This window comes from Paenirhodobacter sp. (assembly GCF_047600745.1).
Classification (GTDB): Bacteria; Pseudomonadota; Alphaproteobacteria; order Rhodobacterales; family Rhodobacteraceae; genus Rhodobacter.
Map to the genome: position 1 here is coordinate 448,137 of NZ_JASGKI010000001.1, position 110,293 is coordinate 558,429.

Sequence of the window (110,293 nt, forward strand, 5' to 3'; positions counted from 1 at the left end):
GGCCGATATGGATTGGATGGGCGAATACCACCGGCCCGGCATCGGGATCCTCTGCGCGGGCGGCCATTTCACCATGGACATGCAGGAGGCCGCCTTCGCCGCGCGCAAGTATTTCGACTTCCGCACCGTGATTCCGTGCCACTACCGCACCTTCCCGCTGCTGGCGCAGGATGCGACGGCGCTGATCGAGGGCCTGCCGGGGGTCGAGGTGATCGAACCCGAGGTTCTGGTGCCGATCGAGCTTTAGCGCAGCCCGGCGAAAAAGCCGCGCAGCAGGGCTTCGGCCTCGCGCGCGGCGATACCGTCATAGACCTCGGGGACGTGGTGGCATTGCGGATGGGCGAACACCCGCGGCCCCTGCGCCACGCCGCCGGATTTCGGATCCGCCGCGCCATAGTAGATCCGCGCGATCCGCGCCTGCGACAGCGCGGAGGCGCACATCGGACAGGGTTCCAGCGTGACATAAAGGTCATGCCCCGGCAGCCGCTCGCTCCCCGCGAGGGCACAGGCGGCCCGCAGCGCGAGGATCTCGGCATGGGCCGTCGGATCCGACAGCTCCCGCGTGCGGTTGCCCGCGCGCGCGACGACCCGCCCGCCGGGGGCGACGATGACCGCGCCCACCGGCACCTCGCCCCGCGCTGCGGCGGCCCGCGCCTCTTCGAGCGCCTGATCCATGAAGGATGTGAACATGCCCCTTCATCGCCGCATTCATCGCGCTTTGCAACGCGGGCTTTCGGGTGTATCAGGGCGCCTTGCCCGCGGGAACGCGCGCCCCCTCCCCCAGAAGGAACAGGATATGTCCGATACCCCCATCCAGTCCGGCCCCGAACGTGTGGCCAAGGTCATCGCCCGCGCGGGCGTCGCCTCGCGCCGCGATGCCGAGAAGATGATCCTTGAAGGCCGCGTCGCGGTGAATGGCAAGACCATCGCCACCCCCGCGCTGGATGTGGAACCGAAGGACAAGGTGACGATCGACGGCAAGCCGATCGACGCGCCCCAGGAAACCCGGCTGTGGCTGTATTACAAGCCGCTGGGCCTGGTGACGACCGAAAAGGACGACCAGGGCCGCCGCACGATTTTCGACGAAATGCCCGCCGGGATGCCCCGGGTGCTGAATGTCGGGCGGCTCGACCTGAATTCCGAGGGGCTGTTGCTGCTCACCAATGACGGCGGGCTGAAGCGGCGGCTGGAGCATCCGGAAACCGCCTGGCTGCGCAAATACCGCGTGCGGGTGAATGGCCGCCCGACGAACGAGACCTTCAACCCGCTGCGCGAGGGCATCACCATCGACGGCGAGGATTTCCAGCCGATGGAAGTGACGCTCGACCGGCAGCAGGGCGCGAATGCCTGGCTGACCGTCGGTATCCGCGAGGGCAAGAACCGCGAAATCCGCCGCGCCATGGCGGCGGTGAACCTGACGGTGAACCGGCTGATCCGGGTAAGCTACGGCCCGTTCCGCCTGAACGAGATGCAGCCCGGCGATGTGATGGAAATCAAGCGCAAGATCCTGCGCGACCAGTTGGGCGACCGGCTGCTGACCGGCGCCGAGGACGGCCGCCCGGCGCGCTCGGAGCGGATGGAGCGCCCGGCCCGTGGCCCCCGCCCCGAGGGCGACGGCCCGCGCAAGAGCTTCGGCCGACAGCGTGATTTCGCGGGCGATGACCGGGGCGCGAAACCGCGCTCCGAGGGCTTCCGCTCGCACCGCGACGAGGACCGCCCCGCACGGTTCGAGAAGCGCGACGGCGATCGCCCCGCGTTCGGCAAGAAGCCCTATGAGAAGCGTGAGGGCGGGCCGCGACGCGAGGACCGGGACGGGGAACGTCCGGCGTTTGGCAAAAAAACCTACGAGAAGCGCGAGGGTGGGCCGCGTCGCGATGGCCGGGACGGGGAGCGTCCCGCGTTCGGCAAGAAGCCTTACGAGAAGCGCGAAGGTGGGCCGCGACGCGATGACCGCGACGGGGAGCGTCCGGCGTTCGGCAAAAAGCCCTACGAGAAGCGCGAAGGTGGGCCGCGTCGCGATGACCGCGACGGGGAGCGTCCCGCGTTTGGCAAGAAGCCTTACGAGAAGCGCGAAGGTGGGCCGCGTCGCGATGACCGCGACGGGGAGCGTCCCGCGTTCGGCAAGAAGCCCTACGAGAAACGTGAGGGCGGGCCGCGTCGCGATGGCCGGGACGGGGAGCGTCCCGCGTTCGGCAAGAAGCCCTACGAGAAACGTGAGGGCGGGCCGCGACGCGAGGACCGGGACGGGGAACGTCCGGCGTTTGGCAAAAAACCCTACGAGAAGCGCGAGGGTGGGCCGCGTCGCGATGACCGGGACGGGGAGCGTCCGGCGTTTGGCAAGAAGCCCTACGAGAAACGTGAGGGCGGACCCCGCCGCGATGACCGGGACGGGGAGCGTCCGGCGTTTGGCAAGAAGCCCTACGAGAAGCGCGAGGGCGGCTTCAAATCCGCCGGGTTCAAGAGCCATGGCGGTGCGGGCAAGCCGCGGGCGGCGGGGTTCAAATCCCATGGCGGGGCACCGCGCCGCCCGGGTGGCAAGCCGGGCCCGGCCCGCGGCTGAGGGCATCCTTCGCCCTGGGGCCAGCAGCCTTCGGGGCACCGGCGGGGGCCGAAACAGGACATCGGGAAAATCCTGCGTGATTTTCCCGCCACGTCGCCCCTGTCGTGACACCTTGGCTCTGGAATTGCGGCGGGCGAACCCCTAACCTCTGGAAGACCGCTCCGCCGCGAGGGAAAAATGTCGCGCAAGACCCTGCAAACCGTTTCCTTCTGGCTGCTGCTGGCGCTGACGCTATCGGTCGCGCTGAAAGGCACGGTCTGAGATGGCACAGCGCTACGGCGGCAAATACAGCCCGCAATCCGGCGAAGGCTATCCGGGCGTCGCGCCGGATCGCGTGCCGCAACCGGCATCGGAACCGCGCCACCCGCTGGCGAAACGTCCGGGCTGGCTGATCGCGATGGCGATTCCCTTTCTGGGACATGCTTTCGGCAATGGGCCCGATGGGCTGGTGCGCGGGCTGGGGGCCTTTGCACTGATCGCGGGGGGCGTGTTCCTGTTGCGCGAGGGGCTGCGGGCCGAAGCCGCCTGGAGCGCGCGCCGCGTCGCCCGCCGCCCGGCAATCCCGCGCAAGATCTTCGGTTCGGTCACCGTCGGGCTTGGGCTGGCGCTTGGCGCGCAGGCGCCGGAAATGGGGCTGGCGGGGGCGATTACCGTGGGCGTGGTCGGCGCGGCGCTGTCGCTGGCGGCCTTTGGCCTCGATCCGCTGCGCGACAAGGGCATGGAGGGCGTGGACAGCTTTCAGCAGGATCGCGTCGCCCGCGCCGTGACCGAAGGCGAAAAGCACCTGCGCGAGATGCGCGAGGCGATCGCGCGGGCGAATGACGGGCTGCTGAGCGCCCGGGTCGAACGCTTCGGTGAAACCGCGCGGCAGCTGTTCCGGGCGGTCGAGCAGGATCCGGGCGATCTGGCCGCCGCGCGCCGTTACATGGGGGTCTATCTGGAGGGCGCGCGGGATGCGACGGTGAAATTCGCCGACCTGTGGGCCGCCACCCGCGACCCGAAGGCCCGCGACGATTACGAGGCCCTGCTGACCGACCTTGAGGGCAATTTCACCGCCCGCACCCGCAGCCTGATCGAAGGCGGGCGCGAGGGGCTGGAGATCGAGATCGACGTCCTGCGCGAACGGCTGGCCCGCGAGGGCATCACCGGTCCGAGGGATTAGCCATGCAATGGCCGCAATTCACGAATAACGAAGCGATTGCCCCCGCCCGTCGGGTGGGAGAAGATATTGCAACCACCACCCGCAGCAACCGGGGATGACCATGACTGAATCCGTCCGTGACAAGGCCGCGCAGGCCCTCGCCGAAATCGAGAGCGTCGCCGCGACCGCCCTGCCCGAACCGGCCCAGGCGCTGGTAAAGCTCGACGCCGCGCCCGCCCCGGTGGCCGAGGAAATCCGCGCCCGGATGCGCGAGATCGACCTGACCGATACCAATTCGATCCTGTATTTCGGCTCGAAGGCGCAGGGCGAATTGCAGGTGATCAGCCAGCAGATGCTGGCCGATGTGAAGAACAAGGACATCGGCCCGGCGGGCGACAGCCTGTCGAAGATCGTCACCACCCTGCGCGGCTTCACGGTGTCCGAACTGGATGTGCGGCGGGAACGGTCGTGGTGGGAAAGGCTGCTGGGCCGCGCCGCGCCCTTCGCCAAATTCCTCAGCCGGTTCGAGGAGGTGCAGGGCCAGATCGACCGGGTGACGGACGAACTGCTCAGCCATGAGACGAAACTTCTGAAGGATATCAAGGCGCTCGATCTGCTCTATGGCAAGACGCTGAACTTCTACGACGAACTCGCGCTCTATATCAGCGCGGGGGAGGAGAAGCTGAAGGAGGTCGATGCGACCGTGGTTCCCGCGAAGGAAGCCGAGGTCGCCGCCGCGCCGGAGGAGCAGAAGGTGCTGCGGGCGCAGGAGTTGCGCGACCTGCGCGCCGCGCGCGACGATCTGGAACGGCGGGTGCATGACCTGCGGCTGACGCGGCAGGTGACGATGCAGTCGCTGCCCTCGATCCGGCTGGTGCAGGAAAACGACAAGTCTTTGGTGACAAAGATCAATTCGACGCTCGTCAACACCGTGCCGCTGTGGGAAACGCAGCTTGCGCAGGCGGTGACGATCCAGCGTTCGGCCGAAGCCGCGACAGCGGTGAAGCAGGCGTCGGACCTGACGAACGAATTGCTGACGGCGAATGCGAAGAATCTGCGGCAGGCGAACCAGACCGTGCGCACCGAAATGGAGCGCGGCATTTTCGACATTCAGGCGGTGAAGACGGCCAATGCCGAACTGATCGCCACGATCGAGGACAGCCTGCGGATCGCCGACGAAGGCAAGCGCAAGCGCGCGGAGGCGGAGGTCGAACTGACCGGGATGGAGCGGAAGCTGCGCGAGACGCTGGCCTCGGCGCGGGCATCGGGGGCCGCGAACTGACATGCGACGACAGACGGGGATCGCGCTCGGCGTGGCCGCGTTGCTGGCGGGCTGTGCGCCATTACCGGCCCCGCTGACATCCGCCCCCCCCACGAGCGGCGCGCCCGAAAGCTCGCCCCGGCCTTGGGGTGCGCCGGGGGATCTGGGCGAAAACGGCCGGACCGTCCAGCGTTCACCCGAAAGCGCGGCGATGGTCGCCTATTACGCGCAGGTGGAGCGGACGCTGAAATCACGCGGGCTGATGCGCAAGGATGTCGCCCCGCGCGATGCGGCGTTCCGGAAATGGGAACTGGTCGATGATTTCGTCGCCATCGCGCTCTATGACGAATACGACAGCGGGATGAATGCGCGGGTGACGCCCAGCAAGCTGCGCCGCTGGGAGACGCCGGTGCGACTCGCCGTGGAATTCGGCGCTTCGGTGCCCGAAGCGCAGCGGGCCGAGGACCGGGCCATGGTCACGGCCTATGCCGGGCAACTGGCGCGGGCTTCGCGCCATCCCGTGGGCGTGGTGCGCACGGGCGGCAATTTCAACGTGCTGGTGGTGAACGAGGACGAGCGCCGCGCCCTTGGCCCCCGGTTGCAGCAACTGGTGCCGGGGATCACGGCGGCGACGATCGCGGCGATCACCGACCTGCCGCCCTCGACCTTCTGCATGGCCTTTGCCTTCTCGGATGGCGCCGCGCCGGTCTATACCCGGGCGATCGCGGTGATCCGGGCGGAGCATCCGCGCGACCTGCGGCAATCGTGCTTCCACGAGGAACTGGCGCAGGGGCTGGGCCTTGCCAATGACAGCCCGGAGGCGCGGCCCTCGATCTTCAACGACGACGAGGAATTTTCCCTGCTGACGCGGCATGACGAACTTCTGCTGCGCATCCTTTACGACCCGCGCCTGCGCCCCGGCATGACCGAGGAGCAGGCGCGTCCGATCGTCCAGACCATCGCGGACGAGCTTCTGGGCCCCGACGCATAGGAGAAGCACATGGGCATTCTGGATTTCCTGACCGGCGAATTCATCGACGTCATCGAATGGACAGATGACAGCCGCGACACCATGGTCTGGCGGTTCGAGCGCTACGGCCATGCGATCAAATACGGCGCCAAGCTGACGGTGCGGGAGGGGCAGGCGGCGGTCTTCGTCCACGAAGGCCAGATCGCCGATGTGTTCGGGCCGGGCCTCTATATGCTGGAGACCAACAACATGCCGGTGCTGACCACACTTCAGCACTGGGACCACGGCTTCCGCTCGCCGTTCAAATCCGAGGTCTATTTCGTCAACACCACCCGGTTCAACGATCTGAAATGGGGCACGAAGAACCCGGTGATCTGCCGCGACAGCGAATTCGGCATGGTGCGGCTGCGCGCCTTTGGCACCTATGCGATGCGGGTGACGGATCCGGCGAAGTTCATGGCCGAGATCGTCGGCACGGATGGCGAATTCACCGCCGACGAGATCAGCTTTCAGATCCGCAACGTGATCGTGCAGGAGTTCAGCCGCGTGGTGGCGGGGTCGACGATCCCGGTGCTGGACATGGCGGCGAATACCGCCGACCTGGGCCGGATCGTCGCCACAGCCATCGCGCCGGTGATCGCGGCCTACGGCCTGTCGATCCCGGAATTCTACATCGAGAACATCTCGTTGCCGGAAGCGGTGGAAGCGGCGCTCGACAAGCGGACCTCGATGGGGATCGTGGGGGATCTGAACCGCTACATGCAGTTCAATGCCGCCGAGGCGATGGGTCAGCCGGGATCGGCCGCGGGCGCCGGGATGGCGACCGCGGTGGGTGCGGGCGTCGGGCTCGCGATGGGCGGACAGGCGGCGCAGAGCTGGGGTCCGTGGGGTGTTGCGCCTGCTGCGCAGGCGCCGTGGGGCGGGGGCGGCGCGGCTGTCGCCGCGCCGCCCCCGCCGCCTCCCGTCGAGCGGGTCTGGCATGTCGCCGCCGGGGGGCAGACCACCGGACCGTTCAGCAAGGCGAGCCTTGGGCGGCAGGCGGCCAGCGGCAGCTTCACCCGCGACTCGCTGGTCTGGTCGCCCGGGCAGGATGGCTGGAAACGCGCGGAAGAGATCACCGAACTCGCGCAGCTGTTCACCATCGCGCCGCCGCCACCTCCGCCGCCGGGGGCATAACCGCCGATGGCGCAGGCCGAATTCCACTATCCTTGCGAATCCTGCGGGGCGGATCTGCGCTTCGCCCCGGGGCAGGAGCGGCTGGTCTGCGACCATTGCGGCCATGTGCAGGACATCCCCCGCGCGACCGGGCGCGGGGTCAGCCGGCTGCGGGAACTGCCGCTGGAACTGGGGCTGGAGGCGCGGCTGCCGGAGGGCGAGGTCGAGGAGAACCGCACCGTTTCCTGTCCGAACTGCGGTGCGCGGATCGAGGTTTCGGGCGCCGGGCATGCGTTGGAATGCCCGTTCTGCGCGACACCGGTGGTGACCGATACCGGCACCCACCGGCAGATCAAGCCGCAGGGCGTCGTGCCCTTTCGCCTGACCGAGGCGGATGCGCGGGCGGCACTTGGCCGCTGGCTGGGCAGCCTGTGGTTCGCGCCCGGGGGGCTGGCGCAATATGCCCGGCGGGGGCGCAAGATGGCCGGGGTCTATGCGCCATTCTGGACCTTCGACGCGCTCAGCCAGACCGGCTACATGGGCCAGCGCGGCGATTACTGGTATGAGACCCGGCAGGTTCAGGTCATGGTCGATGGCCGCCCGCAGACCCGGACGCAGCAGGTGCGCCATGTCCGCTGGACGAATGTCTCGGGCCGGGTCGGGCGGGCCTTCGACGACGTTCTGATCTATGCCGCGCGGTCGCTGCGGCCCGCGCATGTGGACGGGCTGCGGCCCTGGGATCTGTCGCAACTGGCGGAATACCGGCCCGATTACCTCGCCGGTTTCGCGGCAGAGGGCTATACCGTCGACCTTGGCGAGGGGCACCATCTGGCCCAGGCCGAAATGATCCGGGTGATCCAGTCGGACGTGCGGCGCGACATCGGCGGCGACGAGCAGCGCATCCTGCGGATGGATCCGGCGTTTTCGTCGGAGACGTTCAAGCATATCCTGCTGCCGGTCTGGACCGCCGCCTATCGGTTCCAGGGGCGCAGCTACACCTTCGTCGTCAATGCCCAGACCGGTCAGGTGCAGGGCGATCGCCCCTGGTCGCCGTGGAAGATCGCCGCCGCCGTGGTCGCCGCGGCGGTGGTGCTGGGCGTGATCTATTACCTCGACCGTTCCGGCACCTTTGGCCGGTAAGGAGATACCATGAGAGCCCTGATCCAGCGTGTCCGCCATGCGAAGGTCGAAGTGGAGGAGCGCGTCACCGGCGAAATCGGCCCCGGCCTGATGATCCTCGTCTGCGCGATGCAGGGCGACACCGAGGTGCAGGCCGAGAAGCTGGCCGCGCGGGTCGCGAAATGCCGGATCTTCCGCGACGAGGCGGGCAAGATGAACCGCTCAGTGATCGACATCGGCGGCGCCTGCCTAGTCGTCAGCCAGTTCACCCTGGCGGCGGATACATCGACCGGAAACCGCCCGGGCTTTTCCACCGCCGCCGCGCCCGACATCGGCGAACGGCTCTATCGGCATTTCAGCGATGCCTTGCGCGGGCTGGGCCTGCCGGTGGAAAACGGGGAATTCGGCGCCGACATGGCGGTGAGCCTGCTCAACGACGGGCCGGTGACGATCTGGCTCGACACCGCCGACCGCGCCTGATTTCCGCACTGCGGCGAATTTTCTTGACTCAGCGGTCAAATGCGCCCATCTGCTAGGCATCCGAGACCCCGCTGCCCGCGTGTGCAGCCGCGCATCAGGCGCAAGGGGCGGAGACATGGCCTCAGATCACGCGGGGGGCAAGCGGGCCGATGGCCTGCGCCCCGCCCGCCCGGCCGATTTCGGCCAACCGTTTTGCGCGCCGTTGCGCGCCCATGAAAGATAAATCTTTGGAAAATTTCGAGAACCTCGGCCTCGCGCCGATTCTGGTGCAGAATTTGACGCGCATGGGGCTGACCAAGCCGACGCCGATCCAGGAACAGGGCATCCCGCATATCGTGCGCGGCCGCGACCTGCTGGGCCTTGCGCAGACCGGCACCGGCAAGACGGCGGCCTTCGGCCTGCCGATGCTGACCCGGATCATCGCCTATGGCAAGCGTCCCGCGCCGAAGACCGTGCGCGCGCTGGTGCTGGCCCCTACGCGGGAACTGGCGACGCAGATTCATGACAATCTCAGCGCCTTTGGCGAAGGCGCACCGATCCGGATTCAGCGGGTCGTCGGTGGCGCCTCGATCAACGTACAGACGGAAAAGCTGGCGAAGGGCACCGATGTGCTGATCGCGACGCCGGGGCGGCTGCTCGACCTGCTCGAACGGCGGGCGCTGGTGCTGTCGGAGACGAAATATCTGGTGCTGGACGAAGCGGATCAGATGCTCGACATCGGCTTCATCCATGCGCTGCGCCGGATTGCCCGGCTGATCCCGGCGGAACGGCAGACGATGCTGTTCTCGGCGACCATGCCGAAGCTGATGGAAGAACTGGCTGCCAGCTACCTGACCGATCCGGTCCGGGTGCAGGTCGCGCCCCCGGGCAAGGCCGCCGAAAAGATCGAACAGGGCGTGCATTTCGTCAATCAGGGCGACAAGGCGACGCTGCTGGCCGAATATCTGACGAAGCATCCGGGCGAACTCGCCGTGGTGTTCAACCGTACCAAGCACGGGTCGGACAAGCTGACGCGGCTCCTGGAAAACTGGGGCCATTCGGTGGCGGCGATCCACGGCAACAAGTCGCAGAACCAGCGGGAGCGGGCGCTGAGCTCCTTCCGTGCGGGCGAGATCAAGGTGCTGGTGGCGACCGATGTCGCCGCGCGCGGGCTGGACATCCCCGAGGTTGCCCATGTCTACAACTACGACCTGCCGAATGTGCCCGAGAACTACGTCCACCGCATCGGCCGCACCGCGCGGGCCGGGCGGAATGGCCGCGCCGTGGCCTTCTGCGCCCCGGCGGAGATGGGCGATCTGAAGGCGATCGAAAAGGCGATGGGGGCGAAGATCCCGGTGATCGGCGGCGAGCCCCATGCGGCGGTGGAACCTGCCCGCCCGGCGGCCAAGGCGCCCCACCGTGGCCGTGGCCCGAAGCCCCAGCCGAAGCCCGCGCGTGGCGGATCGCAGGCGCCGAAACGGCGCGTGAGCGCCTGACGCCCCCGGACGGGCCAACCTTATCCGCGCGGCGGGTCGGCCCTTCACAGGGCCCCGCCCGCCGCGCAGCCCCGCCTCCTCCGCTGGCGGACCCCTGCCCGTCCCCATTCTCCGCGTGCAGGGGTGCCTTTAGCAGGCCCCCTCCGCATGAAGACGCAGGTGACGAAACCCATTCGCCCCCTTCTCAGCGTACAGGGGCGACCCACCGCCTTTTCAGCGACCGTCTCTCCCCGCATGCAGGGATAGCCCTGCCCCCGGCGCTGCGCTATGGAACGGCATGGCCAAGCTGTATTTCCACTATTCGACGATGAATGCCGGCAAGAGCACGATCCTGTTGCAGGCGTCCTACAACTATATCGAACGCGGGATGCAGACGTTTCTGGTCACTGCCGCGCTGGATGGCCGGGCGGGCACGGGGCGGATCGCCAGCCGCATCGGCATCGGCGCCGAGGCCGCGATGTTCCTCCCCGAAACCGACATGTTCGCGATGATCGAGGCGCGGCTGGCCCAAGGCCCCTGCGCCTGTGTCTTCATCGACGAGGCGCAGTTCCTGTCGCCCGAACAGGTCTGGCAACTGGCGCGCGCGGTCGATGACCTGAACCTGCCGGTGATGTGCTACGGGCTGCGGGTGGATTTCCGCGGCGCGCTGTTCCCCGGCTCCGCCGCGCTGCTGGCCCTGGCCGATGAGATGCGCGAGGTCCGCACGATCTGCCATTGCGGACGCAAGGCGACGATGGTGGTGCGGCTGGATGCCGAGGGCCGCGCCCTGCGCGAGGGCGCGCAGGTGCAGATCGGCGGCAACGAGACCTATGTCTCCCTCTGCCGCCGCCACTGGCGCGAAGCGACCGGCGCCTAGACCGCGTTCGGCGGCACCTTGCCGTCGCGGAAGGCGATCAGGTTATCCACCGCCATGAAGCCCATCGCGTCGCGCACCTCAAGCGCCGCCGTGCCCAGATGCGGCAGCATGGTGACATTCTCCAACTGCCGCAGCGCCTCGGGCACGAAGGGTTCGCGCTCGAACACGTCAAGCCCCGCCCCCGCGATCACGCCGCGCTGCAAGGCGTCGATCAGCGCCGCCTCATCAACGATATCGCCCCGCGCGATGTTGACGAAATGCGCGTGCGGCTGCATCCGCGCGAATTCCGCCGCGCCGATCAGGTGATGCGTCTGCGGCGTGGCGGGAACGGCGACCACGACGAAATCCGATCCGGCGAGCAGATCTTCCAGCGGCACCTGCCGCGCCGGAAAACCCGGATCCTTGGGCGAGCGGTTGTGGAACAACACCGGCATGCCAAAACCGAAATGGCAGCGCCGGGCGATCGCTTCCCCGATCCGGCCCAGTCCGATGATCCCCACCGTCTTGCCGGTGACATGCTGGCCCAGGAACTGCGTCGGCGTCCAGCCGGTCCAAGCGCCCGAGCGCACGAACCGTTCCCCCGCGCCCGCGCGCCGCGCACTCATCAGGATCAGCGTCAGCGCAATATCCGCCGTGGCATCCGTCACCGCGCCCGGGGTATTGGTCACCACGATGCCGCGCGCCTTGGCCGCCGCCGCGTCGATATGGTTATATCCCACGCCGAAATTCGACACGATCTTCGCGCGGATATCGCCGCTCAGCGCCTTTGCCGTCACCCGGTCGCCCAGCGTGACCAAGAGCGCGTCATAGTCCATCAGCGCCTGATGCGCCTCTTCCTCGGTCATCGGCGCGGCGCCGTTGCGGAAGGTGGCGTCGAACTCCGCCGCCACCTTCTTCTCCACCGCATCGGTCAGCTTGCGCGTCACCAGCAGCTTCATCAGAACAGCCTCCCACCCAGCGGGACATCGGAACCGGGGCCGACCAGAACCACCTCACCCTCGGCATCGGGCACGCCCAGCGTCAGCACCTCGGACATGAACGGCCCGATCTGGCGCGGCGGAAAGTTCACCACCGCCAGCACCTGCCGCCCGATCAGCTCCTCGGGCGTATAATGCCGGGTGATCTGCGCCGAGGATTTCTTCTGCCCCAGATCGCCAAAGTCGATCAGCAGCTTGTAGGCGGGCTTGCGCGCCTGCGGAAAGGGCTCCGCCGCGACGATCCGGCCGACGCGGATGTCCACCTTCTGGAAATCGTCGAAGCTGATCACGCGCCCAGTTCCCGCCCGCGATCCGCCGCCGCCTTCACCGCGCGGGTCAACAGTGCCGGGAAGCCATTCTCCGCATCCATCAGCACGGCCAGCGCCGCCGCCGTGGTGCCGCCCGGAGAGGTCACGTTGACGCGGAGCTGCGCCGGATCCTCCGCCGCCTGCATCGCCAGTTCCCCTGCCCCGGCCACGGTGGCCTTCGCAAGCTGCATCGACAGATCCGCCGGAAGGCCCTCCGCCTCTCCGGCCGCAGCCAGCGTTTCGATCAGGTGGAAGACATAGGCCGGGCCGGAGCCGGAGACCGCCGTCACCGCGTCGATCTGCGCTTCGCTGTCCAGCCGGACGACCGCGCCCACCGCGCTCAGCAGCCCCTCGGCCTCGCTGAACTGCGCCTCGGTCACCAGGGCGTTGCGGCAGATCGCGGTGATGCCCCGGCCGATCGCGGCGGGGGTGTTGGGCATCGCCCGCACCACCGGCACCGCGCCGAAGACCGCCTCGAAGGCCGCGATCTTGGTGCCCGCCGCGATCGAAACCACCAGCGTATCGGTGCCGATCCCCTGTAGCTGCGGCAACGCGGCGCCCATCATCTGCGGCTTCACCGCGATGAGCACCACCGCCGGATGCGCGGGCAGGAGTTCGTTCACCGCGACCCCGGTGCCCTTCAGCCAGTCCGAAGGATGCGGGTCGACCACATGCACGGCCTTGGGCGACAGCCCGCCGCGCAACCATCCGGCCAACATCGCCGAACCCATCTTGCCGCAGCCCAGAAGAACCAGACCGCGCGCCTCGATATCAGAAAAATCCATCATGCTCCCCTTTTTTCAGGGAAGACTAGGCGCGACCGTAAGCCTCTGCAATGGCAACCTGCATCGCGCGCTCCGGCGTTTCGCCGCCCCAGCAGGTCAGCTGCATCGCCGGGTAGAACTGTTCAGACGACGAAACCGCCGCGCCGATCAGCCGGTCGATCTGATCCTCTCCCGGCACCTGCCCGCCCGCGAGGATCAGCCCATGGCGCCAGACCATCAGCTTGTGATCGTTCCACCAGGTGAAGGCACCGGCCCAGACCTGATCGTTGATCCGGTTCAGCAGGTCCAGAAGCTGCGGCAGGCGCCCCTGCGGCGGCTCCATGTCGAAGGTCGAGATCAGCCGCAGCGTTTCGTCCCGCGCCGACCAGGCAAGCGTGATCGAATAGGTCCGCCATTGCCCGGTGACCGTCATCGCGATCTGATCCTCGGTGATCCGGTCGAAATCCCATTGCTGCGCCACGGCCATCATCTCGACCATATCAATGGGATGGAGATCCCCGGAATGGAGATAATCTTCGCTCAGCGCCATCGTCCTGCCTCTTGCAGACCCGTGAGTGCATTGCCCAAGGTCTTGTTTTCCGCACCAGTCAAGGCGCCCTTGCGATGGACGCCATACCAGATATCGTGACCGTGAATGATTCGCCTGTAAAGCAAATTCGCCCCTTGGCGGCGCCGCGACAGGCAGAAACCTGTAGACAACTTGGAAATTGGGCGCCGGAGCCGGAAAACGCCCCCGGCGCGGAGCCGGGGGCACAGTCACTCGTCACGAAAGAACTTGCGACATTGCGGGATCAGGCGCATCTCCGGTCGCCTGCCCCAAGCGATATTCGCGCAATGCCATTGCGGCTGCACGCTTTTCCGAGACAGTTGGTTAAGCCGGCCTCAATCAAACCACGGCGCTTGTACCGGCAGGGGAACCATGGCGACAGAAAGCCGCCGGCACCCATTGGTTTACCTTGGCCGCGGGGCCATCTAGATTGCGTGCGACTACAGGAGCGCCCCATGTCCGAGACCGGCTATCAGGTTCTTGCCAGAAAATACCGCCCCGCCACCTTCGCCGATCTGATCGGACAGGAGGATATGGTCCGCACGCTGAAGAACGCCTTTGCCGCGGACCGGATCGCGCATGCCTTCATCATGACCGGGGTGCGCGGGGTGGGCAAAACGACCACCGCGCGGATCATCGCCAAGGGGCTGAACTGCACCGGCGTCGATGGCAAGGGCGGGCCGACCACCGAGCCCTGCCTGCAATGCGAAAACTGCCGCGCCATCGCCGAAGGCCGCCATGTCGATGTGATCGAGATGGACGGCGCCTCGCAGACCAAGGTCGATGACATCCGCAACAACGTGCTGGATTCGGTCCATTACGCGCCGACCTCCGCGCGCTATAAGGTCTATATCATCGACGAAGTGCACATGCTGTCGAACTCGGCCTTCAACGCGCTGCTGAAGACGCTGGAGGAACCCCCCGCGCATGTGAAATTCATCTTCGCCACCACCGAAATCCGCAAGGTGCCGGTGACGGTGCTGTCGCGCTGCCAGCGGTTCGACCTGCGCCGGATCGAGCCCGAGGTGATGATGGCCCATCTGGCGAAGATCGCGGGGCTTGAGGGCGCGCAGATCGCGGCGGACGCGCTGGCGCTGATCACCCGCGCGGCGGAGGGCTCGGTGCGCGATGCGATGTCGCTTCTGGATCAGGCGATCGCCCATGGCGCGGGGGAAACGACGGCGGATCAGGTCCGGGCGATGCTGGGGCTCGCGGATCGGGGCCGGGTTCTCGACCTGTTCGACATGGTGCTGAAGGGCGATGCGGCGGGCGCGCTGACGGAATTGTCCGGCCAGTATTCGGATGGCGCGGACCCGATCGCGGTGCTGCGCGATCTGGCGGAAATCACCCATTGGGTTTCGGTAATCAAGATCACGCCCGAGGCCGCCGACGACCCCACCGTGCCGCCCGAGGAACGCACCCGGGGGCAGGCGATGGCGGCGGCGATCCCGATGCGGGTTCTGTCGCGGCTGTGGCAGATGCTGCTCAAGGCGATCGAGGAGGTTTCGGCCGCGCCCAATGCGATGATGGCGGCGGAGATGGCGCTGATCCGGATGACCCATGTCGCCGACCTGCCAGACCCGGAAACCCTGATGCGCCGGATCCAGCAGGGCGGCGCCTCCGCGCGCGGCACGCCCGCGCCCGGCGGTGGCGCACCGGCGACGACGCGGGCGATGCTGAACGGGCCGTCGCTGCATGTCACGCCCTCGGGCGCGGCGGTGGCGGTTGCGGTGGCGCCCGGTGCGCTCGCCGCCTATGCGACGTTCGAGGATGTCGTGGCGCTGATCCGGCGGATGCGCGATGTGAAGCTGTTGGTGGATGTGGAGAACGGCGTGAAGCTCGCCGCCTATTCCCCCGGCCGGATCGAATTCGAGCCCGCCCCCGGCGCGCCGCGCGACCTTGCGGCGACGTTGCAGCAGCGGTTGCAGGGCTGGACCGGCAGCCGCTGGGGCGTGTCGATCGTGAACGCGGGCGGCGCCCCCACCATCGCCGCCCTGCGCGACGCCGACCGGCTTGCGGCGGAGGCCGAGGCGCGCAGCGCGAACCCCGTGGTGCAGGCGATCTTTGCCGCCTTCCCCGAGGCGCAGTTCGAGGACATTACCCTCGCCCGCGACATCGTTCAGGAACAGGCGCAGGAGGCGCTGCCCGAGGTCGAGGACGAGTGGGATCCTTTCGAGGACGGTTAAGGAGAAGAGAATGTTCAAGGGTTTGGGCCAATTGGGCGACATGGCCAAGATGATGAAGGCCGCGAAGGAGATGCAGGAGCGGATGGCGACCCTGCAAGAAGACCTCGGCCGGATCGTGGTGACCGGCGAGGCCGGGGCGGGTCTGGTTCAGGCGCGGGCCACCGCGCGGGGCGAGCTGACGGGGCTGAACATCGACCCGTCGATCCTCGTCGCCTCGGAAAAGGAAATCGTCGAGGATCTGATCCTTGCCGCGATCAAGGATGCGCAGGGCCGCGCCGCCATCCGCGCGCAGGACGAACAGCGCAAGCTGCTCTCCGAACTCGGCCTGCCCGCCGACATGAACCTGCCGCCGCTCTGAATGGACGGACGGGACGAGATCGAGGGGCTGATCGCGCTGATGGCGCGGTTGCCGGGGCTGGGTCCGCGCTCGGCCCGGCGCGCGGTGCTGCATCTGCTGCGCAAGCGGGTGCAGGTGATGGCGCCCCTGGCCGCGGCGATGGGGGCGGTGGCGGAACATGCGCGCGACTGTCCTGTCTGTGGCAATATCTCGACCGGCGAGATTTGCGCGATCTGCGCCGATCCGGATCGGGCGACCGGCGAAATCTGCGTGGTCGAGGATATTGCCGACCTCTGGGCGATGGAGCGCGGGCATGCCTTCAAGGGCCGCTATCACGTTCTGGGCGGGGTGCTTTCGGCGCTGGATGCGGTCGGGCCGGAGGAACTCGGCATTCCCCGGCTGATCGACCGGATCCGGGCGGAGGACATCCGCGAGGTGATCCTCGCGCTCAACGCCACGGTCGAGGGCCAGACCACCGCGCATTATATCGCCGAGGCGCTGGAACCCACCGGCGTGCGCATCACCACACTGGCGCAGGGCGTGCCGATCGGCGGCGAACTCGACTACCTCGACGACGGCACGATTTCGGCGGCGCTGCGCGCGCGCAGGTCGCTCTGATGGCGACGGCGCCGGAAACCGCGGATTTCCTGCTGGAACAACTGGGCGGGCGGGTGCGGCTGCACCGGATGTTCGGCGAATATGCGGTGAAGGACGGGGCGAAGACGCTCGCGCTTTTGTGTGACGATGCTCTCTTTGTGCGGCAACTGCCGGAGGTGACGGCCTTTCTGCCCGATCCGGTGGCGGGCCAGCCCTATCCGGGCGCGAAACCCTGGTGGCGGATCGACCCCGACGCCTGGGAGGATGCCGATTGGCTGCGCGACCTGATCGCGCTCTTGGCCGAGGTGATCCCGGAACCGGCGCCAAAGGGCCGACGGCGGCGCGATTAACCTTCCGGCATTGATCCCCTGCCCCGCCGGGGGTATCACGGGGCAAATCTCCGCAGCCAGGGAAGACCGATGAACCGCCTGTATCACGTCGCGCTTTCACCCTTTTGCCGGAAGGTGCGCCTGACGCTGGCAGAGAAGAAGATCGAGGTCGAGCTGATCGAGGAAAAGCCCTGGGATCCCTCGCCCGATTTTCTGCGCCGCAATCCGGCGGGCAAGGTGCCGGTGCTTCGGATGGGCAATCTGACGATGCCCGAAAGCCAGGCGATCTGCGAATATGTCGAGGAAACCCACCCCAACCCGCCGCTGATGCCGCGCGACCCCGAAGGCCGCTACGAGGTCCGGCGCCTGTGCGGCTGGTTCGACGACAAGTTCAACGCCGAGGTCACCCGCAAGATCATGGGCGAGCGGGTCTGGAAACGGGTGATGAAGAAGGGCTACCCCGACAGCAAAACGGTGAAGGAGGGCCTCACCGCGATCAAGTTCCACATCGACTACATGGGCTGGCTGCTGGATCAGCGGCGCTGGCTGGCGGGCGATGTGATGACGCTGGCCGATTTTACCGCCGCCGCGCATCTGAGCTGCCTCGACTATATTTCCGATGTGGATTGGGATCGGTCGGCGACGGTGAAGGACTGGTATGCCAAGATCAAGTCGCGGCCTGCGTTCCGCTCGCTGCTGGCGGATCAACTGCCCGGCATGCCCCCCGCGCCGCAATATGCGGAACTCGATTTCTAGGTTGACTTCGGCGGGATTCGCCCTCTTTTCCCCGACAGGCCGGGGGTATGTGCGTGCAGGATCTGAAATCAGCCTTGGAGCGGCAGGCCCTGGCCGAGGGCTTCGCCAAGATGCGCGTGACCCGGCCCGATGCGATCCCCGAGGCGATGGACCGGCTGCGCGCCTTTCTGGAGGCCGGGATGCACGGCCAGATGGCGTGGATGGCCGACCGAGCGCATTGGCGGGGCGACCCGGCGGCGCTCTGGCCCGAGGCGCGTTCGGTGATCATGCTGGCCGAATCCTATGCGCCCGAGACCGATCCGCGCGCGGCGACCCGGCTGCCTGACCGGGGCGCGATCAGCGTCTATGCGCAGGGCAAGGATTATCATGACCTGGTGAAACGGCGGCTGAAACGGGTCGGGCGCTGGCTTCTGGACGAAGCGCGGCGGCGCGGCCTGCCCGGCGAGATCAAGGTCTTCGTCGATACCGCCCCGGTGATGGAAAAGCCGCTGGCACAGGCGGCGGGCCTTGGCTGGCAGGGCAAGCATACCAATGTGCTGGCGCGCGATCTGGGCAACTGGTTCTTTCTGGGCGCGATCTTCAGCACGCTGGACCTGCCCGCCGACGCGCCGGAGGTCAGCCATTGCGGCTCCTGCCGGGCCTGCCTGACGGCCTGCCCCACCGATGCGTTTCCGGCGCCCTACCGGCTGGATGCGCGGCGCTGTATTTCCTACCTGACGATCGAGCACCACGGGCCGGTGGATCCGGAGCTGCGCCCGCTTCTGGGCAACCGGATCTATGGCTGCGACGATTGTCTCGCCGCCTGTCCGTGGAACAAATTCGCGGTCGAGGCGCGCGACATCGGCTATTCCGCCCGCCACGGCAGCCCGCCGCTCGCCGAACTCGCGGCGCTGGACGATGCCGCCTTCCGCGCGCGCTTTGCCGGATCGCCGATCAAACGGATCGGGCGCGACCGGATGGTGCGCAACGTGCTTTACGCCATCGGAAATTCGGGGGATGCGGCGCTGACCCCTGCCGCCCGCGCGCTGTGCGAAGACCCCGACCCGACCGTTGCCGAAGCGGCCCGGTGGGCGCTATACCGGCTGGGCATTGATCCTGAAGCGTGAGCCATGACCCCGGACGCCCCGCCCTCGACCGCCACCGGCATCGCGCTGAAACTCGCCTCCGTCGTCGCCTTCACGGTGATGGCGGCGATGCTGAAATCCGTCTCCGGCAGAGTGCCACCGGGGGAAATGGTGTTCTTCCGCTCGGCCTTCGGCATCCTGCCGATCGTGATCTGGCTGGCCGTGACGCATGAACTGTCCGGCGGGATGCGGGTGCAAAAGCCGTTCGCCCATATCCTGCGGGGCGTGATCGGCACCACCTCGATGGCGCTCGGCTTCGCCGCGCTGGCCTATCTGCCGCTGCCCGAAGCGACGGCGATCGGCTATGCGGCGCCGATCCTGACGGTGATCTTCGCCGCGCTGCTACTGGGCGAGCGGGTGCGGCTGGTGCGCTCCTCGGCGGTGGTGCTGGGCATGGTGGGGGTGCTGATCGTGCTCTGGCCGCAGATCGGCGGCCATGCCGGGCGGTCGGAGATGATCGGCGCGGCGCTCGCCCTTGGCGGGGCCTGCTGCACCGGGCTGGTGATGATCCAGATCCGCCGCATGGTGGCGACCGAGCGGACCTCGGCCATCGTGTTCTGGTTTTCCCTCACCGCGACGATGATGGCACTGTTCACGCTCCCCTTCGGCTGGGTGATGCCGACGGCGCGGGAGGCGATGCTGCTGATCGGCGCGGGGCTGATCGGCGGGACGTCGCAGATCCTGATGACCGCAGCCTATCGCCATGCCGATGCCTCGGTGGTTGCGCCGTTTGAATATGCCTCGATCGTGGTGGCGCTGATCCTGGGCTATACCGTCTTCGGCCAGACGCCCGCCGTCACCACGCTGATCGGCGCGGCGGTGGTGATCGCGGCGGGGGTGCTGATCATCTGGCGCGAGGGACAGCTCGGCCTCGAACGGCGCCAGCGCAAGGCCACCACCCCGCACGGATAGGCAGCTTCCGGCCCGCGACGGAACGCCGGGGTGAAAAAGGTCCGATTCGGTGCTATACAGGAGCATGGACACCAGAAGGAGGCTGCCATGTCCCGACACATCATCGACCGCGCCGCGCCGAAGGCCGAGGGATCGCGCGTGAAGCATTTCCTCGAACTGGCCCGGAAGGAGGGGATCCATCCGGCGATCCTTGGCCTGAATCAGCGGCCCGTGGCCCGCACCGCGCGCAAGGTGGAGGAATTCCTGCGCATCGACCGGCTCGAACGCCCCGCTACCTGACTGAGCCAAAGAAAAACGCGCCCCGCGGGGCGCGTTTGTATTCCGGCCTCAGGCCCGGACGTGCTTTTCGTAGGTCTCGGCCAGATCGAGCGTCATCTTGCCGATCTCGAACGTATAGGGGCCGATTTCGCCGACCGGGGTCACTTCCGCCGCGGTGCCGGTGAGGAAGCATTGCTCGAACCCTTCCAGCTCGAACGGCTCGATATGGCGTTCCCAGACGCGGATGCCCTTTTGCTTCGCCAGTTCGATCACCGTCTGCCGGGTGATGCCGTTCAGGAAGGCATCCGGCAGCGGCGTGTGGATTTCCCCGTCCTTGACAAAGAAGATGTTCGCGCCGGTCGCCTCGGCCACATAGCCGCGATAATCCATGAACAGCGCATCCGAGCAGCCCTTCGCCTGCGCTGCGTGCTTCGACATGGTGCAGATCATGTAAAGCCCCGCCGCCTTCGCTGCCGAAGGAATGGTTTCCGGCGAGGGCCGCTTCCATTTCGAGATGTCGAGCTTCGCGCCCTTGGTCTTGGCGTCGCCGTAATAGGCGCCCCATTCCCAGCCCGCCACCGCGAGCCGCACCGGGTTGCCCACCGCCGAGACACCCATTTCATCGCCCGCACCCCGGAAGGCCACGGCGCGCACATAGGCATTGGTCCAGCCGTTCGCCTTCAGCATGTCGTATTTCGCCTTTTCGATCTCCTCGACCGAATAGGGGATCTCCATGTCGAGAAGCTCCGCCGACCGGCGCAGGCGCTTCGCATGCTCGACGCCCTTGAAGATCTTGCCGTTGTAGCAGCGCTCGCCCTCGAACACGGAGGAGGCATAATGCAGCGCATGGGTCAGGATATGCACCTGCGCCTTGCGCCACTCCACCAGCGTGCCATCCATCCAGATGAACCCGTCACGATCTTCATACGACCCGGCCATTTCCGTCTCCTTCCGGTATTTTTCCATATGTTGCGCCCAAAATGGCCAAACAGGTCATAAAGTTGCGCGAAAGATGGGCTTCGGTAACAATTGATTCTTGGAAAGTCAACAACGCTGCCCTAAAATCGCGAAAAAGCGAGGAAGGTTACAATGGCAGATACGGGCACGCAGGGCGGCGAGACGCTCCTGTTCCTGACCGACGAGCAGCTGCGGCGCGGGATCGAGGCGATGTTCTTCGCCTATCGCGGCTTCACCGCCGATCCGGACCGCATTCTGGAGAAATACGGCTATGGCCGGGCGCATCACCGCGCGATCCACTTCATCAACCGCGAGCCGGGCCTGACGGTGACGACGCTCTTGTCGGTGCTGGGGGTGACGAAGCAGTCGCTCAACCGGGTGCTGCGGACGCTGATCGAGGACGGGCTGGTCGAAAGCCGCGTCGGCCGGCGCGACAAGCGGGCACGGCACCTGCACCTCACCGGCAAGGGCGAGGCGCTGGAGCGCGAACTGTCCGAGGCGCAGCGCGCCCGGATGCGCGGCGCCTACCGGGCCGCCGGGGCGCAGGCGGTGGCTGGCTTCCGCCAGGTTCTGGAACATATGATGGATCCGGACATGCGCCGCCACTACCAGATGCTGAAGGATCAGCCGTGATGGACCCGACCGCCCCCCACCTCCTGATCGTCGATGACGATGAACGCATCCGTGGCCTGTTGCAGAAGTTCCTGGCCCGGAACGGTTTTCTGGTTACCGCCGCGCGCGACGCCGCCCATGCGCGCAAGCTGCTCTCGGGGCTGGACTTCAGCCTGATCGTGCTCGACGTGATGATGCCCGGCGAGGACGGGCTGAGCCTGACGCGCGACCTGCGCAAACGGTTGAAGACGCCGATCCTGCTGCTCACCGCGCGCGGCGAGACGCGCGAGCGGATCGAGGGGCTGGAGGCCGGGGCGGATGACTATCTGCCGAAGCCGTTCGAGCCGAAGGAACTCTTGCTGCGGATCAACGCGATCCTGCGCCGCGTGCCCTCGGAGGTGCAGACCGGGCCGAAATACCTGAGCCTCGGGCCGCTGCGCTACGATCAGGAACGCGGCGAGCTGTGGCAGGGCGAAAGCCCGGTGCGCCTGACGGCAACCGAGGTCGCGCTGATGAAGATCTTCGCCGCCCGCGCCGGAGAGGTCGTCAGCCGCACCGATCTGATCGAGGAACTGGGCCGCGACCGCACCGCGCCCGAGGATACCGGCGACCGGGCGGTGGATGTGCAGATCACGCGCCTGCGCCGCAAGATCGAGCCCGACCCGCGCGAGCCGCGCTATTTGCAGACGGTGCGCGGGCTGGGCTACATGCTCGCCCCCGACTGATGCTGCGCGGCAGCGCCGAATTGCCGCGCGGCGGCACCGCGACGGATCGACGCAAGCCCGAAAATCCCAACGATTCCGCGGTTCCGCCGCATTTTGGCGGCTGGACTGACAAAATCGTGATTGTTACAAATTCAGAATGATCGGCGGCACGAAAGTGTGGCCCGTCACGTCGTATGGCCCGGTTTCCGGGCAGGGAAGGAGTACATTCGTGTCCCACGCAGAAGACGCAGGCACCCGGAGGGATTTCCTCTACTACGCAACGGCGGGCACCGGGGCGGTGGCCGCGGGCGCGGCCGTCTGGCCGCTTGTCAACCAGATGAACGCTTCGGCGGACGTCAAGGCGCTGGCCTCGATCTATGTCGATGTCTCCGGCGTCGAGACGGGCACCCAGCTGACCGTGAAATGGCGCGGCAAGCCCGTGTTCATCCGCCGCCGCACCCAGGCGGAGATCGACGCGGCCCGCGCGGTCGATGTCTCGACCCTGACCGATACTTCGGCGGAGAACGAGAACAAGCCGGGCGCGGATGCCGCCGACCAGAACCGCACGCTGGACGAAGCGGGCGAATGGCTGGTGATGATGGGGGTGTGTACGCACCTCGGCTGTGTGCCGCTGGGCGATGGCGCGGGCGATTTCGGCGGCTGGTTCTGCCCCTGCCACGGCTCGCACTACGATACCGCCGGACGGATCCGCAAGGGCCCCGCGCCGCGCAACCTCGACATCCCGGTGGCGAAGTTCACCGACGACACCACCATCCTGCTGGGTTGAGGAGCCGCGCATGTCTGGAATTCCCCACGACCATTACGAACCCAAGACCGGCATCGAAAAATGGCTGCATTCGCGGCTGCCCGTCGTTGCGCTGATCTATGACATGATCATGATCCCCACCCCCAAGAACCTGAACTGGTGGTGGATCTGGGGCATCGTGCTGGCCTTCTGCCTGGGCCTGCAAATCGTCACCGGCATCGTTCTGGTGATGCACTACACGCCGCATGTCGATCTGGCCTTCGCCTCGGTCGAACATATCATGCGCGATGTGAATGGCGGCTACGCGCTGCGCTACATCCATGCGAACGGCGCCTCGCTGTTCTTCGTCGCGGTCTATATCCACATCTTCCGCGGCCTCTACTACGGCTCCTACAAGGCACCGCGCGAAATCACCTGGATCGTCGGCATGATCATCTACCTGATGATGATGGGCACGGCCTTCATGGGCTATGTGCTGCCCTGGGGGCAGATGTCGTTCTGGGGCGCCACGGTGATCACCGGCCTCTTCGGCGCGATCCCCGGCATCGGGCCGGCGATTCAGGCCTGGCTGCTGGGCGGGCCGGCGGTGGACAATGCCACGCTGAACCGCTTCTTCTCGCTGCACTACCTGCTGCCCTTCGTGATCGCCGCGCTGGTGCTGGTGCATATCTGGGCCTTCCACACCACCGGCAACAACAACCCCACCGGGGTCGAGGTGCGCCGCGACACGAAGGAGAACGCGAAGAAGGACACCCTGCCCTTCTGGCCCTATTTCGTGATCAAGGATCTGTTCGCGCTGGCGCTGGTGGTTCTGGTGTTCTTCGCGGTCGTCGGCTTCATGCCGAACTACCTCGGCCACCCGGACAACTACATCGAGGCGAACCCGCTCGCGACGCCCGCGCATATCGTGCCGGAATGGTATTTCCTGCCGTTCTACGCGATCCTGCGCGCCTTCACCGCCGATGTCTGGGTGGTGATGCTGGTGCAATGGGTGACCTTCGGCATCGTCGACGCAAAGTTCTTCGGCGTCATCGCGATGTTCGGCGCGATCGCGGTCATGGCGCTGGCGCCTTGGCTCGATACGTCGAAGGTCCGTTCGGGGCAGTTCCGCCCGGTGTTCAAATGGTGGTTCTGGCTGCTGGCGCTCGATTTCATCGTGCTGATGTGGGTGGGCGCCATGCCGACGGAGTTCCCCTATGACTGGATCTCGCTGATCGGCGCCACCTACTGGTTCGCCTATTTCCTGGTGATCCTTCCGGTGCTGGGCCTCGTCGAAAAACCGCTGACTCCGCCGGCGACGATCGAGGAGGACTTCGACAACCACTACGGCACCCCGGCGGAATGAGGACGAGGACGATGAAAAAGCTTCTGATCACGGCCCTGTCCGCCTGCCTGCTGTCGGCCCCCGTCATGGCGGCCGAGAGTGCGGCCCATGTCGAGGACTTCGCCTTCTCCTTCGAGGGCCCCTTCGGCACCTTCGACCAGCAGCAGCTGCGCCGCGGCTTTCAGGTCTATCGGGAGGTTTGTTCCTCCTGCCACGGCCTGAAATTCGTCGCGATCCGGTCGCTGGCGGACGAAGGCGGTCCGCAGATGGATCCGGACTGGGTGCGCGCCTTTGCGGCCGAACTCGACCCGGCGATCGACAAGGACACCGGCGAGGAACGTCCGCGCAAGGAAACCGACCATTTCCCCGCCCGCTCGGGCGATGGCATGGGCCCGGACCTGAGCCTGATGGCGAAGGCGCGGGCGGGCTTCCATGGGCCTTACGGCTCCGGCCTGAACCAGCTGTTCCGCGGCATCGGCGGGCCGGAATACATCCACGCGCTGCTGACCCACTTCACCGAGGAAACCAAGGAAGAAGCGGGCGCGACCTATTACGAGAACCCGATCTTCTCGACCGGGTGGATCTCGATGGCGCCGCCGCTGTCCGAGGACATCATCGAATACGAGGATGGCACCCCGGCCACGGTCGAGCAGATGGCGGAAGATGTCTCGGCCTTCCTGATGTGGACGGCGGAACCGAAGATGATGGCGCGCAAGCAGATGGGCTTTACCGCCGTGCTGCTGCTCAGCCTGCTGACGGTGCTGCTCTACCTGACGAACAAGCGGCTCTGGGCGCCCTACAAGGGCAAGCACAACCCCAACGCCTGACGGAAACGCGCCCTTCGGGGCGCGTTTTCATTTCCGCCGGGGCCGCGCCGCCGATGCTGCCCGGCATCCCGGGGGATGCGACTCACGCACCGGGGCCGCGCGGATCCAATCCCTGCTCATCGGGCAGGCAGAACATTCGGATGCGAGCACCGGGGCCGCGCCCTGCCCTATCCGGGATTGATCCAACAGATGGAGCGCGGTGCCCCAATTGCACTGCCCCCGGCCGCAGCCAGCAGCGTCTTTTGGCCGACACCCGCCGGGCGGCGAACCGCGCGCCTTGTCCGGCTCAAAGCCCCGCGCCGCGGCGCATCTCGATCACCGAACCGATGTGGCGGCGGATGACCGCGACCGTCTCGGCGATCTGCGCCTCCGACAGGCCACCCGCCGGAGCAAGGAGCGAAATCGCCGCCTCGTTGTTGAACAATTGCGGCATTTCCGCCGGAACCGAAATCGTCAGGTTCGCCCCCGCCATCGTCTGCCGGGTGCCGATGACATAGCCCAGCCGGTGATAATCCGCGATTTCGGCCCGCACCTGATCGGGCGTCACGCCCCAGCTTTCCATCCGCGGTGCGTTGATTTCCAGCACGCGTTCCCGCGCCGATGCCTCCATCATCGCCAGCACGCAGACCCCGGCCAGCCCGACGCCCAGCGGCAGCCGCCCGCCCACGCCATCGACGAAGGGCTGCACGTTCATCGCCCCGGTCTGAAAATCGAGGCAGACCGAATCCAGCCCCGCCCGCGCCATCAGGAAGGTCGAGAGCCCCGTCTCCGCCGTGATCGAAATCAGCGCCGGGCGGAACAGGCCGATCATCTCCTGGACCGAAACCGAGCGGTTCGCCAGCGCATAGATCGCCGGGCCCAGCCGGTAGTTGCCGCGCCGCCCCGGCTGATCGACGAAGCCGAAATTCGCCAGCGCCACCAAGGCCCGATGCACGGCGGCCTTCGCATCCCCCGTCGCGCCCGACAGCGCGGCGAGGCTCATCCCCGCCGGGCCCGCCGCACCAAGGCTGAGCAGGATCTCGGCGGCGCGCTGCACGTTCGAGGAGGATTTCTTGTCCACGGTCCGACTTTCGGAATTCATGCCGGTATCTGGCCGCGCGGGGCCGCAAAGTCAACCGCGCGGCCCCGGGATCAGAACCGTCCCTCGCGCAGGTCGCGCGCAGCGGCCTCGGGCGCGCGCTGTGCCGCCGGGCCGTAGCCGCCCGCGCCGGGGGTGACGATTTCCAGCACATCGCCCGGCTTCAGATCGACCGACCCGTCGTCAAACGTGCCCTCGACCCCGTTCAGGCTGAACCGGCCATTCGCGCCCGGCCCGCCCCCGGCAAGGCCCCAGGGCTTCGAGATCAGCCGCGAGCCCATCACCTGCACCCGGCATTCCGCTTCGGCCCGATAGACCCGGCGCAGACCCATGCCGCCGACGAACCGTCCCCGCCCGCCGGAGCCATTCACCAGTTCATAGCGCAACAGCGTGATCGGATATTCGTTCTCCAGCGCCTCCACCGGCAGGTTCGAAGTGTTGGTCATATGCACATGCACGCCATCCAGCCCGTCCTTGTTGTGCCGCGCGCCGAAGCCGCCGCCGATCGTCTCCAGATAGACCCAGAGCGACCTGTCCGCCCGCGTGCCGTTGAAGCTCGCCACCGCGACGGAGCCGTTCGAGGCCGCCGTGACCCGTTCCGGCACCACCCGCGCAAAGGCGCCATGGATCAGGTCCACCACGCGCTGACAGGCGGTGATCCGGCCATCCACCGCCGCCGGATGCGCGCAGTTCAGGATCGAGCCCTCCCGCGCCGTCACATGCAGCGGCCGCGCCAGCCCGGCATTGGGCAGGACGGTCGGATCCACCACCGTCTTCACCGCGTAATAAACCGTTGCCAACAATGCGGTGCGCACCACGTTCAGCCCGGCGCGGACCTGCGGCGGGGCGTCGATGTCGATGAACAGCTCCTCCCCCGCCACGCGCACCGTCGCGCTGAATTCCAGCTCGCCGCGCAGGGCCTCGGAATCGAACCGGTCGGAAAAGGCATAGGTGCCATCCGGGATCGCCGCGATCCCCGCGCGCATCTTGCGTTCGGCATAGTCCATCAGTTCGGCGCCCGCCGCCAGAACCGTCTCGGTGCCGTATTTCCCACACAGTTCCTGCATCCGCGTCACGCCCAGACGGTTCGCCGCCATCTGCGCGCGCAGGTCCGACACCCGTTCATGCGGCACCTGACAGTTGAGCAGGAACATCCGCTGAATATCCGTCTGCAACACCCCTTCGCGATAGAGCCGCACCGGCGGGATCCGCAGACCCTCCTGATAGATATGCGCATGGCCCCGGTCGGCGAAGTCCGAATGATGCGCGGTGTTGATCGCCCAGCCGACCAGCGCGCCCTGAACGAAGATCGGCTCGGCCAGAACGATATCGGGCAGGTGGGTGCCGCCGCCCTCATAGGCGTCATTGCCCATGAACACATCGGCCGGGCGGATGTCGGCGGCGTCGAAATGGGCGAGGATATAGGGGATGAAGCCGATGAAGCTGCCCAGGTGCATCGGGATATGTTCCGCCTGACACAGCATCTGGCCGCTGGTGTCGAACAGCGCGGTGGAGCAGTCGCGCCGTTCCTTGATATTGGTCGAATAGCTCGCGCGGACCAGCGCCTCGCCCATTTCCTCGACGGTGGAGGCGAAGGCCGAGCCGATCACCTCGACCGTGATCGGATTCAGTTGCGTCGGGGCGGTCATTGGTCGGCCTCCAGGATGAGGTTGCGGTAGGCGTCCACGGTGGCGCGCATGCCGGGCGGCACGACGGTGGTGGAATCCATCTGGTCGATGATCGCGGGGCCGGGGACGATATTGCCCGGCCGCAGCAGATCGCGCTGATACAGTGCCGTTTCGACATGATCGCCCGCCTCCGGCATCCAGACCGGACGATGGCCGGTCACGGCGGCGCTGGCCTCCGGCCCCTCGATCGGTTCGGCGCGGAAATCGGCCTTCTGCACCAGACCGCTGACCCGCGCGGCGGGCGAGACGCTGGCCATCGTCGGCGAGAGCGGTTCGGGCAAGTCGGTGTCCTCGCTCGCGGTGATGGGGCTTTTGCCACCCGCCGCGCGGGCCAGCGGGCGGATCGTGCTGAACGGACGCGACATTCTGGGCCTGCCCGAGGCGCAGATGAACCGCATCCGGGGCGCCGAGGCGGCGATGATCTTTCAGGAACCGATGACGTCGCTCAACCCGGTGATGCCGATCGGCCCGCAGATCGCCGAGCCCCTGTGCGCCCATCGCGGCCTGAGCCCCGCGCAGGCCAGATCCGAGGCGCTGCGCCTGATGGAGCGGGTCCGTATCCCCGCCACCGCGCGCCGCTACAACGACTTCCCGCATCAGTTCTCCGGCGGCATGCGGCAGCGGGTGATGATCGCCATCGCGCTGGCCTGCAAGCCGCAACTGCTGATCGCGGACGAACCCACCACGGCGCTCGACGTGACCATTCAGGCGCAGGTGCTCGAACTGATCAAGGAGCTTCAGGACGAAGAGCACATGGCCGTTCTCTTCATCACCCATGACATGGGCGTGGTGGCCGAAGTGGCCGACCGCTGTCTGGTGATGTGCCGTGGCGACCAGATCGAGACCGGGCCGACCGCGCGCATCTTTGCCGCCCCGCAGGCGCCCTATACCCGCGCGCTCCTGTCGGCGGTGCCGCGGCTGGGCGCGATGGCGGGGATAGCGCATCCGCAGCCCTTCCCGATCTATGACACCACGACCGGCACCGCGCCCGATACGCCGCAGCGCCCCGATACCGTGCGCCCGGGCCGGCCCTACCTGCTGGAAGTCGCGCATCTGACCGCGCGATTCGACATCCGCTCACCGCTGCTGCGCCGGGTGACGGCGCGGGTCCATGCGGTGGAGGACGTGAGCTTCACCCTGCAACGCGGCGAGACCCTCGCCATCGTCGGCGAAAGCGGCTGCGGCAAATCCACCACCGGGCGGCTGGTCACCGGGCTGCACAGGCCGACCTCGGGCAGTATCGTCGTCGAGGGCCGGGAGGTCGCGGGCTACGGCCCCCGCGCGCTGGCCCGCCATGTCCAGATGGTGTTTCAGGATCCCTTCGCCAGCCTGAACCCGCGCCTGACGGTGGGCGAGGCGATCGCCGAGCCGCTGGCGATCCATGCCCTCGCGCGCGGGGCCGAGGCCCGGGACATCGCCGCCGATCTGTTGCGCAAGGTCGGCCTGCCGCCCGACTCCGCCCGCCGCTACCCGCATGAATTCTCGGGCGGGCAGCGGCAGCGGATCTGCATCGCCCGGGCGCTGGCGCTGAAACCGCGGATCATTGTGGCCGATGAGGCGGTTTCCGCGCTGGACGTTTCCGTCAAGGCGCAGGTGGTGAACCTGCTCATGGATCTGCAACGCGAGATGGACCTCGGCTTCGTCTTCATCAGCCATGACATGGCCGTGGTCGAACGCATCAGCCACCGCGTCGCCGTGATGTACATGGGCGAGATCGTCGAGATCGGCCCCCGCGCCGAGGTCTTCGGCAACCCGCGCCACCCCTATACCCGGCGGCTTCTGGCGGCGGTGCCGGTGCCCGATCCGGCGCGGCGGAGCCTGCGCCAGCCCGCGCCCGGGGGCGAGATCCGCAGCCCGCTGAAACCGCGCGATTTCGTGCCCCCCGCGCGGCATTATGAAACCGCCGGTCCCGGCCATATCGTGCAGATCCCCGGCCCGGACTGGGCCTGAACAGGGGGCGTCACGCCGTTCACCGCAGACGCCCTGGACCGAGGACTTCACCCCCGCGCGCGCCCGGTCGTGCTGTGCGAAAAGGGCGTGATCACGGGCGCGCGGCGGCGGAAATCCCGCTCTCCGCCGCCGCGCGCGGACTGTGGGAGGGAGGGCGATGGCGCATCTGTGCGCGGCATCCGCACGGGCCGGGTCGCGTGGCAATGGGCGGGCGGGATGCCGACCAGCCTCCGCGCGACATCCGCCAAACCCGCGCCCAGCGCGGTGCTTTCCGCCAGATCGGTATCTGAGTGGATGGGCAGGCTCCGGCGGCAAGCCTGGCGCATAATCCCCAGAACATGCCGGGCGTTCACCGCGCGTTGACAAGGTTGCGTGCCGAAGCGGATGATGGTTTCGCCGGACTGGACTTGATGACAAAGCAGTGACAATCATGCGGCATTGCCGAGGAGAGAGGTCACAATGTCATCCACAGACGCAGCCATCGACGCACCGCATCTACCGACCAACCTGCGACGTTCAATCTCGAATACCATCAAGGGTTCGGCCGGGAATCTGGTCGAATGGTACGATGTCTATGTTTATTCCGTCTTCGCAGCCTCGTTCGAGCATCACTTCTTCAGCGCCAACGACAAGAACGCCACCATCTACATCTGGGCGATCTTCGCGCTGACCTTCCTGATGCGGCCGGTGGGGTCGTGGTATTTCGGCCGTTTCGCCGACCGCCACGGACGGCGCACGGCCCTGACGCTTTCGGTTTCGATCATGTCGGCCTGCTCCTTCATCATCGCGCTCACGCCGACGCAGGCCTCGATCGGCTGGCTGGCGGCGGCGATCCTGATCGCGTGCCGGCTGGTGCAGGGCTTTGCCACCGGCGGGGAATACGGCACCTCGGCCACCTACCTGACCGAGGCGGCGGTGCCGCGCCATCGCGGGTTCCTGGCGTCGTTCCACTATGTCACGCTGGTGGGCGGGCATGTGCTGGCGCAGGCGCTGTTCCTCGCGCTGCTGCTGGGCACCTCGCATGACGCGATCAGTTCCTGGGGCTGGCGGTTCGCCTTCCTGTTGGGCGGCGTGGGGGCGCTTGTGGTGCTGTGGATGCGGCGCAGCATGGACGAATCCATGAGCCAGGAGGCGATCAAGGCCGCCGAGAAAGGCAAGGGGTCCGGCTCGCTCGCCGAGCTGTTCGGCCACTACTGGAAGGAACTGCTGGCCTGCTTCCTGATCACGATGGGCGGGACGGTGGCCTTTTATGCCTATTCCGTCACCGGGCCGGCGATCATCAAGTCGAGCTTCGCGAGCAGCCCGATCACCGGTTCGGTGGTGACGCTGATCTCGCTCACCATCCTGATGGTGTTGCAGCCGGTGGGCGGGTATCTTTCCGACCGGGTGGGGCGGCGCTCGCTTCTGGTGTTCTTCGGCATCGGCGGGGTGCTGTTCACCTGGGTGCTGTTCTTCGTGCTGCCGACGGTGACCAACGGCCCGCTGGCCTTCGTCATCCTGACCGTCGGTTTCATCATCCTGACCGGATACACCTCGATCAACGCGGTGGTGAAGGCGGTGATGTTCCCGACGCATATCCGCGCCCTGGGCGTGGGGCTGGGCTATGCGATCGCCAATTCCTGCTTTGGCGGCACGGCGCCGGTCCTTTACGCCGCGGCAAAGAGTGGCGGGCAGGTTCCGCTGTTCGTCGGCTATGTGACGGTGCTGATCGCCCTGTCGCTGTTGGTCTATGTCTTCCTGCTGCGCAATCGCGGGGCGAACTGGCTCGATGCCCCCGACGAGATGCGCCGCCGCAAGGACAGCGCGGAACACCGGGTCTTCCCGATGGGGGTCTGAGGCGAGGCTGCCTTTGGCGCAGGATCGACAAGAAAACCCGCCATGCCGGAAGGCATGGCGGGTTTGAATTCAGGGGCGGCTCAGTCCTCGTCGCCCGCGAGTTGCGACAGCACCTCGCCCTTGCCACGCAGGCGCAGGATCAGCGGCACGATCAGCGCCAGCGCCGCGATGCCCAGCAGGACGGCAGCGATGGGCGATTGCACCAGCACCGTCCAGTCGCCCTGACTGATCGACAACGCCCGGCGCAATTGCTGCTCGGCCATCGGACCGAGGATCAGGCCGACGACGATCGGCGCGATCGGATAGCCGAAAAGCCGCATCACATAGCCCAGCACGCCAAAGCCCAGCAGCATCCCCAGCTCGAAGATCGAGGGATTGGCGCCGATGGTGCCCAGCGTGGCGAACAGCAGGATCCCGGCGTAAAGCCAGGGCTTCGGCACGGTCAGCAGCTTCACCCACAGCCCGATCAGCGGCAGGTTCAGCACCAGCAGCATCGCGTTGGCGATCAGCAGGCTGGCGATCAGCCCCCAGACCAGCGTCGGATTGGTGGCGAACAGCAGCGGCCCCGGTTGCAGCCCGAACTGCTGGAACCCCGCCAGCATGATCGCCGCCGTGGCCGAAGTCGGCAGCCCCAGCGTCAGCAGAGGCACCAGCGTGCCCGCCGCGCTGGCGTTGTTGGCGGCCTCGGGACCGGCGACGCCTTCGATGGCGCCATTGCCGAATTCCTCGGGGTGCCTGGTCAGCTTCTTTTCCGTGGCATAGGAGAGGAAGGTGCCGATCTCGGCCCCGCCCGCCGGCATGGCGCCGATGGGAAAGCCGATGGCGGTGCCGCGCAGCCAGGGCTTCCACGACCGCGCCCAGCAATTGGCGCTCATCCAGATCGAGCCCTTGACCGGTGTCACGGTATCATCGGCATGACCCACCTGCCCGGCGATATAAAGCGCCTCGCCGATGGCGAACATGGCGACGGCCATGGTGGTGATCTCGATCCCGTCCAGCAGGTCCGGAATGCCGAAGGCCAACCGTGCCTGCCCGGTCAACTGGTCGATGCCGACGCAGGCCAGCGCCAGCCCGAGGAACAGCGAGGTCAGCCCCCGCAGCGCCGAATCGCCAAAGGCCGCCGAGACGGTGACGAAGGCCAGCACCATCAACGCGAAATATTCGCGCGGGCCGAAGACCAGCGCCACCTTGACGATCCAGGGTGCCAGAAACGCCAGAAGCAGCGTCGCGATCAGCCCGGCAACGAAGGAGCCGATGGCGGCGGTGGCCAGCGCCGGGCCGCCGCGCCCCTTGCGGGCCATCTTGTTCCCTTCGAGCGCGGTGATGATCGAGGCGCTTTCGCCCGGCGTATTGAGCAGGATCGAGGTGGTCGAGCCGCCATACATGCCGCCGTAATAGATCCCCGCGAACATGATCAGCGAACCCGCCGCGTCCAGCCGGTAGGTCACCGGCAGCAAAAGCGCCACGGTCAGCGCCGGGCCGATGCCGGGCAGCACGCCCACCGCCGTGCCCAGCGTCACCCCGATCAGCGCGTAAAGCAGCATCATCGGTTCGGTTGCCGTGGCGAGGCCCTGCATCAGGAAGGAAAAGGTATCCATGGGTCACCCCCTCGGGAAGATCAGTTGCTCCAGCGGCCCGGCGGGCAGGTGCAGCATCAGGATTTGCGAGAACACCACCCAGACCACGAAGGCGAAGGCGATGCCGATGGGAATGGTCATGGCCAGGTTGCGCTTGCCGAAGGCCCGCGCGGTGCAGGCGAACAGCAGCCCCGTGGCGATCGAGAACCCCGCCGCGTGCAGCAGCAGCATCTGAAGCGCCAGCCCGCCGATGATCCAGATCACCGGCGCCGGATTCTGCTTCGGGCGTTCGGGGAAATCACCGCGCCGGGCCTCGAAGCCGGTCCAGATCGCCAGCCCGATCAGCGCCGCGCCGACGACGCGGGGCACAGTGGCCGGGCCGATGCCGGAATATCCGCCGAGGTCGGCCAGGCGTGCGCTGTCCCACAGCAGCACGCCCCCGACCGCCGCCAGACACAGCGCGATCAGCATCGCCGCCTTATCCCGGCGATGCGTGGGTTTTTCGTGGTTCTGGCTCATTTCACCAAACCGATGTCCCGCAGGATGGATTCGGTCGCCTGAATGTCCTGATCAAGCTGCGCGTCGAATTCCGGGCCCGACAGGTAGGTGTCCATCCAGCCCTTGTCGGCCAGCTGCTTCTGCCAGTTCGCGGATTTCGCCAGCGCGTCGATGTCTGCGGTCACCTTGGCCTTCTGTTCCGCCGACAGGCCCGGCCCGGCGGCGACCATGCGCCAGTTCTGCAATTCCACGTCCAGCCCGGCCTGTTTCAGCGTCGGCGCGTCCACACCGTCGATCGGCGCGGGGGCGGTGGTGGCCAGTAGACGCAGCGTGCCCGCCTTGACCTGGGCCTCGAACTCGCCCAGCGAAGAGATCCCCGCCGTCACCTGATTGCCCAGAAGCGCGGCCAGCGCCTCGCCGCCGCCGGAATAGGCGATGTAGTTGATCTTCGTCGGATCGACGCCCGCCGCCTTCGCGATCAGCCCGACGGCGATATGGTCGGTGCCCCCGGCGGACCCCCCTGCCCAGCTTACCGCGCCCGGGCTGGCCTTCAGCGCGTCGATCAGCCCGGCGATGTCCTTGATGGGCGATGCGGCGGGGACCACGATCGCCTCGTATTCGCCGGTCAGCCGCGCGATCGGGGTGACGTCCTTCAGCGATACCGGCGACTTGTTGGTCAGGATGGCGCCGACCATGACATAGCCGCCGACGATCAGCGCATCCGGGTTGCCCTTGTTCTGGCTGGCGAATTGCGCAAGGCCGATGGTGCCGCCTGCGCCGGGCACATTCTGGACCTGCACCGATTTCGAGATGCCGTCTTCCTGCATGACCTGCTGCATGGTGCGCGCGGTCTGGTCCCAGCCGCCGCCGGGGTTGGCCGGGGCGATGATGGTGTAATCCGCCATGGCAGGCAGAGCGACGGCCCCCGCGAACAGGCTGGCAAGAACGAGATGTTTCATGATGCTCCTCCGCATCGGCCGGCTGCGGAGGCCGCGGCCGGTCGTGATGGTTTCTTGTGACGCAAGACCCGCCCCCTCTCCCCAGGGCACGGGCATCCTCCTCGGGCCGGAAACGGCCCATATGTCAGCTTCATCACAGAATCCTGACATGGACCTGACATCGGCCGGGGAATTTTCGTCCGGCTCAGGGCGTGGTAAATGCCCTGTGCCAGCGCGCCAGCAGCCGCGCCCGGGTCGAGCGGTCCAGATAGGCCAGCAGACCCGGGCTGACCGGCACCGGCTTCAGCCGCAGCCCGTCCAGTTCGGCCATGCCGCCCGCGGGCGCCGATTGCCCGGCGACCTCAAGGCTGACCGCCGAAAGCCGCAGCGTCTCGGACAGCAGCCGCTGCCCCGGCGGCGCCATCAGAAAGGCCAGGAACTCCGCGCCCAACCCGGGATCGCGCGCCGCCCGCGGCACCAGCGCCACCCGCGACACCACCACGGTGAAGTCGCGCGGCAGGATCACCCCCACATCGGGATGCTGCCGCGCCCAATCCGCCGCATAGGAACCGAGCAGGTTATACCCGAGCGCCAGCCGCCCGTCCGCGATCCGCTCCAGCAGTTCGGCGGAGGTCGCGTATTGCTGCGCCCCGGCGCGGCCCATCGCCTCGATCACCTGCCAGATGCCGGAATACAGATCCTGATCGCGGGCCAGGAACAGAAAGCCCACGCCCGAACGCGTCACGTCATAGGTGCCGATGCGGCCCTGTGCCCGGTCGGGATGCGCCTCGATCCAGCGCATCAGGTCGGCGCGGGTGGCGGGCGGGGGCGCGCCTGCGAAGCTCGGCTTGTGATAGGCCAGCACCGCCGGTTCATAGGTCAGCGCATAGACCGTATCGCGCCAGTTCGCCCAATCCGGCCAGAGCGGCGTGTCCGGGGTCACCACAGCCCGGGCATGGCCGTCATTCGCCAGCTTGACCTGAAGGTCCATCGCCGAGGAAAAGGCGAAATCCGCCGTGGCACCGCTGTCGCTTTCGGCCACGATACGGTCGTGCAATTCGCTGGTCAGCAGGTTTTCATAGCGGACCGCGACCTCGGGCCGGGCGCGCTGAAAGGCGTGGATCAGCGGCGCGGCCAGATCGTCGTCCAGCGAGGAATAGATCACCAGTTCCCGCTCCTGCCGCGCGGGCGCGGGGAATTGCGTCACCTGCGCCCATGCCGCCCCGGCGACGCAGGTCAGCAGGGCCAGGATCGGCAAGAGGCGGGCGGGCGGGCGCATGGCCGCAGCGTGCCAAAAACGCGCCCCCTTGCCAAGATACCGGCGGCGGCTAACCTGTGCGCGAGGGGGAAGCCATGCGTATCCTGTTGGTGGAGGACAATCTGTCGCTGGCCGAAGGGCTGGCGGCGCTGCTGCGGCAGTCGGGCTATGTGCTGGACGTGGTGCATGACGGCGCCTCGGCGGAGGCGCTGGTGGCGGCGGAGCGGTTCGATCTGGTGATCCTCGATCTGAACCTGCCGCAGATGGACGGGCTGGAGGTGCTGCGCGCGATGCGGTCGCGCCGGAACCCGGCGGCGGTGATGATCCTGACCGCGCGCGGAACGCCCGAGGAGCGGGTCCGGGGGCTGGACCTGGGCGCGGACGACTACCTGATCAAGCCGTTCGACATCGGCGAATTCGAGGCCCGAATCCGCTCGCTGCTGCGCCGTCAGGCGGGCCTGCGCGATTCGACGGTGGGGTTCGGGGCGCTGGTGCTGGACCTGACGGCGCGCAGCTTCCTGCTGGCCGATCAGCCGCTGGACCTGCCCGCGCGCGAACGCGGGCTGCTGGAACTGCTGATCCTGCGTGCGGGCAAGGTGGTGACGCGCGAGACGATCGTGCAATCGCTGACCTCGCTGGACGATGAACTGTCGCCCAATGCCATCGAGCAATATGTCAGCCGGTTGCGCAAGCGGCTGGCCCCGGCGGGGATGACGGTGCGGACGGCGCGCGGCATCGGCTATTTCCTCGACCGGGCAGACGGGTGATCCGGCGGCCGTTCTCGCTGCGCCGCAGGCTGCTGGCCTGGCTGCTGCTGGCCACGGCGATGTTCGGCGCCGTGGCGCTGGTCGATACCTGGCGCGAGGCGCAGCACATGGCCACGGCGCTGGCCGACCGGGTGCTGGCCGGGTCGGCGCTGGTGATCGCCGAACGCGCCGCGCTGGACGAAGCGGGCGGGATCCAGATCGACATCCCCTACGGCGCGCTGGAAATGCTCAGTTCGGCGGCACAGGACCGGGTGTTCTACCGCGTCGATGGCCCGCCGGGGCAGTTGGTCACCGGCTATGGCGACCTGCCGGTGGCCCCGGCGCGGGCGGGCGCGGGCCCGGTCTTTGCCGATGGCTGGTTCCGGGGCGAGGCGGTGCGGATGGCGAGCCTGGTCGGCGCCGCCTCGACCGGCATCGACGAGGTGCCCTTTACCGTCACCGTGGCCGAAACCACCAATGCCCGGCGCGAACTGACGCGGGCGATCCTGATGCGGCTGGCGCTGCGGCTGGCGCTGATGATCGGCGGCGCCGCGCTGATCGTCTGGATCGCGGTGAGCGTGTCGCTGCGGCCGCTCTACCGGCTGGGCGAGGAGATTTCCGCGCGCAGCCCCGACGATCTGAGCCCGATCGGCACGCCGGTTCCGACCGAGGTGCACGGGCTGGTCGGCACGGTCAACGGCTTCATGCTGCGGCTCAAGGCGGCGCTGGACGGGTTGCGCAATTTCACCGGCAATGCCGGGCACCAGTTGCGCACACCACTCGCCGTGGTGCGCACGCAACTCGCGCTGGCGACGCGGGCCGCGACGCTGGACGAAGCCCGCGCCGCCGCCGCCAAGGGCGATGCCGCCGTGGCCCATGCCGAACGGATCCTCGCGCAACTGTTGCTGCTGGCGAAGGTCGATGCCTCGGGCGGGCGGGCGCCCGGGCGGGTGCTGGACCTGACCGCGCTGGCCCGCGATCTGACCGCCGAGCATATCCCCGCCGCCGCCGAGGCCGACATCGACCTGGGCTTCGAGGGCGAGGCCGCGCTGAGGATCCGCGCCGAGCCGCTGCTGCTGGGCGAGGCACTGGGCAACCTGATCCTGAACGCGCTGCTGCATGCGGGCCGGGCTGCCGTGGTCACGGTGCGGGTGCGCGAAAGCGCGGGCCGGGCGGTGCTGGAGGTCGAGGACAACGGCCCCGGCATCCCCGCCGAGGCCCGCGCCGCCGTCACCAGCCGATTCGCCCGGGGCGAGACGCAGGGCCCCGGCATGGGGCTGGGCCTGCCGGTGGTCGAGGAGATCGCCGGTCTGTTCGGCGGTGGGCTGACACTGGAAACCGGCGCTTCCGGGCGCGGGCTGCTGGCGCGGCTGAGTTTTCCGCTGGCATGACGCAGGCAGGGGCTTGCAATTTGCGCGACGACTTGCCATCTTTCCTTCCGTTCGCGCATTCGTGAACGCAGTTTGATGTCCGGGCCCCTCTGGCGGACGTGGCGGCACGTTCGTGATGTCGGCATTGATCGTTTGACCAGCCGCCTGGAATTTTCACATGACGCAGGGAAACAATCCTCTTTCGGGGGGTGGCATCGGCGGATCCCGTCGGCCGACCGTGCAATATTTCACCTGGGCTTTCGTCGTCACCGTCCTCGGGCTGGCGCTTGGGGCCTTCCTCGGATGGCAGACCACCGGCACGGTGGGCGGCATGCTCTCCGTCTTCTTCATCTGCTCGGTTCTGGCGGTGCTGGAAATCTCGCTGTCCTTCGACAACGCCATCGTCAATGCCAACAAGCTCAAGGACATGACGCCGAAATGGCAGCATCGCTTCCTGACCTGGGGCATCGTCATCGCTGTCTTCGGCATGCGGATCATCTTCCCGCTGCTGATCGTGGTGATCGCGGCGAATATCGGCCCCTGGCAGGCGATGGTTCTGGCGGCGACGCAGCCCGACGAATATTCGCGCATCATGCACGACGCGCATCTGCCGATCGCGGCCTTTGGCGGCACCTTCCTGATGATGGTCGGCCTGTCGTTCTTCTTCGACCATGAGAAGGACGTGCATTGGGTCCGCTGGCTCGAAGACCGGATGACGCGCTACGCCACCATCCGCGGCATCGAGGTGGCGATCGTTCTGGTGACGGTGCTGATCTTCTCGCGCTTCCTCGAAGGCGAGGCGTCGAACGTCTTCTTCCATTCGGCGATCTGGGGCCTCCTGACCTTCCTGCTGGTCGAGGTGCTGGGCGGGCTTCTGGACAGCAGCCAGCAGACGTTGCAGGCCGGCGCCAAGGGCGGCCTGGGGGCGTTTCTCTACCTCGAAGTGCTGGATGCGTCCTTTAGCTTCGACGGCGTGATCGGGGCCTTCGCACTGACGCACAACCTCTTCGTCATCGCCATCGGTCTGGGCATCGGCGCGATGTATGTGCGCTCGATGACGATCATGCTGGTCGAGCGCGGCACGTTGGCCGAGTACCGCTTCCTCGAACATGGCGCCTTTTACGCCATCATCGCGCTGTCGATCATCATGTTCGTGCAGCCGCTGGTGCATATCCCCGAGGTCATCACCGGCCTGGGCGGCGCCACGCTGATCGGGATCTCGCTCTGGTCCTCGATCCGCTGGAACCGCAACAACCACGAAGCGTAAGCGCCCGGCCCGCCGGTGCCACGACCATGGCACCGGCGGCCTTTTCCCGCGCGGCCACCGCCGGGCTTTGACATTCCCCCGCCGGCGCGACACCCGACCATGCCCCTGCTGAAACGCCGCCTCCTGACCCTTGCGCTGGCTGCCCTTGGCGGTGCGGCGTTTTTGTGGCTGCGCCTGCCGCTGCCCCTGCTGCTGGGGCCGATGCTGGCCTGCCTGCTGGCGGCGCTGGCCGGGGCAAGACTGGCCGAGGCGGGGTCACTGGGCAGCATGATGCGCACCTTTCTAGGCGTGGCGGTCGGCGCTTCGATCACGCCCGAGGTGCTGCGGCAGATGCCGGGCATGGCGGCCTCGCTGGCCTTCGTGCCGGTGTTCATCGCGGTGATCGCGCTGGTGGGCTATCCGCTGTTCCGCCGCGTCTTCGGTTTCGACCATGCCACCGCCTGGTATGGCGCCATGCCGGGCGGGTTGCAGGACATGCTGGTCTTCGGGCAGGAGGCGGGCGGCGACATCCGCGCCCTGTCGCTGATCCATGCGACGCGGGTGCTGGTCATCGTCACCGTGGCGCCCCTGATCCTGACCGGCTGGTGGGGCGTGGACCTGTCGCAGCCGCCCGGCGTACCAATGCGCGACACCGACCCGGCCGAGGTCGCTCTGATGATCGCCGCGGGCCTCATCGGCTGGAGGCTGGCCGCGCGGGTCGGGCTGTTCGGCGCCTCGATCCTCGGGCCGATGATCCTGACGGCGGCGCTGTCGCTGATCGGCGTGATCCAGCACCGCCCCCCGGCCGAGATGATCCAGGCCGCGCAGTTCTTCATCGGCATCGCGGTGGGCGCCAAATATGTCGGCATCACCCTGCGCGAACTGCGCTGGCACGTCAGTGCCGGGCTGGTCTATGCACTGCTGCTGGCGGCGATCAGCCTGGCCTTCATCGAGCTGATCGTGCATCTGCGCCTCGCCCCGGCACTGGACGGTTTCCTGGCCTTTCTGCCCGGCGGGCAGGCCGAAATGGTGGTGATCGCCATCATCGCCGGGGCCGATCTGGCCTATGTCGTCAGCCATCACCTGTTGCGCATGGTGCTGGTCATCGTACTGGGCCCCATCGTCGGCAAAGCCCTGGGCCGACGCCGCTAGATCGTGTTTCTCTCATCCCGCTACATGTTTCCTGCTCCGCCTGCTCCGTGCTTCCCTGTCTGTGAAGCAGATTTGGGGGGGGCGGATGGGCACGGCGCATCCCATGGCATGCGGGAGCGGGTGGGCGCTTTCGTAGAGGAGGGGGGCTCCCGCCGCGCGGCGGCTGGCCGGTTCCGGGTTTCGGTCAGGTTTGTCAAATGGACGGGCGGGTTGGAGCGGCTCCGTCAAGGCAATGGCGGCGGCAAGCTTGCAGCCGTGCGGGGCTGGCATGCTTCGCGGATGAGGGAGAACCCGGATCTGGCGCCGGATGATCCAGGAGAGTTGTCCGGGCAGCACGGCATCACCGTCCACCGCGTCTCAGCCTGGCGCGCCCTGCGCAACCTCGGGCTGACCTGCAAGCGACGGAACGGAAACAACTGAGGTCCGGCAGGCCCGCCACCACGCCGCCAACCCTTCATGCGCAACCTGTTGCCGCGCATCGGCTTCATGGATGAACCCTCCCTGAAGACCAACATGGTCAAGACCACCGGCCGGGCTCTCACAGGCGCGCGCCTGACCAGCCATGCCCCGCTCTGGAGCCCAGACCTTCATCGCAGCCCTGCGTCATGACCGGCGCGACGCGCCCTGCGTCATCGCTGGCGCGATGAACGGGGAGATGATCTTCATGTCGAGACCCGGTTGGCCCCGACCCTGCGGCGCGGTGATGTGATCATCCTCGACAATCTGTCCAATCCCAAAAGCCCGAAAGCAGCAGGAACCATACGAGCCGCAGGGCCATGGTTCCTGTTCCGTTGTTCGGGAAAAACCGCCCAGCGGGCGCTTTTCTCTCCAACCCCGACCTGAACCCGATCGAGATGGCATTTGCAAAGCTCAACGCCTTGATCCGCAAAGCCGCAGCCCAAACCTATGACGAGTTGTGACGCGCTGGCGGCAAGGTATGTGATCTCTTCTCCGAAAAGGAATACGCAAACTGCTTCAGCCCGGAGAGCGAGGGGCGCGATCGAGCGAAATACGGTCTAGGCGAGAGAACCAGCCCCACGCGATCGCGTGAACCAGGAAAGTGTGGACATCCGCGGCCACAGCAATCTCGCTATGCGCGGGGCATCTCTCGCGGCTCGCGCGAGCGAGCTTGAAATCCCGCTACCGCACGGATGAGCCTTGGCGAACGCAGTACCGTGACCCTTCCCGCTACGCACGCGTGGGCCTGCAATAGGCATGTTCATCACCCGGCAGCGCTGCCCGGGGAAGGTGCCGCCGAACCACGCGGGGTGCGGGGCGGAAGGCGCATCCCGCCAATCCGGGCGTTGGCATCCCGGACGGATCCCCGTCCGGGACATGGCTGTCTGCCGAGCTTACTTGCCCTTCGGCTTGAAGCCCGGCTTGCCGAATTTCGCGGTGGGCTTCTTCGGCCCGCCGTGGCCGCCTTCGCGGGCCCAGGGCGCGGTCTTGCGGCCCTTCGGTGCGGCTTCGTCGCGGGCCGCAACGGGCTTGCGCTTCGGCTTGAAGCCGGTCTCCGCCGCTTCGTCCCGGGCGGCAAAGCTGCGCTTCGGCTTGAACTCCGTGCCCTCCTCACGCGGCGCATAGGGACGTTTCGGCTTGAACTCCCCCTCTTCGCGCGGCGCGTAGGGGCGCTTCGGCTTGAATTCCGCATCGTCGCGCGGGCCGTAGGGGCGCTTCGGACGGCTGTCGTCCTCCCCGCGCGGCGGGCCTTTGCGATGCGGCTTCTTCGGCCCGTCCTCGCGCGCCTTGCCATAGGGTTTGGCCTGCCAGCGGGCGGGCTTCGGCGCCGGACGGTCGAGCCCCTCGGGCGCGGTGTTCAGGGGCTCGACCCGGCCCTTGTCCTCCAGCATCATCTGCGGGCCCAGCCCCTCGACGAACCGCTTCGCCGCATCGGCATGGATCTGCACGAAGGTGTGGTCTTCCATCACCCGGATCGCGCCGATGTCGCGCCGCGTCAGGTCGCCCGCCCGGCACAGCATCGGCAGCAGCCATTTCGGATCGACCCAGGCGTTGTGCCCGACCCCGAGCCGGAACCAGTTCGACGCGCCGAACTCCGCCCGTTCGCGCGGCTTCGCGCCATCGACCGTCACCGGCAGCAGATCCTCGGGCGCCGAACGCGCGGCGCGGAAGTTGCGCAGCACGGCGGCGGCCAGTTGCTTCGGCTCGAACGCCGCCAGAAGCTGTTCAACCGCCTCGAATTCCTCGGCATTGACCGGTGCGGTCACCACCGGATCAGAGAGCAGACGCTCCTGATCCTTCGCGGCGATCTCGTCCGGGCCCGGCGCGGTTTCCCATTGCGCGGTGACCTGCGCCTCGCGCAGCAGGCGCTCCGCCTTGCCGCGCGCGTTCAGCGGCACGATCATCGCGGAAATGCCCTTCGCCCCCGCCCGGCCGGTCCGCCCGGAGCGGTGCAGCAGCGCCTCCTTGTTGATCGGCAGGTCGGCATGCACCACCAGTTCCAGCCCCGGCAGGTCGATCCCCCGCGCGGCGACATCGGTGGCGATACACACCCGCGCCCGGCCGTCGCGCAGCATCTGCAAGGCGCGCGAGCGTTCATCCTGCGTCAGCTCGCCCGACAGCGCCACAACCGAGAACCCCCGGTTCAGCAGCTTGCCGGTCAGCCGCGTGACCTCGGCCCGGGTCGAGCAGAACAGGATCGCGCGTTCGGGTTCGTGGAAGCGCAGCACGTTGACGATCGCATTCTCGCGGTCCGACCGGTCCACCACCAGCGCGCGATAGTCGATATCGGCATGCTGGCTGCGCGCCGCGATGGTGGAAATCCGCTCGGCATCCTTCTGGAAGGTCTGCGCCAGCCGCGCGATTTCCGGCGGCACCGTGGCCGAGAACATCAGCGTGCGGCGGCCTTCGGGCGCGGATTCCAGGATGAATTCCAGATCCTCGCGGAAGCCCATGTCGAGCATCTCATCCGCCTCGTCCAGAACCACCACCCGCAGTTCCGAAAGATCCAGCGCGCCGCGCCGGATATGGTCGCAGATCCGCCCCGGCGTACCGACGACGATATGCGCCCCGCGTTCCAGCGCGCGACGCTCGGCGCGCGCATCCATCCCGCCGATCGCCCCGGCGATCACCGCACCGGCCTGCGCATAAAGCCAGCCGAGTTCACGCTGCACCTGCTGCGCCAGTTCGCGCGTCGGCGCAACGACCAGCGCGCGCGGAATATCGGCATAGGGCGGGATGCCTTCGTCACCGAACAGTTCGGACGCCATCGCCAGGCCAAAGGCCACCGTCTTGCCCGATCCGGTCTGCGCCGAAACCAGCAGGTCCCGCCCGGCGAGCGATGGTTCCGATACGGCCTCCTGCACGGCGGTCAGGGCGGCATAGCCCTTTTGCTCCAGCGCCTCGGAAAGGGCTGCGGGGAGGTTCGGAAACTGAGTCATCGAGAGGCTTTCAAAACGGCGGAAGGTTCGCTCATAAGGGAAACCGGGGCCAGTGTATAGCCCCGATCACGGCCATTTGGCCAAGGGCGGCAGGCTCATCAACACCGCATCGGCGTTGTGACCCGTCTCCAGCCCGAATTTCGTGCCCCGGTCATACACCAGATTGTATTCGGCATAAAGCCCCCTGTGGATCAGCTGCCGCTCGCGATCCTCGGCGCTGGCGGGGGTGGCAAGGCGGCGCTCCGTCACCGGCACGAAGGCGGGCAGGAAGGCCTCCCCCACCGCGCGGGTAAAGGCGAAATCGGCCTCCCAGTCGCCGGTGTTCAGGTCGTCGTAGAAGATCCCGCCGACACCCCGCGCCCGCTTCCGGTGCGGGATGTAGAAATATTCGTCGGCCCAGGCCTTGAAGCGCGCATAATACTCCGGGTCATGCGCATCGCAGGCCGATTGCAGCGCGGCGTGGAAATGCGCGGTGTCCTGCGCATATTCGATACAGGGGTTCAGGTCCGCCCCGCCGCCGAACCACCACGCGCCCGGGGTCCAGAACATCCGCGTGTTCATATGCACCGCCGGGGTGTGCGGGTTGACCATATGCGCCACCAGCGACACACCCGAGGCCCAGAACCGCGGATCCTCTTCGATCCCCGGCACGCCGCGCGCCGCCATCGCCCGGCTGGCCGCGGACGACAGGCTGCCCCAGACGGTCGAGACATTGACGCCGACCTTTTCGAACACCCGCCCGCCGCGCAACACGGACATCCGCCCGCCGCCCTGATCCTCGCCCTCGGGGCCGGTGCGGGGGGTGGGGGTGACCTCGAACGTGCCGCCGTCCAGCGCCTCGAAAGCGGCAACGATCCGGTCGCGCAGCGCGTCGAACCAGGCGGAAGCGGCGGCCTTGCGGGGGGCGAAAGCATCGGTCATGGCGGGTCTCCTTTGCGCGAGAGGTAGCAGGCCGGACCCGCGGGGGGAATTGCGTTTTACCACAGCAGGACTAGATTATGCTCGTCCCCGCGCCGATCACAGCCAGACGGGGACGGCGGAGGACATCCATGCGCAAGATCGCCATCCTGCTCCTGTTGGGGCTAGCCGCCTGCGGCACACCGCAGGAACGCTGCATCAACCGCTCGACCGCCGAGGTCCGCCGGTTGCAAGGTCTCGTCGCCGAGGTCGATGGCAATCTGGCGCGCGGGTATGCCTATCAGGAATATGACGTGCCGATCACCCGCTGGGAGGTCTGCGGCTACGACACCTTCCAGAGCAAGGATGGCCGGGTCTTCAGCCGCGCGCGGATGTGCATGGAGGACGATTACGTCACCAACCGCCGCGCCGTGCCGATAGACCCGCAGGCCGAACAACGCAAACGCGACGCGCTGACCAACCGGATCAAGGCGCTGGCGCCGCAGATGAACGCCAATATCGCCGCCTGCCGCGAAAGCTATCCGAAGTGATCAGAAGGCGGGCACGCGGACGGCATCGAGCAACCCGCGCCCGCCATCGACGGTGATCACCTGCCCGGTCACGAACCCCGCCCCGGGCGAGGCGAGGAACTGCACCGTCTCGACCAGTTCCGTCGGCGCGGCGATCCGGCCAAGGGGCGTGCCCTCGGTGATCGCCTCGCGCCAGTCCGCATTCTCCTTGAGCGCGGCCTGAAGCGAGGCGCTCATCACCGAGGCGAAGGCCACGCCGTTCACCCGGATCCGGTGCGGCGCCAGCGCCACGGCAAGCGCCCGCGTCGCCTGATCCTGCGCGGCGCAGGCGATGGAATAGGCCATCAGCTCCGGCTGCGTCCGACAGGCCGCCAGCGAGGACACGTTGACGATACAGCCGACCTCGCCGGTCTCGCGCCCGGCCTCGGCGATCATCCGCTTCGCCGTCATCCGCGCGAGTTTCAGCCCCGCGCGCATGTTCTGCCGCATCATCTCGTCCAGCACGTCATCCGCCGGGTCCAGCGGATCGCAGGGCGCGAAGCTGCGCGCGGCATTGACCAGAATATCCACCCGGCCAAAGGCATCCGCCGTCGCGGAGAGCAGATTCGCGAGCGACAGCTTCTCGCACAGATCGCCCGCGAAGATCCGCGCCGGGCCTTCGGATTTCGCCCCCTCGCCGAATTCGGCGATCAGCTTCGCCTCGTCTATATCCGCACAGACGACCTGCGCGCCGCGATCGAGGAAATGCCGCGCGATGGCGAGGCCGATGCCGTTGGCGGCACCGGTGACGATGGCGGTCTTGCCGGTAATGGCGAGGGACATGGGGCCTCCTTAGCGGCGGCGCTGCGGGATCGGACGTTCGGCCCGCGTGATGCGGAAGGCGGAATCGCGGCCCGAAGGCGGTGTGACCTCGGCCACCTCGTGGAAACAGGCGCGCAGCGTTTCGTCATAGGGCAGATGCCGGTTCGCCACCATCCACAGCGTGCCCGAGAGCGACAGCATCCCGGCCGCCGCCCGGATGAACGCCTGCCCCAGCCCCGGATCGGCGGCACGCCCGGTATGGAACGGCGGGTTCATCACCACGCCGGAATAGCGGCTTTCCGGCATCCAGACCGTCGCATCAGCCCAGACGAAGCGGGCACGCGGGTCCGGAACATTCCGTTTCGCACAGTCGAGCGCGGCATGTTCCGCCTCGATCAGATCGAGGCTCTCGATCCCCTTGCGCGCCAGAACCTGCGCCGCGAGCCAGCCCCACCCGGCCCCCACATCCGCCATCCGGGCGGGCAAGGTGGCGGGCAGGCACTCCGCCAGCAGCGCCGATCCCCGGTCTACCCCATCGGCCGAAAACACCCCCGGCAGGGTGGTGAACCCCGGCGCGGGGCTGGCGGGCTGTCCCTGCCAGTCGCTCAGCACCCCGGGCGCGGCGGCAAAGCGGAAGATCTTGCCATGCGCTTTGGCGATCGGATCGGAGACCGGAACCCGCGCGCGCAGATCCTTCAGCACCGAATCGACCCCATCCGTCTTGAGCCCATCGACCCAGACCGGCCCGCCCGGAACGACCGTCGCACAGGCGCTGGCGATCAGGGCGCGGGCCTCGGCCTTGGCGCGGGGCAGGAAGACGATGGCGGCGGTGTAGGGGCCTTCGGGCGCGGGCGCCACGGCGATGCCCCGCGCGGCCAGTGCGTCGTGATCGGGGCGGAACCCCTGCACGGCATACAGCCGCCCCGCGGGCAGATCCGACAGATCCGTGCCCGCGACCGGGCGGAACAAGGCGATCCGGCCCTCGGCGGGCAATGCGTCAAGCGCGAGCGACAAACGGGGGTGGCTCATCGGGCCGCCCTATTCCTTTTCCATGGTGCATTGCAGCGGATGCTGATGGCGCCGGGCGAAATCCATCACCTGGGCGACCTTGGTCTCGGCCACCTCAAAGCTGAACACGCCGACCACCGCCATCCCCTTCTTGTGCACGGTCAGCATGATTTCGAACGCCTGGGCATGGGTCATGCCGAAGAACCGTTCGAGGATATGCACGACGAATTCCATCGGCGTGTAATCGTCGTTGAGCAGCAGCACCTTATACATCGGCGGGCGCTGCGTCTTCGGCCGCGTCTTCAGCGCAAGCCCCGCATCCTCCCCCGCGCCCGCGCCGGGAAGGCCACCCGAGGCCAGCCAGATCGGTTCAGAAGGGAGAAAGCAAGTTGTCATCTGCACGCTGGAATCGAAGCACCTGTGGCGAAATATAGGGAAGTCGTGCGCCAAGAAAAAGCCCGCATGCACGGGAAATCGACAGAACCCTCCGCCGGGCCAGTGGCCCGCCACGGCGAACCATGCGGGCCGACCGCCGCCGGAAGCCGCGAACCGCCGACCAGTGGCGGAATCACGCCGGCCCGGGGACGCCGAGAAAATACAGGGCTCCACGCACAAATTATGGCACAGCCCCCCGCCGCCGCAACCAGATCTGGCCCATCCCGCCCGGCGGGGAAAGTCCGTCAAATTTAAGCCATTTTCAGCCCCGGAAAGCCATGATAGGCTCCCTCCAAAGTCCCGCCGCAAAGAGTGGGGCCGAGGCAAAATGAGGGCAGTTACCGTGACCAGGCTGTTGAACCGGGTCCGCAAAGGGCTTCTGGCGGTCGTTTTGTGCGTTGTTCCGGCGGTGGCTTCCGCCGCTCCTTTCGCCGCCTATGTGATGGACGCGCGCACCGGCGAGGCGCTCTATCAGAAGAACGCGGATACCCGCCTGCACCCGGCGTCTCTGACCAAGATGATGACGCTCTATCTGGCGTTCCAGGCGATCGAGAGCGGGCGGGCGAGCCTCGATTCGGTCGTGACGGTCAGCGCCAATGCCGCCGGTCAGCCGCCGTCGCGGCTGGGCCTGCGCACCGGGCAGAAGATCCAGCTGCGCTACCTGATCCGGGCCGCCGCGGTGAAATCGGCCAATGACGCGGCCTCGGCGATCGGCGACTATCTGGGCGGCAACGAAGCGAATTTCGCCGCGATGATGAACCGCACGGCGAAGGCGCTCGGCATGACGAACACGAGCTTTCGCAATGCCAACGGCCTGACGCGGGCGGGGCACCTGTCCACCGCGCATGACATGTCGATCCTCGGGCGCCATGTGATCTACGATTTTCCGCAGTATTACAACATCTTCTCCCGCCGCACCGCGGATGCGGGCATCGCCAAGGTCGCCTCGACCAACCGCCGGTTCCTGGATGCCTATGACGGCGCGGACGGGATCAAGACGGGCTACACCGTGCCCGCGGGCTTCAACCTCGTCGCCTCGGCGCAGCGCGGCAGCAAGCGGGTCATCGCCACGGTCTTCGGCGGCACCTCGACCGCGCAGCGCAATGCGAAGGTGGCCGAACTGCTCGACATCGGCTTTGCCCGCGCGCCGGGCAAGGTCACCCCGGCCGGCACCCGCCCCGCGCCCGTCGTGATGGCGGCCAACGATCTGGCCGGACCCGAGGTCACCGGCAAGGTCGAGACCGCAGACGATGGCGAGGCCGAAGCCACGATCGAAGTCGCCCCGAAGGCCAGCCCGCGCCCCTCCCGCCGTCCGGATCAGGACGTGCAGGTCGCCGCCGCGCCGAACAGCGATGCGCAGGCCGAAGCGATCGCCGCAGCAATCGCCGTGGCTCAGGCGACGCCCGTCGCGGAAGAAGTTGCGCAGGCCGAGCCGGTCTTCGACCCCGACATGCCCGCCGAGGGCGATGCCGATCCGAAGGATCCGGTCTTCGTCCAGAGCGCCCAGCCGCAGCCCGAAACGCTCGCGCTGGCCCGGCAGAAATCTTCGCGCAACGAGACGGTGATCCTGTCCTCTGCCTCGCCCTCCCCCGCGCCGCAGCAGCGCCGGGAGGTGGTCGCGCGGGCTTCCACCTCGGGCGGGCGCAACTGGGGCGTGAATGTCGGCAAGTTCAATTCGCAATACGCCGCCGAACGCGCATTGCTGAAGACCGCGCTGATGGAAAGCGATTCGCTGGGCGATGCGCTGCGCAAGGTGGCAAAGACGAAGACGGCCTATGAGGCGAATTTCGTCGGCATGAGCAAGGGCTCCGCCGAACTCGCCTGCGCCCGGCTGGCCGCACGGGCCACGGACTGCACCGTCATCGGGCCCTGAACCTGTCCCGCACGCGCGGGAAACGGCTGGGTCCGCACAGGCCGGGTCGTCCCGCGCGGGGGAAGCGGAGACGAGGCCCGGCCCGGCATCGTCCACCGGATCGACAGGTCCGTCCCACGCGCGCGCGGGAAGCAGAGAGCCCAAGAGCATCCTGACGATCCAAGGGTCGCAGTCGCCCCACGCGCGGGAAGCAGCGGGGTTCCTTGGGCAGGCTCCCCGATTCTCAGGGGTACCCAAACAGCGGTCTATCCTCTCTCCGCCCGGGTGCCCCATACGCGCAGAAAGCAGCACCGTTTCCGTTCATCCGCGCGGGGCGCGCCCCATGAATCCGGCGCCCCTGCCCTCTGATCGGTTCGCGCAGTTGCATGTAATCCCGCCTGTGGGGCAACGGACTTCGGCATGATTTTCGGAGTCTGCGGTGATCCTGGCGCCCCCGGCCCTCGACACGCTCCGGCAATGAGGACCCTTTCCCAAAGGGCCTTCGCCTTGGCGCCCCCGCCCTCAGGGGCGCACCGAATCACGGCGTCCATGCCCCCGAACCGCCCTCCGTCAGAACAGGCTGCCCTGCTCCGGCGGACGGGGCTTCTTCGTCCGCTTTGCGGGTTGCGCGGCTTTCTCCGACGTGGGCAGGACGGCAACGCGCCCATCGTGGAATTCGATCTCCAGCGTAGCGGCCTCACGCGCCCGCGCCGCTTGGGTGACCAGGCCGTGATCATCGCGCACCACGGCAAAGCCCCGCTGCAATGTCTCGCGGTAGCCCAATGTCTGCCGCATCCGGTCCAACCGAACCAACCGCTCCGCAAGCCGTTCCACGTTCACCCTCGCCGCGCGCGCGAGACGCTCGTCGAATGACTCCAGCAGTGCCCTGCCCTCCCGGTTGCGGCGTTCCGCCTCGGCCTTCATCCGCCGCTGCGACACCATCAGCCGTTGCGCCAGACCGTCGATCTGGTCCTGCGCGCGGCGCAGCCGCGCGCCCGGGGCGGGCCGCAAGCGGCCCGCAAGCTGGTCGAGCCGCGACCGCTCCCCATTCAGGAACTGCCGCAGCAGCCGGGGCGCGACCTGCGCCGCGAGCGGTGCATAGGCGCCCCGCTTGCGCACCACCACCATCCGCAGCGCGGGCTTCAGCCGGTCCGACACCAGATCGAACCTTTGCCGCGCCGGAGCCAGCAGCGCCTCGGGCCGCCCCAGGGCCCGCGACAGATCGTTCAGCCGCTGCGCCCCGAGGTCCAGCCGCACCCGCGCCGCCCGTGCCATCCGGGCATTGGCCTCGGCCAGCCAGGTGGCCAGATCCGCCCGCACCGGCACCGCCATCTCCGCCGCGGCGGTGGGGGTCGGCGCGCGCCGGTCGGCGGCATGGTCGATCAGCGTGGTATCCGTTTCATGCCCCACCGCAGAGATCAGCGGGATCCGGCTTTCCGCCGCCGCGCGCACCACGATTTCCTCGTTGAAGCCCCACAGATCCTCAAGGCTCCCACCCCCCCGCGCGACGATAATCAGGTCGGGGCGTGGCACCGCGCCGCCGGGCGCCAGCGCATTGAACCCCCGGATCGCGGCGGAAACCTCGGGCGCGCAGGCCTGCCCCTGCACCGCCACCGGCCAGATCAGCACCCGGCGCGGGAAGCGGTCGCGCAGCCGGTGCAGGATGTCGCGGATCACCGCACCCGAGGGCGATGTCACCACGCCGATCACCTCGGGCAGCCAGGGCAGCGCCTTCTTGCGGCCCTCGTCGAACAGACCCTCGGCGGCCAGCGCCTTTCTGCGCGCCTCCAGCATCGCCATCAGCGCCCCGGCGCCCGCCGGTTCGACATTATCGACGATCAGCTGGTATTTCGACTGCCCCGGGAAGGTGGTCAGCCGCCCGGTCGCGATCACCTCCATCCCCTCCTCGGGGCGGATCTGCATCCGCGCGACCTGGCCCTTCCAGCTCACGGCGGCGATCACCGCGCCCTGATCCTTCAGGTCGAAATACATATGCCCCGAAGCCGGGCGCGACACCCGCCCCACCTCGCCGCGCACGCGCACCCTGCCGAATTCGCCCTCAAGCACGCGCTTTACCGCGCCGGAAATCTCCGACACGGTATATTCATGGGCATTCCCCGAAGGGCCGTCGTCCAGAAGATCCATCTGCCTTGCCTCGTTTCGGCCGAGACCTTAGAAGGCCGGAAAGCGAAGGCCAAGGGGGTTGCCATGAACATTCTGATCCTGGGCGGCGGCGGGCGGGAACATGCCCTCGCATGGGCCGTCAAGCAGAACCCGAAATGCGACCGCCTGATCGTGGCGCCGGGGAATGCCGGGATCGGGGCGATCGCCGAACTGGCGGCGCTCGACCCCTGCGATGCGACGGCGGTTCTGGCCTGTGTCGAGGAAAACGCGGTCGATTTCGTCATCATCGGGCCGGAGGCGCCGCTGGCCGCGGGTGTGGCGGATGCGTTGCGCGAGGCCGGAATCCTGACCTTCGGCCCCTCGGCGGCGGCGGCGCGGCTGGAGGCATCGAAAGCCTTCACCAAGGAAATCTGCGATGCCTGCGGCGCCCCCACGGCGGCCTATGCGCGCTTCACCGAGGCCGGGGCTGCGAAGGATTACGTCCGTGCGCAAGGCGCCCCGATCGTGGTCAAGGCCGATGGCCTCGCGGCGGGCAAGGGCGTGATCGTGGCGATGACGCTCGACGAAGCCCTCGCGGGGATCGACGAGATCTTCGGCGGCGCCTTCGGCGAGGCTGGCGCCGAAGTGGTGATCGAGGAATTCATGGCGGGCGAGGAAGCGAGTTTCTTCATCCTCTCGGACGGCGTGAACGTGCTGCCCATCGGCACGGCACAGGACCACAAGCGCGTGGGCGACGGCGACACCGGCCCGAACACCGGTGGCATGGGCGCCTATTCCCCCGCCCCGGTGCTGAGCGAGGCGATCCAGACGCAGGTTCTGGACGAAATCGTGCGCCCCACCGTCGCCGAAATGGCCCGGCGCGGCACGCCGTTTCAGGGCGTTCTCTATGCCGGGCTGATGATCGAGAACGGCCGCGCGCGGCTGGTCGAATACAACGTCCGCTTCGGCGATCCGGAATGCCAGGTGCTGATGCTGCGGCTGGGGGCGCAGGCGCTCGACCTGCTGCTTGCCTGCGCCGAGGGGCGGCTGGACCAGATCCGCGCGCAATGGGCCGACGACCATGCGCTGACCGTGGTGATGGCGGCGCAGGGCTATCCCGGCGCCTATGCAAAGGGCACGGTGATCACGGGGCTGGACGTGCTGCCCGAGGACAGTTCCCACATGGTGTTCCACGCCGGCACCGCGCTGCGCAATGACCAGCTGATCGCCACCGGCGGGCGGGTGCTGAACGTCACCGCGCGCGGCGCGACGCTGCGCGAGGCGCAGGAGCGCGCCTATGCGATGGTGGACCGGATCGACTGGCCCGAGGGCTTCTGCCGCCGCGATATCGGCTGGCGCGCGCTGTAGGTTTTGACAACGCGGGGAAATGCCCGATAATCGGGACGATGACCGATCCGGACCCGCCCATCGACCCCGCCACGGATGTGCCCGCGCTGAATGACCTGGCCGCGCGGGCCCGCGCCTATGCCGAAGCTGCGAATTCGGACAACACCCGCAGGGCCTATGCGGCGGACTGGCGCCATTTCACCGGCTGGTGCCGCCGCGAGGGGCTGGACCCGCGTCAGCCCGATCCCCGGATCGTCGGGCTTTACATCACCGCCTGCGCCACGGGCACCCGCGCGGTGGGCGGGCGGCGCAACGCGGTTTCGACCATCGAGCGGAGGCTTTCGGCACTGGTCGCGGCCTATGCGCGGATGGGGCTGGTCCTCGACCGGCGCGACCGGCATGTGGCCACGGTGCTGGCCGGAATCCGCAATGCCCATGCCGCCCCGCCCCGGCAGAAGGAAGCGATCCTGCCCGAGGATCTGCGCGCGATGCTCGACACCTGCGACAGCGGCACGCTGAGGGGGCTGCGCGACCGGGCGATGCTGCTGATCGGTTTCGCGGGCGGGCTGCGGCGGTCCGAAATCACCGGCCTCGACATGGGGCGGGACCAGAGCGCGGACGGTCGCGGTTGGGTCGAGGTTCTGCCCGGCGGCCTGCTGGTCACGCTGCGCGGCAAGACCGGCTGGCGCGAGGTCGAGATCGGCCGCGGCTCGGCCCCTGCCACCTGCCCCGTCGCCGCGCTGGAAACATGGCTGCGATTCGCCCGGATCAGCCAGGGGCCGCTGTTCCGCCGCGTCACCGGACAGGGCAAGGAGGTCGGCCCGATGCGCCTGAACGACCGCGAAGTCGCCCGGCTGGTGAAACGCGCGGCTCAGGCGGCGGGCCTGCGCGGCGACCTGCCGGAGGCCACGCGCCGCGACCTGTTCGCGGGGCATTCGCTGCGGGCGGGTCTGGCCTCTTCGGCGGAGGTCGATGAGCGTCATGTGCAAAAGCAACTCGGCCATGCCAGTGCCGAAATGACCCGCCGCTATCAGCGCCGCCGCGACCGGTTCCGCGTCAACCTGACCCAGGCGGCGGGGCTTTAGGCCAGCCGCGCGATCCGCTCTTCGAGCACGTCGAAGGGCACGCCCGGATCATCCTTCGCGCAACGGATCACCAGCGAGGTCTTCACGCTGGCCACATTCTCCGCCGGGGTCAGCTGCCCCATCAGGAAATCCTGAAACGTCGACAGATCCGGCGCGACGCATTTCAGCACGAAGTCGATCTCGCCGTTCAGCATGTGGCACTCGCGCACCAGCGGCCAGCCCTGACAGCGTTTCTCAAAGGCCGACAGATCCGCCTCCGCCTGGCTTTGCAGCCGGACCATGGCAAAGACCTGCACCTCGAACCCCAGTTCGCGCGGATTGACGTCGGCATGATAGCCGCGGATATAGCCCGCCTCCTCCAGCGTGCGCACCCGGCGCAGGCAGGGCGGCGCAGAAATCCCCACGCGCTTGGCCAGTTCGACATTGGTCATCCGCCCGTCCGCCTGAAGCTCGGCCAGGATTTTCCGGTCGATCTCGTCCAGCTTCGTCGTGGCCATGGGTCGTCTACCTCCGTCGTTGACGCGAACTTATCGTTGAGGGCGAAGGGGCGCAATATTCTTTCGCCCAAAGCGGCGCAAGAGCAATCGACCGGAAAACCCGGGGGGTTCCGCTTTTCCCGCCGGATGCCTATATCTGGCGCCGCAGGATGAAGGAGACCCCGATGGGCGAGACCAGGAAGACACGCGTGCTGATCATCGGTTCCGGACCGGCGGGCTATACTGCCGCTGTCTATTCGGCCCGCGCCATGCTGGAGCCGGTCCTCGTGCAGGGGCAGCAGCCGGGCGGGCAGCTGACCATCACCACCGAGGTCGAGAACTGGCCCGGCCGAACCGAGGTTCAGGGCCCCGACCTGATGGTGCAGATGGAGGAACACGCCCGCGCGATGGGCGCCGATGTGGTCTTCGACACGATCACCGGGCTGAATCTCTCCGCGCGGCCCTTCGTCGCGATGGGCGATTCCGGCACCCGCTACGAGGCCGATGCGGTGATTCTGGCGACCGGGGCTCAGGCGCGCTGGCTCGGGCTCGACTCGGAAGAGACATTCAAGGGCTTCGGCGTTTCGGCCTGCGCGACCTGCGACGGATTCTTCTACCGCGGCAAGGAGGTCGTGGTGGTCGGCGGCGGCAATACCGCCGTCGAAGAAGCACTGTTCCTGACCAATTTCGCCGCCAAGGTCACCGTGGTCCACCGCCGCGAGGGCTTCCGCGCCGAAAAGATCCTGCAAGACCGGCTGTTCAAGAACCCGAAGATCGAGGTCGTCTGGAACCACACGGTTGAGGAAATCCTGGGCGAGACCCAGCCGCATCTGTCGGTGACCGGCATCCGGCTGCGCAGCACCGCAACCGGAGAGGAAACCACCCTGCCCTGCGATGGCGTCTTCGTGGCGATCGGCCATGCCCCGGCGTCGGAACTGGTCAAGGACCAGCTCGAACTGCATCACGGCGGCTATGTGAAGGTCGAACCGGGCAGCACCCACACCTCGGTCGAAGGCGTCTTCGCCGCAGGCGACCTGACGGACCACACCTATCGCCAGGCAATCACCTCCGCCGGCATGGGCTGCATGGCCGCCCTGGACGCCGAACGCTGGCTGGCCGAACAGGACGGGTAACTCCGGCGGGCGGCATGCGGACTGGCGCCTCTCGTCACAAGAGGGCGGCACACCTCCTCAGGTCAGGGACCAACCAGGCGGGTCGCTCGAAGGGACGAGGCGGTCCATGCCTCCGAACGCACCTTCAGTTTTTCGCGAAGCTGGCGTGCCGCTTCATAGCGCCGTGAAGGCCCGCAAACTCATACAACAAACGTAATTTCTCACGGACTTCCGCTTGACCACATCGACGATGCGATCGAGCGGAAGGATCAGCCAAGATGCGCCCGCGGCTTGGCTCAAGGCGCGGCTTTTCCGGTAAGGCTGAACAATGCTTATTCCTGCCTGAAACATGCCTCATCTTGCAGCTCACATCATGGGATGCGACCCAGGCAGAATCAGGATGAAAGAATGAAATATCTGGCTGTAACAGTGATTTCCATTGCCCTCTCGTTGACGGCCATGGCTCCGGCATCAGCCCATGGTGGCGGATGCAGAAAATCATCCCCACCCGGCCAGTGCTGCCACATGGACAGCAGCACGGGCATGACGCACTGTCATTGACACAACGAGATTTCTGATCTGAGCATTGCCATCGTATAAAGCACCCGCTTCGGCGGGCGCTTTCGCAGAGAATTTCAACCTAACATGAATCAACCGTTTAATCCGATTCCCGGATGGAACAGACCGCCAAGCAAACTGAACCCGGAAGTGAAAGCTATTATACAAAATCGCTAATATCTGGTGAGCCGGCTGGGGTTCGAACCCAGGACCTACTGATTAAAAGTCAGTTGCTCTACCGGCTGAGCTACCGGCTCACTCTGGGGGGCTCTCTACAAAGCCTGACGGGGGTGGTCAAGCGCAAACACCGGCACTGGAAAAATCCTTGCGCCGGACGTATATGGCCGCGCATGACCAGCACAGCTTCCGCCTCCGGCCTGCCGTTCATGAAGATGCACGGGCTTGGCAATGATTTCGTGGTGATCGACGCCCGTTTCGGCGACGATCCGGTGACGCCTGCGCTCGCGCGGCTTCTGGGGGACCGGCACCGGGGGGTGGGGTTTGACCAGCTTGCGGTGATCCGGCCCTCGGAAACGGCGGATTTCGCGCTGGAATTCTGGAATTCGGACGGCTCGCGCGCGGGGGCCTGCGGCAATGCCACGCGCTGCGTGTCGGACTGGATGATGGGGCAGCTCGGGCGCGATGCGGTCACGCTGACCACCGAACGCGGCACGCTTCATGCGCGGCGCCGGGCAGATGGGCTGGTCAGCGTCAACATGGGGCCGCCGATTCTCGACCCGGCGCAGATCCCGGTGACGGCCGATCCGATGGCGCTGCCGCTCGATGGCGCGCCGGTCGCGGTGGGGATGGGCAATCCGCATTGCATCTATTTCGTCGCGGATGCCGAAGCGGTGGATGTCGCGCGGATCGGCGCCCGGATCGAGCATGATCCGCTGTTTCCCGAACGGACCAATGTCGAATTCGCCTCTGTCCTCGGCCCCGACCATCTGCGGATGCGGGTGTGGGAACGTGGCGCGGGCATCACGCTGGCCTGCGGTTCGGGCACCTGCGCCACCGCCGTCGCGGCGCATCTGCGTGGGCTGACCGGGCGGCATGTGATCGTCGATGTCGATGGCGGGCGGCTGGAGATCGACTGGCGCGCGGATGGTATCTGGATGACCGGGCCAACGGCGCTGGTCTTCGAGGGGCGGCTCGCGCCCGGCCTGATGCCATGAAGCCCCCGGTCTTCGCCACGCTGGGATGCCGGCTGAACGCCTATGAGACCGAGGCGATGCGGGAACTCTCCGCCGCCGCGGGGCTTGAGGGCGCGGTGATCGTCAACACCTGCGCCGTGACGGCCGAGGCCGTGCGCAAGGCCAAGCAGGAAATCCGTCGCCTGGCGCGCGAAAACCCCGGCGCGGCGGTGATCGTCACCGGCTGCGCCGCGCAGACCGAGCCCGAAACCTTCGCCGAGATGCCCGAGGTCACCCGCATCATCGGCAACCATGAAAAGATGCAGGCCGAAACGTGGCAGTCCCTCCGCGCCCCCGATTTCATCGGCACGACAGAGCGGGTGATGGTCGATGACATCATGTCGGTGCGCGAAACGGCGGGTCATCTGATCGACGGCTTCGGCCGCCACCGCGCCTATGTGCAGGTGCAGAACGGCTGCGATCACCGCTGCACCTTCTGCATCATCCCCTATGGCCGGGGCAATTCGCGCTCGGTCCCGGCGGGGGTGGTGGTCGAGCAGATCCAGCGGCTGGTGGACCGGGGCTTCAACGAGGTGGTGCTGACCGGGGTGGACCTGACGTCCTGGGGCGCGGACCTGCCGGGGGAGCCGCGTCTGGGCGATCTGGTGATGCGCATCCTGCGGCTGGTGCCGGACCTGCCGCGGCTGCGGATTTCCTCGATCGACAGTATCGAGGCGGATGACAACCTGATGCAGGCGATCGCCACCGAACCGCGCCTGATGCCGCATCTGCACCTGTCGTTGCAGGCGGGGGACGACATGATCCTCAAACGGATGAAGCGGCGCCACCTGCGCGATGATGCGATCCGCTTTTGCGAGGAAGCCCGCCGCCTGCGCCCCGGCATCCTGTTCGGCGCCGACATCATCGCCGGCTTCCCGACGGAAACCGAGGCGATGTTTGAAAACTCCCTGCGGCTGGTCGATGACTGCGGCCTGACCTTCCTGCACGTCTTCCCCTATTCCGCGCGCAAGGGCACGCCCGCCGCGCGGATGCCCCGCGTCCCCGGCCCCGCGATCAAGGACCGCGCCGCCCGCCTGCGCGCGAAGGGACAGGAGGCGCTGACCCGCCACTTGGACGCCGAAACCGGCCAGCGCCGGGTGATCCTGACCGAAGGCCCCCGCGCCGGACGCACCGAATATTTCACCGAGGTGCAGTTCGACCGCGACATGCCGGAGGGCACGATCCTCACCTTGCCGATCCGGGGCCATGACGGCACGCGGCTGATCGCCTGAGCCCTTCCGCTTTTCGCCGGTTAGGCTAATCTGGCGCCATGCTGTGGATCAACGACACCCTTGCGATCGCCGATTGGGAGCTGACGGAGAGCTTTACCCGCGCGCAGGGGCCGGGCGGGCAGAACGTCAACAAGGTCTCGACGGCGGTCGAACTGCGCTTCGAGGCGGAACGCTCCCCCAACCTGACCACCGCGCAGAAGGCCCGGCTGAAACGGATCGCCGGGCGGAAATGGACGCTCGACGGCGCCATCGTGATCCGGGCCGAGGAAACCCGCAGCCAGTTGCGCAACCGCGAACTGGCGCGCGAGCGTCTGGCCGGGATGATCCGCGAGGCGCTCGTCGCCCCGAAACGCCGGGTGGCGACGAAACCCACGCTTGGCAGCCAGCGGCGGCGGCTGAAGGCCAAGGCGATCCGGGGCGAGGTGAAATCCCTGCGCGGCACGATCGGAGAGGACGAATGATCCGCTTCCTGTCCACGCTGCTTGGCCGCAGGCCACGGCCATTGCAGGCCGGGGCGCTCTGCCTGCATCAGGGCCGGGTGCTGCTGATCCGCTCGCTCGACTCGGGGCGCTGGATCATCCCGAAGGGCTGGCCGATGGCGGGGCGGACACTGGCGGGCGCGGCGATGCAGGAGGCATGGGAAGAGGCGGGTATCCGCGGCCGCCTGCGCCCCGATCCGGTCGGGCATTTCCTTTACGCCAAGCGCGGCAAGGGCGGCCTGCCGCGCGAAACCGAGGTCAGCGTCTATCTCATCGACGTCACCGCCATCGCCGACAGCTACCCCGAGGCAGGCCGCCGCGAGCGCCGCTTCCTGCCCCCGGCAGAGGCGGCGGATCTGGTCGGGGAACCCGGCCTGAAGGCGCTGCTGCGCGCTATTCCGGGATCGGCGCACCCCCCTGCTTGATGCAGCGCAGGGTGAAGCTCGACCGGGTATGCCGGATGCCGGGCAGCCGATACAGCTTGCCGCGCAGGAAATCCTCATAGCCACGGGTGCCATCCACCGCGATCTTGAGGATGAAATCGTATTCCCCCGCCGTCAGATGCGCCTCCAGCACCTCGGGCATGGTCTGCAAGGCGCGGGTGAAGGTTTCCAGCGCGGCATCGTCGTGCCGGTCGAGCGTCACTTCGAGGATCACCGTCTCGGGCACCCCCAGCAGCGCCTGATCCAGCACCGCCGTATAGCCCCGGATGAAGCCCTCCGCCTCAAGCCGCCGGGTCCGCTGCCAGCACGGGCTGGGCGACAGGCCCACCTCCTCGGCCAGTTGCGCATTGGTCAGCCGTCCGTCCCGGGTCAGCGCGGCCAGAATGCGCCGGTCTATCGGGTCGAGCCTGCGGGTCTCCATGGAATATCCTTCTGACTGTTAGCGCACATCGCAGAAGATTATCAGCATATTGGGCCGAAACAACAAATCATCGAAAGGACATTTCGCGGGAATCGGCGCATGCTTTGAGCAAGCAATCCGGTTTCTGGGAGGGAGCCGGTGCATTCAGCCACCACCACGACCGCATCGACCCGCATTTCCGGGCCGATGCCTCGTTGGCCCTTCCCGCCGGTGACAAGGGAGGTGCTGATGGACTATCCGCCGCTATCTCTGACCGTGCCGGAGCCCGAGGTCCGCCCCGGCGGCACGCCCGATTTCTCCCGCGTGCCGATCCCCCGCGCGGGCACCGTGCGCCGCCCCGAGGTGGATGCCGATCCCGAGGAGATCCGCGACCTCGCCTTCACCATCATCCGCGTGCTGAACCGCGACGGTCTGGCCGTGGGACCATGGGCCGAGGCGGTGGCGCTGTCGGACGAAGACCTGACCGAGGGGCTGCGCCACATGATGATGCTGCGCGCCTATGACGCCCGGATGCAGATGGCGCAGCGGCAGCAGAAAACCAGCTTCTACATGCAGCATCTGGGCGAGGAAGCGGTGTCCTGCGCCTTCACCCGCGCGCTGAATCCGGGCGACATGAACTTTCCCACCTACCGGCAGGCGGGGCTGCTGATCGCCTCGGGCTATCCGGTCCGGTCGATGATGAATCAGGTCTATTCCAACGCCGAAGACCCGATGCGCGGGCGGCAACTGCCGGTGATGTATTCGGTGAAGGATCACGGGTTCTTCTCGATCTCCGGCAATCTCGCGACGCAGTATATTCAGGCGGTGGGCTGGGCGATGGCCTCGGCGATTTCGGGGGATAGGAAGATCGCCGCCGCATGGATCGGCGACGGCTCCACGGCGGAGAGCGATTTTCACGCCGCGCTGGTCTTCGCCTCCACCTACAAGGCGCCGGTGGTGCTGAATATCGTCAACAACCAATGGGCGATTTCCACCTTTCAGGGCATCGCGCGGGGCGGGTCCGGCACCTTCGCGGCGCGGGGGCTGGGCTTCGGCATCCCGTCGCTCAGGGTGGACGGCAACGATTACATCGCCGTGGTGGCGGTGGCGCGGTGGGCGGCAGAGCGCGCGCGGCGCAACCTGGGCCCGACGCTGATCGAATATGTCACCTACCGGCAGGGCGCGCATTCGACCTCCGACGACCCCTCCGCCTATCGCCCGGCCGAGGAAAGCGCCGCCTGGCCGCTGGGCGATCCGATCCTGCGGCTGAAGAACCACCTGATCGCGCGTGGCGTCTGGAGCGAGGAGCGCCATGTTCAGGCCGAGGCCGAGATCATGGCCACGATGATCGCCACGCAGAAGGAGGCCGAAGCGATCGGTACCCTGCATTCCGGCGATCACCCCTCGGTGCGCGAGATGTTCGAGGATGTCTACGAAACCATGCCGCCCCACCTGCGGCGCCAGCGGCAGGAGGCGGGGTTCTGACATGGCCCGGATGACGATGATCGAGGCGATCCGCGACGCATTGGATGTCGCGATGGAGGCCGACCCCCGCGTGGTCGTCTTCGGCGAGGATGTGGGCTATTTCGGCGGCGTCTTCCGCTGTACCGCCGGACTACAGAAGAAATACGGCAAGACCCGCTGCTTCGATGCACCGATCAACGAAAGCGGCATCGTCGGCGCCGGGATCGGCATGGCGGCCTATGGCCTGCGTCCGGTGGTAGAGATCCAGTTCGCCGATTACGTCTATCCCGGTTACGATCAGATCGTGTCCGAGGCCGCCCGCCTGCGCTACCGCTCGAACGGGGAATTCACCTGCCCGATGGTGATCCGGATGCCGGCGGGGGGCGGGATCTTCGGCGGCCAGACCCACAGCCAGTCGCCCGAGGCGCTGTTCACCCATGTCACCGGGCTGAAGACCGTCGTGCCCTCGAACCCGCATGATGCGAAGGGGCTGCTGCTTGCGGCGATCGCGGACCCGGATCCGGTGATATTCCTGGAACCGAAGCGGCTTTATAACGGCCCGTTCGACGGCCATCACGAACGCCCGGTGACGGCGTGGAAGGCGCATGACCTGGGCGAGGTGCCCGCAGGGCATTACACCGTGCCCCTGGGCCGGGCGGTGGTGCGCAGGCCGGGGCGGCGGGCGACGATCCTTGCCTATGGCACGATGGTGCATGTCGCGCTGGCGGCGGCGCAGGACAGCGGCATCGACGCCGAAGTGATCGACCTGCGCACCCTTCTGCCGCTGGATCTGGAGACGGTGGCCGCGTCGGTGAACAAGACCGGGCGCTGCATGGTGCTGCACGAGGCCACGCTGACCTCGGGCTTTGGCGCGGAACTCGCCGCGCTGGTGCAGGCCGAATGCTTCTACCGGCTTGAGGCGCCGATCCGCCGCGTGGCGGGCTGGGACACGCCCTATCCGCATGTCCACGAATGGAGCTATTTCCCCGGCCCGGCGCGGGTCGCCGCGGCGCTGGCCGATCTGGTGGAGGAGGTCTGAGATGGGGCTGCATTCGATCCGCATGCCGGACATCGGCGAAGGCATCGCCGAGACCGAGATCGCCGAATGGCTGGTCCCCATCGGCCAGATGGTGCGCGAGGACGAACCCCTCGTCGCCGTGATGACCGACAAGGCGACGGTCGAAATCCCCTCCCCCGTCGCGGGCAAGGTGGTCTGGCAGGCGGGCCAGCCGGGCGACGTCCTCGCCGTGGGCGCCGAGCTGGTACGGCTGGAGGTCGAGGGCGCGGGCAACCGGAAGCCCGGTGAACACGCCGATCCCGACAGGGATGCCCCTTCCCCGGCCGAGGGCATCGAAGGCCACGCTGCCCCAAAAGACAGCCCGGAGACGGCCCGGAAACCCGACACCGCCCGCGCGGAAACGGGCTCGGGGTCATCCACGCACCCCCCCTCCCCGATGCAGCCCGCCCCGCTGCGCCCCGAGGGGGAGAAGCCGCTCGCGCCGCCCTCGGTCCGGGCGCGGGCGCGGGAGGCCGGGGTGGATCTGCGGATGGTACGCGGCTCCGGCCCCGCCGGGCGGATCACGCATGACGACCTGTCGGCCTTCATCGCCTCGGGCGGGCTGCCCCCCGCCGCCGGGCCGCAGCCCGACGAGACGGTGGAGGAAATCCGCGTCATCGGCCTGCGCCGCAGGATCGCGGAGCGGATGGAGACCGCGAACCGCATCCCCCATATCACCATCGTCGAGGAAATCGACGCCACCGCGGTCGAAGACCTCCGCGCGCGGATGGCCCCGGGCGGCAAGCTGACGCTGCTGCCCTTCATCGCGCGGGCCATCGTGAAAGCGGTGCGCGACCAGCCGATGCTGAACGCGCATTACGAAGACGGCGTGATCCGGCGCTATGGCGCGGTGCATCTGGGAATCGCCGCGCAGACGCCGGGCGGCCTGATGGTGCCGGTGGTGCGCCATGCCGAGGCGCTGTCCCTGCGCGAAACCGCCGCCGAGATCGCCCGCGTTGCCCAGGCGGCGAAGGACGGCACCGCGCGGCGGGAGGAGCTCACCGGCTCGACCATCTCGATCACTTCGCTCGGGCCGCTGGGCGCCATCGCCACCACGCCGATCCTGAACGCGCCCGAAGTGGCGATCGTGGGCGTCAACCGGCTGGCGGTGCGGCCCCATTGGAACGGCACCGCCTTCGAGCCGCGCCGGATGATGAACCTGTCGTGCAGCTTCGACCACCGGGTCATCGACGGCTGGGATGCGGCGGTCTTCGTCGCGCGGCTGAAAGACCTGCTGGAGACCCCGGCGCTGATTTTCGTGGAGGCGTAAGATGCGCGAGATTTCCTGCAAACTTCTGGTCATCGGCGCGGGTCCGGGCGGCTATGTCTGCGCGATCCGGGCCGGGCAACTGGGGGTGGATACGGTCATCGTCGACCCGGCCCCGCCCGGCGGCACCTGCCTGAACGTCGGCTGCATCCCGTCGAAGGCGCTGATCCATGCCGCCGAGGATTTCCACCGCCTGCACGCGCTGACCCCCGGCATCACCGCCACCGGCACGGTGGACCTTGCGCAGGTGATGGCGTGGAAGAACGGCATCGTCACCCGGCTGACGGGCGGGGTGCAGGGGCTGTTACGCAAGGCCGGGGCGCGGCTGATCACCGGCACCGCCACGCTGCGCGACGGCAAGACGGCGCGGGTCGCCACGCCCGAGGGCGAGGTTCTGGTCCGCGCCGAGGCGGTGGTGCTGGCCACCGGATCGGAACCCGTGGAACTGCGCACCCTGCCCTTCGGCGGCAAGGTGATTTCCTCGACCGAGGCACTGGCGCTTGCCGAAATCCCCGCACGGCTGGCGGTGATCGGCGGCGGCTATATCGGGCTGGAACTCGGCACCGCCTTCGCCAAGCTCGGCGCACAGGTGACGGTGGTGGAGGCCGCGCCGCGCATCCTTCCGCAGTATGATGACGCCCTGACCCGCCCGGTTCTGGCGCGGCTCTCGGCGCTTGGCGTGCGGGTGCTGACCGGCGCCCGCGCGGGCGGGCTGTCGCCCAGGGGCGCGCTCAGGATCGCCACCGACGACTGGGCCGAGGAGATCGAGGCGGACCGGATCCTCGTCACCGCCGGGCGGCGCCCGCGCAGCGCGGCGGCGGGAATCCCGGGGCTGGATCTGGACATGGAGGGCGCGTTCCTGCGGATCGACGCACAATGCCGGACCTCGATGAAGGGCGTCTACGCGATCGGCGACGTCACCGGGGAGCCGATGCTCGCCCACCGCGCCATGGCGCAGGGCGAGATGGTGGCCGAAATCGTCGCGGGCCTCCCCCGCGCCTGGGACAAGCGCGCGATCCCGGCGGTCTGCTTCACCGACCCCGAAATCGTCAGCGTCGGGCAGGCCCCGGGGGACGGCACCCTCACCGGCCTCTTCCCCTTTGCGGCGAACGGCAAGGCGATGACCGAGGCGCGGGAGGACGGCTTCCTCCGCATCACCGCGCGCCCGGACACGCATGAGGTGCTGGGCATTCAGGCGGTGGGCGCCGGGGTGGCGGAACTGGCGGCGGGCTTCGCGCTGGCGATCGAAATGGGCGCGCGGCTCGAAGACATCACCGGCACGATCCACGCCCACCCCACCCGGGGCGAGGCGCTGCACGAAGCCTGCCTGCGCGCCCTCGGCCACGCCCTGCATATCTGAGTTGCGTGCCCCCGCCCGGCCCGCGATAAGGGCGGCATGGTGCCCAACGTGAACCTGAAACTGTTGCAGACCTTCCTGCTCGCGGCCGAACACGGCAGCTTTCGCCGCGCAGCGGAGGAAAGCAACCGCTCGCCCTCGGCGGTGTCGATGCAGATCCGCGACCTGGAGGAACAGGTCGGCGTCAGCCTGTTCGTGCGCACGCCGCAATGCGTCACGCTGACCCCGGAGGGCAGGCTTCTTTACGATCAGGTCGGGCGCGCGATGGGCGAGGTGCAGGCGGGGCTGACGCGGCTGGCCGAACTCGCGGCGCAGCGGCGCGGGCATCTGAAGATCGCCTGCGCGCCGACGCTCGCCTCCACCCGGCTCGGGCCGATCCTGATGACCTTCCGCGCGCGCTTTCCGCGTTCGGTGGTGGAGGTGCGCGAAACACCGCCCGCCGGGGCGCTGGTGATGCTTCAGGCGCAGGAGGTCGAACTCTATGTCGGGCCCGAACCGCCGAATCTCACCGAAGTCCATTTCGAGCCGATCCTGCGCGACCGGCTGGCGGCCTGCGTGCCGCCCGCGCTGGACGGTGGGGCCGTGGCGCTGCGGCTGGCCGATCTGACCGCCCTGCCGCTGATCATGCTGGACCGGCAGACCGCGATCCGCGCGCTCACCGACCGGATCGCGGCGGCGGCGGGGCTGTGCCTGCGCCCGAATTACGAGGTGCAGAACGCCTATACCGCCATCGCGCTGGCGCAGGCCGGGCTGGGCGTCGCGCTGGTGCCCGAGGTGGCGGTGCCGATGCTGCCCGGCGCGGGCTACCGGGTGGTGCCGGTGGCCGATCCGGGGGCGGAGCGCGCCATCGGCATCCTGACGCTGCGCGGCCATGTGCTGCACGGCGATTCCGAACAGCTCATCGACCTGATCCGCTCCGAACTCAGTCGGTGTTGATCCAGATCGCCTTGGTATCCAGGTATTCGTCCAGATGCTCGGCCCCGCCTTCGCGGCCATAGCCCGACATCTTCACCCCGCCGAAGGGCACCGCCGGGTCGATGGCGTGATACATGTTCACCCAGACCGACCCCGCCTTCAGCCGCCGGCTGAGCTTGTGCGCCGTGCCCAGATGCGTGGTGAACACCCCAGCCGCCAGGCCATAGGGCGTGGCATTCGCCCGCGCCACCACCTCCTCCAGCGTGTCGAAGGGCAGCGCCGAAATCACCGGGCCGAAGATCTCCTCCCGCGCGAGGCGCATCCCGTCGGTCACGCCGCCGAAGACGGTGGGGGCGATGAAATGGCCGCCGTCATAGCCCGCGCCGGTCACCCGCGCGCCGCCGGTGAGCAGATGCGCCCCCTCCTCCGGCCCGGCTCGCAGGAAGCCCTCCACCCGCTCCGCCTGCCGCGCCGAGATGATCGGGCCGAGCTCCGTCTCCGGCGCCAGCCCGTTGCCGATCCGCAGGCCCCGCGCGAACTCCGCCACGCGGGCGGTGAATTCGTCATGGATCTCGCGCGCGACGAACAGCCGCGATCCGGCGATGCAGATCTGCCCGGAATTGGCGAAAACGGCCATCGCCGCCACCGGCACCGCCTTGTCGATATCCGCGTCGCGGCACACGATCACCGGAGATTTGCCGCCGAGTTCCAGCGACACCCGCTTCAGGTTGCCCGTCGCCGCCCGCGCGATCGCCTGCCCGGTGGCGGTGGAGCCGGTGAACACGATCTTGTCCACCCCCGGATGCGCCGCCAGCGCCGCGCCCGCCTCGCTCCCCGTGCCGGTGACGATGTTCAGCACGCCATCGGGCAGACCCGCCTCCTGCATCAGCTTCGCGATCAGCAGGACGGTGAGCGAGGCTTCCTCGGAGGGTTTCAGCACCACCGTGCAGCCGGTCGCCAGCGCCGGGCCGATCTTCCACACCGAACCGGCGATCGGCGCATTCCACGGGATGATCGCGCCGACCACGCCCACGGGTTCCTTCACCGTCTGCGACAGGATCTCGCCCGGGAAGCTGTTCGGGATGGTATGGCCGTGGATCGCCACCGCCTGCCCGGCATAGAACCGCAGCATCCCCAGCACCCGGCGGCTGTTCGCCAGCGTCCGCGCGATCGGCATCCCCATATCCAGCGTGTCGGACAGGCACAGCGTTTCCCAGTTCTGCTCGAACTTCTCCGCGATCCGCAGCAGCAGGTTTTGCCGCTCGAACGGCGTGAACCTCGCCCATGGCCCCTCGAAGGCCGCGCGCGCCGCCGCTACCGCCGCATCCACATCCGCCGCCGTGCCGCGCGGGACCGTTGCCAGAAGCGCCCCCGTCGCGGGGTTGCACGCCTCGATCACCGCGCCGGTCTCTCCCGGCACCCATTTGCCGCCGATGACCATCGGGCGGAAGCCGCCATCGTAAAGCGCCGCGGCGCGGGCCTGCCAATCCGTCATGAACAATCCTCCCCCCGGATTTATGCGCGGGAGGGCGCGCGGGCTCAAGGAAGGAAATCTGACGGCGCGTTCAGTTATTGGGGACTGTTCCTTTCCACCCCTTTCCCCCATCCTGCGCGCCAAAAAAGGAGGAGATCATGCGGTTACAAGGCAAGGTGGCGATCGTCACCGGCGGCGGATCGGGCTTTGGCGCGGGGATCGTGCGCAAATTCGTGGCCGAAGGCGCGCGGGTCGTGGTGATGGACCGCGATCGGGTCAGCGCCGAGATGGTGGCGGCCGAGACCGGCGCGCGCCCCTTCGCGGGCGACGTGACCCGGCTCGCGGATTTCAAGGCGGTGCGCGATCTGACCCTCGCCGAATTCGGCGGGCTGCATGTTCTGGTGAACAATGCGGGCATCGGCCATGTCCCCACCCCGCTCGACGAGGTGGACGAAGACACGTTCGACCGGATCAACGCCGTCAACATCCGCTCGGTCTACAATTCCGCCCGGGCGATCGTGCCGCATATGAAGGCGCAGCGATACGGCGCGATCCTGAACGTGGCCTCCACCGGCGGGGTCTCGCCGCGCCCGAACCTGACATGGTATAACGCCTCGAAGGGCTGGGACATCGCCGCCACCCGCGGCATGGCGGTGGAACTGGCGCCCTTCGGCATCCGGGTCAACGCGATCAACCCGGTCGCCGGGGATACGCCGCTGCTCGCCACCTTCATGGGCGCCGACACGCCCGAGATTAGGGCGAAGTTTCTCTCGACCATACCGCTCGGCCGGTTCTCGACCCCCGAGGACATGGGCAATGCCGCGGCCTTCCTGTGCTCGGACGAAGCCTCGATGATCACCGGCGTCGCGATGGAAGTGGACGGCGGCCGCTGCATCTGAGGGCGGAGCCCCTGCGGACAGCAGGGCCGTCCCGCCGGGGCTGTTCGGACACCGCCGCGCCGCCCCATCGGATAGCGCCACGCCCCCGGCGGTTCGCGACCCGCTGCGGGAGCACTCCTGCGGATCTCGTGAACGGATCGCTCTCCTCCTGGCAGGACGGCGCACCCCTGCGCGGGGGGCGCGGATGGTTTCTCGCCATCGCAGAAGCGGAAGGTGCCCCCTGCGGGGAGCACCGTGGTGCGGATCTGTCCGATTCCCGGCGCCGGGGCGCCCCCAACCTGTTGCCCCGGCGCGCAGGACGATGGCGGCTCCCCGCGCTTGCCGCTCGCACTCATGGATGCGTTGCCCCGGCGCGCGGGGGGCCTGACCGCCTCACCGTTGACTTGACCCGTGTCCGATCCCGGTTGGCCCCCAGCGCGCGGGCGGATGGCAGCCTTGCGTCCGGGGTGGTGGACACAGCTCGGGGATGGCGCTAACAGTCGGGCGTCCTCCCCCCATAGGTTCGCCATGCCCCAGACCTCTCTCCGGCTCGCCACGCTGTCGCTTGCGCTCGGCGCCTTTGCCATCGGCACATCGGAATTCGCCGCGATGGGGCTGTTGCCCTGGTATGCTGCGGACCTCGGCGTGTCCGAACCCGAGGCGGGCCATGTCGTTTCCGCCTATGCGCTCGGCGTGGTGGTGGGGGCGCCGCTGACCTCGATCCTGGGCGCGCGGCTGCCGCGGCGGCGCTATCTGGCGGGGCTGATCGGGGCCTATGGGGTGATGAATCTGCTCGCCGCGCTGCTGCCGGGCTATGGCACGCTGGTGGGGATGCGGTTTCTGGCCGGGCTGCCGCATGGCGGGTTTCTGGGCGTGGCGATGCTGTTCGCGGCGGACGCCCTGCCCTATGACCAGCGCGCGAAGGGCGTCACACAGATCATGCTGGGCCTGACGGTGGCGAATATCTTCGGCGTGCCGCTGGCGGGCGTGCTGGGCCAAAGCCTCGGCTGGCGGTGGGGGTTCGCGCTGCCCGGTGCGCTGGCGTTGCTCGCGGCGGTGCTGATCCTGCGCTTTGCGCCACGGGTGGGGGTCGATCCGCATGCCCGCCCGCTTCAGGAACTGCGCGCGCTCGGCAATCCGGCGGTGATCCTGACGCTTCTGGTGGGGGCGGTCGGCTTCGGCGGGATCTTTGCCGTTTATGCCTATCTGTCGGCGGCGATGCTGGCGACGGCGGCACCGCCGTCCTGGGCGATCGCGGTCACCCTCGCTGCCTTCGGCCTCGGCGGCACACTGGGCAGCATCGGCGCCGCGCGGCTGACGATCCGGCTCGGCGTGTTCCGCGCCGGGTTCTGGCTGATGCTGTTCATGGCGGCGACACAGGGCTTTGCGGCGCTTGCGGTGGGCAACTGGATGGCGATGGCGCTGTCCTCCTTTGTGCTGGGCCTCGGCAGCGGGCTGGTCGTGCCGTTGCAGACCCGGCTGATGGACGTGGCCGGAAAGGCGCAGTCGATGGCGGCGGCGATGAACCACGCCGCCTTCAACGCGGCCAATGCGCTCGGTCCGTGGGTCGCGGGGATGGCGCTGACGGCGGGCTGGGGCTGGCGGTCTTCGGGGCTGGTGGGGATCGGGCTGTCGCTCGCCGGGCTGCTGGCGCTGACGGTGGCATGGCGGCACGCGCGGGGGCGCTAGAACTCCACCCCCGGCTGCGCCTTGATACCGTCGCGGAACGGGTGCTTCACCACGGCCATCTCGGTCACCAGATCGGCGATTTCCAGCACCTCGGGCTTCGCGTTCCGCCCGGTCAGGACGACATGGGTCATCGGCGGCTTTTCGTCGCGCAGAAAGGCCACCACCTCCGCCACGTCCAGATAGTCGTAGCGCAGCGCGATGTTGATTTCGTCGAGCAGAACCATCCGGTTCGCCGGATCGCGGATCAGCGCCTTTGCCATCTCCCAGCCCGCCCGCGCCGCCGCCCGGTCGCGTTCGAGATCCTGCGTTTCCCAGGTGAACCCCTCGCCCATCGTATGGAACTGCACCCCCAGCCGGGCCAGAAGGTCACGCTCCCCCGTGGGCCGACCCCCCTTGATGAACTGCACCACCGCGCAGGGAAAACCATGCGCGACACAGCGCAGGATCATCCCGAAGGCCGAGGACGACTTCCCCTTCCCCGGCCCGGTCAGCACGATGATCAGCCCCTTCTCCCCCGTCTTCGTCTCCATCATCCGGTCGCGGGCGGCCTTGATCTTTGCCTTCTTCGCGGCATGGGCGGCGGGGTCGGTCATCGGGGTCTCGCTTGACATGGGGGGCGCATCGTGGCTTGGCTGAACCATCGCTGGTTCCTGCATAGCGCAGGCGAAGAGGGAATGCGACACCAAGCGCAGCCGCCCCCGCGACCGTGACCGGAAAGGTCGCCCCCCGCCACTGGCATCCGCCGGGAAGGCCGGGCGCCCGCTGGGGGAAACCCCTGGATCCGCAAGCCGGGAGACCTGCCAGCACCGGCCTTTGGGCCGTCAATCGTCCGCGGCCGGGGTGCGCCGCAGGCCGCGGGTCCGCCTGTGCCCCCGGCTTTGCGCCCCGCCGCCAAAGGGAGGGGCCGATGCCCGGAACCGTTACGCTCGTGGTCTGCACCACCTGCCGCCTGCCCGGCGCCGACCCGGCCGCGCCCCGCGATGGCGCGCGGCTGTCCGATGCGCTGACGGCGCAGGGCGTGCCGCACCGGCAACAGGCCTGTCTGTCGGCCTGTGCGCGCGGCTGCGCGGTGGCGCTCTGCGCGCCGGGGAAATTCACCTATGTGCAGGGTGGGCTGGACCCGGAGCGCGATATTCCCGACCTGCTCGCCTATGCCACGGATTACGCCCGGGCGCCCGATGGCATCGTGCCCTGGCGCAGCCGCCCCGAGGTGATCCGCAAGAACACCATCGCCCGTATTCCGCCACTGGAGGCCTGAATGTCGCTTGAAAAAACCCCTGTCACCATCATCACCGGCTTTCTTGGCGCCGGGAAGACCACGCTGATCCGGCATCTGTTGCAGAACCCTGACGGGCGGCGGCTGGCCGTTCTGGTCAATGAATTCGGCGATGTCGGCGTCGATGGCGACCTGATCCGCGAATGTGCCGATGCGAACTGCCCGGAGGCGAATATCCTTGAGCTGACGAACGGCTGCATCTGCTGCACCGTGGCCGATGAATTCATCCCCGCGATCGAGCGCCTGATGGCGATGGAGCCGCGCCCCGACCATATCGTGATCGAGACCTCGGGCCTTGCGCTGCCCAAACCGCTGCTGAAGGCATTCGACTGGCCGGATCTGCGCTCGCGCATCACCATCGACGGGGTGGTTGCCGTGGCCGATGCCGAGGCGGTGGCCGCGGGCACCTTTGCCCCCGATCCGGCGCATCCGGGCGCCGAGCCGGACCATGAAACGCCCCTTTCCGAGGTGTTCGAGGATCAGATCGCCTGTGCCGACCTTGTTCTGCTGTCGAAGGCCGATCTGGCCGGGCCGGAGGGGATCAAGGCCGCGAAGCAGATCATCGCCGCCGAAGCCCCCCGCCCGCTGCCGATGCTGCCGCTGAGCGAGGGTATCATCGACGCGCGGGTGGTTCTGGGCCTTGGCGCGGCGGCGGAGGACGGGCTGGATGCGCGCCCCTCGCATCACGACGGGGCGCCCGACCATGACCATGACGATTTCGACACCGTGGTGATCGACCTGCCCGAACAAAACGACCCGGAGGCGCTGGTGGCGAAGATCGCCGCACTTGGCACGCAGGGTATCCTGCGGGTCAAGGGCCATGTCGCGGTGACCGGAAAGCCGATGCGGCTGCTGATTCAGGCCGTCGGCCCCCGCGTCCGGCATCAGTTCGACCGCCCCTGGGGGGCGCAGCCGCGCGCCTCGCGGCTGGTGGTGATCGCTCAGAAGGGCGACCTCGACCGCAAGGCGGTGGAGGCGGCGCTCTCCTGATGCACGTCCTGTTCCGCGAAAGCCACGGGCTGGAGGAATCCGCCACGCCGCGCGACCTCGGGCAGGCGCCCGCGGATCTCGTGGTGCTGTCGTTTTCGGACAGCGATCTGGGGGCTTTCGCGGCGGGGTGGCATCGCGGCGGGCTGCCTGCGCTGCGGCTGGCGAACCTCGCGGAGCTGGCGCATCCGCTCTCGGTCGATACCTATGTCGAGCGCACCTTGGCGGGCGCGAAGGGCATCCTGATCCGGCTGATCGGCGGGGCGGGGTATTGGGCCTATGGGGTGGAGCAGGTCGCCCGCATCGCGCGGGAAAAGGGCATCGCGCTCGCCCTTCTGCCCGCCGATGGGCGGCCGGATCCGGCGCTCGATGCGGCATCGACCCTGCCGGTGGCGACGCTGCGGCGGCTGTCGGTTCTGTGCGAGGCGGGCGGCGCGGTGGCGGCACAGGGCGCGCTGGCGCAGCTTGCGCTGGCGGCGGGGCTCTATGCCGGGCCGGTGCCGGGGTCGAAGGTGCTGCGGCCCTTCGGCCTGTGGCACCCCGACACGCCGCGCGGCGAAGGCCCGCTGGTGGTGATCCCGTTCTACCGCGCCTGGCTTGCCGCCGCCGATACTGCGCCCATCGCCGCGCTGATCCGCGCCTTCGAGGCCGAAGGCTGGCGTGCCCTCGGCGCATGGGTGCCCAGCCTGAAGGAGCCCGCCGCGGCCGAATGGCTGCGGGCGGAACTGCTGCGGCTTGCCCCCGCCGCCATCGTCAATGCCACCGCCTTCTCCGCCCGGACCGAGGGCGGATCGCCGCTCGACGCCCCCGGCGTGCCGGTGTTTCAGGTGATCCACGCCACCTCGGACCGCGCCGCCTGGGCCGGGGCGGAGCGCGGCCTTTCGCCCGCCGATCTCGCGATGCACATCGCGCTGCCGGAAGTCGATGGCCGGATCGGCGCCGGGGTGGTGTCGTTCAAGGAGAACTCCCCCCGCGATCCGGACCTGCAATTCGCCCGCCCGATCCACTGGCCGGATCCGGAGCGGATCGCCGCCACGGTGCGCCGGGTCCGGGCCTGGCACCGGCTGACCCGGCCCAATGCAGAGAAACGCGTGGCGCTGGTGCTCTCGACCTATCCGGGCAAGGCGTATCGGATGGCGCATGCGGTGGGGCTCGACGCGATGGCCTCGGCGGAGGCGATGCTGTCTGACATGGCGCGGGCGGGCTACCCCATCCGCGCGGGCGCGCCGCTCGAACAGGCGCTGGCGCAGGACTATGCCGAATGGCCGCTCGGGGCCTATCTGGATGCCCTGCCCGCCCATCTGCGCATGCAGATCGACGCCGTGCATGGCCCCGCCGCCCCGCCCGATGGCTATTTCCGCTTTGCCGTCACCCGGCGCGGCGCGGCGCTGATCGCGCTGCAACCCGAACGCAGCGCGGCGCCCGACCGCGACGGCGAATATCACGACATGTCGCGCGTGCCCTGCCATGCCTATGCGGCCTTCTACCTCTGGCTGCGGGGGCAGGCGGATGCCCTCGTGCATATCGGCGCGCATGGCACGCTGGAATGGCTGCCGGGCAAGGCGGTGGCGCTGTCGGCGGACTGCTGGCCCGAGGCACTGAGCGGCGATCTGCCGGTGATCTATCCGTTCATCGTCAACGATCCGGGCGAGGCGGCGCAGGCGCGGCGACGGCTTGGCGCGGTGACGCTGGGCCATCTGCCGCCGCCGCTCGCCACATCGGCCCTGCCCGAGGGGCTGGTGCGGCTGGAACGGATGCTGGACGAATATTCGACCGCCGACGGGCTGGACCCGGCGCGGCGCGACCGGCTGATTGCCGCGATCCGGGCGGAGGCCCGCGCGGCGGGGGTCGAGGATGACCTCGGCCTGCCCGAGACCGCCTCCCCCGCCGAGGCGATCCCCCGGATCGACCGTTTCGTTTGCGACCTGAAGGAAAGCCAGTATGGCGACGGGCTGCATGTCTGGGGCCACGATGCGCCGGGGGAAAGCGCCGCGCTGATCGAGGCGCTTTCCGGGCGGCGGATCGCGGCGGGGCCTTCGGGGTCGCCGTTCCGGGGCCGGGTGGATGTGCTGCCGACGGGGCGGAACCTTTACGGCACCGATCCGCGCGCCGTGCCCTCGCGCGCCGCCCATGCGCAGGGGGTGAAGCTCGCCGAGGAGCTGATCCGCCGCCATCTTCAGGACCACGGCGATTATCCGCGCGGGATCGTGGTGAACCTCTGGGGTTCGGCCACGATGCGCACGGCGGGCGAGGAATTCGCGATGGCGCTGCATCTGGCGGGCCTTGCGCCGCTGTGGGAGGCCGAGCGCGTGACCGGGTTCGAGGTAATCCCGCTCGCGCTGCTCGACCGGCCGCGGATCGCGGTGACGCTGCGGGTTTCGGGGCTGTTTCGCGACATTTTCCCCGGGCTGGCCACCCTGTTCGAGACCGGGGCAGAGGCGCTTGCCGCCCGCGACGAGCCCGACATGAACCCCTATGCCGCCGCCCCCGGGCCGCGCGTCTTTGCCCCCGCGCCCGGCAGCTACGGGCTGGGCGTCGAGACCGACACCCTGACACCCGAGGCCCGGATCCGCGCGGGCGAAGCCTGGCTCGCCGCTTCGGCCCATACCGCCGGAGGGGCGCCCGCACGCGATGCGCTGGAGGCGCGGTTGCGGGCATCGGATACCTTCGTGCATACGCAGGATCTGCCGGAAACCGACCTGCTGCTGGCCGAGGATTACGCCGCACACGAGGCCGGTTTCGCCGCCGCGATGGCGCGGCTGGGCGGGTCGGCGACGCTCTATCATCTGGACGCCACCCGCCCCGACACCCCCCGCGCCCGCACCCTGCCCGAGGAGATCGCCCGCGTGACCCGCGCCCGCGCCGCCAATCCGGGCTGGCTTGCCGGGATGATGCGGCACGGCTTTCGCGGCGCGGCCGAAATCGCGGCGACGCTCGACCATCTGGCGGCCTTCGCGCATCTGGCGGGCGTGGTGCCGCCGCATCTGTTCGACCTTTACCACGACGCCACGCTGGGCAATCCGGAGCTGCGCGACTTCCTGGCCCGCGAAAACCCCGGCGCGCTGGCGGCGATGGAGGCGCGCTTCGCCGCGCTCGCGCAGGCGGGCTATTGGGTGGCGCTGTCCAATTCCCGCGCGGCAGGTGTGCGATGACGGTGCGCGGCTGGTGCCCCGGCGCGCTGCGCCCGATGATGAGCGGCGACGGGCTGGTCCTCCGCATCCGCCCCCACGCCGGGCGGCTGACGGCGCAACAGGCGCGCGCGCTGGCCGATCTGTCGCGCGCGCATGGCAACGGGCTGATCGACCTTGGCACCCGCGCGCATCTGCAACTGCGCGGGGTGCGCGAAGGTGCCCTGCCCGCGCTGCACGCGGCGCTGGCGGATCTGGGCCTTCTGGACAAGGACGCCGGGGCCGAGGCCCGGCGCAATATCCTGACGACGCCGATCCATGCGGCGGATGAGACGCTGGCCCTTGTCGCCGCGCTGGAGGAGGCGCTGGCCGATGCCCCCGCCCTGCCGCCGAAATTCGGCTTTGCGGTGGATAGCGGGGCGCGGGCGGTGCTGGGCGCGGCTTCGGCCGACATCCGGATCGAACGGGCGGAGCGGGGGCTGATCCTGCGCGCCGATGGCATGGCCCTGGGCGTGCCGGTGACGGTGGCGGAGGCCCCCGCGCGGGCAGTGGCGCTGGCGCAGTGGTTCGCGGCGCATCGCGGGGCGGAAACCCGGATGGCGCGGCTGATCGCAAGCGGCACGGTGCCGCTCGACGGGACCACCCCGCCCCTGCCCGGCGCGCCCATCGGCCCCGGCCCCTGCGCCTTCGGCCTGTGCCTCGCGCTGCCCTTCGGGCAGATCGCGGCGGCGGACCTGCACCGGATCGCGGTGGCGCCGCTGCGGCTTACGCCCTGGCGCTCGGTCATCGTCGAAGGCACGCCCGAGGTGCCCGATACGCTGATCGCGCGCGACGATCCGCTGCTGCGCATCCATGCCTGCACCGGCGCGCCGGGCTGTGCTTCGGCCAGCGTGGAAACGCGCGCTCTGGCCCGGCGGCTGGCGCCCCTGCTGCCCGAGGGGGCGGAGCTGCACATCTCCGGCTGCGCCAAGGGCTGCGCCCATCCCGGCCCGGCATTGACGCTGACCGGGCATCAGGGCAGGTTCGGCCTGATCCCCTTTGGCCCGGCGGGGGCGCAACCCGTCCGGACCGGCCTGACGCCCGATGACATTCCTGACCTGATACGAGGCCACTTTGCCCCACCTCTATGAAAAGGACGGCGCCGCGATCTACCGCGCCTCTTTCGCCACGATCCGCGCCGAGGCCGACCTCGCCCGCTTCACTGCCGAGGAAGAGCCCGTCGCGGTGCGGATGATCCATGCCTGCGGGATGGTCGATCTGGCACCGCATATCCGCTTCGCCCCCGGTTTCGCCATCGCGGCGCGCGCGGCGCTTGAGGCTGGCGCGCCGATCCTGTGCGATGCGCGGATGGTATCCGAAGGCATCACCCGCGCGCGGCTGCCCGCCGACAACCCGGTGATCTGCACGCTCCACGCGCCCGACATTCCGGCGCTGGCGGCGATGCTGGGGGATACCCGCTCGGCGGCGGCGGTGGAGCTTTGGCGCCCGCATCTTCAGGGCGCGGTGGTGGCGGTGGGCAATGCGCCCACAGCGCTGTTCCACCTGCTGAACATGCTCGAAGATCCCGCCTGTCCGCGCCCGGCGGCAATCATCGGCTGCCCGGTGGGCTTCATCGGCGCGGCGGAATCGAAGGCCGCGCTGATGGCCGACAATCCGGTGCCGTGGTGCGTGGTCGAGGGGCGTCTGGGCGGCTCGGCAATCACCGTCGCGGCGGTCAATGCGCTGGCCAGCCGGAGGGAATGATGGCGAAGGTCATCTGTATCGGCCTCGGCCCCGGCGATCCCGACCTGATGAGCGTGAAGGCGCATCGGCTGCTCGCCGGTGCCCGGATCGTCGCCTATTTCCGCAAGGCCGGGCGGCCCGGACAGGCGCGGCGGATGGTTGCGGGGCTGATCCCCGAAGACGCGCAGGAATGGCCGATGGAATATCCGGTCACCACCGAAATCCCCTTCGACGATCCGGCCTATAATGCCGCGCTGGCGCCGTTCTACGACCATTGGGCCGCGCGGCTGGCCACGGCGCCCGAAGATGTCGTGGTGCTGTGCGAGGGCGATCCGTTCTTCTACGGCTCCTTCATGCACCTGCATGCCCGCCTGCCCGAGGGTCAGGTCGAGGTGGTGCCCGGCATTCCCGGCATGGTCGGATGCTGGACGGCGACGGGGCGGCCGATCACCTGGGGCGACGATGTGCTGACGGTGCTGCCCGCGACGCTGCCGCAGGCGGAACTGGCCCGGCGGATCGCCGACACCGATGCGCTGGTGGTGATGAAGATCGGCCGCAACCTGCCGCGCCTGCGCGCGGCGCTGGAACAGGCGGGGCGGCTGGATGACGCCTGGCTGGTGGAACATGGCACGATGCCCGGCGAACGGGTGCGGCGGCTGGCCGAGGTGACCGAGGCGCCCTATTTCTCGATCGCGCTGGTCCATGGCCGGGGGCGGCGGCCATGAGCGGCTGGCTGGCGGTGGCGGGCCTTGGCCCGGGGGCCGATGCGCTGATAACGCCCGAGGTGCAGGCCGCGCTGGCGGAGGCCACCGATGTCGTGGGCTATATCCCCTATGTCGCGCGGATCGCGCCGCGCCCGGGCCTGACGCTGCATCCCTCCGACAACCGGGTGGAGCTCGACCGCGCGCGCGATGCCCTGCGCATGGTGGCGGAAGGGCGCCGCGTGGTGGTGGTATCTTCGGGCGATCCGGGGGTGTTCGCCATGGCCTCGGCGGTGTTCGAGGCGCTGGAACCCTGCCCCGAATGGCACGGGCTCGATATTCGCGTGCTGCCCGGCATTACCGCGATGCTGGCGGCGGCGGCGGCGGCGGGCGCGCCGCTTGGCCATGATTTCTGCGCGATCAACCTGTCGGACAATCTCAAGCCGCTCGACACCGTGCTGCGCCGGGTGCGGCTGGCGGCGGAAGCCGATTTCGCGATGGCCTTCTACAACCCGCGCTCGCGCGCCCGGCCCGAAGGCTTTGGCCGCGTGCTGGAGGTGCTGCGGGCGTGCTGCGAGCCCGGGCGGCTGATGATCTTTGCCCGCGCGGTATCCACCCCGGAACAGGCGCTGCGCATCCTGCCGCTGTCCGAGGTGACCGAGGACATGGCCGACATGCGCACCGTGGTGATCGTCGGCTCGTCGCGCACCCGGCAGGTGGGACGGTTCACCTATACGCCGAGGTCGGCATGAAGCCAGCCCATGACCTCGGCCACCGTCGCCACCACCCGCCGTTCCGGCAGTGCGGGACGGTCGATCAGGATCACCGGCAGGCCGAGGTCGCGCGCCGCGATCAGCTTCGCCTCCGCCCCCGCGCCGCCCGCGTTCTTGGCGACGATCCGCCCCACGCCATGGCGCTGCATCAGGGCGCGGTCCCCCGCCACGTCGAACGGCCCGCGCGCGACTTCCACCACCGCATCGGCGAGCGGCAGGGCCTGCGGCGGATCGACCAGCCGCAGCAGGAACCGATGCGGCAGGCCCGCGAATTCGGCCAGATGCTGCCGCCCGATGGCAAGGAACACGGTCTCGGCCGGGCCATGCAGCGCGGCCACGGCGGCGGCAATGTCGGGCACATGGGTCCAGCGGTCCCCGGCGCGCGCCTCCCACGCCGGGCGTTCGAGGGCGATCAGCGGCACCCCCGCAAGGGCACAGGCGGCCACGGCATTGCGGCTGATCTGCGCGGCAAAGGGATGGGTCGCATCCACCACGCGGCGGATCCCTGCGTGCCGCAGATAAGCCGCAAGCCCCCCCACCCCGCCAAAGCCGCCGATCCGGACCGGCACCGGCTGCGCGCGCGGGCTTTCGGTCCGCCCGGCATAGGACAGCACGGCGGGCAGGCCCGCTTCGGCCAGCGCGCTGGCAAGGCGGCTGGCTTCGGTCGTGCCGCCAAGGATGAGGGTCGTCATGGCTGAATGGCTTTCGATCATCGGCATCGGCGAGGATGGCCCCGACGGCCTGTCAAAGGCAAGCCGCGATGCGCTGTCCGGGGCCGAAGTCGTCTTTGGCGGGCCGCGCCATCTGGCGATGGTCGATCACCCGGACAAGCGCCCCTGGCCGGTGCCGTTTTCGGTCGCCCCGGTGCTGGCGCTGCGCGGGCGGCAGGTGGCGGTGCTGGCCTCGGGCGATCCGTTCTGGCATGGCGCGGGGGGCACGCTGGCGGCGGATCTGGCGCCGGGAGAGTGGCGGGCATTTCCGGCGCCTTCGGTCTTTGCGCTGGCGGCGGCGCGGATGGGCTGGCGGATCGAGGAGACGCTGTGCCTTGGTCTCCATGCCGCGCCCTTCGCCCGGTTGCGCCCGCATCTGGCGCCGGGGCTGCGCGCGATCCTCACCCTGCGCGATGGGGCGGCGGTAGCGGAACTGGCCGATTGGCTGGGCGATACGCAGGCCGAGATCACGGTGCTGGAACGTCTGGGCGGGCCGCGCGAACGGATCCGCCCCTACCCCTGCGACGACATCGCGGCGCCGGTGGCGGTGGCGCTGCGGGTGACGGCGGCACAGGCGCTGCCCTGCGCCTCGGGGCGGCCCGATACGCTGTTCGACCATGACGGGCAGATCACCAAACGCCCGGTGCGGGCGCTGGCGCTCTCGGCGCTGGCGCCAAGGCCGGGGGAAATGCTGTGGGATCTGGGCGCGGGGTCGGGGTCGATCGGCATCGAATGGTGCCTGTCGCATCCGCGCAACCGCGCCCTGGGGGTGGAGGCCGATCCCACCCGCGCCGCCCGCGCCCGGGCGAATGCCGCGCGGCTTGGCGTGGCGCTGGACCTGCGCGAAGGGCGTGCGGCGGATCTGATCGGGGCGCTGCCCGATCCCGATGCGGTCTTCATCGGCGGCGGCTGCGATGATGCGCTGCTGACGGCGCTATGGGGGCGGCTTGCGCCCGGCACGCGGCTCGTCGCCCATGCCGTGACGCTGGAGACCGAGGCGCTGCTTGCCGCGTGGCACGGCGCCCGGGGCGGGACGCTGATGCGGATCGAACTGGCCGAGGCCGCGCCCCTGGGCCGCAAACGCGGCTGGCGCGCGAGCTTTCCGGTGGTGCAATGGAGCGTGACCCGATGATCGCCGGGATCGGCCTGCGCGAGGCGGCAACCCCGGCCTCGGTCCTCGATGCGCTGGCGCGGGCCGGGGGGGCGGCGCTGCGCCATCTGGCCGTGCCCGCGCCCAAGGTCCGGCATCCGGCCATCGCCAGCCTGACCCGGCTGGGCTATACCGTCACGCCGATCCCGCCCGAGGCGCTGGACCGCCCGACCCTGACCGACAGCCGCCATGCCCGCGCGGCCTTCGGCACCGGATCGGTGGCCGAGGCCTGCGCGCTCGCCGCCATCCCCGGCGCGCGGCTGCTCGGCCCGCGCGCGGTGTCCGCCGACCGCCTCGCAACCGCCGCCATCGCTACCGGAGACCCCGAATGACCGTCCATTTCATCGGCGCAGGCCCCGGCGCCGCCGACCTGCTCACCCTGCGCGGGCGCGACCTGATCGCCGCCTCGCCCGTCTGCCTTTATGCCGGATCGCTGATCCCGGAGGCGGTGCTGGCGCATTGCCCGCCCGGCTGCCGGATCGTCAACACCGCGCCGCTGGACCTCGACGCGATCATCGCCGAAATCGCGGCGGCCCATGCGCGGGGGCAGGATGTGGCGCGGCTGCATTCGGGTGATCTGTCGGTCTGGTCGGCGATGGGCGAGCAGTTGCGCCGCCTGCGCGCGCTGAACATCCCCTATGACGTGACCCCGGGCGTGCCGAGCTTCGCCGCCGCCGCCGCGACGCTGGGGACCGAACTGACCCTGCCGGGCGTGGCGCAAAGCGTGGTGCTGACGCGCACGGGCGGGCGGGCCTCGCCGATGCCCGCGGGCGAGCGGCTCGCAGCCTTCGCCGCGACGGGGGCGACGCTGGCGGTGCATCTGTCGATCCACCGGCTGGCGGAGGTGGCGGACGATCTGGCCGCGCATTACGGCGCGGATTGCCCGGTGGCGGTGGTCTGGCGCGCAAGCTGGCCCGACGAGCGGGTGGTGCACGGCACGCTCGCCGATATCGCCGCGCGGGTCGGCGACACGATGGAACGCACCGCACTGATCCTGGTGGGCCGGGCGCTGGCGGCCGAAGGGTTCGACGAAAGCCGCCTTTACGCCCCGGATTACGACCGCCGCTTCCGTCCGAGCGGGGCCACGGCATGACGCCCGGGCTGATCGTCTCCGCGCCGCGCTCCGGTGCGGGCAAGACCACGGTGATGCTGGGCCTGCTGCGCTGTCTGGCCGAGGATGGCGTGGCGGTGCAGCCCTACAAATGCGGGCCGGATTACATCGACCCGGCGTTCCACCGCGCGGCCTGCGGGCGGGAGAGCTTCAACCTCGACACCTGGGCAATGCCGCCCGGCGTTCTGGGCACACAGCTCGCGCGCGGCGGAGAGATGGCGCTGGCCGAAGGGTCGATGGGCCTGTTCGACGGCGTGGCGGTCAAGGGCGCCACGGGCACCGGCGCAAGCGCCGACATCGCCGCGCTGACCGGCTGGCCGGTGGTGCTGGTGCTGGACGTATCGGGGCAGGCGCAGACGGCGGCGGCGCTGGCGCTTGGCATGGCGCGGTTCCGGGCCGATGTGCAGGTGGCGGGGGTGATCCTGAACCGCGTCGCCTCGCCCCGGCACGAACGGCTGTGCCGGCTGGGGATGGAGGCCGTGGGCCTGCCGGTTCTGGGCGCCCTGCCCCGGCGCGGCGACCTGACCATCGCGGAGCGGCATCTGGGCCTGGTGCAGGCGGTCGAACACCCGGATCTTGAGGCCGCGGTGGCGCAATACGCCGGGTTCCTGCGGGCACATGTCGACCTGTCGGCGCTGAAAGCGGCGGCAGTCGCGGGACGAGCGGCCTCCGCCCCGGGAGCCCTGCCCCGCCCGCCCGGGCAGCGGATCGCCCTGGCGCGGGACGCGGCGTTTTCCTTCGTCTATCCGCATCTGCTGGATGCCTGGCGGGCGCAGGGGGCGGAAATCCTGCCGTTCTCGCCCTTGGCCGATGAGCCGCCACCCGAGGCCGACATCTGCTGGCTGCCCGGCGGCTATCCGGAACTCCACGCCGGGCGGATCGCTTCGGCGCAATGTTTCCTGAACGGGCTGCGGGGATTCCGTGGCCCGATCCATGGCGAATGCGGCGGCTATATGGTGCTGGGCGAAGCGCTGGTCGATGCCGAGGGCACCCGCCATCCGATGGCGGGGCTGCTCGGGCTGGTCACCAGCTACGAGAAGCGCCGGATGCATCTGGGCTACCGGCTGGCGGAGCGGCCCGATGGCACCCGGCTGCGCGGGCACGAATTCCACTATTCCACCATCCTCGCCCAGCCCGACGCGCCGCTCGCCCGCGTCACCGATGCCGAAGACGTGCCGGTCCCCGAAACCGGATCGCGGCGCGGCCGGGTCAGCGGCACCTTCTTCCACCTGATCGCGGAGGTGCCATGAGCGGCTTCGTCAGTTTCGTTTCCTCCGGGCCCGGCGATCCGGAGCTTCTGACCCTGCGCGCGGCGGAGCGGCTGCGGACGGCGGAGGTAGTGCTGTATGACGACCTCTCCGCCGGGCCGATCCTCGACCTCTGCCCGCAGGCCGAACTGATTTCGGTGGGCAAGCGCGCGGGGCGGGCCTCGCCCCGGCAGGCGCATGTCAGCCGGCTGCTGGCCGATTTCGCCGCCACCGGGGCGCGGGTGGTGCGGCTGAAATCGGGCGATGCCGGGCTGTTCGGGCGGCTGGAGGAGGAAATCACCGCGCTGCGTGCGGCGGGCGTGACGTTCGAGATCGTGCCGGGCGTGACCTCGGCCACCGCGGCGACGGCGGCGGCGGGGATCCCGCTGACCCGGCGGGGCGTCGCGCGGCGGGTGCAGTTCGTCACCGGCCATGACGTGACGGGCGCCCTTCCCGAAGGGCTGAACTGGGCCGCGCTGGCGGATCCGAACGCGGTGACGGCGGTCTTCATGGCGCGGGGCACCTTCGCCGGGCTGGCCGCGCGGCTGATCGCGGCGGGGCTGCCGCCCGAAACGCCCGCCCTGCTGGCGCAAGGGGTTTCGACCCCCGCACAGATCACAGAGCGCGATACGGTGGCGGGGCTGGCCGCGCGGCTGGCGGATGCCGCGCCCGATCCGGCGCCGACGCTGATCCTTTACGGCGCGCTGGCCGGGTGACGGCGCAGCAGGTAGATGTCCATGATCCAGCCATGCGCCGCCCGCGCCGCCGCCCGGCGGGCGACGATGCGCGGCCCGGCCTCGGCGAGCGGCCCGTGGTCGAGGATCTGCTCCGCCATGCCGACATAGGCCCCCCACCAGATCGTGACGCCCTCGGGCGGCAGGCCCTGAAACGAACATTCACCGTCGAGCATGACCACCAGCGTATCGACCCCCTCGGGCCAGCCCTCGCGCAGCCGCCGCCCGGTGGTGACCAGAAACGGCGCGCCCACTTCGTTCAGCGGAATGCCATGCGCCGCCGTCAGAACCTGCGGCGACATCAGCCCCGGAATGACCTCCACCCGCGCCCGGAGGCGTTCGGCGATCCGCAGCGTGCTGTCGTAAAGCGCCGGGTCGCCCCAGACCAGCAACGCCACCCGCCCCGCGCCCTGCGGAATCGCGGCGGCCCAGCGGCGGGCGATCTCGTCGTGCCAGTCGCTCACACGCGAGAGGTAATCCGGGTTCGCCGGATCGCGCACCGGCATGTCGAATTCGACGATCCGGGTCGGGCCGGTGATCACCTCGGCACAGATCGCGCGGCGCAGATCGGCCAGATCCCCCTTGCCGCCCTTGCGCGGGATCAGCACCACATCGGCGCGGTTGATCGCCCGGATTGCCTGAAGCGTCAGATGTTCGGGATTGCCGGTGCCAATGCCGATCAGGACCAGATCCATGATGCCCCCGTTTCGCCAAGGTTTCCCCCGTCAAAGCAGGAAGCCGCGCCGAAGGAAACCAAATTCACCGCCCGCGCGGATTTTGCGTTGGAAACCCGGCATGCGCCGGGCTAATCAGACCGAAGCACTGTGAGGAGGACAACAGATGCGCAGACGTTCCTTCATCAAGGGCGCCGGTTTCGTCGCCGCCGCGACCACCGTCGCCGCCCCGGCCATCGCCCAGACCAATCCGAAGATCTCCTGGCGGCTGACGTCGAGCTATCCGAAGAGCCTTGAGACCCTGTTCGGCATCTCGACGCAGCTTTCGACCCGGATCGCCGAACTGACGGACGGGAATTTCCAGATCCAGACCTTTGCGCCGGGCGAGCTCGTGCCGGGGTTCCAGGCGCTGGATGCGGTGCAGAACGGCACGGTGGAATGTTCGCACACGCTGTCGAGCTTCTATGTCGGCAAGAACCCGGCCTTCGCCTTCGACACCGCGCTGCCCTTCGGGCTGAACACGCGCCAGCACATCAGCTGGCTGTATTACGGCGGCGGGCGCGAGCTGGTTTCGGAGTTCATGAAGCAATACAACGTCCATGCGATCCCGGCGGGCAATACCGGCGCGCAGATGGGCGGCTGGTTCCGCAAGGAAATCAACTCGGTCGAAGACCTGAAGGGGCTGAAGATGCGGATCGCCGGGCTCGGCGGCAACATCATGTCCCGGCTGGGCGTGATCCCGCAGCAGATCGCCGGCGGCGACATCTATGCCGCGCTGGAAAAGGGCACGATCGACGCGGTGGAATTCTCCGGCCCCTATGACGATGAAAAGCTCGGTTTCAACAAGGTCGCGCCCTATTACTATGCGCCCGGCTGGTGGGAAGGCACGGCGAACGTGACCTTCATCGTCAACCTCGACAAGTGGAACGAACTGCCGAAGTCCTATCAGGCGGCGCTGGAATGCGCCTCGTCCGAAACCATGTCGCATTCGCTGGCGAAATACGATGCGCGCAACCCGGATGCGCTGTATCGGCTGGCGGCGAACGGGGCGCAGCTGCGCAACTTCCCGCAGGACGTGCTGGAAGCGGCGTTCAACGAATCGCGCGCCTATTACGCCGAAATCGCGGCCAGCAACCCGGATTTCAAGAAGTTCTATGACCAGTGGCTGCCCTATTGGCAAAAGGAACAGGTCTGGTTCCGGTTCGCGGAACTGCCGTTCGACGCGATCACCTCGTCGCACGCGCAATGAGAAAGGCCCCGGTTCGCCGGGGCCTTTTCACATGAACGCCGCCGCGAAGGGCGCGGGCAGGTCGAATTCGCGCAGCACCCGGGCGCGGCCTTCGGGGGACATCTTGCGGGCGGTCTTTTCGACGATCGCCTGCAACGCCTCCGGCGTCTGGGTCTGCGCGAAGGGGGCGAAGTAATGCTTGAGGAAGACGAAACAGATCACGTCCTCCAGCGCCTGCACCTGCGGATCGCGCTTCAGCCCCTCCTTGCGCAGCATCCGCCCGGTCTGATCTGCCGCAGCCTCGTCATAGCCCGCATCGCGCATCATGCCCGCAATCCGCGCGGCATGGCGGCGGCCCTGTTCGCGGCGCCACTCAAGATAACCGATCCGGCCTTCGGGATAATCGCTGCGCGGCAGAAGCCAGCGTTCGACATGCTGGCCCCGCGCGGCGATGCGGAGGGTTTCGTCCGCATCGGGGAACAGGCGGTCCAGTTCCGCCGTCATCCGCTGACCGTAAAGCAGGGCCTCCTGCTTCGGGTCGGCGGCATTGGCGGCATTGATCGCGGCAAGGACCGTATCGAGACGCGCCATCACCCCCTCCGCAGCCGTTCCAGCACGGCGATCGTCGCGTAACCGTCGGGCGCCATCCCGTTCGCCCGCTGCCAGGCGACCAGCGCGTCGATCGTGTTCTGGCCGATCATGCCATCCGTGCCCTGCGTGTCATAGCCGAGCGCGGTGAGCCGCTGTTGCAGCTCCTGCTTTTCGTTGCTGCTCAGCGCCCGGCCATCGCGCGGCCAGGGGGCGACCAGCCCGCCCCTGCCCTTCAGCCGGTCGGACAGCAGCCCCACCCCCATCACATAGGAATTGGCGGCGTTGTAGCGCGAGATCGCAGCGAAATTGCCGAAGATCATGATCGCCGGACCCTTCGACCCGGCGGGCAGAAGGATCGACGCCGGGCCATAGTTCGGCACCGCGCCATTCACCCCACGCACGCCAAGCGCGGCCCATTCGGCGGGGGTCTTCTTCACCTTCTTGCCACCCAGCCCGTAGTTGAAGCCCGCGGGCAGCGTGACCTCCACCCCCCAGGGCTGGCCGCGCGTCCAGCCCGACCGCGCCAGATAGGCCGCCGTGGAGGCCAGCGCATCGGCCGGATTGTCGGACCAGATGTCGCGCTTGCCGTCGCCGGTGAAATCGACCGCGAAGGACAGGTAGGAGGACGGGATGAACTGCGTATGCCCCATCGCCCCCGCCCAGGATCCGGTCAGGTGCATCGGATCGGTATCGCCCGCCTGGATGATCTTCATCGCGTCGAGGAACTGTTGCTGGAAGAAGGCGCCGCGCCGCCCGTCATAGGCCAGCGTCGCCAGCGCGGGCAGGATCAGCGTCTTGCCCCGGTTCTTGCCATAGTTCGATTCCATGCCCCAGACGGCGACGACGACTTCCTTGTCCACGCCGTAACGCGCTTCGATCGCGTTGAGCAGGTCGCGGTGCTGCGCCAGCATCGCGCGGCCATTCTCGATCCGGCTGTCGGAGACGGCGCTGTCCAGATACTCCCAGACCGGCTTGGTGAATTCGGCCTGATAGCGGTCGCGCTCGATCACCTTCGGGTTGTAACGGATGATCGCGACGGAGCGTTGCCAGGTGCGTTCGCTGATCCCCGCCGCCATGGCGCGCGGCTTGAACCCCACCAGCCAGTTCTGCAACCCGCGCTCATGCGCGCTGTCGGCCACCGGGATTTCGTCGGCCATCACGCCGCCCGAGGGCGCGGCATAGCGTTCCATCGGCCCCGAACAGGCGGAAAGCCCGGTGAAGGCGACCAAAGTCAGGGTGCCCAGATGTGTTGCGCGTTTCATGCCCGCCTCGCTCACTGTTTTGCGACAGTCTAGCAGGCCGGGCGGGCGGTGCAATTCCCTCAGGGCTTGTCGAAGAACGGGGTCATCTGCACGACGATCACGGAATTCTCGTCCAGCGCGCGCTGCATCAGGGCGCGTTCCTCCGCGCCGATTTCGTCGCCCACCTGTTCGCGTTCGGCGAGCGTGCCGTAGCCGGTCACGTCGAGCGGCGCCAGATCGGCCTGTTTCAGGATCGCCACCGTCTCGCGCACAGCCTCGGCCTCGTCCACGCCCGAGGCGAAGCACAGGATGCCCGCCCCGGTCGCGCCCTTGGGCAGGCCGTCATCCGCCTTGCGGCCCACCTCGATCAGCAGGGTATAGACCTGCTGCGGGCGTTTCGTCTTTTCCGTCTCGGTCAACATGACCTCCTGTATGGCGGATACCCGCCCGGATCAGCGTTTTATCGCGCGCCCGGCGGCGATGAGCACAATTGCCCCGATCACGCCGACGATCAGCTGCGGCAGCCAGGCATTCGCCGCATAGATCCCCAGAACCCCCAGGATCGCATTGGCGATGATCGCACCCACGATGCCCAGAATGACATTCATGAAGATGCCGGTGCTGGCCCCCATGATGCGCGAGCCGATCCAGCCCGCCAGCCCGCCCACGATGATCGACGCGATGATACCCAATCCCATGACACTTCCTCCGTTGCCGCTTCCGGCTCAACGCCGGAAGGCGGCTCAGGTTCCGGACGCGGGATCAGTCGCGCAGCAATTCGTTGATGCCGGTCTTCGAGCGGGTCTTCGCATCCACCCGCTTCACGATCACCGCGCAATACAGGCTGACGCCGTTCTTCGACGGCATCGAACCCGCGACGACGACCGAATAGGGCGGCACTTCGCCGTAGAAGATTTCGCCGGTTTCGCGATCGACGATCTTGGTCGATTGTCCCAGGAACACGCCCATGCCGAGGACCGAGCCCTCGCGCACGATCACGCCCTCGACCACCTCGGACCGCGCGCCGATGAAGCAGTTGTCCTCGATGATCACCGGCCCGGCCTGCACCGGCTCCAGCACGCCGCCGATGCCGACGCCGCCCGACAGATGCACGCCCTTGCCGATCTGCGCGCAGGATCCCACCGTGGCCCAGGTGTCGACCATCGTGCCCTCGTCGACATGGGCGCCGAGGTTGACGAAGCTGGGCATCAGCACCACGCCCTTCGCGATATAGGCCGAGCGCCGCACGACGCAGTTCGGCACCGCGCGGAAGCCCGCGGCCTTCCACTCGGCGGCGCCCCAGCCCTTGAACTTGCTGTCAACCTTGTCCCACCAGCCGGAGCCCTGCGGCCCGCCCTCCTGGACCTCCATATCCTTCAGCCGGAAGCCGAGCAGAACGGCCTTCTTCGCCCATTGGTTGACGTGCCAATTGCCGTCGGCCTGCTTTTCGGCGACGCGGATCAGGCCCTTGTCGAGCCCGTCGAGCGTTTCCTCGATCGCATCGCGGCTGACGCCCCGGCTCGCGGGGGTGATGGTGTCACGGGTTTCCCAGGCCGCCTCAATGGCGGATTCAAGCGCGGCATTCGGCATGGTGGCCTCCGGTTTTGATATGGCTTTAACTTTGACCCCGCTATAGGTGGAGAAAGGCTTCGGCGCAACGAGCAGGACGGTCATGGACGGCATCGGCGAGGAAAAACGCACCCATACATTCCGCGATTCGATCGAGGATGCACAGGCGGCGAACCGCGTGCCCGACACGCCGCAGAGCCGCTCACCCGCCTACCGGCTGGCCTTCATCGACGAGGATTTCATGATGCGGGCCGAATTGCGCCCGGTGCGGCTGCAACTGGAACTGCTGAAGCCGCAGATGGTCCTGGACGAGCGCGGCATCGAATCGACCGTGGTGATGTTCGGCGGCGCCCGGATCCCGCGACCGGAGGCCAGGGAGAGCGCCCGGACGCCGATGCTGGGCGAACTGACGCGCTATTACGACGAGGCCCGCCGCTTCGCGCGCGAGGTCACCAACCGTTCGATGCAGACCTATGGCCGGCACATGGTGATCTGCACCGGCGGCGGCCCGGGCGTGATGGAGGCCGGGAACCGCGGCGCGCATGAGGCGGGCGGGCAGTCGATCGGGCTGAACATCCTGCTGCCGCATGAACAGGCGCCGAATGCCTATGTCACGCCCGACCTGTCGTTCAACTTCCACTATTTCGCGCTGCGCAAGATGCACTTCCTGATGCGCGCGCGGGCGGTGACGGTCTTCCCGGGCGGCTTCGGTACGCTCGACGAGATGTTCGAGGCGCTGACCCTGATCCAGACGAAGCGGATGCAGCGGATCCCCTTCATCCTGTTCGGCACCGACTTCTGGAAGAATGTGGTGAACTGGGATCTGCTGGTCGAGGCGGGCACGATCCATGCCGACGACCTGAAGCTGGTCTCCTTCGTCGAAACCGCCGCCGAGGCGCTGGAAATCATCGACCGCTGGGATTATTCAGGCTGCGCCTGAACGGCCCTTTCCGCCACATCACACCGGGCGAGGAATGTCGCGAATTCACGTATCATCCGTGCGTGGAAGATGACTGCCGCATGAGAACCGCCCGCTAAATAAATCTGGACAGCCTCATATGATCACTCATGATCCAGTCTGGGTTGAAATGTATATTATAGATCAGGATGAATACCGCAAAACTTTCGCGGAATACCTGCGCCGGGGAACACCGATCCGGCTCCGGACAAAACAGGCCGGACGCAGCGCTCAATACTCTGGCGCCCCCAACCGAGCAGTGGTGCTTCTCGGGCGAGACCTCCCTGCCCAATACTGCGCGGTTCACAGGCATTGAACCCTGCTTGACGATCTTGTCGAAGACTACCGCGACATGAGCTATGTTGGAACTACATCCAAGCCGCAGGATAGAAAGCCGATTGACTGCAACTCGCTCTAGCCTCAAGCAGTCCAGTAATCGCCTCCTCCGTTTCACCCGTTTTGATGCCTCGCACTGAAAACCGGCACCGACCACCAATGCGACAGAATGTCCGGATGATGAATTTCATCGAAAAATCAAACCTCTGGCCGTTCTGTCTTACGTTGAGATCGCGCCGATGCCATTCTAACCGTTACTGTCCTCAGGGCAGCTTCAGATGCGCAAGGTAGACAATTGGGAGCCCTCGCTCAGCCCCGCACTTGACCACACCGCCTAACCTGTGGCAGCTTCGCATCCCCGAAGACAGTCGACATGCAATTTTCACCACATTCGAGACCCCACCGAACACGGAGCATTCATGAGTGATCCTGAAATCACAGTTGTTTTCTGGCGAGACGATTGCAGAGACTCTCGTGCCACTTGGGATGACCGCAAAGCCTTTGAAGAACTCCTGAAAAAGCAGGACATCAAATATTCGGGAACGACGCACTTCCGGATGGCTGCGGACTTTCCTGTCTTGAATGAGTTCACGATAATGGCGAAAGAACTAGGCCCGGCGGCTATTACTGCTATCGGCGGTTGGTTTGTCGGTAGGCTGGGGCGAAAGGCCCGACTCAGGGTGGGTGATATCGAGGTGGAAGCGGGATCAGTGAAAGAGGTGGAAAAGCTGCTGGCGTTGGCTCGCAAGCAAGCTGTCGAACACACCAACGAAGCAGAAGGCGGGTCGGGTCCGGACAAGTAGCCGACCCAACCAATCGGTCTGACACGGGCGAGAACCTAGGCCTGCGCGGACCGCTAGCCATGTCTTTCCAGCCATCCGCCGCACGGCTGAGAGCGACCCTCCGGTCGCCCCCTTGGGCAATCACCCGACGACGCGATAGCCACGGCCCCGCATGCAGTTGGCGACGATCGACTCGCGGCTCTGGTTGTTGCTCAGCGCGCTGCCGGCGATCCCTGCGAGCGCACCCACGGCAGCCGCGTTCCGGACGTTGTGCCCCCGGTTGCGGATAATCGCCGTGCCCGCCGCCGCAACGCCCGCCGAGGTCGCCGCCGTCATCCCGGTATTACCGTCCAGCACACCCTGCTGGGTCGAAAGCGACTGACAGGAGGCCAGATCGTTCTGGTAATTCGGGCCGACCGGGCCGTCGATGATCGGCTGGTAATTGGCCCCGGTATTGGCACAGGCCGCCACCAGAAGCACGGGCACGATCAGAAACCTGTGGATTTTCATATGATTCTCCTCACCTCGAAAGGTCGCCCGAAAGCAGGCAGCCGATAGTATCTGCCGCTCCAGGGGAGCTTGTCCAGCCTGGGCGGCATCAACAATCACCTTAAGCAAAGCATGGTGGCAGGGAGCAGGATGCCGGCTGTGACGTGGATTGCCTTTCGGTCGTAGCAGGTGGCGGAGCGTCGGACGGTTGAAGCATCGCTCGATGCGGTTGCGGGCCTGTAAAACGGGATGATGGCCTTCCTGCTGCGATTGGAGGGGGTGACTCTCCCGTAACGCATCCTCATAGGCTTTTCCGGTCAGCACCGCACCGCCTTCCTGCCCGTCGAGCAGTGCGGGAGCGGCGGTGATGTCGCCTGTCTGGCCGGGGGTGACGAGAAACCTCAGGGGCGGCCCCAGCGCATCAGCGAGCATGTGGATCTGGTGTCAGTCCGCCTCGGGAACGCCCCAGCGCCTGATCCCTGCCCCCTTTTCCGCTGGTCGCCTGCTGGTGCGCCCGCACGATTGTGCTGTCGATCATCAGACAGAGGTTGTCGCGATCCCGCATCAGCGCGTCGAACACCCGGTCCCAGACCCCGGCATGACACCAGCGGCTGAAGCGCCGATGCACGGTCTTCCAGTTGCCATACCGCTCCGGCGGGTCGCACCAATGCGCGCCCGACCACAGTACCCAGAGACAGCCGTTCACGAACACGCGGTCATCCGCACCCGACCACCCGGGATCGCCGGCCTTTCCCGGCAATATCAGGGCAATCCTCGCCCATTGGGTCTCGCTCACCTCATAGCGCCTCTGGGCCATCCAGAACTCCGTTGCCCATAACACGCTGCCCCATGAAACACCCAAAACAACTCATGGGAATCCTGAATGTCGATCCAACCTAGCAATCGGCCTGCTATCCTTCTGCCTTGAAGTCGTTCCGGCATTCGCCGGGATCGACGTTGTGCCAGACTTGGCCGTCGGCTGCCGATAGGTGATCGCAGGTTCGCTTTCCTGCTCAGCGACTTCCGTTTTGAGAGTGCCATTTCCATGGGGTTCAATGGCGGCAGGAAGAGGAACCAGGCGTCGACGCTGCACAGGGCCGCGACATAGGTCTGGGGCCAGTAGCTGGTCGGCGCGTGATCGACAAGGCGTTGGCCGCAGGACGCCCAACGGATGGTCTTGGCTAGGTGGGTCTTGACGGAGCTCTCGTCTATAAACGCCAATCTTTCCAGAGTTCTAGCCATGAAAGGCTGACGTTTCGCGGTCCCGATGCGCCGTGGATCGGCCACATCCTTGCGCTTCTGCTCAAGCGCGTGCAGGTCGTTTGTGCATCAGCCCGAGGCCGCGCAGGACCGGCCAGACGGGGCCGCCATAGATCTCGGAAAGCTCTGCTGCCAACTTATCAAGCGTGATCCCGCTCGTCACATCGACCAGCCCGCCGCCGTTGCCTTGGCCCGGCACCAGCGATCCGGTTTCACGCCGCAACTTGACCAGATCACTGACGAATTTCGGTGAAACACGGAAGTCCTGCGATGCCCTCGTCAGCAGACGCAACGACCCGCGTCCGAAATTCCATCGGATGCGGCCTGCCCATCTCGCCCCCCATAGCTGCATCAACAGCCGGGAAGCGCAGCATGACAAATCCCGGAACCCTCTAGCCGATGGCCAGAAAAACGTTCTAAAGTCCCGCTTCGGCGGCGATGGCCGCGCGGCTCTTGCGGGCGCGCTCGGTCGCCGATTTCAACTGGCCACAGGCGGCCATGATATCCTCGCCGCGCGGAGTGCGGATCGGGCTGGCGTAGCCGGCTTTATAGATGATGTCGGCGAAGGCCTCGATCCGCTCCCAGTCGCTGCGCTCATAGGGTGCGCCGGGCCATTCGTTGAACGGGATCAGGTTGATCTTCGCCGGGATGCCGCGGATCAGCTTCACCAGACGCCGCGCATCATCGTCGCTGTCGTTCACATCCTTCAGCATCACATATTCAAAGGTGATCCGCTCGCTGTTCGACAGGCGCGGATATTCCCGCAGCGCGCCGATCAGCGTTTCGATGTTCCATTTCTTGTTGACGGGCACCAGCCGGTTGCGCACCTCGTCGGTGGTGGCGTGGAAGCTGACCGCCAGCAGGCAGCCGATTTCCTCCGCCGTCTTGGCGATTTCCGGCACGACGCCCGAGGTCGAGAGCGTGATCCGGCGGCGCGAGAGCGAAATCCCCTCGCCATCCATCACCACCTGCATCGCGTCGCACACATTGTCGAAATTGTAAAGCGGCTCGCCCATGCCCATCAGCACGACATTCGACACCAGCCGCCCGTCTTCCTTCGGCGCGCCGGGTTTCGGCCATTCGCCCAGATCGTCGCGCGCCACCATGACCTGACCGACGATTTCCCCCGCCGTCAGGTTTCGCACCAGCTTTTGCGTGCCGGTATGGCAGAACGAACAGGTCAGCGTGCAACCGACCTGCGAGGAGATGCACAGCGTGCCCCGGGTTTCCTCGGGGATATAGACCGCCTCGACCTCATGCCCGCCGGCGATCCGCAGAAGGTATTTCCGCGTTCCGTCCATCGACACCTGCCGGGTGACGATCTCGGGCACCGAAATCTCGAAGTTCCGCTCCAGAAGCGCGCGATACTCCTTGGCGAGGTTGGTCATCTGCGCGAAATCGCGCACGCCCCAGTGATAGATCCACTGCCAGATCTGCCCGACGCGCATCTTCGCCTGCCGCTCGGGCGTGCCCGCGGCGATCAGCGCATCGCGCAACCCGGAGCGGGTCAGGCCGACAAGGTTCACCTTGCCGCCCTCGGGCAACTTGCGCGGGAGGGTCAGCACGTCTTGCGTGATCGGGGCTGCGAGCTGGTTCATGGCCGTATCCTGAGGAATGAGAGCCGGATATAGGGGATTCGGCCCGAAAAACAAAGCCGGAAACGCAAAAGGCGCGCCCCAAGGCGCGCCCGTGCCCTGCGGAGGGGCTTATTTGCAGCGGTTCTGCGCTTCGGTCATCGCCGCGGTGAAGCCCATCAGCGAGAATTTATCCTTCGTCACCGTGCCCTTGCCCGACCGCGCCGTCAGCGTCACATCGGCACCCGCCCGCAGCGCCGCGATCAGCTTCGCATCGTCTTCCGGCGATCCGGCCCAGGCACCTTCGCCATCGGTGAACAGCTGGAACTTCGCCCCGGTATTGACCACAACATCCACCGTCGAGCCCGATGCGAAGGGATAGCCGCCCATGAACGACACCTCACCCTGCTTGCCCGGGCGGAAGGTCACGAACAGCAGGATGTCGCCGCGGCGCACGTCGACCTTCTTGCCGTCCTTCGTATTGACGGTTTCCTTCGGCGCCGAAACGCCCCAGCATTCCTTCGGCTTCTCCTCGACGAAGACGGACCAGTCCGTCTTGGCCGCGACGCGGTTGGAGGTCGCCTGTGCCCCCGCAGAGCCCGCCAGAACCAGCGATGCCGCCAGAACCGCAGCCCCCCGCACAACGAATGTCTTCATGGTTACAGCCTCCAAGCTGCCTGTTGCCCCTGGACCGCAGCCCGGCCTTGCGCCGTTCTTCACACTGGCGGTCACGATTTCAACTCGATATTCGACAAATAACGCGATTTTGCCACAGGGGGAAAGACCCTGCGGCCGATTTCATCGAAGGAGAGGCGAATGGCGGCTGTGCCGATGGTCGAACTGTGGCGGGGCGGGATGCTGGAGTCGGTGCATTCGGGCCATGCGGTGGTGTTCGGGCCGGGCGGGATCGAAATGGCCTGGGGCGATCCGGAGGCGGTGATCTTCCCGCGTTCGTCGTGCAAGATGATCCAGGCGCTGCCGCTGATCCGCAGCGGGGCGGCCGATGCGGCGGGCCTGACGGAGCGGCAGCTTGCGCTGTCCTGCGCCAGCCATTCGGGCGCGGCCCTGCATGTTCAGGCGGTTGCGGACTGGCTCGCGGCGCTCGACCTGGGCGAGGCCGATCTGCGCTGCGGCGCGCATATGCCGCAGGACCGCGACGAGAACAAGCGCCTGACCTGCTCCGCCACCAGCCCCTGCCAACTGCACAACAACTGTTCGGGCAAGCATGCCGGGTTCCTCACGCTGAACCGGCACCTTGGCGGCGGCAGCGAATATACCGAGGTCGACCACCCGGTTCAAAAAGCCGTGAAGGACGCGTTTGAGGAGGCCACGCAGGAGGTTTCCCCCGGCTATGGCATCGACGGCTGCTCGGCGCCGAACTTTGCCTGCACCGTCACCGGGCTGGCGCGCGCGATGCAGCACTTTGCCGCCGCGCCCGAGGGCAGCGCCCCGGCCCGGCTCGCCCGCGCGATGGTCGCCTTTCCGGAGATGGTCGCCGGAGAGGAACGCGCCTGCACCCGGCTGATGCGGGCGACCGGGGGCCGCGCCGCGGTGAAGACCGGCGCCGAGGCGGTCTTTGTCGCGATCATCCCGGAACTGCGGCAGGGTATCGCGCTGAAAATCCTCGACGGCGGCACCCGGGCATCCGAAGCGGCAATCACCACGCTGCTGATCCGGGCCGGTGTGCTCGACCCCGCGCATCCGGTGGCCGAACGGCTGATCCCGAAGGCGCAGACCAACTGGCGCGGGCTGGTGACCGGAGAGATGCGGCTGGCGCCCGGCTTCGCCTAGAACCAGTTCTGCCAGATCAGCCGCAACGCCAGCAACGTCGAGGTCGCCACCAGCAGCGGCCGGATCACCCGCGCCCCCACCCGCATCGCCAGGAGCGAGCCGATCCGCGCGCCCGCAATCTGCGCCACGCCCATCGCCAGCCCGACGATCCAAAGCGGCTTGCCGATCGCGGCAAAGGCCACCAGCCCGCCGAGGTTCGACGCAAAGTTCAGCAGTTTGGTATGCGCCGTGGCCTTCAGCACGCCATAGCCCGCCAGCATCACGAAGCCGATCATGTAGAACGACCCCGCCCCCGGCCCGAGCGCGCCATCGTAAAACCCGATCAGCGGCACGAAAAACGCTGCGAAAGCAAAGGGGTTCAGCCGTTGCAGCCGGTCCAGATCGTTCAACCCCTTCTTGAAGGCGAAGAACCCCGCGATCGCCAGAAGCAGCACCGGCAGCCCCATCCGCAGCGCATCCGCCGGGATCAGCGCGGCACAGCCCGCCCCCGCCAGACCGCCGGCAAAGGCCATCCCGGCCGAACGGATCTGCCGCCGCAGGTCCACATGCCCGGCGCGCGCATAGGAGACCGCCGCCGTGGCCGCGCCGAACACGCCCTGCACCTTGTTGGTGGACAGCGCCTGTAACGGCGGCACCCCCGCCAGCATCAGCGCGGGCAGCGTGATCAGCCCGCCGCCCCCCGCGATGGAATCAATGATGCCCGCGAAAAACGCCGCCGCGACCAGCAGCATCACCAGATGCAGCGACAGATCGGCCATCAGAAGTCGAGATTCTCGACGTTCAGTGCGTTCTGCTGGATGAATTCGCGGCGGGGTTCCACTACATCCCCCATCAGCTTGGTGAAGATGTCATCGGCCTCGGCCAGATCCTCCACCCGCACCTGCAACAGCGTCCGCGCCGAAGGATCGAGCGTGGTTTCCCACAACTGTTCGGGGTTCATCTCGCCCAGCCCCTTGTAGCGTTGCAGGGTCAGGCCCTTTTCGCCCTCCGACAGCACCGCCTGCAACAGCGCGAGCGGGCCGTGAATCGGCTGCTCGCGGTCCTTGCGGATCAGCAGCGAGGGCTTGCCGTAAACCTCCTGCAACGCGTCGGTATGGGCGGCGAGCCGCCGCGCCTCGCCCGAACGCAGCACCTGACCGTCGAGCGTGCGGTGTTCCTCGACCCCGCGCAGCACCCGGGCAAAGCGCAGCCCGTGGTCCTGCGTCGGTCGCCCGGACCAGCCACGCTCATATTCCACCGCGACCTCATCAAGCCGCGCGGCCACCGCATTCGCCACGCCCTGCGCATCGGCATCCACTCGGCCCGGCACCAGCGCGCCCGCGATGGCGGCCTGTTCGAGGATCCCCATCGGGTAATGCGTCGGGAAGGCTTGCAGGATCCGGCGGATCACGCGGGCCTCTTCGACCACGCGCTCCAGATCGGCACCGATGATCTCCTGCCCATCGCCCAGACGCAGCCGCGCGCCCTCAACGCCCTGATGGATCAGGAAATCTTCGAGCGCCGCCTGATCCTTCAGATAGACCTCGGACTTGCCCCGCGCGACCTTATACAGCGGCGGCTGCGCGATATAGAGATAGCCGTTCTCGATCAGCGCGGGCATCTGCCGGAAGAAGAACGTGAGCAGCAGCGTGCGGATATGGGCGCCGTCGACGTCCGCATCCGTCATGATGATGATCTTGTGGTAGCGCAGTTTGTCGATGTTGAACTCGTCGCGCCCGATGCCAGTGCCGAGCGCGGTGATCAGCGTGCCGATCTGCTCCGAGGACAGCATCCGGTCGAACCGCGCGCGTTCCACGTTCAGGATCTTGCCCCGCAGCGGCAACACCGCCTGGTTCTTCCGCTCCCGCCCCTGCTTCGCCGAGCCGCCCGCGGAATCCCCTTCGACGAGGAAAACCTCGGACAGCGCCGGATCCTTCTCCTGGCAATCGGCCAGTTTTCCGGGCAGAGAGGCCACATCCATCGCCGTCTTGCGCCGGGTCAGTTCGCGCGCCTTGCGGGCGGCTTCGCGGGCCAGCGCCGCCTCGATGATCTTGCCGACGATGATTTTCGCCTCGCCGGGATGTTCCTCGAACCACTCGCCCAGCTTTTCGTTCACCAGGTTCTCGACCGCCGGACGGACCTCGGACGACACCAGCTTGTCCTTGGTCTGGCTGGAGAATTTCGGATCGGGCACCTTGACCGACAGCACACAGGTCAGCCCCTCGCGCGCATCGTCGCCGGTGAAGTCGATCTTCTCCTTCTTGGCGATGCCGCTGTCCTGCGCATATTTCGTCAGCGTCCGGGTCAGCGCGCCACGGAAGCCCGCAAGGTGCGTGCCGCCATCGCGCTGCGGGATGTTGTTGGTGAAGGGCAGCACGTTTTCGTGGTAGGTATCGTTCCACCACATCGCCACCTCGACGCCGATACCGCGCACCTCGCCGGTCATGTAAATCGGATCCGGGATCAGCGCGGTCTTCGACCGGTCGAGGTATTTCACGAATTCCCTGACGCCACCTTCGTAATGCAGTTCCGCCTTCAGCGGCTCCGCCGGGCGCAGGTCTTCGAGGATGATCCGCACGCCAGAGTTCAAAAACGCCAGCTCCCGCAGCCGGTTTTCCAGCGTCTTGAAGCTGTAGTCGAGGTTCGAGAAGGTGCCCTCCGGATCATGCGTCTTCGAGGATGCCAGGAACCGCACCTCGGTGCCGCGCCCCCCCGGCTCCTCACCGATCACATGGACATGCTCGACGCAATCGCCATGCTCGAACCGCGCGAAATAGATCTTGTCGTTGCGCCAGACCTTCAGTTCCAGCCAGTCCGACAGCGCGTTGACGACCGAAACCCCCACGCCATGCAGACCGCCCGAGACCTTGTAGGCGTTTCCGCCCTCGTCGGTGTTGTTGAACTTCCCCCCGGCATGAAGCTGGGTCATGATGACCTCGGCCGCCGAAACGCCCTCCTCCGGGTGCAGGTCGACCGGAATCCCGCGGCCATTGTCACGCACGGAGACCGAACTGTCGGCATGGATCACGACGTGAACGTAATCGGCATAATCGGCCAGCGCCTCGTCGATGCCATTGTCCACGACCTCGTAGACCATGTGATGCAGGCCCGAACCGTCATCGGTATCGCCGATATACATGCCGGGGCGCTTGCGCACCGCTTCCAGGCCCTTGAGAACCTTGATGGAATCCGCGCCGTATTCGGACTTTTTCTGGGTCTGCTCGGTCATCCGCACCAATCCTGATCGTTGCTGCGAAGTTGTAGCGGCTTGGCGCGGCAATGTCACGCCAAACGCACGAAATGGCTCATGGCGCCGCCTCCCGCAGGCTGGACAGGCCCGCCGTTTCCGTGACCTCCAGATACTGCGCCCGGGGGCCGAGGTGGTCGAACAGTGCCGCCTCCGTCCCCGTCATCCAGACATGCGCGGAAAGCCCGCAGATTTCATCGTAAAGCGCGGCGCGGCGCGTGGAGTCCAGATGCGCAGCCACCTCGTCCAGCAACAGGACCGGCGCCGCCACCGCCCGGGCATTGGCGAGCAGCAGCGAAATCAGCAGCGCCTTCTGCTCGCCGGTCGAACATTGCGCGGCGGGGGTGGATTTCTCGGCATAGATCGCCTCAAGATCCGCGCGATGCGGCCCTTCGAGCGTACGACCCGCCGCCATGTCACGCCGTCGGCCGGCGGCCAGCGCGGCGGCCAGATCCTCCGGCCCCTCCCCCGTCACCGCCAGATCCGCCGCCGGAAAGGCCGTCGCGGCCCCGGCCTGCGCCGCCGCGATCCGCGCCACGGCCAGCGCCCGCGCCGCCCGGATCCGCCCCCCGGCCATGGCCATCCGCGCCTCAAGCACGTCATACCAGGCGCGATCCTGCACCTGATCCTTCAGTAGCCGGTTGCGCTCCCGCATCGCCTTGTCATAGTCCAGCGCCGCCTCGGCATGGCCCGGAACAAAGGAAAGCGTCATCCGGTCGAGAAACCGCCGCCGCCCCTCCGCCCCCTCGATCCAGAGCCGGTCCATCGACGGCACCAGCCACAGCACCTTCGCCACCGTCCCAAGCGCCACCTGCGGCGCGGGCTTGCCGTCGATCCGCACCTCGCGCGCGGACCCCGGCAGGGCGTGGGTCTCGACCTCATGGCCGTTGATATCGGCGCGGATCTTCCAGCCGACCTCTTCCTGCCGTCGGATCAGTTCCGCCGCCGCAGCCCGCCGCAGCCCGCGCCCCGGCGACAAGAGCGAAATCGCCTCCAACACCGAGGTCTTCCCCGCGCCGTTCGGGCCGAAAATGGCAACCGGCCGCCCATCGGCGCGGATCTCCGCGCGACGGTGCGACCGGAATTGCAGAAGCGTCAGCGTCGAAAGGATCGTCACACCCGCATCGGCATCACGACATAGACCGCCGAGGTATCGTTCCCCTCGCGCATCAGCGTCGGATCGCCCGAGGAATTGAACAGGAAGACGGCATTTTCCCGATCCACCTGCGACGCGATTTCCAGCAGGTATTTCGCGTTGAACCCGATCTCCAGCCGCTCATCGGCATAGGCCACGGCCAGTTCTTCCTCCGCCGCCCCGGCATCGGGGGCGTTGACCGAAAGCACCAGCCGGTCCTCGTCGAGGCTCAGCTTCACCGCACGCGAGCGTTCCGAGGACACCGTGGCCACCCGGTCCACCGCCTTGGCGAATTCCGCCGCATCGACTTCGAGCCGCCGCGTGTTGTTCATCGGGATGACGCGGGTGTAATCCGGGAAGGTGCCGTCGATGACCTTCGAGGTCAGGCTGATCCGCGGCGTGGCGAAGCGCACCTTCGTCTCGCTCACCGAAACGGCGATATCGGCGTCGTCATCATCCAGCAGCTTGCGCAATTCGTTCACCGCCTTGCGCGGGACGATAACGCCAGGCGTCCCCGCCGCCCCTTCCGGCAAAGGCGCGTCGATCCGGGCCAGCCGGTGGCCATCGGTCGCGACACAGCGCAGCACCGCCCCACCCTCGCCCTGCGCGACATGCATATAGACGCCGTTCAGGTAATAGCGTGTCTCTTCGGTCGAAATCGCGAATTTCGACTTGTCGAACAGCCGCTTCAGCACGCCCGCCTTGGCGGTGAAATTCGCGGTATATTCGGCCGAGGCCATCACCGGGAAATCTTCCTTCGGCAGCGTGGCGAGGTTGAAGCTCGACCGCCCCGCCGTGATCGTCAGCCGCCCCGCCGCCGGATCATCGGCCAGCACGACCAGCGCGCCATCGGGCAGCTTGCGCACGATCTCGTGCAGCATCACCGCCGAAACCGTCGTCGCCCCCGCGCGCTCCACCGCCGCAGGCGCCTTGTCGACCACCTCGATGTCGAGGTCGGTCGCGCGGAAGGAAGCGGCGTTCCCCTCAGCCTCGATCAGCACATTGGCCAGGATCGGGATCGTGTTGCGCCGCTCGACAACCGATTGGGCCTGCGCGACGGCTTTCAGCAGGTCTGCGCGCTCGATGCTGATCTTCATGGTCTTCCCTCACGGCAGCCCGGCGCGTTCTGCGCCGTGGCACGGATTTTTCAGGACATTCGGCTGGATTGGCCGGAGCGTCAAGACTCCAGCAGACGCCGCAGCAGATCGACATCCTCGGTCAACTGCCGATCCTCGACCATCAGCTCGTCGATCTTGCGGATACCGTGCATGATCGTGGTGTGGTCGCGCCCGCCGAAGCGGCGCCCGATTTCCGGCAGCGACCGGGTCGTCAGCTGCTTCGACAGATACATCGCCACCTGCCGCGGCCGGGCGATGGTGCGCATCCGCTTCGGCCCGATCATGTCCGACAGGCGGACGTTGTAATGCTCGGCCACCTTGCGCTGGATTTCCTCGATCGAGACCTTGCGGTCCGAGGCGCGCAGAATATCCGTCAGGCATTCCTGCGCCAGATCAAGTGTGATTTCCCGCCCGACCAGCGAGGCGAAGGCGAACAGCCGGGTCAGCGCGCCTTCGAGCACGCGCACGTTCGTGGTGATCCGATGCGCCAGGAATTCCAGCACGCCATCGGCGATCTTCAGCCCCGGATACTGGCCGCGATAGCCTTCGGTCTTGGTCTGCAAGATGCCGAGCCGCAGTTCGTAATCCGTCGGGTGCAGGTCCACCACCAGCCCGCATTGCAGCCGCGAGCGGATCCGCTCCTCCAGGTCCTTGATCTCTCCCGGCGCGCGGTCGGCGGAAATCACGATCTGCTTGCCCTGATCGACCAGCGCGTTGAAGGTGTGGAAGAATTCCTCCTGCGTCGAATCCTTGCCCGCGATAAACTGCACGTCATCGACCATCAGCACATCGACGGAGCGGAACAACTCCTTGAAATCCATGATCTGCCGGTCGCGCAGCGCCTGCACGAAGCGATACATGAACTGCTCCGCCGACAGGTAGAGCACCCGCATTTCGGGGCGGCGGGTGGACAGTTCATGCGCGATCGCATGCATCAGGTGGGTCTTGCCCAGCCCGACGCCGCCATAAAGGAACAGCGGGTTGAAGGAGACCGGCCCGCCCTCCGCCACGCGGCGCGCGGCGGCATGGGCGAGTTCGTTCGGCTTGCCGACAACGAAAGTGTCAAAGGTGAAGCGCGCATCGAGCGGCGCGCCCGGCAGTTCCTCGTCCACGGGGCGCGCGGCCTTGCGCACAGGTGCGGCCGGGCTGCGGGTGACCTCCGCCGCGGGCATCGGGCGCAGTTCCGCGACGCGGAATTCGATCCGCTCGACCGCGAGGCCGGAGGCGCGCAGCTCCCGCAGGATCGGCTCGCCGAAATTGCGCGACACCCAGTCGCACATGAATTTCGTCGGCGCCTCGACCGAGGCGATTCCCTCCGCGACGCCGAGCAGGCTCAGCGGTGCGATCCAGGTGGAGAAGTTGGTCTTCCCGACGCTCTTGAGAAGTTCATTCCGGACCCGCCCCCAGGTTTCTTCGCTCATCTCGTGCCTTCGCCTACTGTCATCGCGGACACGCAACCTTGGACCGGCGACCCGCAGCAGCAGCGGGCCGATACAACCGGCACGGGAACAGGAAACCCGGCCCCGGAATCCGGGCCCGGCATCACCTGCCGAATATCGGGAGGAACCGCCCTCCCGCGAATTGAAATCGCATCCCAAATGCCGGAAAGCTCCGGCTTTTTCGTTGTCGTGGCAGACTTTAGCTCTGCTCCGGCATCCGGGTTGCGTCATGTCCCCCAAGACGACGTGAATCGCTGGGTCAAGCTACCTTGGCGGCGGGGCGCCCCGCAACCGAACTTCGCGCTTGACGGCGGATTAACCCCGCGAATCCCCCGGCCGTGGTCGTGCCCGCAACAGAAGCGATTAAGGTTCTGAAAACCCTTGAAAAATCAAAAGGGGCGCCGAACGGCACCCCTTCATGAGTTTTTCATCTCCGGATGGGAAACAGTCCCTTCCGGCCCCGTGACCGGGGCTCAGTTCGCCGACAGCGCCTTCACGCGGGCCGACAGGCGCGAGACCTTGCGCGACACGGTGTTTTTGTGCAGCACGCCCTTGGTCACGCCCCGCGCCATTTCCGGTTCCGCGGCCAGCAGCGCAGCCTTCGCGGCTTCGGCATTGCCCGAAGCGATCGCTTCCTCGACCTTGCGGACAAAGGTGCGGATGCGCGAACGACGAGCGCGGTTGATTTCGTTGCGGGTCTCGTTCTGACGGGCGCGCTTCTTGGACTGGGGCGTATTGGCCATGTAGTTTTCCCAACCTTCGGGTCTGTTGCAATGAATCGCGCGCAAAAACCCGGTCCCCAGTGAACCTGATGATTCCAGCCTGAGCGGGCTCCACGCGCATGTAAGGGGCGCCTATACAGCACGGCGCCCCGAAAGGGAAGCCTTACTTGTCGCGGAACTGCGGTTCGCGCTTTTCCAGGAAGGCGGCCATGCCCTCCTTCTGGTCCTCGGTCGCGAACAGCGAATGGAACACGCGGCGCTCGAACAGCACGCCTTCGCGCAGCGTGGTCTCATAGGAGCGGTCGACGCATTCCTTCGCCGCCATGACGCTGATCTGCGACTTCGACGCGATCTTCTGCGCCGCGGCCATCGCTTCGGGCATCAGCTGCGCGAGCGGCACGACGCGGCTCACCAGCCCGGAGCGCTCCGCCTCCGCCGCATCCATGAAGCGGCCGGTCAGGTGCATGTCCATCGCCTTCGACTTGCCGACGAAGCGGGTCAGCCGCTGCGTGCCACCGATCCCGGCGATGACGCCGAGGTTGATTTCCGGCTGGCCGAATTTCGCGTTCTCGGCACAGATGATGAAATCGCACATCATCGCCAGTTCGCAGCCGCCGCCAAGCGCATAGCCCGCCACCGCCGCGATGATCGGCTTGCGGGTGCGCAGCAGCGCATCCGATTCCGTGCCGAAGAAATTCGAGCCGAACATGTCGACGAAGCTCTTCGACGACATTTCCTTGATATCCGCCCCGGCGGCAAAGGCCTTCTCGGAGCCGGTGAGGACGATGCAGCGCACCTTCTCGTTGGAATCCAGCTGATGCAGCGCATCGACCAACTCATTCAACAGGGTCGAATTCAGCGCGTTGAGGGCATCGGGGCGGTTCAGCCGGATCAGGGCAACGTAGTCTTCGATCTCGACGATCAGGGTCTGGTAGGCCATGGCTTCGCCTTTCCTTGTTTCGGGCGGAGTTGTAGCAGGCCCACCCCATTAATCAAGTCCTTCGCACCCTTACTTCTGGCAGGCCGGGCAGAAGAAGGTCGAGCGGCCCGATTGCACGATGCGTTTCAGCGGCGTGCCGCAGGTGACGCAGGGCGCGCCCTCGCGGTCGTAGACGCGGAAGGCGTGCTGGAAATAGCCGAGTTCACCACTCGCCTGCCGGTGATCACGCAGCGACGAGCCGCCCGCCGCGATCGCCTCGGACAGCACCTCGCGGATCACCGGCACCAGCGCGGCGATCCGCTGCGCCGCGATCCGGCCCGCCTGCCGGCGCGGGTCGATCCCCGCCCGGAACAGCGCCTCCGACACATAGATATTGCCCAGCCCCGCCACCACATGCTGATCGAGCAGCGCGGCCTTGATCGGCGTCGCGCGACCCTTCAGCCGGGCCACCAGGTAATCCTCGTTGAACTCATTGCCGAAAGGCTCCGGCCCCAGCCCCGCCAGAAGCCAATGCGCCGCCTCCCGATCCGTCCGGACCAGATCCATCGCCCCGAACCGGCGGGCGTCGTTGAAGGTGACGCGCGCCCCGCCCTCCATGTCCAACACGACGTGATCATGCTTTTGCGGCGCCGGATGGTCGTGGTGGAACCCGCCCAGCATATCCCCCGACACCAGCATCCGCCCCGACATGCCCAGATGGATCAGCAGGCTCTCGCCGCTGTCCAGATCGGCGAGGATGTATTTCGAGCGCCGCCGCAACCGCTCCACCCGCCTGCCCGTCAGCCGCTCCGCCATCCGCTCCGGCAGGGGCCAGCGCAGGTCCGGCCGGTTGACCTGCGCCTGGGTGATGACGCGCCCCTCCATCGCGGGCGCAAGGCTGCGGCGCACGGTTTCCACCTCGGGCAGTTCGGGCATGATTGTTCCTGTCGCATTGTCTTGGCCGAAAGGGCTCCTATAAGAAGGAGAAGATTTCGGGATCGGCAAGAGCGATGACAGCGGAAAACCACAAGACCACGCATTTCGGTTTCAAGACCGTGGACGAGGACGCAAAGGCCGGGATGGTCCACGGGGTGTTTTCCCGCGTCGCCTCGAAATACGACATCATGAACGACCTGATGAGCGTCGGCATCCATCGGCTGTGGAAGGATGCGATGATGGACTGGCTGGCGCCCCGGCCCGGGCAGCGGCTGCTCGATGTCGCGGGCGGCACCGGCGATGTGGCCTTCCGGTTCCTGAAACGCGCGCCGGGCGCCACCGCCACCGTCTGCGACATGACCGAATCCATGCTGATCGAGGGCCAGAAGCGCGCCGAGGCCGAGGACATGGCCGAGCGGCTGACCTGGGTCGTGGGCGATGCGATGGCCCTGCCCTTCGCGGACAACAGCTTCGACGTCTACACGATCTCCTTCGGGATCCGGAACGTGACCCGCGTCCCCGATGCGCTGAAGGAAGCGTTCCGCGTGCTGCGCCCCGGCGGGCGGCTGATGGTGCTGGAATTCAGCCAGATCCCGAACGACATGCTGCAATGGCTCTATGACCGCTACTCCTTCAACGTGATCCCGGCGATGGGCCAGATCGTGGCGGGCGACCGCGACAGCTATCAATATCTGGTGGAATCCATCCGCAAATTCCCGGATCAGGACACCTTCGCGGAGATGATCCGCACCGCGGGCTTCGGGCAGGTGAAATACCGCAACCTGTCGATGGGCATCGCCGCGCTGCATTCCGGCTGGAAGATCTGATGCGGGGGCCGCACAACATCTGGCGTCTGATCCGCACCGGCGCCACCTTCGAGCGCACCGGCGCGATGGGCGCGGTTCTGGAGGCGCTCGACGCCCCGCCGCGGCTCCGGCTGGCGGCGCGGGTGATGGGCTGGCCGTTCAAATGGCTGGGCTACAAGGGCGATCCGGCATTGCCGCCGGTGACGCGGGCGATCACCGCGCTCGGCCCCGCCTATGTCAAATTCGGCCAGGTGCTTTCGACCCGGCCCGATGTGGTGGGCTCCGAACTCGCCGATCAGTTGCGGGTGCTACAGGACAAGCTGCCCCCCTTCCCCACCGCCATCGCCAAGGAGATGATCGCCGAGGAACTGCTGCGTCCGATTGATGCGGCATTCTCTGCGTTTTCCGAGCCGGTGGCCGCCGCCTCGATCGCGCAGGTCCACCGCGCGACTCTCGCCGATACCGGTCAGGAGGTGGCGGTGAAGGTGCTGCGCCCCGGCATCGAAAAAGCCTTCCGCACCGATCTGGACGCCTTCCATTTCGCCGCCGGGATGATCGAACGGATGCTGCCCGCGACGCGACGCCTGCGGCCGTCGGATGTGGTGAACCACTTCGAGCAGACGGTTCTGGGCGAACTGGACCTGCGGCTGGAAGCCGCCGCCGCCTCGCAATTCGCCGCGAATACGGCGGGCGACGCGCATTTCCGCGTGCCGATGCCGGTCTGGGCGCTGTCGGGCCGCACGGTGATGACGATGGACTGGGCCGAGGGTATCCCGATGGGCGACGTTCCCGCCCTGCGCGCGGCGGGGCACGATCTGGTTGCGCTGTCCGAACGGGTGCTGCAACTGTTCCTCAGCCATGCGCTCCGCGACGGCTATTTCCACGCTGACATGCACCAGGGCAACCTGAAGGTCGCGGCGAATGGCGACATCATCGCCTTCGATTTCGGCATTATGGGTCAGATCGACGAATACACCCGCCGGGTCTATGCCGAGATCCTGATGGGCTTCATCCAGCGCGATTACCGCCGCGTGGCGGAGGTGCATTTCGAGGCGGGCTATGTCCCCGCCGACCGCGATGTGAACCAGTTCGCGCTGGCGCTGCGCGCGGTGGGCGAGCCGATCTTCGGCATGAATGCGACGCAGATTTCGATGGCGCGGCTGCTGGCCTATCTGCTCGAAGTCACCGAACGCTTCGGGATGCAGACCCGGACCGAGCTGATCCTGCTGCAACGGACGATGGTGGTGGTCGAGGGCGTGGCGCGTTCGCTGAACCCGGCGATGAACATGTGGGAGACCGCGCGGCCCGTGGTCGAGACCTATATCCGCGCGAACCTCGGCCCCAGGGCGGCCCTACGCGACCTGAAACGCACGGCGCTGGTGCTTGGTCATTTCGGGCCGCGCCTGCCCGGGCTGCTGCAATCGCTGATCCTGCGCGAACAGGCCCCGCCGGACGAACCCCAGCGGAAGAAACGGCATTCCGTGGGGATCTGGCTCGCGGGGGCTGCGCTCCTGCTCGCCGGGGCCGGGCTGGATCGGCTGTTCTGAACAAAGGCTGCGCAGATGCTCCTGCCCGTCCCTGCTGAGGGATCTGCGCCTAAAAGGCTGTTGCAAAGCCCGTTCGATGAGGAAGTCCTGCCGAACCAAGGAAAATTCCTCGACCACGCCCTCTCAGAACCCTTTTCGGCAGCCTGCCAAGCGGCATGACACCTCACCCCAATTCTGACCATCTTCGGTCGTCGGCAGGCCTTTCGCCGGTCGGCACGGGCCGGTAAATTGTCGGGCGAAGTCTCGGATTTCGCGGTCCATGGACCCCACGACACTTTGGCCGTGCGGATTTTTCGACCTTCACAGCCAAAGAGAGAGGCGGCAGCGTCCGGCTGAGAAAAGTGATCATGAAAATTCCAGGTACGCCGCGGCACTGCTGCTGGCCATGAATGGGGTAGCGATGGCGTGGGAACCCGAAACCGATCCGTTTTCCGGATCGAACAAGATTACAGCGTTCGTTCTGATTGGGAGCGGTTTTGGGGCAAGGATCAGTGGGGCCGCTGTCATCTGCGATACATCAGAAGACGGGATCACGGTCAGGGCTATCCCGGGGTATACTCACGACGGGAGCGATTCGGCTGCGATCTCCCTCGGCGCCCTGAACGCCGCATTCGCCGATGACAAGCGGCTTGAGACGGTAACCGTCAGCGACGCCTCTGCCGGAACCGTTGGCTCGGATCAGTTGGCCATTGATCTTCTCCTGGACAAAGAAGCGTCCGAAGCCTTCCTGAATGCCATGGCCGCTGCCAGGAAATCCATCATGGTCAAGGATGGGGTCAATTCGGGCCCGATCAAGCTCTCCGCCCGCGGCAGCTCCGCCGCCGCGAAGAAGTTGTTGGAATGCGTCAAGGCGCAGCCCTGATCCGGTGCGCAACCCTCTGCATTCGGAAGGCTCAGTCGCTTCAACCGTGAGAATGGCGGGGCACCCCCCATCCGCAATTTCATCCAGCGCGCGATTACGGCTCTTCCTTGGCCTTCAGCGCTGCCCCCCGGAGAGCGCAACTCCCCGGCGGGCAGCGGGCACCACCTCAAGACCTCCGTCGCGGAGATGCCCGCATAGGCATCACTTGGTTTCTCGCAAAGCCGTCACATCGCGGGGAGAAATCCGGGCGCCGTTCGCCAGAACGAGCGCCATTTCGTTATTCTCCATGCGCGCTTCGACAACCCTGTCGTAGCTGGAGAGACGTTTGGTGTCGATCAGGCTGCCATCGCCATAGCTTTCCAGCGCGAAATCGTAACTGCCCAAGGGAAGCGGTTTTCCCGAACTATCCGTCCCGTTCCACTCGAACGAATTCTCCGAAGGGGAAACCGCGTGGCGGGCGACCTCCTTGCCGGAGGCGTCCGACACCACCAGAATCGCCTCATCGGCATCCTTGTTCGCGCTGCCGAACAAGGAAACCGGTGACACGCCATCATAGAACGCCCCACCGGTGGAAAGCACCTCCATTCCGACCCAGTTCGCATATTGGGACAGGCCCGACAGACCGAGCGCGCCGGAGATCGTCCCCAGCAGATCGTTCGTCTTCACCTGCTGCTCGACCTGAGAGAAATTCGCGAGCTGCGCGGCATAGTCCGAACTCTCGATCGGGTCCGTCGGATCCTGATTCTGCATCTGTGTCGTCAGCATCTTCAGGAAGGTGGTGAAATCCGAACTGATCGTCGCGGCGGAGGAACTCGCCGTGTTGGTCTTGGCGCCTGTGGTGCTGGGTGTCGCTGCTGTCACTGTGGTCATGAAACTGTCCTCATATGCGAAGATCGAGCCCGCTGCTTCCGCCGGTGCGGGATCGGGTGTCTGAATGGACCGGGATATCGGCGATTGCCGGGGCGGTTTCGCCCGCTGCCCCGCTGACAGGCCCGCCGGTCAGCGGTTTCTGCCCGCCACCGCGCTCGTTGAAGCTGAAACCGACATCGGAGAAGCCAAGCCCCCGCATGTCGCGCGCGAATATGTCGGTGTGCCGCCGCAACAGGTCGATCGCCTCCTGCCGGTCAGCGTGGATCGTGACACTCATGACGCCATCTTCGTGCCGCATCGACACTTTGATATGTCCGAGATCGTCCTCCGAAAACGTCATCTCGACCGTTCCATCGGGTTGTGCGGTGACGGCCTGTCCCAGTTCAAAGGACATCTGGCGAACAAGGGCTGTTTGCTGGCCGGGCTGGACCGGTGCTGATTCGGGGGGGCGTGCCGTCGCCGACGCCGCCGCCTCATAAAGTGCAAAAACGCCACCGTGGCGGGAAGTGCCCGTCTCGGCGACCTTTCCGTTTGGCGCCGCAGGAGCATCCTCCGCCCCGTGCTGCGCCGA

Annotated in this window: 111 protein-coding genes, 1 tRNA gene, 1 pseudogene and 1 riboswitch (2 of these 114 only partly in view); of the genes and pseudogenes, 66 read left to right on the plus strand and 47 right to left on the minus strand. The window is 67.6% G+C overall.

Translation table 11 applies throughout. From position 1 onward, the window contains the following. On the plus strand, window positions 1–247 hold the 3' end of the coding sequence (locus QM789_RS02420; protein WP_420350367.1) for a metal-dependent hydrolase. Its footprint begins 446 nt before the window's first position; only the last 247 of its 693 coding nucleotides appear in the window; its start codon lies beyond the left edge, outside the window; the stop codon is at window positions 245–247. Here the strand turns inward: QM789_RS02420 and QM789_RS02425 are convergent. Further along, complete coding sequence (locus tag QM789_RS02425; RefSeq protein ID WP_420350368.1) at window positions 244–690, minus strand: nucleoside deaminase; 447 nt, start codon at window positions 688–690, stop codon at window positions 244–246. The genes QM789_RS02420 and QM789_RS02425 overlap by 4 nt on opposite strands. 106 nt (window positions 691–796) lie before the next feature. On the opposite strand from QM789_RS02425, the gene QM789_RS02430 reads away from it, so the two are divergent. The 9 genes from QM789_RS02430 (at window position 797) to QM789_RS02470 (ending at window position 11,017) form a co-directional block, all read left to right on the plus strand. Then, entirely contained in the window at window positions 797–2,560 is a 1,764-nt protein-coding gene (locus QM789_RS02430) for a pseudouridine synthase (RefSeq protein WP_420350369.1), read from the plus strand. 262 nt (window positions 2,561–2,822) lie between these two features. Then, complete coding sequence (locus tag QM789_RS02435) at window positions 2,823–3,722, plus strand: 5-bromo-4-chloroindolyl phosphate hydrolysis family protein (RefSeq protein ID WP_420350370.1); 900 nt, start codon at window positions 2,823–2,825, stop codon at window positions 3,720–3,722. Window positions 3,723–3,822: 100 nt separating this feature from the next. Beyond that, complete coding sequence (locus tag QM789_RS02440; RefSeq protein ID WP_420350371.1) at window positions 3,823–4,983, plus strand: toxic anion resistance protein; 1,161 nt, start codon at window positions 3,823–3,825, stop codon at window positions 4,981–4,983. Window position 4,984: 1 nt separating this feature from the next. Next, on the plus strand, window positions 4,985–5,953 hold the full coding sequence (locus QM789_RS02445; RefSeq protein ID WP_420350372.1) for a DUF2927 domain-containing protein: 969 nt from the start codon (window positions 4,985–4,987) through the stop codon (window positions 5,951–5,953). A gap of 9 nt (window positions 5,954–5,962) precedes the next feature. Next, complete coding sequence (locus QM789_RS02450) at window positions 5,963–7,108, plus strand: SPFH domain-containing protein (protein WP_420350373.1); 1,146 nt, start codon at window positions 5,963–5,965, stop codon at window positions 7,106–7,108. Window positions 7,109–7,114: 6 nt separating this feature from the next. Next, window positions 7,115–8,227 carry a primosomal protein N' (replication factor Y) - superfamily II helicase gene (locus QM789_RS02455; protein WP_420350374.1) on the plus strand — a complete coding sequence of 371 codons (1,113 nt, stop codon included), beginning with the start codon at window positions 7,115–7,117 and terminating at the stop codon, window positions 8,225–8,227. 9 nt (window positions 8,228–8,236) lie between these two features. After that, window positions 8,237–8,686, plus strand: coding sequence for a D-aminoacyl-tRNA deacylase (dtd, locus tag QM789_RS02460; RefSeq protein ID WP_420350375.1), 450 nt, complete (start codon window positions 8,237–8,239; stop codon window positions 8,684–8,686). Window positions 8,687–8,913: 227 nt separating this feature from the next. Next, entirely contained in the window at window positions 8,914–10,161 is a 1,248-nt protein-coding gene (locus QM789_RS02465; RefSeq protein ID WP_420350376.1) for a DEAD/DEAH box helicase, read from the plus strand. 277 nt (window positions 10,162–10,438) lie between these two features. Next, window positions 10,439–11,017, plus strand: coding sequence for a thymidine kinase (locus tag QM789_RS02470; RefSeq protein WP_420350377.1), 579 nt, complete (start codon window positions 10,439–10,441; stop codon window positions 11,015–11,017). Here the strand turns inward: QM789_RS02470 and QM789_RS02475 are convergent. The 4 genes from QM789_RS02475 to QM789_RS02490 are packed head-to-tail and all read right to left on the minus strand — an operon-like array spanning window position 11,014 to window position 13,616. Next, a complete protein-coding gene (locus QM789_RS02475; protein ID WP_420350378.1) occupies window positions 11,014–11,955 on the minus strand; it encodes a 2-hydroxyacid dehydrogenase in 942 nt (313 codons plus the stop codon). The two genes, QM789_RS02470 and QM789_RS02475, sit on opposite strands and share 4 nt — an antisense overlap. Further along, complete coding sequence (locus QM789_RS02480) at window positions 11,955–12,284, minus strand: tRNA-binding protein (protein ID WP_420350379.1); 330 nt, start codon at window positions 12,282–12,284, stop codon at window positions 11,955–11,957. The genes QM789_RS02475 and QM789_RS02480 overlap by 1 nt, the downstream gene beginning before the upstream one ends. Next, a complete protein-coding gene (gene proC / locus QM789_RS02485; protein ID WP_420350380.1) occupies window positions 12,281–13,087 on the minus strand; it encodes a pyrroline-5-carboxylate reductase in 807 nt (268 codons plus the stop codon). Before proC ends, QM789_RS02480 begins: the two co-directional genes overlap by 4 nt. Before the next feature lie 25 nt (window positions 13,088–13,112). After that, window positions 13,113–13,616 carry a YbjN domain-containing protein gene (locus QM789_RS02490; RefSeq protein ID WP_420350381.1) on the minus strand — a complete coding sequence of 168 codons (504 nt, stop codon included), beginning with the start codon at window positions 13,614–13,616 and terminating at the stop codon, window positions 13,113–13,115. Between the two features lie 473 nt (window positions 13,617–14,089). On the opposite strand from QM789_RS02490, the gene QM789_RS02495 reads away from it, so the two are divergent. The 8 genes from QM789_RS02495 to QM789_RS02530 all read left to right on the plus strand — a co-directional run bounded on the left by QM789_RS02495 (window position 14,090) and on the right by QM789_RS02530 (window position 20,154). Then, window positions 14,090–15,820 carry a DNA polymerase III subunit gamma/tau gene (locus QM789_RS02495; RefSeq protein WP_420350382.1) on the plus strand — a complete coding sequence of 577 codons (1,731 nt, stop codon included), beginning with the start codon at window positions 14,090–14,092 and terminating at the stop codon, window positions 15,818–15,820. 10 nt (window positions 15,821–15,830) lie between these two features. Next, window positions 15,831–16,178, plus strand: a complete 348-nt coding sequence (locus tag QM789_RS02500; protein WP_420350383.1) for a YbaB/EbfC family nucleoid-associated protein — start codon at window positions 15,831–15,833, stop codon at window positions 16,176–16,178. Beyond that, the gene (gene recR / locus QM789_RS02505; RefSeq protein WP_420350384.1) at window positions 16,179–16,775 is read left to right on the plus strand and encodes a recombination mediator RecR; all 597 of its coding nucleotides are present in this window, start codon (window positions 16,179–16,181) and stop codon (window positions 16,773–16,775) included. It abuts the gene before it with no gap. Continuing rightward, window positions 16,775–17,104 (plus strand): TfoX/Sxy family protein, encoded by a 330-nt coding sequence (locus tag QM789_RS02510; RefSeq protein WP_420350385.1) that lies wholly within the window; start codon window positions 16,775–16,777, stop codon window positions 17,102–17,104. Before recR ends, QM789_RS02510 begins: the two co-directional genes overlap by 1 nt. A 69-nt stretch (window positions 17,105–17,173) precedes the next feature. Continuing rightward, complete coding sequence (locus QM789_RS02515) at window positions 17,174–17,839, plus strand: glutathione S-transferase family protein (RefSeq protein ID WP_420350386.1); 666 nt, start codon at window positions 17,174–17,176, stop codon at window positions 17,837–17,839. 53 nt (window positions 17,840–17,892) lie between these two features. Next, window positions 17,893–18,945, plus strand: a complete 1,053-nt coding sequence (queG, locus tag QM789_RS02520) for a tRNA epoxyqueuosine(34) reductase QueG (RefSeq protein WP_420350387.1) — start codon at window positions 17,893–17,895, stop codon at window positions 18,943–18,945. A gap of 3 nt (window positions 18,946–18,948) precedes the next feature. Next, window positions 18,949–19,875 (plus strand): DMT family transporter, encoded by a 927-nt coding sequence (locus QM789_RS02525; RefSeq protein WP_420350388.1) that lies wholly within the window; start codon window positions 18,949–18,951, stop codon window positions 19,873–19,875. 87 nt (window positions 19,876–19,962) lie between these two features. Beyond that, window positions 19,963–20,154 carry a hypothetical protein gene (locus QM789_RS02530; protein WP_420350389.1) on the plus strand — a complete coding sequence of 64 codons (192 nt, stop codon included), beginning with the start codon at window positions 19,963–19,965 and terminating at the stop codon, window positions 20,152–20,154. Between the two features lie 48 nt (window positions 20,155–20,202). On the opposite strand, the gene QM789_RS02535 is transcribed toward QM789_RS02530, so the two are convergent. Then, on the minus strand, window positions 20,203–21,072 hold the full coding sequence (locus QM789_RS02535) for a branched-chain amino acid aminotransferase (RefSeq protein WP_420350390.1): 870 nt from the start codon (window positions 21,070–21,072) through the stop codon (window positions 20,203–20,205). 150 nt (window positions 21,073–21,222) lie between these two features. On the opposite strand from QM789_RS02535, the gene QM789_RS02540 reads away from it, so the two are divergent. From QM789_RS02540 to QM789_RS02560, 5 genes are all read left to right on the plus strand, one after another. Next, window positions 21,223–21,723, plus strand: a complete 501-nt coding sequence (locus tag QM789_RS02540; RefSeq protein WP_420350391.1) for a MarR family winged helix-turn-helix transcriptional regulator — start codon at window positions 21,223–21,225, stop codon at window positions 21,721–21,723. After that, window positions 21,723–22,427 carry a response regulator gene (locus QM789_RS02545; RefSeq protein WP_420350392.1) on the plus strand — a complete coding sequence of 235 codons (705 nt, stop codon included), beginning with the start codon at window positions 21,723–21,725 and terminating at the stop codon, window positions 22,425–22,427. Before QM789_RS02540 ends, QM789_RS02545 begins: the two co-directional genes overlap by 1 nt. 208 nt (window positions 22,428–22,635) lie before the next feature. After that, complete coding sequence (petA, locus tag QM789_RS02550) at window positions 22,636–23,193, plus strand: ubiquinol-cytochrome c reductase iron-sulfur subunit (RefSeq protein WP_420350393.1); 558 nt, start codon at window positions 22,636–22,638, stop codon at window positions 23,191–23,193. A gap of 10 nt (window positions 23,194–23,203) precedes the next feature. Further along, a complete protein-coding gene (petB, locus tag QM789_RS02555) occupies window positions 23,204–24,517 on the plus strand; it encodes a cytochrome b (RefSeq protein WP_420350394.1) in 1,314 nt (437 codons plus the stop codon). 11 nt (window positions 24,518–24,528) lie between these two features. After that, window positions 24,529–25,323, plus strand: a complete 795-nt coding sequence (locus tag QM789_RS02560; RefSeq protein WP_420350395.1) for a cytochrome c1 — start codon at window positions 24,529–24,531, stop codon at window positions 25,321–25,323. 286 nt (window positions 25,324–25,609) lie between these two features. Here QM789_RS02560 and QM789_RS02565 read toward each other — a convergent pair whose 3' ends face one another. The 3 genes from QM789_RS02565 to QM789_RS02575 are packed head-to-tail and all read right to left on the minus strand — an operon-like array spanning window position 25,610 to window position 28,370. Then, entirely contained in the window at window positions 25,610–26,404 is a 795-nt protein-coding gene (locus tag QM789_RS02565; protein WP_420350396.1) for an IclR family transcriptional regulator, read from the minus strand. 50 nt (window positions 26,405–26,454) lie between these two features. Next, window positions 26,455–28,050, minus strand: coding sequence for a hydantoinase B/oxoprolinase family protein (locus QM789_RS02570; protein WP_420350397.1), 1,596 nt, complete (start codon window positions 28,048–28,050; stop codon window positions 26,455–26,457). Continuing rightward, window positions 28,047–28,370, minus strand: coding sequence for a hypothetical protein (locus QM789_RS02575; RefSeq protein WP_420350398.1), 324 nt, complete (start codon window positions 28,368–28,370; stop codon window positions 28,047–28,049). Before QM789_RS02575 ends, QM789_RS02570 begins: the two co-directional genes overlap by 4 nt. A gap of 4 nt (window positions 28,371–28,374) precedes the next feature. Between QM789_RS02575 and QM789_RS02580 the strand changes: the two genes are divergently transcribed. Together QM789_RS02580 and QM789_RS02585 are read left to right on the plus strand one after the other, a co-directional pair. Beyond that, complete coding sequence (locus tag QM789_RS02580; RefSeq protein WP_420350399.1) at window positions 28,375–30,039, plus strand: ABC transporter ATP-binding protein; 1,665 nt, start codon at window positions 28,375–28,377, stop codon at window positions 30,037–30,039. Between the two features lie 459 nt (window positions 30,040–30,498). Then, window positions 30,499–31,875, plus strand: a complete 1,377-nt coding sequence (locus tag QM789_RS02585) for an MFS transporter (RefSeq protein WP_420350400.1) — start codon at window positions 30,499–30,501, stop codon at window positions 31,873–31,875. A gap of 80 nt (window positions 31,876–31,955) precedes the next feature. Here QM789_RS02585 and QM789_RS02590 read toward each other — a convergent pair whose 3' ends face one another. The 4 genes from QM789_RS02590 to QM789_RS02605 all read right to left on the minus strand — a co-directional run bounded on the left by QM789_RS02590 (window position 31,956) and on the right by QM789_RS02605 (window position 36,167). Continuing rightward, window positions 31,956–33,473 (minus strand): tripartite tricarboxylate transporter permease, encoded by a 1,518-nt coding sequence (locus QM789_RS02590; protein WP_420350401.1) that lies wholly within the window; start codon window positions 33,471–33,473, stop codon window positions 31,956–31,958. A gap of 3 nt (window positions 33,474–33,476) precedes the next feature. Then, window positions 33,477–33,971 carry a tripartite tricarboxylate transporter TctB family protein gene (locus QM789_RS02595; RefSeq protein WP_420350402.1) on the minus strand — a complete coding sequence of 165 codons (495 nt, stop codon included), beginning with the start codon at window positions 33,969–33,971 and terminating at the stop codon, window positions 33,477–33,479. Then, on the minus strand, window positions 33,968–34,909 hold the full coding sequence (locus QM789_RS02600; protein WP_420350403.1) for a Bug family tripartite tricarboxylate transporter substrate binding protein: 942 nt from the start codon (window positions 34,907–34,909) through the stop codon (window positions 33,968–33,970). Before QM789_RS02600 ends, QM789_RS02595 begins: the two co-directional genes overlap by 4 nt. Before the next feature lie 184 nt (window positions 34,910–35,093). Then, entirely contained in the window at window positions 35,094–36,167 is a 1,074-nt protein-coding gene (locus QM789_RS02605; protein ID WP_420350404.1) for an ABC transporter substrate-binding protein, read from the minus strand. Window positions 36,168–36,241: 74 nt separating this feature from the next. On the opposite strand from QM789_RS02605, the gene QM789_RS02610 reads away from it, so the two are divergent. The 6 genes from QM789_RS02610 to QM789_RS02635 all read left to right on the plus strand — a co-directional run bounded on the left by QM789_RS02610 (window position 36,242) and on the right by QM789_RS02635 (window position 41,580). Beyond that, the gene (locus tag QM789_RS02610) at window positions 36,242–36,913 is read left to right on the plus strand and encodes a response regulator (protein ID WP_420350405.1); all 672 of its coding nucleotides are present in this window, start codon (window positions 36,242–36,244) and stop codon (window positions 36,911–36,913) included. Beyond that, complete coding sequence (locus tag QM789_RS02615) at window positions 36,910–38,283, plus strand: sensor histidine kinase (protein WP_420350406.1); 1,374 nt, start codon at window positions 36,910–36,912, stop codon at window positions 38,281–38,283. The genes QM789_RS02610 and QM789_RS02615 overlap by 4 nt, the downstream gene beginning before the upstream one ends. Window positions 38,284–38,440: 157 nt before the next feature. Further along, window positions 38,441–39,529, plus strand: a complete 1,089-nt coding sequence (locus QM789_RS02620) for a DUF475 domain-containing protein (protein ID WP_420350407.1) — start codon at window positions 38,441–38,443, stop codon at window positions 39,527–39,529. Between the two features lie 99 nt (window positions 39,530–39,628). Beyond that, window positions 39,629–40,660, plus strand: a complete 1,032-nt coding sequence (locus QM789_RS02625) for an AbrB family transcriptional regulator (RefSeq protein WP_420350408.1) — start codon at window positions 39,629–39,631, stop codon at window positions 40,658–40,660. Window positions 40,661–40,939: 279 nt separating this feature from the next. Then, window positions 40,940–41,080, plus strand: a complete 141-nt coding sequence (locus QM789_RS02630) for a hypothetical protein (protein ID WP_420350409.1) — start codon at window positions 40,940–40,942, stop codon at window positions 41,078–41,080. A gap of 356 nt (window positions 41,081–41,436) precedes the next feature. Then, window positions 41,437–41,580: a hypothetical protein gene (locus QM789_RS02635; protein WP_420350410.1), complete on the plus strand. Its 144-nt coding sequence runs from the start codon at window positions 41,437–41,439 to the stop codon at window positions 41,578–41,580. Between the two features lie 432 nt (window positions 41,581–42,012). Here the strand turns inward: QM789_RS02635 and QM789_RS02640 are convergent, their stop codons facing one another. After that, complete coding sequence (locus QM789_RS02640) at window positions 42,013–44,058, minus strand: DEAD/DEAH box helicase (protein WP_420350411.1); 2,046 nt, start codon at window positions 44,056–44,058, stop codon at window positions 42,013–42,015. A gap of 66 nt (window positions 44,059–44,124) precedes the next feature. Beyond that, window positions 44,125–44,979, minus strand: a complete 855-nt coding sequence (hemF, locus tag QM789_RS02645) for an oxygen-dependent coproporphyrinogen oxidase (RefSeq protein WP_420350412.1) — start codon at window positions 44,977–44,979, stop codon at window positions 44,125–44,127. Between the two features lie 128 nt (window positions 44,980–45,107). Between hemF and QM789_RS02650 the strand changes: the two genes are divergently transcribed. Continuing rightward, entirely contained in the window at window positions 45,108–45,506 is a 399-nt protein-coding gene (locus QM789_RS02650; protein WP_420350413.1) for a hypothetical protein, read from the plus strand. Here QM789_RS02650 and QM789_RS02655 read toward each other — a convergent pair whose 3' ends face one another. Genes QM789_RS02655 through clpS form a run of 3 tightly spaced genes read right to left on the minus strand, consistent with a single transcriptional unit; the run spans window position 45,507 to window position 47,690 of the window. Continuing rightward, on the minus strand, window positions 45,507–46,307 hold the full coding sequence (locus QM789_RS02655; protein WP_420350414.1) for an SDR family NAD(P)-dependent oxidoreductase: 801 nt from the start codon (window positions 46,305–46,307) through the stop codon (window positions 45,507–45,509). Between the two features lie 9 nt (window positions 46,308–46,316). Further along, window positions 46,317–47,315 (minus strand): methyltransferase, encoded by a 999-nt coding sequence (locus QM789_RS02660; RefSeq protein ID WP_420350415.1) that lies wholly within the window; start codon window positions 47,313–47,315, stop codon window positions 46,317–46,319. A gap of 9 nt (window positions 47,316–47,324) precedes the next feature. After that, on the minus strand, window positions 47,325–47,690 hold the full coding sequence (gene clpS, locus QM789_RS02665) for an ATP-dependent Clp protease adapter ClpS (RefSeq protein WP_420350747.1): 366 nt from the start codon (window positions 47,688–47,690) through the stop codon (window positions 47,325–47,327). Window positions 47,691–48,057: 367 nt separating this feature from the next. Between clpS and QM789_RS02670 the strand changes: the two genes are divergently transcribed. Then, entirely contained in the window at window positions 48,058–49,602 is a 1,545-nt protein-coding gene (locus tag QM789_RS02670; protein ID WP_420350416.1) for a serine hydrolase, read from the plus strand. Window positions 49,603–50,151: 549 nt separating this feature from the next. Here QM789_RS02670 and xseA read toward each other — a convergent pair. Beyond that, window positions 50,152–51,726 carry an exodeoxyribonuclease VII large subunit gene (gene xseA, locus QM789_RS02675; protein ID WP_420350417.1) on the minus strand — a complete coding sequence of 525 codons (1,575 nt, stop codon included), beginning with the start codon at window positions 51,724–51,726 and terminating at the stop codon, window positions 50,152–50,154. 63 nt (window positions 51,727–51,789) lie between these two features. On the opposite strand from xseA, the gene purD reads away from it, so the two are divergent. Together purD and QM789_RS02685 are read left to right on the plus strand one after the other, a co-directional pair. Next, complete coding sequence (purD, locus tag QM789_RS02680) at window positions 51,790–53,052, plus strand: phosphoribosylamine--glycine ligase (RefSeq protein ID WP_420350418.1); 1,263 nt, start codon at window positions 51,790–51,792, stop codon at window positions 53,050–53,052. Window positions 53,053–53,090: 38 nt separating this feature from the next. Further along, a complete protein-coding gene (locus QM789_RS02685; RefSeq protein ID WP_420350419.1) occupies window positions 53,091–54,116 on the plus strand; it encodes a tyrosine-type recombinase/integrase in 1,026 nt (341 codons plus the stop codon). Here QM789_RS02685 and QM789_RS02690 read toward each other — a convergent pair. Continuing rightward, on the minus strand, window positions 54,113–54,613 hold the full coding sequence (locus tag QM789_RS02690) for an Lrp/AsnC family transcriptional regulator (protein ID WP_420350420.1): 501 nt from the start codon (window positions 54,611–54,613) through the stop codon (window positions 54,113–54,115). The two genes, QM789_RS02685 and QM789_RS02690, sit on opposite strands and share 4 nt — an antisense overlap. A gap of 164 nt (window positions 54,614–54,777) precedes the next feature. Here QM789_RS02690 and trxB point away from each other — a divergent pair, with 164 nt between their 5' ends. Beyond that, entirely contained in the window at window positions 54,778–55,725 is a 948-nt protein-coding gene (gene trxB / locus QM789_RS02695; RefSeq protein ID WP_420350421.1) for a thioredoxin-disulfide reductase, read from the plus strand. 374 nt (window positions 55,726–56,099) lie between these two features. On the opposite strand, the gene QM789_RS02700 is transcribed toward trxB, so the two are convergent. Beyond that, on the minus strand, window positions 56,100–56,249 hold the full coding sequence (locus tag QM789_RS02700; RefSeq protein ID WP_420350422.1) for a hypothetical protein: 150 nt from the start codon (window positions 56,247–56,249) through the stop codon (window positions 56,100–56,102). Between the two features lie 194 nt (window positions 56,250–56,443). Further along, window positions 56,444–56,519 (minus strand) — tRNA-Lys (locus QM789_RS02705). A gap of 93 nt (window positions 56,520–56,612) precedes the next feature. Here QM789_RS02705 and dapF point away from each other — a divergent pair. From dapF to QM789_RS02725, 4 genes are read left to right on the plus strand one after another with little or no spacing between them, the layout of a single operon-like run. Then, window positions 56,613–57,437 (plus strand): diaminopimelate epimerase, encoded by an 825-nt coding sequence (dapF, locus tag QM789_RS02710; protein WP_420350423.1) that lies wholly within the window; start codon window positions 56,613–56,615, stop codon window positions 57,435–57,437. Continuing rightward, complete coding sequence (gene mtaB / locus QM789_RS02715; RefSeq protein WP_420350424.1) at window positions 57,434–58,687, plus strand: tRNA (N(6)-L-threonylcarbamoyladenosine(37)-C(2))-methylthiotransferase MtaB; 1,254 nt, start codon at window positions 57,434–57,436, stop codon at window positions 58,685–58,687. Before dapF ends, mtaB begins: the two co-directional genes overlap by 4 nt. Window positions 58,688–58,725: 38 nt before the next feature. Continuing rightward, window positions 58,726–59,148, plus strand: coding sequence for an alternative ribosome rescue aminoacyl-tRNA hydrolase ArfB (arfB, locus tag QM789_RS02720; RefSeq protein ID WP_420350425.1), 423 nt, complete (start codon window positions 58,726–58,728; stop codon window positions 59,146–59,148). Then, complete coding sequence (locus QM789_RS02725) at window positions 59,145–59,591, plus strand: NUDIX hydrolase (RefSeq protein WP_420350426.1); 447 nt, start codon at window positions 59,145–59,147, stop codon at window positions 59,589–59,591. The genes arfB and QM789_RS02725 overlap by 4 nt, the downstream gene beginning before the upstream one ends. Here QM789_RS02725 and QM789_RS02730 read toward each other — a convergent pair. After that, entirely contained in the window at window positions 59,560–60,030 is a 471-nt protein-coding gene (locus QM789_RS02730) for an Lrp/AsnC family transcriptional regulator (protein ID WP_420350427.1), read from the minus strand. The two genes, QM789_RS02725 and QM789_RS02730, sit on opposite strands and share 32 nt — an antisense overlap. A 228-nt stretch (window positions 60,031–60,258) precedes the next feature. Between QM789_RS02730 and QM789_RS02735 the strand changes: the two genes are divergently transcribed. From QM789_RS02735 to QM789_RS02755, 5 genes are read left to right on the plus strand one after another with little or no spacing between them, the layout of a single operon-like run. Further along, a complete protein-coding gene (locus QM789_RS02735) occupies window positions 60,259–61,494 on the plus strand; it encodes a 3-methyl-2-oxobutanoate dehydrogenase (2-methylpropanoyl-transferring) subunit alpha (RefSeq protein WP_420350428.1) in 1,236 nt (411 codons plus the stop codon). A 1-nt stretch (window position 61,495) separates the two neighbouring features. After that, complete coding sequence (locus QM789_RS02740; protein ID WP_420350429.1) at window positions 61,496–62,512, plus strand: alpha-ketoacid dehydrogenase subunit beta; 1,017 nt, start codon at window positions 61,496–61,498, stop codon at window positions 62,510–62,512. A 1-nt stretch (window position 62,513) separates the two neighbouring features. Then, on the plus strand, window positions 62,514–63,800 hold the full coding sequence (locus QM789_RS02745; protein ID WP_420350430.1) for a dihydrolipoamide acetyltransferase family protein: 1,287 nt from the start codon (window positions 62,514–62,516) through the stop codon (window positions 63,798–63,800). 1 nt (window position 63,801) lies between these two features. Next, window positions 63,802–65,157: a dihydrolipoyl dehydrogenase gene (gene lpdA, locus QM789_RS02750; protein WP_420350431.1), complete on the plus strand. Its 1,356-nt coding sequence runs from the start codon at window positions 63,802–63,804 to the stop codon at window positions 65,155–65,157. A gap of 36 nt (window positions 65,158–65,193) precedes the next feature. Then, the gene (locus QM789_RS02755; protein WP_420350432.1) at window positions 65,194–66,090 is read left to right on the plus strand and encodes a LysR family transcriptional regulator; all 897 of its coding nucleotides are present in this window, start codon (window positions 65,194–65,196) and stop codon (window positions 66,088–66,090) included. On the opposite strand, the gene QM789_RS02760 is transcribed toward QM789_RS02755, so the two are convergent. Beyond that, on the minus strand, window positions 66,077–67,564 hold the full coding sequence (locus QM789_RS02760) for an aldehyde dehydrogenase family protein (RefSeq protein ID WP_420350433.1): 1,488 nt from the start codon (window positions 67,562–67,564) through the stop codon (window positions 66,077–66,079). The genes QM789_RS02755 and QM789_RS02760 overlap by 14 nt on opposite strands. A gap of 137 nt (window positions 67,565–67,701) precedes the next feature. Between QM789_RS02760 and QM789_RS02765 the strand changes: the two genes are divergently transcribed. Both QM789_RS02765 and QM789_RS02770 read left to right on the plus strand, forming a co-directional pair. Beyond that, window positions 67,702–68,442: a glucose 1-dehydrogenase gene (locus QM789_RS02765; protein ID WP_420350434.1), complete on the plus strand. Its 741-nt coding sequence runs from the start codon at window positions 67,702–67,704 to the stop codon at window positions 68,440–68,442. A gap of 507 nt (window positions 68,443–68,949) precedes the next feature. Continuing rightward, a complete protein-coding gene (locus QM789_RS02770) occupies window positions 68,950–70,110 on the plus strand; it encodes an MFS transporter (protein WP_420350435.1) in 1,161 nt (386 codons plus the stop codon). Here QM789_RS02770 and cobO read toward each other — a convergent pair. After that, a complete protein-coding gene (cobO, locus tag QM789_RS02775) occupies window positions 70,107–70,703 on the minus strand; it encodes a cob(I)yrinic acid a,c-diamide adenosyltransferase (RefSeq protein ID WP_420350436.1) in 597 nt (198 codons plus the stop codon). The two genes, QM789_RS02770 and cobO, sit on opposite strands and share 4 nt — an antisense overlap. A gap of 34 nt (window positions 70,704–70,737) precedes the next feature. Beyond that, window positions 70,738–70,930: riboswitch (cobalamin riboswitch) on the plus strand. A gap of 87 nt (window positions 70,931–71,017) precedes the next feature. On the opposite strand from cobO, the gene QM789_RS02780 reads away from it, so the two are divergent. The 7 genes from QM789_RS02780 to cobJ are packed head-to-tail and all read left to right on the plus strand — an operon-like array spanning window position 71,018 to window position 78,676. Beyond that, window positions 71,018–71,368 carry a DUF1636 family protein gene (locus QM789_RS02780; protein ID WP_420350437.1) on the plus strand — a complete coding sequence of 117 codons (351 nt, stop codon included), beginning with the start codon at window positions 71,018–71,020 and terminating at the stop codon, window positions 71,366–71,368. Further along, the gene (gene cobW / locus QM789_RS02785) at window positions 71,369–72,376 is read left to right on the plus strand and encodes a cobalamin biosynthesis protein CobW (protein WP_420350438.1); all 1,008 of its coding nucleotides are present in this window, start codon (window positions 71,369–71,371) and stop codon (window positions 72,374–72,376) included. After that, a complete protein-coding gene (gene cobN / locus QM789_RS02790; protein ID WP_420350439.1) occupies window positions 72,376–75,525 on the plus strand; it encodes a cobaltochelatase subunit CobN in 3,150 nt (1,049 codons plus the stop codon). Before cobW ends, cobN begins: the two co-directional genes overlap by 1 nt. Further along, the gene (locus QM789_RS02795; RefSeq protein WP_420350440.1) at window positions 75,522–76,631 is read left to right on the plus strand and encodes a hypothetical protein; all 1,110 of its coding nucleotides are present in this window, start codon (window positions 75,522–75,524) and stop codon (window positions 76,629–76,631) included. The genes cobN and QM789_RS02795 overlap by 4 nt, the downstream gene beginning before the upstream one ends. Beyond that, window positions 76,615–77,244 carry a precorrin-8X methylmutase gene (locus tag QM789_RS02800; protein ID WP_420350441.1) on the plus strand — a complete coding sequence of 210 codons (630 nt, stop codon included), beginning with the start codon at window positions 76,615–76,617 and terminating at the stop codon, window positions 77,242–77,244. The genes QM789_RS02795 and QM789_RS02800 overlap by 17 nt, the downstream gene beginning before the upstream one ends. Next, window positions 77,244–77,948 (plus strand): precorrin-2 C(20)-methyltransferase, encoded by a 705-nt coding sequence (gene cobI, locus QM789_RS02805; protein WP_420350442.1) that lies wholly within the window; start codon window positions 77,244–77,246, stop codon window positions 77,946–77,948. The genes QM789_RS02800 and cobI overlap by 1 nt, the downstream gene beginning before the upstream one ends. Further along, entirely contained in the window at window positions 77,945–78,676 is a 732-nt protein-coding gene (cobJ, locus tag QM789_RS02810) for a precorrin-3B C(17)-methyltransferase (protein WP_420350443.1), read from the plus strand. The genes cobI and cobJ overlap by 4 nt, the downstream gene beginning before the upstream one ends. On the opposite strand, the gene QM789_RS02815 is transcribed toward cobJ, so the two are convergent. Then, window positions 78,655–79,389: a cobalt-precorrin-6A reductase gene (locus QM789_RS02815; RefSeq protein ID WP_420350444.1), complete on the minus strand. Its 735-nt coding sequence runs from the start codon at window positions 79,387–79,389 to the stop codon at window positions 78,655–78,657. The two genes, cobJ and QM789_RS02815, sit on opposite strands and share 22 nt — an antisense overlap. Here QM789_RS02815 and cbiE point away from each other — a divergent pair. From cbiE to cobA, 5 genes are read left to right on the plus strand one after another with little or no spacing between them, the layout of a single operon-like run. After that, the gene (gene cbiE / locus QM789_RS02820) at window positions 79,388–80,539 is read left to right on the plus strand and encodes a precorrin-6y C5,15-methyltransferase (decarboxylating) subunit CbiE (protein WP_420350445.1); all 1,152 of its coding nucleotides are present in this window, start codon (window positions 79,388–79,390) and stop codon (window positions 80,537–80,539) included. The two genes, QM789_RS02815 and cbiE, sit on opposite strands and share 2 nt — an antisense overlap. After that, window positions 80,521–80,889, plus strand: a complete 369-nt coding sequence (locus QM789_RS02825) for a cobalamin biosynthesis protein (RefSeq protein WP_420350446.1) — start codon at window positions 80,521–80,523, stop codon at window positions 80,887–80,889. Before cbiE ends, QM789_RS02825 begins: the two co-directional genes overlap by 19 nt. Next, entirely contained in the window at window positions 80,886–81,650 is a 765-nt protein-coding gene (gene cobM, locus QM789_RS02830) for a precorrin-4 C(11)-methyltransferase (protein WP_420350447.1), read from the plus strand. Before QM789_RS02825 ends, cobM begins: the two co-directional genes overlap by 4 nt. Then, entirely contained in the window at window positions 81,647–82,918 is a 1,272-nt protein-coding gene (locus QM789_RS02835) for a cobyrinate a,c-diamide synthase (RefSeq protein WP_420350448.1), read from the plus strand. The genes cobM and QM789_RS02835 overlap by 4 nt, the downstream gene beginning before the upstream one ends. Continuing rightward, entirely contained in the window at window positions 82,915–83,631 is a 717-nt protein-coding gene (gene cobA, locus QM789_RS02840) for a uroporphyrinogen-III C-methyltransferase (RefSeq protein WP_420350449.1), read from the plus strand. The genes QM789_RS02835 and cobA overlap by 4 nt, the downstream gene beginning before the upstream one ends. Here cobA and cobF read toward each other — a convergent pair. Continuing rightward, complete coding sequence (gene cobF / locus QM789_RS02845) at window positions 83,610–84,347, minus strand: precorrin-6A synthase (deacetylating) (RefSeq protein WP_420350748.1); 738 nt, start codon at window positions 84,345–84,347, stop codon at window positions 83,610–83,612. The genes cobA and cobF overlap by 22 nt on opposite strands. Window positions 84,348–84,489: 142 nt before the next feature. Here cobF and QM789_RS02850 point away from each other — a divergent pair, with 142 nt between their 5' ends. Beyond that, window positions 84,490–85,572, plus strand: a complete 1,083-nt coding sequence (locus tag QM789_RS02850) for a TRAP transporter substrate-binding protein (protein ID WP_420350450.1) — start codon at window positions 84,490–84,492, stop codon at window positions 85,570–85,572. Window positions 85,573–85,599: 27 nt separating this feature from the next. On the opposite strand, the gene QM789_RS02855 is transcribed toward QM789_RS02850, so the two are convergent. From QM789_RS02855 to dapD, 5 genes are all read right to left on the minus strand, one after another. Continuing rightward, window positions 85,600–86,142, minus strand: a complete 543-nt coding sequence (locus QM789_RS02855) for a DUF4202 domain-containing protein (RefSeq protein ID WP_420350451.1) — start codon at window positions 86,140–86,142, stop codon at window positions 85,600–85,602. Continuing rightward, a complete protein-coding gene (locus QM789_RS02860) occupies window positions 86,142–87,404 on the minus strand; it encodes a lytic murein transglycosylase (protein ID WP_420350452.1) in 1,263 nt (420 codons plus the stop codon). Before QM789_RS02860 ends, QM789_RS02855 begins: the two co-directional genes overlap by 1 nt. A 59-nt stretch (window positions 87,405–87,463) precedes the next feature. Next, window positions 87,464–87,802 carry a hypothetical protein gene (locus QM789_RS02865; protein ID WP_420350453.1) on the minus strand — a complete coding sequence of 113 codons (339 nt, stop codon included), beginning with the start codon at window positions 87,800–87,802 and terminating at the stop codon, window positions 87,464–87,466. 33 nt (window positions 87,803–87,835) lie between these two features. Next, window positions 87,836–88,081 carry a GlsB/YeaQ/YmgE family stress response membrane protein gene (locus QM789_RS02870; protein WP_420350454.1) on the minus strand — a complete coding sequence of 82 codons (246 nt, stop codon included), beginning with the start codon at window positions 88,079–88,081 and terminating at the stop codon, window positions 87,836–87,838. 64 nt (window positions 88,082–88,145) lie between these two features. Beyond that, complete coding sequence (gene dapD, locus QM789_RS02875; protein ID WP_420350455.1) at window positions 88,146–88,973, minus strand: 2,3,4,5-tetrahydropyridine-2,6-dicarboxylate N-succinyltransferase; 828 nt, start codon at window positions 88,971–88,973, stop codon at window positions 88,146–88,148. A gap of 82 nt (window positions 88,974–89,055) precedes the next feature. Between dapD and QM789_RS02880 the strand changes: the two genes are divergently transcribed. Then, window positions 89,056–89,892: an LOG family protein gene (locus QM789_RS02880; protein WP_420350456.1), complete on the plus strand. Its 837-nt coding sequence runs from the start codon at window positions 89,056–89,058 to the stop codon at window positions 89,890–89,892. A 773-nt stretch (window positions 89,893–90,665) separates the two neighbouring features. Continuing rightward, the gene (locus tag QM789_RS02885) at window positions 90,666–91,049 is read left to right on the plus strand and encodes a hypothetical protein (RefSeq protein ID WP_420350457.1); all 384 of its coding nucleotides are present in this window, start codon (window positions 90,666–90,668) and stop codon (window positions 91,047–91,049) included. Between the two features lie 120 nt (window positions 91,050–91,169). Here QM789_RS02885 and QM789_RS02890 read toward each other — a convergent pair whose 3' ends face one another. The 5 genes and pseudogenes from QM789_RS02890 to QM789_RS02910 all read right to left on the minus strand — a co-directional run bounded on the left by QM789_RS02890 (window position 91,170) and on the right by QM789_RS02910 (window position 95,008). After that, the gene (locus QM789_RS02890) at window positions 91,170–91,538 is read right to left on the minus strand and encodes a glycine zipper family protein (RefSeq protein ID WP_420350458.1); all 369 of its coding nucleotides are present in this window, start codon (window positions 91,536–91,538) and stop codon (window positions 91,170–91,172) included. A gap of 95 nt (window positions 91,539–91,633) precedes the next feature. Beyond that, a pseudogene (locus QM789_RS02895) lies at window positions 91,634–92,334 on the minus strand (IS5 family transposase). Between the two features lie 486 nt (window positions 92,335–92,820). Further along, window positions 92,821–93,069, minus strand: a complete 249-nt coding sequence (locus QM789_RS02900; RefSeq protein ID WP_420350459.1) for a hypothetical protein — start codon at window positions 93,067–93,069, stop codon at window positions 92,821–92,823. A 124-nt stretch (window positions 93,070–93,193) separates the two neighbouring features. Beyond that, a complete protein-coding gene (rlmN, locus tag QM789_RS02905) occupies window positions 93,194–94,375 on the minus strand; it encodes a 23S rRNA (adenine(2503)-C(2))-methyltransferase RlmN (RefSeq protein WP_420350460.1) in 1,182 nt (393 codons plus the stop codon). Window positions 94,376–94,483: 108 nt separating this feature from the next. Continuing rightward, window positions 94,484–95,008: an invasion associated locus B family protein gene (locus QM789_RS02910; RefSeq protein ID WP_420350461.1), complete on the minus strand. Its 525-nt coding sequence runs from the start codon at window positions 95,006–95,008 to the stop codon at window positions 94,484–94,486. A 159-nt stretch (window positions 95,009–95,167) separates the two neighbouring features. On the opposite strand from QM789_RS02910, the gene QM789_RS02915 reads away from it, so the two are divergent. Next, complete coding sequence (locus QM789_RS02915; protein ID WP_420350462.1) at window positions 95,168–96,142, plus strand: asparaginase; 975 nt, start codon at window positions 95,168–95,170, stop codon at window positions 96,140–96,142. Here the strand turns inward: QM789_RS02915 and QM789_RS02920 are convergent. The 8 genes from QM789_RS02920 to mutM form a co-directional block, all read right to left on the minus strand. Further along, window positions 96,139–96,900 (minus strand): TSUP family transporter, encoded by a 762-nt coding sequence (locus tag QM789_RS02920; protein ID WP_420350463.1) that lies wholly within the window; start codon window positions 96,898–96,900, stop codon window positions 96,139–96,141. The genes QM789_RS02915 and QM789_RS02920 overlap by 4 nt on opposite strands. Further along, window positions 96,900–99,350 carry a DNA topoisomerase (ATP-hydrolyzing) subunit B gene (gene gyrB, locus QM789_RS02925; RefSeq protein WP_420350464.1) on the minus strand — a complete coding sequence of 817 codons (2,451 nt, stop codon included), beginning with the start codon at window positions 99,348–99,350 and terminating at the stop codon, window positions 96,900–96,902. Before gyrB ends, QM789_RS02920 begins: the two co-directional genes overlap by 1 nt. A 76-nt stretch (window positions 99,351–99,426) precedes the next feature. Then, window positions 99,427–100,479 (minus strand): DNA replication/repair protein RecF, encoded by a 1,053-nt coding sequence (gene recF / locus QM789_RS02930; protein ID WP_420350749.1) that lies wholly within the window; start codon window positions 100,477–100,479, stop codon window positions 99,427–99,429. Between the two features lie 2 nt (window positions 100,480–100,481). Then, window positions 100,482–101,600, minus strand: a complete 1,119-nt coding sequence (gene dnaN / locus QM789_RS02935; protein WP_420350465.1) for a DNA polymerase III subunit beta — start codon at window positions 101,598–101,600, stop codon at window positions 100,482–100,484. A gap of 80 nt (window positions 101,601–101,680) precedes the next feature. Further along, window positions 101,681–103,042, minus strand: a complete 1,362-nt coding sequence (gene dnaA, locus QM789_RS02940) for a chromosomal replication initiator protein DnaA (protein ID WP_420350466.1) — start codon at window positions 103,040–103,042, stop codon at window positions 101,681–101,683. Window positions 103,043–103,533: 491 nt separating this feature from the next. Further along, the gene (gene rpsT / locus QM789_RS02945) at window positions 103,534–103,803 is read right to left on the minus strand and encodes a 30S ribosomal protein S20 (RefSeq protein ID WP_420350467.1); all 270 of its coding nucleotides are present in this window, start codon (window positions 103,801–103,803) and stop codon (window positions 103,534–103,536) included. Window positions 103,804–103,945: 142 nt separating this feature from the next. Further along, complete coding sequence (locus tag QM789_RS02950) at window positions 103,946–104,722, minus strand: enoyl-CoA hydratase (protein ID WP_420350468.1); 777 nt, start codon at window positions 104,720–104,722, stop codon at window positions 103,946–103,948. Between the two features lie 69 nt (window positions 104,723–104,791). Beyond that, on the minus strand, window positions 104,792–105,637 hold the full coding sequence (gene mutM / locus QM789_RS02955; RefSeq protein WP_420350469.1) for a bifunctional DNA-formamidopyrimidine glycosylase/DNA-(apurinic or apyrimidinic site) lyase: 846 nt from the start codon (window positions 105,635–105,637) through the stop codon (window positions 104,792–104,794). Window positions 105,638–105,711: 74 nt separating this feature from the next. On the opposite strand from mutM, the gene ubiE reads away from it, so the two are divergent. The 3 genes from ubiE (at window position 105,712) to QM789_RS02970 (ending at window position 108,852) form a co-directional block, all read left to right on the plus strand. After that, the gene (gene ubiE / locus QM789_RS02960; protein ID WP_420350470.1) at window positions 105,712–106,464 is read left to right on the plus strand and encodes a bifunctional demethylmenaquinone methyltransferase/2-methoxy-6-polyprenyl-1,4-benzoquinol methylase UbiE; all 753 of its coding nucleotides are present in this window, start codon (window positions 105,712–105,714) and stop codon (window positions 106,462–106,464) included. Beyond that, window positions 106,464–107,990 carry a 2-polyprenylphenol 6-hydroxylase gene (gene ubiB, locus QM789_RS02965; RefSeq protein ID WP_420350471.1) on the plus strand — a complete coding sequence of 509 codons (1,527 nt, stop codon included), beginning with the start codon at window positions 106,464–106,466 and terminating at the stop codon, window positions 107,988–107,990. Before ubiE ends, ubiB begins: the two co-directional genes overlap by 1 nt. Window positions 107,991–108,249: 259 nt before the next feature. Continuing rightward, window positions 108,250–108,852, plus strand: coding sequence for a hypothetical protein (locus tag QM789_RS02970; protein WP_420350472.1), 603 nt, complete (start codon window positions 108,250–108,252; stop codon window positions 108,850–108,852). A 201-nt stretch (window positions 108,853–109,053) separates the two neighbouring features. On the opposite strand, the gene QM789_RS02975 is transcribed toward QM789_RS02970, so the two are convergent. Both QM789_RS02975 and QM789_RS02980 read right to left on the minus strand, forming a co-directional pair. Further along, window positions 109,054–109,722: a flagellar hook capping FlgD N-terminal domain-containing protein gene (locus QM789_RS02975; RefSeq protein ID WP_420350473.1), complete on the minus strand. Its 669-nt coding sequence runs from the start codon at window positions 109,720–109,722 to the stop codon at window positions 109,054–109,056. 10 nt (window positions 109,723–109,732) lie between these two features. Further along, window positions 109,733–110,293: the 3' end of a flagellar hook-length control protein FliK gene (locus tag QM789_RS02980; RefSeq protein WP_420350474.1), read on the minus strand. 678 nt of this gene lie beyond the right edge of the window; the window shows 561 of its 1,239 coding nt (coding positions 679–1,239); its start codon lies off the right edge, out of view; the stop codon is at window positions 109,733–109,735.

Bases quoted from the DNA above. Each gene is read 5' to 3' on its own strand.
- QM789_RS02425 (WP_420350368.1), bottom strand. From the start codon at position 690: ATGTTCACATCCTTCATGGATCAGGCGCTCGAAGAGGCGCGGGCCGCC.
- QM789_RS02430 (WP_420350369.1), top strand. From the start codon at position 797: ATGTCCGATACCCCCATCCAGTCCGGCCCCGAACGTGTGGCCAAGGTC.
- QM789_RS02435 (WP_420350370.1), top strand. From the start codon at position 2,823: ATGGCACAGCGCTACGGCGGCAAATACAGCCCGCAATCCGGCGAAGGC.
- QM789_RS02440 (WP_420350371.1), top strand. From the start codon at position 3,823: ATGACTGAATCCGTCCGTGACAAGGCCGCGCAGGCCCTCGCCGAAATC.
- QM789_RS02445 (WP_420350372.1), top strand. From the start codon at position 4,985: ATGCGACGACAGACGGGGATCGCGCTCGGCGTGGCCGCGTTGCTGGCG.
- QM789_RS02450 (WP_420350373.1), top strand. From the start codon at position 5,963: ATGGGCATTCTGGATTTCCTGACCGGCGAATTCATCGACGTCATCGAA.
- QM789_RS02455 (WP_420350374.1), top strand. From the start codon at position 7,115: ATGGCGCAGGCCGAATTCCACTATCCTTGCGAATCCTGCGGGGCGGAT.
- dtd (WP_420350375.1), top strand. From the start codon at position 8,237: ATGAGAGCCCTGATCCAGCGTGTCCGCCATGCGAAGGTCGAAGTGGAG.
- QM789_RS02470 (WP_420350377.1), top strand. From the start codon at position 10,439: ATGGCCAAGCTGTATTTCCACTATTCGACGATGAATGCCGGCAAGAGC.
- QM789_RS02475 (WP_420350378.1), bottom strand. From the start codon at position 11,955: ATGAAGCTGCTGGTGACGCGCAAGCTGACCGATGCGGTGGAGAAGAAG.
- proC (WP_420350380.1), bottom strand. From the start codon at position 13,087: ATGGATTTTTCTGATATCGAGGCGCGCGGTCTGGTTCTTCTGGGCTGC.
- QM789_RS02490 (WP_420350381.1), bottom strand. From the start codon at position 13,616: ATGGCGCTGAGCGAAGATTATCTCCATTCCGGGGATCTCCATCCCATT.
- QM789_RS02495 (WP_420350382.1), top strand. From the start codon at position 14,090: ATGTCCGAGACCGGCTATCAGGTTCTTGCCAGAAAATACCGCCCCGCC.
- QM789_RS02500 (WP_420350383.1), top strand. From the start codon at position 15,831: ATGTTCAAGGGTTTGGGCCAATTGGGCGACATGGCCAAGATGATGAAG.
- recR (WP_420350384.1), top strand. From the start codon at position 16,179: ATGGACGGACGGGACGAGATCGAGGGGCTGATCGCGCTGATGGCGCGG.
- QM789_RS02510 (WP_420350385.1), top strand. From the start codon at position 16,775: ATGGCGACGGCGCCGGAAACCGCGGATTTCCTGCTGGAACAACTGGGC.
- QM789_RS02515 (WP_420350386.1), top strand. From the start codon at position 17,174: ATGAACCGCCTGTATCACGTCGCGCTTTCACCCTTTTGCCGGAAGGTG.
- QM789_RS02525 (WP_420350388.1), top strand. From the start codon at position 18,949: ATGACCCCGGACGCCCCGCCCTCGACCGCCACCGGCATCGCGCTGAAA.
- QM789_RS02530 (WP_420350389.1), top strand. From the start codon at position 19,963: ATGTCCCGACACATCATCGACCGCGCCGCGCCGAAGGCCGAGGGATCG.
- QM789_RS02535 (WP_420350390.1), bottom strand. From the start codon at position 21,072: ATGGCCGGGTCGTATGAAGATCGTGACGGGTTCATCTGGATGGATGGC.
- QM789_RS02540 (WP_420350391.1), top strand. From the start codon at position 21,223: ATGGCAGATACGGGCACGCAGGGCGGCGAGACGCTCCTGTTCCTGACC.
- QM789_RS02545 (WP_420350392.1), top strand. From the start codon at position 21,723: ATGGACCCGACCGCCCCCCACCTCCTGATCGTCGATGACGATGAACGC.
- petB (WP_420350394.1), top strand. From the start codon at position 23,204: ATGTCTGGAATTCCCCACGACCATTACGAACCCAAGACCGGCATCGAA.
- QM789_RS02560 (WP_420350395.1), top strand. From the start codon at position 24,529: ATGAAAAAGCTTCTGATCACGGCCCTGTCCGCCTGCCTGCTGTCGGCC.
- QM789_RS02565 (WP_420350396.1), bottom strand. From the start codon at position 26,404: ATGAATTCCGAAAGTCGGACCGTGGACAAGAAATCCTCCTCGAACGTG.
- QM789_RS02570 (WP_420350397.1), bottom strand. From the start codon at position 28,050: ATGACCGCCCCGACGCAACTGAATCCGATCACGGTCGAGGTGATCGGC.
- QM789_RS02585 (WP_420350400.1), top strand. From the start codon at position 30,499: ATGTCATCCACAGACGCAGCCATCGACGCACCGCATCTACCGACCAAC.
- QM789_RS02590 (WP_420350401.1), bottom strand. From the start codon at position 33,473: ATGGATACCTTTTCCTTCCTGATGCAGGGCCTCGCCACGGCAACCGAA.
- QM789_RS02595 (WP_420350402.1), bottom strand. From the start codon at position 33,971: ATGAGCCAGAACCACGAAAAACCCACGCATCGCCGGGATAAGGCGGCG.
- QM789_RS02600 (WP_420350403.1), bottom strand. From the start codon at position 34,909: ATGAAACATCTCGTTCTTGCCAGCCTGTTCGCGGGGGCCGTCGCTCTG.
- QM789_RS02605 (WP_420350404.1), bottom strand. From the start codon at position 36,167: ATGCGCCCGCCCGCCCGCCTCTTGCCGATCCTGGCCCTGCTGACCTGC.
- QM789_RS02610 (WP_420350405.1), top strand. From the start codon at position 36,242: ATGCGTATCCTGTTGGTGGAGGACAATCTGTCGCTGGCCGAAGGGCTG.
- QM789_RS02620 (WP_420350407.1), top strand. From the start codon at position 38,441: ATGACGCAGGGAAACAATCCTCTTTCGGGGGGTGGCATCGGCGGATCC.
- QM789_RS02625 (WP_420350408.1), top strand. From the start codon at position 39,629: ATGCCCCTGCTGAAACGCCGCCTCCTGACCCTTGCGCTGGCTGCCCTT.
- QM789_RS02630 (WP_420350409.1), top strand. From the start codon at position 40,940: ATGAGGGAGAACCCGGATCTGGCGCCGGATGATCCAGGAGAGTTGTCC.
- QM789_RS02635 (WP_420350410.1), top strand. From the start codon at position 41,437: ATGGTTCCTGTTCCGTTGTTCGGGAAAAACCGCCCAGCGGGCGCTTTT.
- QM789_RS02640 (WP_420350411.1), bottom strand. From the start codon at position 44,058: ATGACTCAGTTTCCGAACCTCCCCGCAGCCCTTTCCGAGGCGCTGGAG.
- hemF (WP_420350412.1), bottom strand. From the start codon at position 44,979: ATGACCGATGCTTTCGCCCCCCGCAAGGCCGCCGCTTCCGCCTGGTTC.
- QM789_RS02650 (WP_420350413.1), top strand. From the start codon at position 45,108: ATGCGCAAGATCGCCATCCTGCTCCTGTTGGGGCTAGCCGCCTGCGGC.
- QM789_RS02655 (WP_420350414.1), bottom strand. From the start codon at position 46,307: ATGTCCCTCGCCATTACCGGCAAGACCGCCATCGTCACCGGTGCCGCC.
- QM789_RS02660 (WP_420350415.1), bottom strand. From the start codon at position 47,315: ATGAGCCACCCCCGTTTGTCGCTCGCGCTTGACGCATTGCCCGCCGAG.
- clpS (WP_420350747.1), bottom strand. From the start codon at position 47,690: ATGACAACTTGCTTTCTCCCTTCTGAACCGATCTGGCTGGCCTCGGGT.
- QM789_RS02670 (WP_420350416.1), top strand. From the start codon at position 48,058: ATGAGGGCAGTTACCGTGACCAGGCTGTTGAACCGGGTCCGCAAAGGG.
- xseA (WP_420350417.1), bottom strand. From the start codon at position 51,726: ATGGATCTTCTGGACGACGGCCCTTCGGGGAATGCCCATGAATATACC.
- purD (WP_420350418.1), top strand. From the start codon at position 51,790: ATGAACATTCTGATCCTGGGCGGCGGCGGGCGGGAACATGCCCTCGCA.
- QM789_RS02685 (WP_420350419.1), top strand. From the start codon at position 53,091: ATGACCGATCCGGACCCGCCCATCGACCCCGCCACGGATGTGCCCGCG.
- QM789_RS02690 (WP_420350420.1), bottom strand. From the start codon at position 54,613: ATGGCCACGACGAAGCTGGACGAGATCGACCGGAAAATCCTGGCCGAG.
- trxB (WP_420350421.1), top strand. From the start codon at position 54,778: ATGGGCGAGACCAGGAAGACACGCGTGCTGATCATCGGTTCCGGACCG.
- QM789_RS02700 (WP_420350422.1), bottom strand. From the start codon at position 56,249: ATGCCCGTGCTGCTGTCCATGTGGCAGCACTGGCCGGGTGGGGATGAT.
- dapF (WP_420350423.1), top strand. From the start codon at position 56,613: ATGACCAGCACAGCTTCCGCCTCCGGCCTGCCGTTCATGAAGATGCAC.
- mtaB (WP_420350424.1), top strand. From the start codon at position 57,434: ATGAAGCCCCCGGTCTTCGCCACGCTGGGATGCCGGCTGAACGCCTAT.
- arfB (WP_420350425.1), top strand. From the start codon at position 58,726: ATGCTGTGGATCAACGACACCCTTGCGATCGCCGATTGGGAGCTGACG.
- QM789_RS02725 (WP_420350426.1), top strand. From the start codon at position 59,145: ATGATCCGCTTCCTGTCCACGCTGCTTGGCCGCAGGCCACGGCCATTG.
- QM789_RS02730 (WP_420350427.1), bottom strand. From the start codon at position 60,030: ATGGAGACCCGCAGGCTCGACCCGATAGACCGGCGCATTCTGGCCGCG.
- QM789_RS02735 (WP_420350428.1), top strand. From the start codon at position 60,259: ATGGACTATCCGCCGCTATCTCTGACCGTGCCGGAGCCCGAGGTCCGC.
- QM789_RS02740 (WP_420350429.1), top strand. From the start codon at position 61,496: ATGGCCCGGATGACGATGATCGAGGCGATCCGCGACGCATTGGATGTC.
- QM789_RS02745 (WP_420350430.1), top strand. From the start codon at position 62,514: ATGGGGCTGCATTCGATCCGCATGCCGGACATCGGCGAAGGCATCGCC.
- lpdA (WP_420350431.1), top strand. From the start codon at position 63,802: ATGCGCGAGATTTCCTGCAAACTTCTGGTCATCGGCGCGGGTCCGGGC.
- QM789_RS02755 (WP_420350432.1), top strand. From the start codon at position 65,194: ATGGTGCCCAACGTGAACCTGAAACTGTTGCAGACCTTCCTGCTCGCG.
- QM789_RS02760 (WP_420350433.1), bottom strand. From the start codon at position 67,564: ATGACGGATTGGCAGGCCCGCGCCGCGGCGCTTTACGATGGCGGCTTC.
- QM789_RS02765 (WP_420350434.1), top strand. From the start codon at position 67,702: ATGCGGTTACAAGGCAAGGTGGCGATCGTCACCGGCGGCGGATCGGGC.
- QM789_RS02770 (WP_420350435.1), top strand. From the start codon at position 68,950: ATGCCCCAGACCTCTCTCCGGCTCGCCACGCTGTCGCTTGCGCTCGGC.
- cobO (WP_420350436.1), bottom strand. From the start codon at position 70,703: ATGACCGACCCCGCCGCCCATGCCGCGAAGAAGGCAAAGATCAAGGCC.
- QM789_RS02780 (WP_420350437.1), top strand. From the start codon at position 71,018: ATGCCCGGAACCGTTACGCTCGTGGTCTGCACCACCTGCCGCCTGCCC.
- cobW (WP_420350438.1), top strand. From the start codon at position 71,369: ATGTCGCTTGAAAAAACCCCTGTCACCATCATCACCGGCTTTCTTGGC.
- cobN (WP_420350439.1), top strand. From the start codon at position 72,376: ATGCACGTCCTGTTCCGCGAAAGCCACGGGCTGGAGGAATCCGCCACG.
- QM789_RS02795 (WP_420350440.1), top strand. From the start codon at position 75,522: ATGACGGTGCGCGGCTGGTGCCCCGGCGCGCTGCGCCCGATGATGAGC.
- cobI (WP_420350442.1), top strand. From the start codon at position 77,244: ATGGCGAAGGTCATCTGTATCGGCCTCGGCCCCGGCGATCCCGACCTG.
- cobJ (WP_420350443.1), top strand. From the start codon at position 77,945: ATGAGCGGCTGGCTGGCGGTGGCGGGCCTTGGCCCGGGGGCCGATGCG.
- cbiE (WP_420350445.1), top strand. From the start codon at position 79,388: ATGGCTGAATGGCTTTCGATCATCGGCATCGGCGAGGATGGCCCCGAC.
- QM789_RS02815 (WP_420350444.1), bottom strand. From the start codon at position 79,389: ATGACGACCCTCATCCTTGGCGGCACGACCGAAGCCAGCCGCCTTGCC.
- QM789_RS02825 (WP_420350446.1), top strand. From the start codon at position 80,521: ATGGAGCGTGACCCGATGATCGCCGGGATCGGCCTGCGCGAGGCGGCA.
- cobM (WP_420350447.1), top strand. From the start codon at position 80,886: ATGACCGTCCATTTCATCGGCGCAGGCCCCGGCGCCGCCGACCTGCTC.
- QM789_RS02835 (WP_420350448.1), top strand. From the start codon at position 81,647: ATGACGCCCGGGCTGATCGTCTCCGCGCCGCGCTCCGGTGCGGGCAAG.
- cobA (WP_420350449.1), top strand. From the start codon at position 82,915: ATGAGCGGCTTCGTCAGTTTCGTTTCCTCCGGGCCCGGCGATCCGGAG.
- QM789_RS02850 (WP_420350450.1), top strand. From the start codon at position 84,490: ATGCGCAGACGTTCCTTCATCAAGGGCGCCGGTTTCGTCGCCGCCGCG.
- QM789_RS02855 (WP_420350451.1), bottom strand. From the start codon at position 86,142: ATGGCGCGTCTCGATACGGTCCTTGCCGCGATCAATGCCGCCAATGCC.
- QM789_RS02860 (WP_420350452.1), bottom strand. From the start codon at position 87,404: ATGAAACGCGCAACACATCTGGGCACCCTGACTTTGGTCGCCTTCACC.
- QM789_RS02870 (WP_420350454.1), bottom strand. From the start codon at position 88,081: ATGGGATTGGGTATCATCGCGTCGATCATCGTGGGCGGGCTGGCGGGC.
- dapD (WP_420350455.1), bottom strand. From the start codon at position 88,973: ATGCCGAATGCCGCGCTTGAATCCGCCATTGAGGCGGCCTGGGAAACC.
- QM789_RS02880 (WP_420350456.1), top strand. From the start codon at position 89,056: ATGGACGGCATCGGCGAGGAAAAACGCACCCATACATTCCGCGATTCG.
- QM789_RS02885 (WP_420350457.1), top strand. From the start codon at position 90,666: ATGAGTGATCCTGAAATCACAGTTGTTTTCTGGCGAGACGATTGCAGA.
- QM789_RS02890 (WP_420350458.1), bottom strand. From the start codon at position 91,538: ATGAAAATCCACAGGTTTCTGATCGTGCCCGTGCTTCTGGTGGCGGCC.
- rlmN (WP_420350460.1), bottom strand. From the start codon at position 94,375: ATGAACCAGCTCGCAGCCCCGATCACGCAAGACGTGCTGACCCTCCCG.
- QM789_RS02910 (WP_420350461.1), bottom strand. From the start codon at position 95,008: ATGAAGACATTCGTTGTGCGGGGGGCTGCGGTTCTGGCGGCATCGCTG.
- QM789_RS02915 (WP_420350462.1), top strand. From the start codon at position 95,168: ATGGCGGCTGTGCCGATGGTCGAACTGTGGCGGGGCGGGATGCTGGAG.
- QM789_RS02920 (WP_420350463.1), bottom strand. From the start codon at position 96,900: ATGGCCGATCTGTCGCTGCATCTGGTGATGCTGCTGGTCGCGGCGGCG.
- gyrB (WP_420350464.1), bottom strand. From the start codon at position 99,350: ATGACCGAGCAGACCCAGAAAAAGTCCGAATACGGCGCGGATTCCATC.
- dnaN (WP_420350465.1), bottom strand. From the start codon at position 101,600: ATGAAGATCAGCATCGAGCGCGCAGACCTGCTGAAAGCCGTCGCGCAG.
- dnaA (WP_420350466.1), bottom strand. From the start codon at position 103,042: ATGAGCGAAGAAACCTGGGGGCGGGTCCGGAATGAACTTCTCAAGAGC.
- rpsT (WP_420350467.1), bottom strand. From the start codon at position 103,803: ATGGCCAATACGCCCCAGTCCAAGAAGCGCGCCCGTCAGAACGAGACC.
- QM789_RS02950 (WP_420350468.1), bottom strand. From the start codon at position 104,722: ATGGCCTACCAGACCCTGATCGTCGAGATCGAAGACTACGTTGCCCTG.
- mutM (WP_420350469.1), bottom strand. From the start codon at position 105,637: ATGCCCGAACTGCCCGAGGTGGAAACCGTGCGCCGCAGCCTTGCGCCC.
- ubiE (WP_420350470.1), top strand. From the start codon at position 105,712: ATGACAGCGGAAAACCACAAGACCACGCATTTCGGTTTCAAGACCGTG.
- ubiB (WP_420350471.1), top strand. From the start codon at position 106,464: ATGCGGGGGCCGCACAACATCTGGCGTCTGATCCGCACCGGCGCCACC.
- QM789_RS02970 (WP_420350472.1), top strand. From the start codon at position 108,250: ATGGACCCCACGACACTTTGGCCGTGCGGATTTTTCGACCTTCACAGC.
- QM789_RS02975 (WP_420350473.1), bottom strand. From the start codon at position 109,722: ATGACCACAGTGACAGCAGCGACACCCAGCACCACAGGCGCCAAGACC.